Origin of the sequence: Streptomyces sp. NPDC049915, assembly GCF_040656475.1 — a bacterium.
GTDB lineage: Bacteria > Actinomycetota > Actinomycetes > Streptomycetales > Streptomycetaceae > Streptomyces.
In genome coordinates this window covers 55014-169052 of record NZ_JBFAMH010000011.1, presented here as the reverse complement: position 1 = coordinate 169052, position 114039 = coordinate 55014, and the positions used below count along the sequence as shown (strand labels likewise).

95 protein-coding genes and 3 pseudogenes (1 of these 98 cut by a window edge) are annotated in these 114039 nt (G+C 72.9%); 33 read left to right on the top strand and 65 right to left on the bottom strand.

The window, feature by feature from the left end; genetic code table 11:
- From AB0J12_RS21085 to AB0J12_RS21070, 4 genes are all read right to left on the bottom strand, one after another.
- On the bottom strand, positions 1-1071 hold the 5' portion of the coding sequence (locus tag AB0J12_RS21085) for a betaine/proline/choline family ABC transporter ATP-binding protein (RefSeq protein WP_363265844.1). 72 nt of this gene lie to the left of the window's left edge; the window shows 1071 of its 1143 coding nt (coding positions 1-1071); its start codon is at positions 1069-1071; its stop codon lies beyond the left edge, outside the window.
- Entirely contained in the window at positions 1068-2618 is a 1551-nt protein-coding gene (locus AB0J12_RS21080) for a GMC oxidoreductase (RefSeq protein ID WP_363265843.1), read from the bottom strand. Before AB0J12_RS21080 ends, AB0J12_RS21085 begins: the two co-directional genes overlap by 4 nt.
- Positions 2619-2659: 41 nt before the next feature.
- A complete protein-coding gene (locus AB0J12_RS21075) occupies positions 2660-4186 on the bottom strand; it encodes an aldehyde dehydrogenase family protein (RefSeq protein WP_363265842.1) in 1527 nt (508 codons plus the stop codon).
- A gap of 199 nt (positions 4187-4385) precedes the next feature.
- Positions 4386-4820 carry a LysR substrate-binding domain-containing protein gene (locus AB0J12_RS21070; protein WP_363265841.1) on the bottom strand — a complete coding sequence of 145 codons (435 nt, stop codon included), beginning with the start codon at positions 4818-4820 and terminating at the stop codon, positions 4386-4388.
- Between AB0J12_RS21070 and AB0J12_RS21065 the strand changes: the two are divergent.
- Positions 4794-5003 (top strand): annotated as a pseudogene (locus tag AB0J12_RS21065) (MFS transporter); the annotation flags it as partial. The gene AB0J12_RS21070 and the pseudogene AB0J12_RS21065 sit on opposite strands and share 27 nt — an antisense overlap.
- Before the next feature lie 381 nt (positions 5004-5384).
- Here AB0J12_RS21065 and AB0J12_RS21060 read toward each other — a convergent pair.
- The 5 genes from AB0J12_RS21060 to AB0J12_RS21040 form a co-directional block, all read right to left on the bottom strand.
- A complete protein-coding gene (locus tag AB0J12_RS21060) occupies positions 5385-6374 on the bottom strand; it encodes a malate dehydrogenase (protein WP_363265840.1) in 990 nt (329 codons plus the stop codon).
- Between the two features lie 354 nt (positions 6375-6728).
- Positions 6729-7040: a DUF2690 domain-containing protein gene (locus tag AB0J12_RS21055; protein WP_363265839.1), complete on the bottom strand. Its 312-nt coding sequence runs from the start codon at positions 7038-7040 to the stop codon at positions 6729-6731.
- A gap of 611 nt (positions 7041-7651) precedes the next feature.
- Positions 7652-8107, bottom strand: coding sequence for a helix-turn-helix transcriptional regulator (locus AB0J12_RS21050; protein ID WP_363265838.1), 456 nt, complete (start codon positions 8105-8107; stop codon positions 7652-7654).
- 424 nt (positions 8108-8531) lie between these two features.
- Positions 8532-8999 carry a DUF3017 domain-containing protein gene (locus AB0J12_RS21045; RefSeq protein WP_363265837.1) on the bottom strand — a complete coding sequence of 156 codons (468 nt, stop codon included), beginning with the start codon at positions 8997-8999 and terminating at the stop codon, positions 8532-8534.
- Positions 8989-9843 (bottom strand): bifunctional methylenetetrahydrofolate dehydrogenase/methenyltetrahydrofolate cyclohydrolase, encoded by an 855-nt coding sequence (locus AB0J12_RS21040; RefSeq protein WP_363265836.1) that lies wholly within the window; start codon positions 9841-9843, stop codon positions 8989-8991. The genes AB0J12_RS21045 and AB0J12_RS21040 overlap by 11 nt, the downstream gene beginning before the upstream one ends.
- Positions 9844-10104: 261 nt before the next feature.
- On the opposite strand from AB0J12_RS21040, the gene AB0J12_RS21035 reads away from it, so the two are divergent.
- The 4 genes from AB0J12_RS21035 (at position 10105) to AB0J12_RS21020 (ending at position 13773) form a co-directional block, all read left to right on the top strand.
- The gene (locus tag AB0J12_RS21035) at positions 10105-10758 is read left to right on the top strand and encodes a hypothetical protein (RefSeq protein ID WP_363265835.1); all 654 of its coding nucleotides are present in this window, start codon (positions 10105-10107) and stop codon (positions 10756-10758) included.
- A 130-nt stretch (positions 10759-10888) separates the two neighbouring features.
- Positions 10889-11641, top strand: a complete 753-nt coding sequence (locus AB0J12_RS21030; RefSeq protein ID WP_363265834.1) for an FHA domain-containing protein — start codon at positions 10889-10891, stop codon at positions 11639-11641.
- Entirely contained in the window at positions 11638-13197 is a 1560-nt protein-coding gene (locus tag AB0J12_RS21025) for a protein kinase (RefSeq protein WP_363265833.1), read from the top strand. The genes AB0J12_RS21030 and AB0J12_RS21025 overlap by 4 nt, the downstream gene beginning before the upstream one ends.
- A gap of 105 nt (positions 13198-13302) precedes the next feature.
- A complete protein-coding gene (locus AB0J12_RS21020; protein WP_363265831.1) occupies positions 13303-13773 on the top strand; it encodes a hypothetical protein in 471 nt (156 codons plus the stop codon).
- On the opposite strand, the gene AB0J12_RS21015 is transcribed toward AB0J12_RS21020, so the two are convergent.
- From AB0J12_RS21015 to purN, 3 genes are all read right to left on the bottom strand, one after another.
- A complete protein-coding gene (locus AB0J12_RS21015) occupies positions 13682-14257 on the bottom strand; it encodes a DUF6215 domain-containing protein (protein WP_363265830.1) in 576 nt (191 codons plus the stop codon). The two genes, AB0J12_RS21020 and AB0J12_RS21015, sit on opposite strands and share 92 nt — an antisense overlap.
- A 64-nt stretch (positions 14258-14321) precedes the next feature.
- Complete coding sequence (gene purH, locus AB0J12_RS21010) at positions 14322-15884, bottom strand: bifunctional phosphoribosylaminoimidazolecarboxamide formyltransferase/IMP cyclohydrolase (RefSeq protein ID WP_363265829.1); 1563 nt, start codon at positions 15882-15884, stop codon at positions 14322-14324.
- Positions 15881-16510: a phosphoribosylglycinamide formyltransferase gene (gene purN / locus AB0J12_RS21005; RefSeq protein WP_363265828.1), complete on the bottom strand. Its 630-nt coding sequence runs from the start codon at positions 16508-16510 to the stop codon at positions 15881-15883. The genes purH and purN overlap by 4 nt, the downstream gene beginning before the upstream one ends.
- A 271-nt stretch (positions 16511-16781) precedes the next feature.
- Here purN and AB0J12_RS21000 point away from each other — a divergent pair, with 271 nt between their 5' ends.
- Positions 16782-17603 carry a hypothetical protein gene (locus tag AB0J12_RS21000; RefSeq protein WP_363265827.1) on the top strand — a complete coding sequence of 274 codons (822 nt, stop codon included), beginning with the start codon at positions 16782-16784 and terminating at the stop codon, positions 17601-17603.
- Between the two features lie 9 nt (positions 17604-17612).
- Here the strand turns inward: AB0J12_RS21000 and AB0J12_RS20995 are convergent, their stop codons facing one another.
- Positions 17613-19553: a DUF6350 family protein gene (locus AB0J12_RS20995; RefSeq protein WP_363265826.1), complete on the bottom strand. Its 1941-nt coding sequence runs from the start codon at positions 19551-19553 to the stop codon at positions 17613-17615.
- 96 nt (positions 19554-19649) lie between these two features.
- Between AB0J12_RS20995 and AB0J12_RS20990 the strand changes: the two genes are divergently transcribed.
- Positions 19650-20792 carry a helix-turn-helix domain-containing protein gene (locus tag AB0J12_RS20990; protein WP_363265825.1) on the top strand — a complete coding sequence of 381 codons (1143 nt, stop codon included), beginning with the start codon at positions 19650-19652 and terminating at the stop codon, positions 20790-20792.
- A gap of 187 nt (positions 20793-20979) precedes the next feature.
- Here the strand turns inward: AB0J12_RS20990 and sucD are convergent, their stop codons facing one another.
- From sucD to AB0J12_RS20955, 7 genes are all read right to left on the bottom strand, one after another.
- Positions 20980-21864, bottom strand: coding sequence for a succinate--CoA ligase subunit alpha (gene sucD, locus AB0J12_RS20985; RefSeq protein WP_363265824.1), 885 nt, complete (start codon positions 21862-21864; stop codon positions 20980-20982).
- A 21-nt stretch (positions 21865-21885) separates the two neighbouring features.
- Positions 21886-23067 carry an ADP-forming succinate--CoA ligase subunit beta gene (sucC, locus tag AB0J12_RS20980; RefSeq protein ID WP_363265823.1) on the bottom strand — a complete coding sequence of 394 codons (1182 nt, stop codon included), beginning with the start codon at positions 23065-23067 and terminating at the stop codon, positions 21886-21888.
- 583 nt (positions 23068-23650) lie between these two features.
- Positions 23651-25378, bottom strand: a complete 1728-nt coding sequence (locus tag AB0J12_RS20975; protein WP_363265822.1) for a hypothetical protein — start codon at positions 25376-25378, stop codon at positions 23651-23653.
- Between the two features lie 202 nt (positions 25379-25580).
- A complete protein-coding gene (locus AB0J12_RS20970; RefSeq protein WP_363265821.1) occupies positions 25581-26495 on the bottom strand; it encodes a hypothetical protein in 915 nt (304 codons plus the stop codon).
- Positions 26496-26613: 118 nt separating this feature from the next.
- Entirely contained in the window at positions 26614-27867 is a 1254-nt protein-coding gene (locus AB0J12_RS20965; RefSeq protein WP_363265820.1) for a VWA domain-containing protein, read from the bottom strand.
- The gene (locus AB0J12_RS20960; RefSeq protein ID WP_363265819.1) at positions 27864-30368 is read right to left on the bottom strand and encodes a DUF5682 family protein; all 2505 of its coding nucleotides are present in this window, start codon (positions 30366-30368) and stop codon (positions 27864-27866) included. The genes AB0J12_RS20965 and AB0J12_RS20960 overlap by 4 nt, the downstream gene beginning before the upstream one ends.
- 216 nt (positions 30369-30584) lie before the next feature.
- On the bottom strand, positions 30585-31757 hold the full coding sequence (locus tag AB0J12_RS20955) for an AAA family ATPase (RefSeq protein WP_363265818.1): 1173 nt from the start codon (positions 31755-31757) through the stop codon (positions 30585-30587).
- 134 nt (positions 31758-31891) lie between these two features.
- Between AB0J12_RS20955 and AB0J12_RS20950 the strand changes: the two genes are divergently transcribed.
- Together AB0J12_RS20950 and AB0J12_RS20945 are read left to right on the top strand one after the other, a co-directional pair.
- Positions 31892-33244 carry an SWIM zinc finger family protein gene (locus AB0J12_RS20950; protein WP_363265817.1) on the top strand — a complete coding sequence of 451 codons (1353 nt, stop codon included), beginning with the start codon at positions 31892-31894 and terminating at the stop codon, positions 33242-33244.
- Between the two features lie 137 nt (positions 33245-33381).
- A complete protein-coding gene (locus tag AB0J12_RS20945; RefSeq protein WP_363265816.1) occupies positions 33382-35013 on the top strand; it encodes a DUF5691 domain-containing protein in 1632 nt (543 codons plus the stop codon).
- A 329-nt stretch (positions 35014-35342) separates the two neighbouring features.
- Here AB0J12_RS20945 and AB0J12_RS20940 read toward each other — a convergent pair whose 3' ends face one another.
- Entirely contained in the window at positions 35343-35759 is a 417-nt protein-coding gene (locus AB0J12_RS20940) for a cobalamin B12-binding domain-containing protein (protein WP_363265923.1), read from the bottom strand.
- Between the two features lie 428 nt (positions 35760-36187).
- Here AB0J12_RS20940 and AB0J12_RS20935 point away from each other — a divergent pair, with 428 nt between their 5' ends.
- Positions 36188-37120: an alpha/beta fold hydrolase gene (locus AB0J12_RS20935; RefSeq protein ID WP_363265815.1), complete on the top strand. Its 933-nt coding sequence runs from the start codon at positions 36188-36190 to the stop codon at positions 37118-37120.
- 285 nt (positions 37121-37405) lie between these two features.
- Complete coding sequence (locus AB0J12_RS20930; protein ID WP_363265814.1) at positions 37406-38920, top strand: M23 family metallopeptidase; 1515 nt, start codon at positions 37406-37408, stop codon at positions 38918-38920.
- A gap of 63 nt (positions 38921-38983) precedes the next feature.
- On the opposite strand, the gene pcrA is transcribed toward AB0J12_RS20930, so the two are convergent.
- Positions 38984-41497: a DNA helicase PcrA gene (pcrA, locus tag AB0J12_RS20925; protein WP_363265813.1), complete on the bottom strand. Its 2514-nt coding sequence runs from the start codon at positions 41495-41497 to the stop codon at positions 38984-38986.
- 410 nt (positions 41498-41907) lie between these two features.
- On the opposite strand from pcrA, the gene AB0J12_RS20920 reads away from it, so the two are divergent.
- Together AB0J12_RS20920 and AB0J12_RS20915 are read left to right on the top strand one after the other, a co-directional pair.
- Complete coding sequence (locus AB0J12_RS20920) at positions 41908-43095, top strand: NlpC/P60 family protein (protein ID WP_363265812.1); 1188 nt, start codon at positions 41908-41910, stop codon at positions 43093-43095.
- A gap of 67 nt (positions 43096-43162) precedes the next feature.
- The gene (locus AB0J12_RS20915) at positions 43163-44167 is read left to right on the top strand and encodes a tellurite resistance/C4-dicarboxylate transporter family protein (RefSeq protein ID WP_363265810.1); all 1005 of its coding nucleotides are present in this window, start codon (positions 43163-43165) and stop codon (positions 44165-44167) included.
- Here AB0J12_RS20915 and AB0J12_RS20910 read toward each other — a convergent pair.
- Complete coding sequence (locus AB0J12_RS20910; protein WP_363265809.1) at positions 44145-44498, bottom strand: hypothetical protein; 354 nt, start codon at positions 44496-44498, stop codon at positions 44145-44147. The two genes, AB0J12_RS20915 and AB0J12_RS20910, sit on opposite strands and share 23 nt — an antisense overlap.
- 334 nt (positions 44499-44832) lie before the next feature.
- Here AB0J12_RS20910 and AB0J12_RS20905 point away from each other — a divergent pair, with 334 nt between their 5' ends.
- Positions 44833-45921, top strand: coding sequence for an NlpC/P60 family protein (locus AB0J12_RS20905; protein WP_363265808.1), 1089 nt, complete (start codon positions 44833-44835; stop codon positions 45919-45921).
- A 45-nt stretch (positions 45922-45966) separates the two neighbouring features.
- Here AB0J12_RS20905 and AB0J12_RS20900 read toward each other — a convergent pair whose 3' ends face one another.
- Together AB0J12_RS20900 and AB0J12_RS20895 are read right to left on the bottom strand one after the other, a co-directional pair.
- The gene (locus AB0J12_RS20900) at positions 45967-46680 is read right to left on the bottom strand and encodes a response regulator transcription factor (protein WP_363265807.1); all 714 of its coding nucleotides are present in this window, start codon (positions 46678-46680) and stop codon (positions 45967-45969) included.
- Positions 46677-47963 carry a PspC domain-containing protein gene (locus AB0J12_RS20895; protein WP_363265806.1) on the bottom strand — a complete coding sequence of 429 codons (1287 nt, stop codon included), beginning with the start codon at positions 47961-47963 and terminating at the stop codon, positions 46677-46679. Before AB0J12_RS20895 ends, AB0J12_RS20900 begins: the two co-directional genes overlap by 4 nt.
- Positions 47964-48140: 177 nt before the next feature.
- On the opposite strand from AB0J12_RS20895, the gene AB0J12_RS20890 reads away from it, so the two are divergent.
- Positions 48141-49511 (top strand): PspC domain-containing protein, encoded by a 1371-nt coding sequence (locus AB0J12_RS20890; protein ID WP_363265805.1) that lies wholly within the window; start codon positions 48141-48143, stop codon positions 49509-49511.
- Positions 49498-49698 carry a hypothetical protein gene (locus tag AB0J12_RS20885; RefSeq protein WP_363265804.1) on the top strand — a complete coding sequence of 67 codons (201 nt, stop codon included), beginning with the start codon at positions 49498-49500 and terminating at the stop codon, positions 49696-49698. Before AB0J12_RS20890 ends, AB0J12_RS20885 begins: the two co-directional genes overlap by 14 nt.
- 67 nt (positions 49699-49765) lie before the next feature.
- Here the strand turns inward: AB0J12_RS20885 and AB0J12_RS20880 are convergent, their stop codons facing one another.
- Positions 49766-50290, bottom strand: coding sequence for a DoxX family protein (locus AB0J12_RS20880; protein ID WP_363265803.1), 525 nt, complete (start codon positions 50288-50290; stop codon positions 49766-49768).
- A gap of 132 nt (positions 50291-50422) precedes the next feature.
- Positions 50423-51700, bottom strand: a complete 1278-nt coding sequence (locus tag AB0J12_RS20875) for a hypothetical protein (protein WP_363265801.1) — start codon at positions 51698-51700, stop codon at positions 50423-50425.
- 185 nt (positions 51701-51885) lie between these two features.
- Here AB0J12_RS20875 and AB0J12_RS20870 point away from each other — a divergent pair, with 185 nt between their 5' ends.
- A complete protein-coding gene (locus AB0J12_RS20870) occupies positions 51886-52785 on the top strand; it encodes a DUF4429 domain-containing protein (RefSeq protein WP_363265800.1) in 900 nt (299 codons plus the stop codon).
- A 17-nt stretch (positions 52786-52802) separates the two neighbouring features.
- On the opposite strand, the gene AB0J12_RS20865 is transcribed toward AB0J12_RS20870, so the two are convergent.
- Positions 52803-53603 carry a class II aldolase/adducin family protein gene (locus AB0J12_RS20865; RefSeq protein WP_363265799.1) on the bottom strand — a complete coding sequence of 267 codons (801 nt, stop codon included), beginning with the start codon at positions 53601-53603 and terminating at the stop codon, positions 52803-52805.
- A 115-nt stretch (positions 53604-53718) separates the two neighbouring features.
- Here AB0J12_RS20865 and AB0J12_RS20860 point away from each other — a divergent pair, with 115 nt between their 5' ends.
- Positions 53719-54192: a pyridoxamine 5'-phosphate oxidase family protein gene (locus AB0J12_RS20860; protein WP_363265798.1), complete on the top strand. Its 474-nt coding sequence runs from the start codon at positions 53719-53721 to the stop codon at positions 54190-54192.
- A gap of 17 nt (positions 54193-54209) precedes the next feature.
- Here AB0J12_RS20860 and guaA read toward each other — a convergent pair whose 3' ends face one another.
- Entirely contained in the window at positions 54210-55790 is a 1581-nt protein-coding gene (gene guaA / locus AB0J12_RS20855) for a glutamine-hydrolyzing GMP synthase (RefSeq protein WP_363265797.1), read from the bottom strand.
- 339 nt (positions 55791-56129) lie between these two features.
- Here guaA and AB0J12_RS20850 point away from each other — a divergent pair, with 339 nt between their 5' ends.
- Entirely contained in the window at positions 56130-56420 is a 291-nt protein-coding gene (locus tag AB0J12_RS20850; protein ID WP_363265796.1) for a chorismate mutase, read from the top strand.
- Positions 56421-56939: 519 nt separating this feature from the next.
- Here AB0J12_RS20850 and AB0J12_RS20845 read toward each other — a convergent pair.
- Positions 56940-58043 (bottom strand): hypothetical protein, encoded by a 1104-nt coding sequence (locus tag AB0J12_RS20845; RefSeq protein WP_363265795.1) that lies wholly within the window; start codon positions 58041-58043, stop codon positions 56940-56942.
- A 185-nt stretch (positions 58044-58228) separates the two neighbouring features.
- Here AB0J12_RS20845 and AB0J12_RS20840 point away from each other — a divergent pair, with 185 nt between their 5' ends.
- Positions 58229-59212, top strand: a complete 984-nt coding sequence (locus AB0J12_RS20840) for an LAETG motif-containing sortase-dependent surface protein (protein ID WP_363265794.1) — start codon at positions 58229-58231, stop codon at positions 59210-59212.
- A 68-nt stretch (positions 59213-59280) separates the two neighbouring features.
- Here the strand turns inward: AB0J12_RS20840 and AB0J12_RS20835 are convergent, their stop codons facing one another.
- The 8 genes from AB0J12_RS20835 to AB0J12_RS20800 form a co-directional block, all read right to left on the bottom strand.
- Positions 59281-61086, bottom strand: a complete 1806-nt coding sequence (locus AB0J12_RS20835) for a GMC family oxidoreductase (RefSeq protein ID WP_363265793.1) — start codon at positions 61084-61086, stop codon at positions 59281-59283.
- A 42-nt stretch (positions 61087-61128) separates the two neighbouring features.
- Entirely contained in the window at positions 61129-62742 is a 1614-nt protein-coding gene (locus AB0J12_RS20830) for a succinic semialdehyde dehydrogenase (RefSeq protein WP_363265792.1), read from the bottom strand.
- Positions 62743-62845: 103 nt separating this feature from the next.
- On the bottom strand, positions 62846-64459 hold the full coding sequence (locus AB0J12_RS20825; protein WP_363265791.1) for a serine/threonine-protein kinase: 1614 nt from the start codon (positions 64457-64459) through the stop codon (positions 62846-62848).
- 56 nt (positions 64460-64515) lie between these two features.
- Positions 64516-66168: a serine/threonine-protein kinase gene (locus tag AB0J12_RS20820; protein ID WP_363265790.1), complete on the bottom strand. Its 1653-nt coding sequence runs from the start codon at positions 66166-66168 to the stop codon at positions 64516-64518.
- 88 nt (positions 66169-66256) lie between these two features.
- Complete coding sequence (locus AB0J12_RS20815; RefSeq protein WP_363265789.1) at positions 66257-68125, bottom strand: serine/threonine-protein kinase; 1869 nt, start codon at positions 68123-68125, stop codon at positions 66257-66259.
- A 58-nt stretch (positions 68126-68183) separates the two neighbouring features.
- Positions 68184-69854: a serine/threonine-protein kinase gene (locus AB0J12_RS20810; RefSeq protein ID WP_363265788.1), complete on the bottom strand. Its 1671-nt coding sequence runs from the start codon at positions 69852-69854 to the stop codon at positions 68184-68186.
- A gap of 183 nt (positions 69855-70037) precedes the next feature.
- The gene (locus AB0J12_RS20805; RefSeq protein WP_363265787.1) at positions 70038-72476 is read right to left on the bottom strand and encodes a protein kinase; all 2439 of its coding nucleotides are present in this window, start codon (positions 72474-72476) and stop codon (positions 70038-70040) included.
- Positions 72477-72641: 165 nt separating this feature from the next.
- On the bottom strand, positions 72642-74612 hold the full coding sequence (locus AB0J12_RS20800) for a protein kinase (protein ID WP_363265786.1): 1971 nt from the start codon (positions 74610-74612) through the stop codon (positions 72642-72644).
- A gap of 764 nt (positions 74613-75376) precedes the next feature.
- Here AB0J12_RS20800 and AB0J12_RS20795 point away from each other — a divergent pair.
- A complete protein-coding gene (locus tag AB0J12_RS20795) occupies positions 75377-76552 on the top strand; it encodes a serine hydrolase domain-containing protein (RefSeq protein ID WP_363265785.1) in 1176 nt (391 codons plus the stop codon).
- A gap of 84 nt (positions 76553-76636) precedes the next feature.
- On the opposite strand, the gene AB0J12_RS20790 is transcribed toward AB0J12_RS20795, so the two are convergent.
- Positions 76637-78343 (bottom strand): glycerol-3-phosphate dehydrogenase/oxidase, encoded by a 1707-nt coding sequence (locus tag AB0J12_RS20790; RefSeq protein ID WP_363265784.1) that lies wholly within the window; start codon positions 78341-78343, stop codon positions 76637-76639.
- A gap of 271 nt (positions 78344-78614) precedes the next feature.
- Here AB0J12_RS20790 and AB0J12_RS20785 point away from each other — a divergent pair, with 271 nt between their 5' ends.
- Complete coding sequence (locus tag AB0J12_RS20785; protein ID WP_363265783.1) at positions 78615-79823, top strand: nucleotide sugar dehydrogenase; 1209 nt, start codon at positions 78615-78617, stop codon at positions 79821-79823.
- A 551-nt stretch (positions 79824-80374) separates the two neighbouring features.
- On the opposite strand, the gene AB0J12_RS20780 is transcribed toward AB0J12_RS20785, so the two are convergent.
- The 4 genes from AB0J12_RS20780 to AB0J12_RS20765 all read right to left on the bottom strand — a co-directional run bounded on the left by AB0J12_RS20780 (position 80375) and on the right by AB0J12_RS20765 (position 85191).
- The gene (locus tag AB0J12_RS20780; RefSeq protein ID WP_363265782.1) at positions 80375-81499 is read right to left on the bottom strand and encodes a GuaB3 family IMP dehydrogenase-related protein; all 1125 of its coding nucleotides are present in this window, start codon (positions 81497-81499) and stop codon (positions 80375-80377) included.
- Positions 81500-81616: 117 nt separating this feature from the next.
- Positions 81617-83119: an IMP dehydrogenase gene (guaB, locus tag AB0J12_RS20775; protein ID WP_363265781.1), complete on the bottom strand. Its 1503-nt coding sequence runs from the start codon at positions 83117-83119 to the stop codon at positions 81617-81619.
- A gap of 164 nt (positions 83120-83283) precedes the next feature.
- Complete coding sequence (locus AB0J12_RS20770) at positions 83284-83874, bottom strand: sigma-70 family RNA polymerase sigma factor (RefSeq protein WP_103781490.1); 591 nt, start codon at positions 83872-83874, stop codon at positions 83284-83286.
- Between the two features lie 705 nt (positions 83875-84579).
- A complete protein-coding gene (locus tag AB0J12_RS20765; protein WP_003948568.1) occupies positions 84580-85191 on the bottom strand; it encodes a response regulator transcription factor in 612 nt (203 codons plus the stop codon).
- Between the two features lie 380 nt (positions 85192-85571).
- Between AB0J12_RS20765 and AB0J12_RS20760 the strand changes: the two genes are divergently transcribed.
- Complete coding sequence (locus tag AB0J12_RS20760) at positions 85572-85898, top strand: WhiB family transcriptional regulator (RefSeq protein ID WP_363265780.1); 327 nt, start codon at positions 85572-85574, stop codon at positions 85896-85898.
- Positions 85899-85997: 99 nt separating this feature from the next.
- Here the strand turns inward: AB0J12_RS20760 and AB0J12_RS20755 are convergent, their stop codons facing one another.
- Positions 85998-86897 carry a LysR family transcriptional regulator gene (locus tag AB0J12_RS20755; RefSeq protein ID WP_363265779.1) on the bottom strand — a complete coding sequence of 300 codons (900 nt, stop codon included), beginning with the start codon at positions 86895-86897 and terminating at the stop codon, positions 85998-86000.
- A 79-nt stretch (positions 86898-86976) separates the two neighbouring features.
- On the opposite strand from AB0J12_RS20755, the gene AB0J12_RS20750 reads away from it, so the two are divergent.
- The 3 genes from AB0J12_RS20750 (at position 86977) to AB0J12_RS20740 (ending at position 89273) form a co-directional block, all read left to right on the top strand.
- Positions 86977-87645, top strand: coding sequence for an MOSC domain-containing protein (locus tag AB0J12_RS20750; RefSeq protein WP_363265778.1), 669 nt, complete (start codon positions 86977-86979; stop codon positions 87643-87645).
- A 63-nt stretch (positions 87646-87708) separates the two neighbouring features.
- Positions 87709-88482 carry an SDR family oxidoreductase gene (locus AB0J12_RS20745; protein WP_363265777.1) on the top strand — a complete coding sequence of 258 codons (774 nt, stop codon included), beginning with the start codon at positions 87709-87711 and terminating at the stop codon, positions 88480-88482.
- 83 nt (positions 88483-88565) lie between these two features.
- A complete protein-coding gene (locus tag AB0J12_RS20740; protein ID WP_363265776.1) occupies positions 88566-89273 on the top strand; it encodes an ester cyclase in 708 nt (235 codons plus the stop codon).
- Between the two features lie 57 nt (positions 89274-89330).
- Here the strand turns inward: AB0J12_RS20740 and groL are convergent, their stop codons facing one another.
- From groL to AB0J12_RS20720, 4 genes are all read right to left on the bottom strand, one after another.
- Entirely contained in the window at positions 89331-90953 is a 1623-nt protein-coding gene (gene groL, locus AB0J12_RS20735; RefSeq protein ID WP_363265775.1) for a chaperonin GroEL, read from the bottom strand.
- A gap of 119 nt (positions 90954-91072) precedes the next feature.
- Positions 91073-91381 carry a co-chaperone GroES gene (gene groES / locus AB0J12_RS20730; protein WP_009190181.1) on the bottom strand — a complete coding sequence of 103 codons (309 nt, stop codon included), beginning with the start codon at positions 91379-91381 and terminating at the stop codon, positions 91073-91075.
- A gap of 606 nt (positions 91382-91987) precedes the next feature.
- On the bottom strand, positions 91988-92743 hold the full coding sequence (locus AB0J12_RS20725) for a polysaccharide deacetylase family protein (protein ID WP_363265922.1): 756 nt from the start codon (positions 92741-92743) through the stop codon (positions 91988-91990).
- A gap of 98 nt (positions 92744-92841) precedes the next feature.
- Positions 92842-93837: a polysaccharide deacetylase family protein gene (locus tag AB0J12_RS20720; RefSeq protein ID WP_363265774.1), complete on the bottom strand. Its 996-nt coding sequence runs from the start codon at positions 93835-93837 to the stop codon at positions 92842-92844.
- A 110-nt stretch (positions 93838-93947) separates the two neighbouring features.
- On the opposite strand from AB0J12_RS20720, the gene AB0J12_RS20715 reads away from it, so the two are divergent.
- Positions 93948-95117 carry an SAM-dependent methyltransferase gene (locus tag AB0J12_RS20715; RefSeq protein ID WP_363265773.1) on the top strand — a complete coding sequence of 390 codons (1170 nt, stop codon included), beginning with the start codon at positions 93948-93950 and terminating at the stop codon, positions 95115-95117.
- Here AB0J12_RS20715 and AB0J12_RS20710 read toward each other — a convergent pair.
- The 8 genes and pseudogenes from AB0J12_RS20710 to tsaB all read right to left on the bottom strand — a co-directional run bounded on the left by AB0J12_RS20710 (position 95114) and on the right by tsaB (position 101576).
- Positions 95114-96367: a sigma-70 family RNA polymerase sigma factor gene (locus AB0J12_RS20710; RefSeq protein WP_363265772.1), complete on the bottom strand. Its 1254-nt coding sequence runs from the start codon at positions 96365-96367 to the stop codon at positions 95114-95116. The genes AB0J12_RS20715 and AB0J12_RS20710 overlap by 4 nt on opposite strands.
- Before the next feature lie 44 nt (positions 96368-96411).
- The gene (locus tag AB0J12_RS20705) at positions 96412-96768 is read right to left on the bottom strand and encodes a YciI family protein (RefSeq protein ID WP_363265771.1); all 357 of its coding nucleotides are present in this window, start codon (positions 96766-96768) and stop codon (positions 96412-96414) included.
- A 215-nt stretch (positions 96769-96983) separates the two neighbouring features.
- A pseudogene (locus AB0J12_RS20700) lies at positions 96984-97343 on the bottom strand (endo-1,4-beta-xylanase); the annotation flags it as partial.
- 82 nt (positions 97344-97425) lie between these two features.
- Entirely contained in the window at positions 97426-98481 is a 1056-nt protein-coding gene (locus tag AB0J12_RS20695; protein ID WP_363265770.1) for a LacI family DNA-binding transcriptional regulator, read from the bottom strand.
- Positions 98482-99070: 589 nt separating this feature from the next.
- Positions 99071-99328 (bottom strand): hypothetical protein, encoded by a 258-nt coding sequence (locus AB0J12_RS20690; protein ID WP_363265769.1) that lies wholly within the window; start codon positions 99326-99328, stop codon positions 99071-99073.
- A gap of 10 nt (positions 99329-99338) precedes the next feature.
- A complete protein-coding gene (gene tsaD / locus AB0J12_RS20685; protein ID WP_363265768.1) occupies positions 99339-100424 on the bottom strand; it encodes a tRNA (adenosine(37)-N6)-threonylcarbamoyltransferase complex transferase subunit TsaD in 1086 nt (361 codons plus the stop codon).
- Positions 100417-100890 (bottom strand): ribosomal protein S18-alanine N-acetyltransferase, encoded by a 474-nt coding sequence (rimI, locus tag AB0J12_RS20680; RefSeq protein ID WP_363265921.1) that lies wholly within the window; start codon positions 100888-100890, stop codon positions 100417-100419. Before rimI ends, tsaD begins: the two co-directional genes overlap by 8 nt.
- 29 nt (positions 100891-100919) lie before the next feature.
- On the bottom strand, positions 100920-101576 hold the full coding sequence (gene tsaB, locus AB0J12_RS20675) for a tRNA (adenosine(37)-N6)-threonylcarbamoyltransferase complex dimerization subunit type 1 TsaB (RefSeq protein WP_363265767.1): 657 nt from the start codon (positions 101574-101576) through the stop codon (positions 100920-100922).
- A gap of 115 nt (positions 101577-101691) precedes the next feature.
- Between tsaB and AB0J12_RS20670 the strand changes: the two genes are divergently transcribed.
- A complete protein-coding gene (locus AB0J12_RS20670; RefSeq protein WP_363265766.1) occupies positions 101692-102249 on the top strand; it encodes a hypothetical protein in 558 nt (185 codons plus the stop codon).
- Between the two features lie 44 nt (positions 102250-102293).
- Here AB0J12_RS20670 and AB0J12_RS20665 read toward each other — a convergent pair whose 3' ends face one another.
- The 5 genes from AB0J12_RS20665 to AB0J12_RS20645 form a co-directional block, all read right to left on the bottom strand.
- A complete protein-coding gene (locus AB0J12_RS20665) occupies positions 102294-102488 on the bottom strand; it encodes a hypothetical protein (protein WP_363265765.1) in 195 nt (64 codons plus the stop codon).
- 165 nt (positions 102489-102653) lie between these two features.
- Positions 102654-103166, bottom strand: coding sequence for a tRNA (adenosine(37)-N6)-threonylcarbamoyltransferase complex ATPase subunit type 1 TsaE (gene tsaE / locus AB0J12_RS20660; RefSeq protein WP_363265764.1), 513 nt, complete (start codon positions 103164-103166; stop codon positions 102654-102656).
- Positions 103132-104367: an alpha/beta hydrolase gene (locus AB0J12_RS20655; protein ID WP_363265763.1), complete on the bottom strand. Its 1236-nt coding sequence runs from the start codon at positions 104365-104367 to the stop codon at positions 103132-103134. The genes tsaE and AB0J12_RS20655 overlap by 35 nt, the downstream gene beginning before the upstream one ends.
- A 31-nt stretch (positions 104368-104398) precedes the next feature.
- The gene (alr, locus tag AB0J12_RS20650; protein WP_363265762.1) at positions 104399-105592 is read right to left on the bottom strand and encodes an alanine racemase; all 1194 of its coding nucleotides are present in this window, start codon (positions 105590-105592) and stop codon (positions 104399-104401) included.
- Positions 105593-105694: 102 nt separating this feature from the next.
- Complete coding sequence (locus AB0J12_RS20645; RefSeq protein ID WP_363265761.1) at positions 105695-107134, bottom strand: NAD(P)H-hydrate dehydratase; 1440 nt, start codon at positions 107132-107134, stop codon at positions 105695-105697.
- Positions 107135-107270: 136 nt separating this feature from the next.
- On the opposite strand from AB0J12_RS20645, the gene AB0J12_RS20640 reads away from it, so the two are divergent.
- Positions 107271-107723 (top strand): hypothetical protein, encoded by a 453-nt coding sequence (locus tag AB0J12_RS20640; RefSeq protein ID WP_363265760.1) that lies wholly within the window; start codon positions 107271-107273, stop codon positions 107721-107723.
- Positions 107724-107768: 45 nt separating this feature from the next.
- On the opposite strand, the gene AB0J12_RS20635 is transcribed toward AB0J12_RS20640, so the two are convergent.
- Positions 107769-108140, bottom strand: coding sequence for a holo-ACP synthase (locus tag AB0J12_RS20635; RefSeq protein WP_363265759.1), 372 nt, complete (start codon positions 108138-108140; stop codon positions 107769-107771).
- A 102-nt stretch (positions 108141-108242) separates the two neighbouring features.
- On the opposite strand from AB0J12_RS20635, the gene AB0J12_RS20630 reads away from it, so the two are divergent.
- Positions 108243-108476 carry a hypothetical protein gene (locus AB0J12_RS20630; protein WP_363265758.1) on the top strand — a complete coding sequence of 78 codons (234 nt, stop codon included), beginning with the start codon at positions 108243-108245 and terminating at the stop codon, positions 108474-108476.
- Between the two features lie 49 nt (positions 108477-108525).
- Positions 108526-108692: pseudogene (locus tag AB0J12_RS20625) on the top strand (DUF397 domain-containing protein); the annotation flags it as partial.
- Here AB0J12_RS20625 and glmS read toward each other — a convergent pair.
- The 3 genes from glmS to AB0J12_RS20610 all read right to left on the bottom strand — a co-directional run bounded on the left by glmS (position 108692) and on the right by AB0J12_RS20610 (position 112811).
- Complete coding sequence (glmS, locus tag AB0J12_RS20620) at positions 108692-110539, bottom strand: glutamine--fructose-6-phosphate transaminase (isomerizing) (RefSeq protein ID WP_363265757.1); 1848 nt, start codon at positions 110537-110539, stop codon at positions 108692-108694. The pseudogene AB0J12_RS20625 and the gene glmS overlap by 1 nt on opposite strands.
- A 95-nt stretch (positions 110540-110634) precedes the next feature.
- Positions 110635-111831 (bottom strand): acyltransferase, encoded by a 1197-nt coding sequence (locus AB0J12_RS20615; protein WP_363265756.1) that lies wholly within the window; start codon positions 111829-111831, stop codon positions 110635-110637.
- Between the two features lie 191 nt (positions 111832-112022).
- Complete coding sequence (locus AB0J12_RS20610; RefSeq protein ID WP_363265755.1) at positions 112023-112811, bottom strand: hypothetical protein; 789 nt, start codon at positions 112809-112811, stop codon at positions 112023-112025.
- Positions 112812-113075: 264 nt separating this feature from the next.
- Between AB0J12_RS20610 and AB0J12_RS20605 the strand changes: the two genes are divergently transcribed.
- The gene (locus AB0J12_RS20605; protein ID WP_363265754.1) at positions 113076-113333 is read left to right on the top strand and encodes an RNase A-like domain-containing protein; all 258 of its coding nucleotides are present in this window, start codon (positions 113076-113078) and stop codon (positions 113331-113333) included.
- 232 nt (positions 113334-113565) lie between these two features.
- Positions 113566-113946, top strand: a complete 381-nt coding sequence (locus AB0J12_RS20600) for a hypothetical protein (RefSeq protein WP_363265753.1) — start codon at positions 113566-113568, stop codon at positions 113944-113946.
- Positions 113947-114039: the final 93 nt, after the last annotated feature.

The following is a 114039-nucleotide window of genomic DNA, read 5'->3' as shown; positions in this document are numbered from 1 at the left end:
GTCGGCGGCGCCGGCGACCACGCCGAGCAGGGCGTCGGCGTCCACGACGCCCAGGCAGCGTCCGTGGTCCATGACCCGGGCGGGCTCGCCCGCACGGGCCACCGCCTCGATCGCCTCCGAGACCGTGGCGTCCGGGCGGACCGCCGGGCCGCTGCCGGCCTCGTCGGCCGTCGCCGGCCGCATGGCCTTGCGGACCGTGACGACCTGTTCGCGCGGCACGTCGCGGACGAACTCGCGGACGTAGTCGTCGGCCGGGGTGGCGACGATCTCCTCGGGCGTGCCGAGCTGGACGACGCGGCCGTCGCGCATCAGGGCGATGCGGTCGCCGAGCTTGAGGGCCTCGCTGAGGTCGTGCGTGATGAAGACCATCGTGCGGCCCTCCTCGCGGTGCAGCCGGACGACCTCTTCCTGCATGTCCCGCCGGATCAGCGGGTCGAGCGCGCTGAACGGCTCGTCGAACAGCAGGACCTCGGGGTCGACCGCGAGGGCCCGGGCGAGACCGACGCGCTGGCGCTGGCCGCCGGACAGCTGGCCGGGGCGGCGCTGCTCCATGCCCTCGAGGCCGACCTTCGCGACGATCTCGGCGGCCTTCTCGCGGCGCTCGGACCGGCCGAGGCCCTGGATCTCCAGGCCGTACGCCACGTTGTCGAGGACCGTGCGGTGCGGGAGCAGGCCGAAGTGCTGGAAGACCATCGCGGCACGGTGCCGGCGCAGTGCGCGCAGCCGGGAGCGGTCCATGGCGCGCACGTCCTCGCCGTCGATGGCGATGGTCCCTGCGGTGGGCTCGATGAGCCGGGTCAGACAGCGCACCAGCGTGGACTTTCCGGAGCCGGACAGGCCCATGACGACGAAGACCTCGCCCTTGCGCACGTCGAAGGAGACGTCCCGGACGGCGGCGGTGCAGCCGGTGCGCTCGCGCAGCTCGGCGGCGTCCAGCGCGGCCAGTTCCGGGTCGCCCGGGATGCGGTCGGCCTTGGGGCCGAACACCTTCCACAGGCCGTCGACACTGAAGACGGGGGCTGCGGGGTCGGTGGTGGTGGGGGGCTTGCGAGTGGGCACGGTCATGGTCATCGCACCTCACCTCCGATCAGGTCGGCGGCCTTCTCCCCGACCATGAGCACTCCGATCATCGGGTTGACGGCCGTCATGGTCGGGAACACGGACGCGTCGGCGATCCGGATGCCGTCCAGGCCGCGGATCCTCAGCTCCGGGTCGACGACGGCGAGTTCGTCGTCGGCGGCGCCCATCTTGCAGGTGCCGGCCGGGTGGTAGACGGTGTGCGCGACCTTGCGGGCGTACTCGCTCAGCTCCTCGTCGGAGGTGATCTCCGGGCCGGGGCACACCTCGCGCTTGAGCCAGCCGGCCAGCGGCTCGGTCCGGGCGATCTCGCGGGCGATGCGGATGCCGTCGACGAGGGCGCGGGCGTCGTAGTCGTCCTCGTCGGTGAAGTAGCGGAAGTCCAGGGCGGGCTTGACGGCCGGGTCGGGGCTGGTCAGGTACAGCCGGCCGCGCGACTTCGGCTTGGGGATGTTCGGCGTCATCGACACTCCGAACTCCGGCCGCCGGTAGCCCAGTCGCTCCGGGTTGTCGGTGAACGGGATCTGGTAGAAGTGGAACATCAGGTCGGGGCCCGCGTGCTCGGGGTCGCGGCGCACGAACAGACCGGCGTCGGAGTCCATCGCCGAGTTCTCCGGGATGGGTCCGTGGGTCTCCCAGACGATGACCGACTCGGGGTGGTCGAGCAGGTTCTCGCCGACACCCGGCAGGTCCTGCACCACCGGGATGCCGAGCGCCTCGAGGTCGCCCCGGGGGCCGATGCCGGAGTGCAGCAGCAGGCGCGGCGAGTCGACGGCGCCCGCACACAGCACGACCTCGGTGCGGGCCCTGATCAGCAGCTCCTCGCCGTCCTTGGTGCGCACACGGACGCCCTCGGCGCGGCCGTCGGTGATCTCCAGCTTGGTGGCCCACGTCTCCAGCAGGATCGTCAGGTTGGGCCGGGAGTCCATCACCGGGTGCAGATACGCCACCGACGCCGAGGAACGCTTGTTGTTCTCCGGGTGGTAGGCGAGGTCGAAGAAGCCGACGCCCTCGGTGAACGGCTTGCGGTTGAAGCCCTCGACGCGGGGTACCCCGAGCGCGGAGCGGGCCGCGTCGACGAAGTCGCGGGCGATGGCGTTGCGGTCCTTCTCGTCGACGGAGACGATGTTGTTCAGCAGCCGGGCGTAGTACGCCTCCATCGGCACCGCGCCCCAGCCCTTGGCGCCGGCCGCCTCCCACTCGTCCCAGTCGGAGGGCAGCGGCTTGAAGGAGATGAGGGTGTTGTGCGAGGAGCAGCCGCCGAGCACGCGGGCGCGGCTGTGCCGGATGTGGGAGTTGCCGCGGGGCTGCTCCACCGTCGGGTAGTCGTAGTCGAGTTCGCCGCCGAGCAGGCCCATCCAGCGGCGCAGGGTGAGGACGTCGTCGCGGCCGACGTCGCTGGGGCCGCCCTCGATGACGGCGACGGTGGTGTCGGGGTTCTCGGTCAGCCGGGAGGCGATGACGGAGCCGGCGGTGCCGCCGCCGATGACGACGTAGTCGTAGACGTGTTCGTGGGGAGTGTTCTCGGGCGTGGGGGGCATGAGGGTGCTACTCCTGGAAGCTGTCGGGGAAAAAGCGGGGCTCAGCCGGCGAACCAGCGGACGGGCTTCGGCGCGAGGTTCTGGTAGACGTGCTTGGTCTCGCGGTACTCGGCGAGTCCGGCCGGGCCGAGTTCGCGGCCCACGCCGCTCTTGCCGAAGCCGCCCCACTCCGCCTGCGGCAGGTAGGGGTGGAAGTCGTTGATCCAGACGGTGCCGTGGCGCAGCAGGCCGGCGACCCGGCGGGCGCGTCCGGCGTCGGTGGTCCACACGGCGCCGGCGAGGCCGTACTCGGTGTCGTTGGCCAGCGCGACGGCCTCGTCCTCGGTGCGGAAGGTCTCGACGGTGAGGACCGGGCCGAAGACCTCCTCCCGCACGACGCGCATCTCGCGGTGGCAGTGGTCGAGGACGGTCGGCTCGTAGAAGTAACCGGACTCGGGCCGTACGTCGCCGGGTTCGGGCCGCTTGCCGCCGCAGCGCAGCACGGCGCCCTCCTGAAGCGCGGAGGCGACGTACGCCTCGACCTTGGCGCGGTGCTGTCCGGAGACGAGGGGGCCGCACTCGACGCCGTCGGCGGTGCCGCGCCCGAGGCGGATCGATTCCGCACGCCGGACGAGTTCGGTGACGAAGCGGTCCCGGACGGACTCCTCGACGATCAGCCGGGCGCCGGCCGAGCAGACCTGGCCACTGTGGATGAACGCGGCGTTCAGGGCCTGGTCGACGGCCGTGTCGAAGCCCTCGTCGGTGGCGCAGGCGTCGGCGAAGACGACGTTGGGGTTCTTGCCGCCGAGTTCGAGGGCGACCTTCTTCACGCTCGGCGCGGCGGCCTGGGCGACCTTGGTGCCGCTGGCCAGGCCGCCGGTGAAGGAGACCAGGTCGACGTCGGGGTGCTCGGCGAGGCGGGCGCCCACCGTGTGGCCGGGGCCGGTGACGAGATTGGCGACACCGGCGGGCACTCCGGCCTCCGCCAGCAGGTCCATGAGCGCGATCGTGGTGAGCGGGGTGATCTCGCTGGGCTTGATCACAAAGGTGTTGCCGGCCGCGAGGGCGGGCGCGATCTTCCAACTGGCCTGGAGCAGGGGGTAGTTCCAGGGGGTGATCAGCGCGCACACGCCGACCGGCTCGTGCACGACGACGCTGTGGACGTCGGGCGTGCCGGCGTCGACGACCCGGCCGGGCGCCTCGCCGGCGACCAGATCGGCGAAGTAGCGGAAGGCGTCGGCGACGCAGTCGACGTCGACGCGGCCCTCCTCGACGGTCTTGCCCGCGTCCCGGCTCTCCAGCAGTCCGAGTTCGTCCCGGTCGCGCACGAGCAGGTCGGCGACGCGGCGCAGCACGGCGGCGCGTTCGGCGACGGGGGTGCGCGGCCAGGCGCCCTGTCCGCCGGCGAAGGCGTCGCGGGCGGCGGCGACGGCCGACTCGGCGTCCTTCTCGTCACCCTCGGCGACCACGGCGAACGGCCGGCCGTCCGCGGGGTCGAGGATCTCGCGCGTGGCTCCGGAGACCGAACCCCGCCATTCCCCTCCCACGTGATGGGTCCGCCCCGCGTTCTGCTGTATGTGGTCCGCCATGATCGGTACTTGCCTTCCGTTCCTGTTCGGTGCCCGTGTGTCACATCCGTGTCACCCACGGGGACCGTGAGCGCATGCCCGTACCCCTCAAGGCCATGCGAAATCCATCGCCGAAAGTGCGCTGCCTCACGGAAATCAGGAACATAAACGGACAAAAGGGGGTCGTCGCGTTCAAGCTCCGCGGGCGCGCCACCCGTGATCAGCTGAACAGCAGCTCGCGTACGGTCGCGCGGAGCCAGGCGTGCGCCGGGTCCGCGTCGTGGCGGGGATGCCAGGCCAGGCCGAGCCGCAGCGGTGGCAGGGACAGCGGGATCTCGAAGGGCACCAGCCCCAGCGTGTCGGCCAGCGGCATGCCCCAGGAGCCGATCAGCCCCACCAGGTCCGTCTCGCGGAGCACGAACAGCGAGGACGGGAAGGTGCCGACGGTGCCCGTCACCCGGCGTCGCAGTCCCAGTTCGGCGAGGGCGGTGTCGACGGGACCGTGCAGCTTTCCGCGCCGGGAGACGATGAGGTGATCGGCCGCCGCGAGCCGCTCGGCCGTCACCTCCCCCGTCAGCAGCGGATGCCCGGCACGTACGACACCCATCATCCGGTCCTCGCGCACGATCTCCACGTGCCGTCCCTGCCGCCGCACCGCGCGGGGCTGGGCTCGGGACTCGGCACCGCGGCCCGCGAGGTCGGCGTGGCCCTCGGCGTCGCCGTGGCCGGCACGACGCTGGCGGGCCATTCCGGATTCCCGGCCGGCATGGGCCCGGCCCTGCGCACGGTCGGTCTGACGGTGCTGCTCGCGACAGCGGTCGTGGTGGTGGGCCTGCGCGGCTCCGGCCGCGCCGCCCGGTCGGGTCCGGGCGCCCCCGCCCGGCCGGCTTCCGCCCCGACACCGACGCCCCACGAAGGAGCCGACGGCCTGAACCCGCCGCGGTTCCGGCCCGGGGCATCGGGCCGCCGGCCCGGGCGGCCCGACCCCGCCGGGACGGCCGCACGCCCGGGAAAAGCAACGAGGCCCGCCCCGCATCACGCGGGACGGGCCTCGTACTTCGGAGCGCCGGGCAGGCCTTGCACCTGCATCTCCCCGCAGGAAGCGGGGCGTCTTTCCTTGGACCACCAACGCACAGCCTGGCGCCGGATTTCCCGGCGGCCGGTGTGTGATCAACTGTAGCGCACCGACCGCCGAAGATCTACTCGGGCCGAGCGGGGCTCAGAGCAGGCCGAGGCCGCGGACCGCCTCGCGCTCCTCCTCGAGTTCCTGGACGGAGGCGTCGATACGGGCGCGGGAGAACTCGTTGATGTCCAGACCCTGCACGATCTCGTACTTGCCGTCCTTGCAGGTGACCGGGAAGGAGGAGATGAGGCCCTCCGGGACGCCGTAGGAGCCGTCCGACGGGATGCCCATGGAGGTCCAGTCGCCCTCGGCGGTGCCGTTGACCCAGGTGTACACGTGGTCGATGGCGGCGTTGGCGGCGGAGGCCGCGGAGGAGGCGCCGCGGGCCTCGATGATGGCGGCGCCGCGCTTGGCGACGGTCGGGATGAAGTCCTCGGCCAGCCACTTCTCGTCGTTCACGACCTCGGCGGCGTTCTTGCCGGCGACCGTGGCGTGGAAGATGTCCGGGTACTGGGTGGCGGAGTGGTTGCCCCAGATGGTCAGGCGCTTGATGTCGGCGACCGTGGTGCCGGTCTTCTTCGCGAGCTGGGTCAGCGCGCGGTTGTGGTCCAGACGGGTCATCGCGGTGAAGCGCTCGGCCGGTACGTCCGGGGCGGCGGCCTGCGCGATGAGCGCGTTGGTGTTCGCCGGGTTGCCGACGACCAGGACCTTGATGTCGTCCGCGGCGTGGGCGTTGATGGCCTGGCCCTGCGGCTTGAAGATGCCGCCGTTGGCCTCCAGCAGGTCGCCGCGCTCCATGCCCTTGGTGCGGGGGCGGGCGCCGACGAGGAGGGCGACGTTGGTGCCGTCGAAGGCGACGTTCGGGTCGTCGGTGATGTCGATGCCCTGCAGCAGCGGGAACGCGCAGTCGTCCAGCTCCATGGCCGTGCCCTCGGCGGCCTTGAGGGCCGGGGTGATCTCCAGCAGGCGCAGCTTGACCGGCACGTCCGCGCCGAGCAGCTGGCCGGAGGCGATGCGGAAGAGCAGGGCGTAACCGATCTGGCCGGCCGCGCCGGTGACGGTGACGTTCACGGGAGTGCGGGTCATGGCGTTCTCCGTATGACAGCTGGCGGTGGGGCGTCACTGCCCCGGGCGGATGATCGATCTCTTGGTATCAAGAGAGATCCAGCGGTCAGGCTATCGCGCATCCGGCATCCCGGACGGCCGGGGCTGTGTGGCCCACCCCACAGACTGGCACATCGGGGGCGAAAGCGGTGGGAAAAAGGGGCGGCGGCCGCCGGTCGGGGAGAGGAGGACCTGGCGGCCGCCGGTGGGGGTACCGTTGCCGGACTCCCGTGGGGGGATACCGTGCCCCTGCCCGCAGCGGCCCAAGCCATGCGCCTCCGGGCCGATCTCCCTTCTTTCTTCACTTCGCGCACCCCTTCTGCCCGGACGCCGGCGTCACGCGGCGGTGGCCTCCCGCGCGTCCCTGACGGCCACCATCGGGATGTACGCGAGGGTGTCGCCGGTGGCCGTGACGGCCCCGTCCCGGGTAGTCCCGCCGGCGCTGACCCGGACGGTGTCGCCCGGTACGGCCGCGGTGATGCGGCCCCCGGCCGCGCCGCACGTCTTGCTGTAGCGGACCTCGACGACGGTGGCGCCGACGGTTGCGGTAGCGGCGGTGGTCGCCGGGTTCCCGCTGCATCCCATCGCCTCGGCGCCCTTGCCGGTGCAGCCGGCGCCGCTGCACCTGACGCCGGGCGGCAGGTTCACGGGCGCACCGGCGGTCGGCGACGAGGGGGCGTCCCGGGCCCGCGTCCTCGGTGGCGCCGCCGCGTTCGGTGAAGAAGAACACCGCGGCGATGACGACGAGTACGCCGACGAGCCCGGAGAGGAACATCGTCAGCCGCTGCTTGCCGGCGCCGTTCGCGGGCCGGTGCGGCCCCGTGGGCGCCGCCGGTCGGGCGACCGGCGCCCCGGGCGGCGGTGGGCTCCCCCGCGCCGGGGCGGCCCCAGACGGGGGACGGACCTCGGTAGCCGGCCATCCGCCACGAGTTCTGCCGCGCGCTGTCGCGGGCGTCGGCGTCGGGGGCCGCCGGCTGCGGCGGCACCGCCGGGGACACGCCCGTGGGACCGGCGACCGGGGTGGCCGTGGCGCTGGTGCCCTTACGGGCCGCCCGCCCGCCGCGCTCGCCCGTCTCGGGGGCCGCGAGTCACCGAGGGCGGCGCGCGCCTGCGAGATCCGGATGGCCTCCATGGTCACGTCGTGGCGCATCTCCGAACGGCTCCAGGCCCGTTCGGCCGGCTCCCACAGCGTGGTCAGGTGGTACGCAGGCCGCGCGCGGTCCGGTGAGACGTTCCGGGACGTCGCTGATCCTTTGCGCTCACGCGGCGAGGGCGACTCCGACGGCGCCGAGCACCAGCAGGGCGCACAGCAGCAGGACGGCGACGAGCAGCAGTCGTCCGGTGGGGCCCGGCGGGGGCGGCTCCTCCAGCCGCTCCCACCAGGGGACGGTCGGGTCGTCGTGGTACGGCTCGCCGTCCGCGGTGGCGGCGGGCTCGGGGCGCGGCCAAGCTTCAACGGCCACCTCCCGGCGTACCGCGACCCGTTCGGCGTCCTGGTCGGAGAGCCCGGCGACCCGGCACAGCGCGGTGACGGCCTGCCGGGGAGGCGGCTGTACGGCGTTGAGGTAACGCTGCCAGGAGGACTTGCTGTAGGCGGTGCGGGCGCCCAGGGCGGCCAGGCTGAGCCCGGTCGCGTCCTTCAGGTCCCTGAGCTGCGCCACGAAGTGCCGTACCTCAGGCGGCAGCCCGTCCGGCAGCGGCCGCCAGCCGCTCATCGCCACCTCCGCGCGCAAGCCCTCGTCCCTACCCGGTCGGATCGGGTGACGACAGCTGATGCGGATCGGTTCCGCACGTGTGGCAGGTTCAGGACACGGTAGCGGAATGGTCACTTCCGTGGCACAGCGCGCTGACAGCCGTTGAACAGCCCGCGCACGGTGCGAAAACGTTGTTCCCGGCGGCGGCCCGTCCCCGCTCGGGGGAGAGGACGGTCCGCCGCCGTTTCGTACGGCGGCGTCAGCAGGCGGAGACGACGAGCCCCGTCTCGTACGCCACGACCACCGCCCGGGCGCGGCTCTCCAGACCGGGCATGCTCAGGCGCATCGCCGCCGCCCCGGCGGGGAGTCAAACGCCCGGCCTGCCGCCGCGGTTGCAGCCGCGGCGGTGCGGACGGCCGCCTCGGCCGGTCACCGTGGCGTCGGCTCAGCTGCTGCTCACCGTGAAGTGCAGGGTGTCCTTCAGGAACGGGATCTGCAGCCACGGCTTGGGCTGGGCCATCAGCGCCAGCAGCACGATGGCCGCGCCGAGCACGCCGTAGGTGACGATGTCCGTGAAGCGGGAGCGGACGGCGAGCATGCCCACGCCCGGCAGGAGCCAGCGCAGCACGGCCCCACCGAGCAGTGCGGCACCGATCAGCAGCGTGCCGATCCGGAACGCGCCCAGGGCCGTCACCAGCAGGCCCACCGCGACCAGGCCGAGCACCGCCAGCATCGGCCACTGCCGGGCCGGCGCCGGGGCGTCACCGCCCGCGGCCCGGCCGCCGCCCTCCGGACGCGCGGTGTCCCGCGTGAACAGCGGGAAGCGCCGGGTGGTGCGCCGCGGCAGCCCGTCGGCGTCGGGCGCGCTGACCGCGTCCCGTACCTGAAGGTCGTCCGAGTCCTCAGCCGGCACTGCGCTCCGCCGCCTCGACCACGTTGACGAGCAGCTGGGCGCGGGTCATGGGGCCGACCCCGCCCGGGTTCGGGGAGATGAAACCGGCCACCTCGGCGACGCCGGGGTGGACGTCGCCGACGATCCTGCCCTCGGCGTTGCGCGAGACGCCGACGTCGAGGACGGCCGCGCCCGGCTTGATGTCCTCGGGCCGGATCAGATGAGCGGATCCGGCGGCGGCGATGACGATGTCGGCCCGCTTGAGGTGGGCGGACAGGTCCCGGGTGCCGGTGTGGCACTGGGTCACCGTGGCGTTCTCGCTGCGCCGGGTCAGCAGCAGCGGCATCGGGCGGCCGATGGTCACACCGCGGCCGACGACCACGACCTCGGCGCCCTTCAGCTCGACGCCGTAGCGGCGCAGCAGGGTGAGGATGCCGTTGGGCGTGCAGGGCAGCGGGGCCGGCTCGTTCAGGACGAGGCGGCCGAGGTTCATCGGGTGCAGGCCGTCGGCGTCCTTGGCCGGGTCCATCAGCTCCAGGATGCGGTTCTCGTCGATGCCCTTGGGCAGCGGGAGCTGCACGATGTAACCGGTGCAGGTGGGGTCGTCGTTCAGCTCGCGCACGACCGCCTCGATCTCCTCCTGCGAGGCGGTGGCGGGCAGTTCGCGCTGGATGGAGGCGATGCCGACCTCCGCGCAGTCGCGGTGCTTGCCCGCGACGTACTTGCGGCTGCCGGGGTCTTCCCCGACAAGGACGGTGCCGAGACCGGGCGAGACGCCCTTCTCCTTCAGCGCCGCCACGCGGGCGGTCAGATCGGACTTGATCGCGGCTGCGGTGGCCTTGCCATCGAGAATCTGGGCGGTCATGACCCCATCCTCCCGGATGACCGCCCCCCGGTTCCAATCCGGGGCCGAGCGTCACCCCTTCCGCCGGTCCGCGCCTTGATCGACGATGTTGCACTTGCACAACACCTGTGCAATCCGGCTGGACAAGTAACGCGGATCTAAAGAACGATGAGGGGCACAGTGCCGCGGGCAGTACCGGGGGGACGAACCGCATCTGTAGAAACTTCCTCCTAGCGTTGCCGCGCGTCCCCGCACTCGGCATAACGGAGGAAGGACCGCGCCATGAGTTTCGGCGACCCCAACAACCCCTACGGGCCACCGCCCCAGCAGCCGCCCGCCACAGGCCCCGGCTACGGCTACCCCCAGCAGGCCCCGCCGCAGCCCGGCGTCCCGCCGCAGGGCTACGGCTACCCGCAGCAGCCGGCGTACCCCGGCTACCCCGGCGGCAACGCGATGGTCCCCCAGTCGATGCCCGGCCTGCTGGTGACGGCCCGCGTCTTCCTGTACATCATCTCCGCGGTGCAGATCCTCGCCGGCCTGGCGTGGCTCTACGTCGCGGCGTTCGTCAACGACGTGTCCGACGCGGCCAGCGACCTCGACTCCTCCTCCGACGACCCGTTCAGCTCCCTCGGTGACGCCGGCAACATGGCGGCCGGTGTGATCGTGGTGCTGGCGCTGATCGCCCTCGGCCTGGCCACGCTGTCGATCGTCCTCGGCGTGAAGTTCGGCAAGGGCGGCCAGGGCGTGCGGATCACCACCGTGATCTACGGCGCGCTGGGCACCATCGTCGGACTGCTCATGCTGTTCGTCGGCCTCGACACCGGCATGGCGTCCGCGGTGATCTTCCCGCTGCTGTGGGTGGTCTTCGGCGGCATCATCACCGCCGCGCCGGTCGTGCCCAGCGGCACCGCCTGGTTCAACCGCCCGCGGTACTGACGCGAAGCGGACCATACGGTTCGCGCCAATCACATCCGAGGGCCGTGTCTCACCCGTACGAGGGGGACACGGCCCTGGTGCATTCGCCCTACTCTGGCACCGCGAGCTGTCAGGCACGGGGAGACGCACCTTGTACAGCATCATCGTGGTACCTCCGCCGACCACGGAGGACGAGCGATCCACCACCGAGCAGATCCGTCTCGCCCCCGGCGAGCGGCTCACGTTCGGCAGGTCCGCGCACGCCAACCGCCTGCACATCCCCCACGAGGGGGTCTCCCGCAGGGCCGGGGAGATCGCCGCGCAGGGCGCCTTCTGGATACTGAGCAACCTCAGCCGGGACCAGACCTACGTCGTCGAGAACCCGGAGGGCGCCGGCGAGCACGTGAAGGTCGGGCCGGGCCGGCTCGACGCGCCGATCCCCTTCGAGTTCGCGCGGATCGTGCTGCCCGCGGCCGGCGACCTGCTGCCCGTCGAGGTGTGGGCGCCCCGCCACGACTACATGCACCCCGACAGCGACGGCGACGGCGACACCACCGCGCCCGCCTTCTCCCTGGACCGCACCAAGCGCTACTTCGCGGTCCTGGCCGCCCTGTGCGAGCCGCGGCTGCGCGGCACACCGCACGCCCCGCTGCCCACCGTCGACCAGGTCGTGGAGCGGCTGCGGCCGTCCTGGCCGGCCGTCTCCCGCACCACCGTGCAGTGGAACATCGACTACCTCTCCGTGAAGCTGCGCCTCAAGCCGGGCCCGGACACCGCCGACAGCGGGCCCCGGCTGAACGGCAAGAAGGAGTCGCTGGTCTCCCTGGCGCTCCGTTTCGACCTGGTCCGCGAGGACGACCTGGTGATCCTGCGTGCGAACGCGCCCTCCGGATCCCCACAGTGAACGGCCGCGGCGAGCCGTTCGCCGTACCGGTGCCCCAGGGCTACCGGGTCGGGCCGTGGGAGGTCCGGGCGCCGCTCGCCACGGGCGCCTTCGGCAGCGTCTACGAGGCCCGGCGCACCGGCGAGGCGAGCGACCCCGGCCTGCCGCGTACGGCGGCGCTGAAGTTCCTGGCGACCGGCACGAACACCCCGCGCCACCTGACGCACCTGCGCGACCTCGTGGAGCGGGAGATCGCCCTGCACCGCAGGCTGCGCCACCCGCGGCTGATCCGGCTGTACGAGACGCTCACCGTCGACGACCCCGGCCGGCCGGAGCTGGACGGCGCGACCGTGCTCGTGCTGGAGAAGGCGGAGGGCTCCCTGTCCGCGCTGCTCACCGCCTCCCCGCGCCCCGCCGCCGGTCCCGCGCTGCTCGCCCAGATCTGCGAGGGGCTGCACCAACTGCACACCGCGGGCTGGGTGCACGGCGACCTGAAACCGGCCAACGTGCTGCTGATGAAGGACGGCACGATCCGCCTCGCCGATTTCAACATGGCGGCCGAACTGGAGGGCACCCACGCCTACACCCCGGCGTTCTCCACGCCCGACTACACCCCACCCGAGCTGCTGTGGACGGAGATCGGTGAACGCGGGCGCCGTATCCGCCCGTCCGCCGACATCTGGGCCTTCGGCGTCCTCGCCCACCTCGTCCTCACCGGCTCCTTCCCGCTGTCCGGCGGCACCCCGACCGCCCGCCGCGACGCCGCCGTCGCCTACGCCCGCGGCACCGACGCGTTACGTCTGGCCCCCGAACTGCCCGGCATATGGCGGGACATCGTGCGCGACTGCCTGGCCCGCACCCATGCCGAGCGCGTCGGCGGCGAGGAACTGCTGCGCCGGGTGAGCGCGGCGGCCGGCACCGAACGCCCCCGGCGGCTCCCCCGGTTGCGCCGCCGCTCCCGGCGTACGACGGTCACCGCGGCCGTCGTCGCCACGCTGGCCGCCGCGGCGCTGGGGTACGGCGTCAGCGACTGGGCGGCCCGCTCCGGCGACGGCAAGAGCCCGGCCACGCCCGCCGTGTACGGCGCCGCCGAACTGCGCACCGACCGGGGCGTACCCGTCGGCTACCGGCGGCTGATCGTCGACTCGGCGCACGACTGCGTCCAGCCGGAGGTCACCCCGGCGCTGATCGCCGCGATGCTGAAGGCGGAGAGCGACTTCGACCCGGACCTCTCCGACCCGCACGCCGGCCGCGAGGGCGAGTACGGCATCGCCCGCTGGACGCCGAGCCTGCTGCGCTGGTGGATCCGCGCCGACGGCGTGCCCGCCACGGCGACCCCCAGGCCGCCCTTCTCCCCCGCCGAGTCGATCCCCGCCATGGCCCGCTACCTCTGCTACATGGAACCGCTGCTGCGCCCCGCCGGCCTGCACGGCGACCGGCGCGTCCTGCTGGCCGCCGCGTACCGGACGTCGTACAAGAAGGTGAACGCGGCGGGCGGGGTTCCCCCGGCGATCCGCCCGTACGCCGACCGCGTCACGCGCTACCTCAAGGAGTACACCCCGCCCGGGAAGCCGTGACCCTGAGAGGTGTGAGGTACCGGCGGGCGACGGCCGCTGCGACGGTGGGACCACTCCACCACGGGTGGAGCGACCAAGACCGTCCGTTTCTCAGGGGGAACGCACGTGAACATCGTCAAGCCCGCCGCGCTGCTGATCGCGGCCACCGCCCTCGTCGCCGGCTCCACGGCCGCGGCCACCGCCGCCGACCCCGCCGGTACCCGGGTGACCTCGCTCCAGCAGACGGCCGACCAGGTGCTCGCCGGGCACCCCAAGCCGCTGAAGGTCACCGCCGACCAGGTCCGCTACGACGGCCTGACCGTCACCGCCGCGCCGAAGGGCAGGGCCGCGGTGAAGGACCTGGCCTGCGGCTACGGCCACCTGTGCATGGTGGTCAGGGGCACCAAGTTCGACTTCTACAAGTGCCAGACCTGGAACGTCACCAACTGGACCGGCGACGGCCCGTTCACCAACAACCAGACCCCGGGCACGGTCGCCAAGTTCTTCAACCAGGACGGCAGCGTCCGCTGGACCTCGACGGCCTACCAGGCGGGCACCGCCACCTGGGACCCGATCTGGTCGCTGCGCCCCTGCTGATCCACCGCAGCGGACGGCCTCCGGTCCCCTCGGGGGAGGGCCGGAGGCCGTCCGGCGTCGCGTCAGCTCCCGTCCCAGCCGGGGACGGCGGGCAGGACCTTCTGCGGGCGATGCCTCCGGGGGCGGTGGTGGCGTTGCCGCCACCCAGGTCGAAGCCGATCCTGATGGTCTGGTCGGAGTACAGCACGGCCTGCCGCCCGAGGATCGTCTTCCGCTCGGCCCTCTGCCCCTCCAGCCGGGCGAACTGATCGACCGTCATGCGGTCGTAGGAGGCGGAGAGTCTCACGGAGTACGTCGTCAGGTCGACGGTGGCCTCCGGGGTGTCGGTCTCGGTGCCACCCGCCGGCTTCACCGAGCTGTCGCTGCCCGAGGCGGTCTGCGCGTGCTCGGCCGGCGTGCCGAGCAACGCGGACAGGTCCGCGCGGTTGAGGGCCTCGCACAGCTGGTCGCCGGTGACACGGCCCGCTCGGGCGGGCTTGCGCACGGCCCCGGCGATGACGCCGGGGCCGACTGAGCGGGGTCAGTGCATCGGGGTCAGTGCACCGGACTCAGTGGAAGAAGTGGCGGGTGCCCGTGAAGTACATGGTCACGCCGGCCTTCTTCGCCGCCTCCACGACCTGCTCGTCGCGGATGGACCCGCCGGGCTGGACGATGGCCCGCACCCCGGCGTCGATCAGGATCTGCGGTCCGTCCGGGAACGGGAAGAACGCGTCCGAGGCCGCGAAGGAGCCCCGGGCCCGCTCCTCGCCGGCCCGCTCGACGGCGAGCTTGCAGGAGTCGACGCGGTTGACCTGGCCCATGCCGACGCCGACGGAGGCACCGTCCTTGGCGAGCAGGATGGCGTTGGACTTCACCGCACGGCACGCCTTCCAGGCGAAGGCGAGCTGCTGGAGCTCGTCCTCGCTCAGCGCCTCACCGGAGGCCAGCGTCCAGGCGGCCGGGTCGTCGCCCTCGGCCTGGAGCCGGTCGGCGACCTGGAGCAGCGCGCCGCCGTCGATCGGCTTGACCTCGACCGGGTGGGCCGGGCCGTCGGGGCAGCGCAGCACGCGGATGTTCTTCTTCTTGGTGAGGGCCTCCAGCGCGCCGTCCTCGTAGTCCGGGGCCACGATGACCTCGGTGAAGATCTCGGCGACCTGCTCGGCCATCTCCTTGCTGACCGGCCGGTTCACGGCGATCACACCGCCGTACGCGGAGACCGGGTCACAGGCGTGCGCCTTGCGGTGCGCCTCGGCGACGTCCGCGCCGACCGCGATGCCGCACGGATTGGCGTGCTTGATGATCGCGACGCACGGCTCGGCGTGGTCGTACGCGGCACGGCGGGCGGCGTCCGTGTCCGTGTAGTTGTTGTACGACATCTCCTTGCCGTGCAGCTGCTCGGCTGCCGCGAGCCCCCCTTCACCGGCGGTGTACAGGGCGGCCGGCTGGTGCGGGTTCTCGCCGTAGCGCAGGGTGTGCGCGCGCTGCAGCGACGAGGCGATGAAGTCGGGGAACTGCGACTCGTCCGCGGGGGCGTAGGCGGAGGCGAACCAGGAGGAGACGGCGATGTCGTACTCCGCCGTGTGCCGGAAGGCCTCCGCGGCCAGGCGCTTGCGGGCGGCGAGGTCGAAGCCGCCGTCCTTGACCGCGGCGAGGACGTCGCCGTAGCGGGCCGGGCTGGTGACGACCGCGACCGAGGGGTGGTTCTTGGCGGCGGCGCGGACCATGGAGGGACCGCCGATGTCGATCTGCTCCACGCACTCGTCGGGCGAGGCGCCCGAGGCGACGGTCTCGCGGAACGGGTAGAGGTTGACGACGACGAGGTCGAACGGCTCCACGCCCAGCTCGGCGAGCTGCTCGCGGTGGCTGTCCAGGCGCAGGTCGGCGAGGATGCCGGCGTGCACCCGCGGGTGCAGCGTCTTGACCCGGCCGTCCAGGCACTCGGGGAAGCCGGTCAGCTCCTCCACCTTGGTGACGGGGACGCCGGCGGCGGCGATCCGGCCGGCCGTGGAGCCGGTGGAGACCAGCTCGACGCCTGCCTCGTGCAGCCCGCGGGCCAGCTCCTCCAGGCCGGTCTTGTCGTAGACGCTGACGAGCGCCCGGCGAAGGGGCCGCTTGTTGCTCTCGGCGGTCACTGGATAACTACCTTTCGTCCCTCGATGCGATAGCCGTTGCGGGCGAGGCGCCCCACGACCTCGACGAGCAGCCTTCGCTCGACTTCCTTGATGCGCTCGTGCAGCGCGCTCTCGTCGTCCTCGTCCCGGATCTCCACCACGCCCTGCGCGATGATCGGCCCGGTGTCGACGCCGTCGTCGACGAAGTGGACGGTGCAGCCGGTGACCCTGGCCCCGTACGCGAGCGCGTCGCGCACGCCGTGGGCGCCGGGAAAACTGGGGAGAAGCGCGGGGTGGGTGTTGACGAACCGCCCGCCGAACCGGGCGAGGAACTCCTTGCCCACGATCTTCATGAACCCGGCGGAGACGACGAGGTCGGGCCGGTGCGCTGCGACGGCCTCGGCGAGCGCGGCGTCCCACTCCTCGCGGGTGGCGTGGTCCTTGACCTTGACGACGAAGGTCGGCAGTCCGGCCCTCTCGGCCCGGGCGAGCCCCTCGATACCGTCGCGGTCGGCGCCGACGGCCACGATCTCGGCTCCGTACGCCTCGGGCCCGACGGCGGCGATCTCGTCCAGCAGCGCCTGCAGATTGGTGCCGGAGCCGGAGACCAGCACGACGAGGCGCTTGGCCACGGAGTTGGCGGCCACGGTGGGGCCCTTTCTCGGGGGGAGCGACGGTGCGCGGCCGGCCCGTCCATCCGCACTTGTGTGTTCGTACGAATGCTTCGCGCCCCGGGATACGGGGAAGTCTACGAAGCGGCCGACCGCCAGCAACGATACCGGCACACGGGAAGGCCCCCACGGGACGGGGGCGCGGCCTGCGGGTAGCGTCTGGGAGGAAACTACTCGGGAACGCGGTGGACGCGCGGTGCGTTTCCGGGGTGGAAGCCCATGTCACCTAGGGGAAGACGCTCTCTTGATGCCGGACCGCAGCCTGCGACTCCTCACGTTCCCACCGCACCCGGCCCGCACGGGCCAGACAGGGGAGCGTGGCACCGTGCTGCTGCGGGAGCGGCCGACTTCCCCGCCCGAGGCGCCCGACGGTCCCGGGCAGGGGCGCGGCGGACAGGACCGCGAGGACGACAACCCCTTCGCGCCGCCGCCGGAGGGCACCCCGGACCGCCCGTGGCAGCCGCGCCACCCGGCGGGCGGACACGGCGGCGACGGCCGGGACGGCAACGGCCGGGGCGGCGACGGCAGGGGCGGCAACGGGCAGGGCGATGACGGGCAGGGCGGCGGCTCGCCCTGGGGCCGGTGGAGCGACCGGCAGCCCGACCGCTCCGCCGGTGGCTTCGGCGAGCGGCCCGGCAGCGGCCCCGAGAAGCCGGCCGGCGGCGACGGAAGCGGTCCCGCCATGCGCTGGGACCCCACCGACCCGGTGCAGCGGCGCGCCCGGTACGCGCTGCTGTCCGGCATGTGGGCCTTCTTCTTCGCCCTCTTCGGCTGGCCCTACGTGGCCCTGCTGCTCGGCGCGCTCGCCGTGTACTGGGGCATCAGCGGACTGCGCGGCAGAACCCGGTCCGGCGCCTCCGACGGCGGCGGCCGCCCGCAGACCACGGCCGCGGTCAGCGGCCTCGTCACGGGGTCCCTCGCCCTGGCCCTGGTCGCCGCGGCCTTCGCCTCCCAGCTCGTCTACCGCGACTACTACACCTGCACCGGTGACGCCCTGACCAACGAGGCGAAGCAGTCCTGCAAGCAGCTGCTGCCGTCGGAACTGCGCGGGTTCCTGGGCGAGGGCTGACGAGCGGGTCTACGGCGCGGGGGGTGCCGGCGGGGCCGGTGGTGCCGGCGGGGCGTCCGGGGCCGGGGGCGGCTCTGCCGGCGGTTCTGCGTCGGGTGCGGTCGGTGGTGCCGCCGGTGATTCGGTAAGGGGGCCGGCCGGCTCGGGCTGGTCCCGCTCGTCGGGCGCCGTGAAGGTCAGCTTGTCCGGGGCGGGCGCGGTGCCGGTCGTGCCGGTCGTCCTGCCTGCGGCGGGGGCAATGCCGGGTGCCTTGTCCGCGGCGGGCGCGGTGGTGCCGTACGCCGGGCCGGGGAGGGTGGTCGCGCTGTCCACGCCGTAGGCCGTGTAGGGATCGTCCGCGGGGTCCTCGCGGTCGTACCGGGCGAAGGGGTCCTTCGGCGTCTCGATGTCGTAGATCTCCGGCTCCGCGTTCGGCGTGCGGCCCGTGGTGGGCTGCTGCCGGGCCGGTCGCCGCCGCCACGGCAGCCATCTGCCGGAGCGCCGGGTCCCGGGCGGGCCGGCCGGTGCCGGCACCGGCCGGCCCGAGCGCGGGACGCCGATCCTGGGCCGTACGGCCGCCGCGGCGGAGGTCTCCTTGCCGCCCGACCCGGTGCGTTCGGCCGCCGCGGCAGCGGTCTGCGCGCCCCCGGCGCCCGTCCTGCGCGACCGGGCGCGCAAGACGCGCCGGGCCAGGGCCACCGGGATCGCCGCCACGGCGATCCACAGAACGGTCGCCCCGCCCACCTGCCAGCCCATCGGACCGAAGCGGGAGAGCGCCGCCACCCCGAGCGGGCCGCCCGCCAGCGCCGCGAGGCCTGCCAGCAAGGCCCCGCACAGGACGGAGGCGAGGACGGCGGCCCCGGCCGTCCGGCCCGGCGACCACGCGCCGCCCGGCAGCGCGACCCGGTCGGTGCCGGTCGCCGCCACCGCCAGGAACCAGCCCACCGTCACCCCGGCCGCCAGCGGCACCGCCGCCGTGGTCCAGTGCAGCGGGGTTCCGGGTCCGCCCGCAGGGACCGCGGCCAGCAGCGGGAACGGCGGCAGCAGCGGGGCCGGGTCCGAGCCGAGCGGGCTGGTGAGGTGACCGACGGACAGGGCGAAACCGGGGCCGAGTGCGTAGGCGGCGGCCCACACGGCCGCGTTCGGCACCAGCACCAGGCACAGCAGCAGCACCGCGAACCGGCCCGACCAGCCCTCCGTCAGCTGCAGGAACGATCCGCGGGCCGCCCCGTTGTGCCACACCAGCGACACGGCCACCAGCAGCGCCCCGCCCCCGGACAGCACCGCCGCACCGGCGCACGCGGCGCGCGCGGCCGCGCCCAGCCGGGCCCGTCCGTCCGTGCCGGGCAGCAGCCGCCGCACCGGGTCCGGAAGCAGCACGAGCACGCTCTCCACGGGCTCGCGGGGATGGCCGTGCGCCGTCCACACCCCCGTGCCGGCCGCCATGACGACGAGGAGCGGCAGCATGGCGGGGCCCGGCCAGGTCCAGGACGGCCGCAGCTCCCCGCGCGAGGACACGTACAGCAGGGCCGCCGCGGCGACGCCGAGGTAGCCGAGGACGACGCCGGTGAAGGCCGTGCGGCCGGCGACGGGCTCCACGCCGTCATGGCCGTAGACGGCGTCGCGGGCCGCCCGGTGCAGCAGCCAGACGGGCACGGCCATGAGCAGCAACGGCGTCACCCCCACGGGGGCGGGAACGCCGGTGAGGGTGTCGGTGCGGACGAGTTCGGCGCCGTGCCCGAGGACCCAGAGGGCGGCCGCGATGTGCAGGGCACCGCCGGGTCCGCTGTCCGGGTAGGGGGAGCTGATCCACAGCGCCAGCACGAGCACGGCGAGCGAGCCGAGGCCCAGGCCGGCGGCGACCGCGCCGCCCAGCAGGCTCGCGGCCAGCCCGGACGAGCGGCCGCGCCTCCGGCGGAGCAGGCGGGGCAACGACGTTCGGCGGTCGGTCATCTGGATCACGACCGCCATGCTCCCAACGACACGCGCTTTCCCGGCGTAACAGGCGAAGCTCCGTTGTGTCGCCCAATATACGTTTATGTTCTTTTTCGTACGAAGGGGTGTCCGGTGAAGCAGAGCCCTGCCAACCCGCTCCCTCCGCCCAAGGAACGCCGGCGCCTGCGCGAGGCGGCCTCGCTGACGCAGGCTCAGTTCGCGGCACGGCTGGGCGTGTCCAAGGGTGCGGTGCGTGCGTGGGAGTCCGGCCGTACGACTCCCCGGGGCCCGCAGCGGGAGGCGTACGTGACACTGCTGGAGTCGCTGGCGGGGAGCGGCGGCCCGGTGACGGGGACTCAGGAGACGGGTGCGATCGCGAAGGCGACGGTGGCCTCCGTGGGGCGTACGTCGTCGGGGGCGTCCACCGTGGTGGTCGCCGCGGAGGCGGGGCCGGGTCCGGCGGCCGTTACCGCGGGCCCCCTGACGCCCGCTCAGGCCTTCGACGCGCTGTACGCCTTCTGCGCCCCGGCGCTGGTCCGGCAGGCGTATCTGCTCACCGGGCGGCGGGAACTGGCCCGGGAGTCCGTGGAGCGGGCCTTCCAGCGGGCCTGGGAGCGCTGGCCCGAGGTGGCCCGGGACCGGGACCCGGCGGGCTGGGTGCGGATGGCGGTGTACGAGTACGCGCTCTCCCCGTGGCACCGGTTCCGCCCCCGCTACCGCCACCCCGAGCCGCCGCCCGCCGCCCCGGCCGACCGCGCGCTGATGGACGTACTCCTGAAGCTCCCGCCGTCGTACCGGCGCACCCTGCTGCTCCACGACGGGGTCGGCCTCGGTCTGCCCGAGACCGCGGCGGAGACGGAGGCGAGCACGCCGGCGACCGCGCACCGTCTGATCCACGCGCGTGAGGCGCTCGCCGCGACCCTGCCGGAGCTGGGTGATCCGGACATGCTGCACCGGCGGCTGGCGGAGGTGGCCGCGACGGAGCGGCTGCGCGCTCCGCGGCCGACACGGGTGCGGTGCGGGGGTGAACGCCGGGCCCGGTTCTGGACACGGGCGGCGATCGCGTTCACGGTCGCGATCATCGGGGCGACGGCGCTCACGCTCCGCTCGGCTCCCACGCAGTACGAGCCTCCTGTCGCCCCTGGTCAGGCGGTACGGGGGGTGCCTCCGAAGGCGGCGCCGGGTCCGTTGTCGGAGGCGGAGGTGGAGCTGCGGGCGAAGCTGCGGGGCTCTGCCGGGAGCGGGCCGGAGCGGTTGACGCCGTCGGCTTGGTGAGTGGCTGTCCGTGCCGGCCCAGGGGCGCGGGGAACTGCGCGAGCAACCCGCCAACCATCCGCACCCGGCAGGCAACGCCCATCCGCACGGCGGGACGGGCGCAGCACCCCGCCGGCGCCGGTGAGCTTAAACGCCGGTAGGCCCGCCCCCAGCCGACGGGACGGGCCTACCTACCGTGAGCGGGAACTCAGCCGGCCAGGATCTCGCGGGCGAGCTTGGCCGTCTCGGTCGGCGTCTTGCCGACCTTGACGCCGGCGGCCTCGAGGGCCTCCTTCTTGGCCTGTGCGGTGCCAGAAGAGCCGGAGACGATCGCACCGGCGTGACCCATGGTCTTGCCCTCCGGCGCGGTGAAGCCCGCGACGTAGCCGACGACCGGCTTGGTCACGTTCTCCTTGATGAAGGCCGCGGCCCGCTCCTCGGCGTCGCCGCCGATCTCGCCGATCATGACGATCAGGTCGGTGTCGGGGTCGTCCTGGAACGCCTTCAGGGCGTCGATGTGGGTGGTGCCGATGATCGGGTCACCGCCGATGCCGACGCAGGTCGAGAAGCCGATGTCACGCAGCTCGTACATCATCTGGTACGTCAGCGTGCCGGACTTCGAGACCAGGCCGATGCGGCCCGGCTTGGTGATGTCGGCCGGGATGATGCCGGCGTTCGACTGACCGGGGGTGATCAGGCCGGGGCAGTTCGGGCCGATGATCCGGGTCTTGTTGCCCTTCTTGCCGGCGTACGCCCAGAAGGACGCCGTGTCGTGCACGGCGACGCCCTCGGTGATGACGACGGCCAGCGGGATCTCGGCGTCGATGGCCTCGACGACCGCGTCCTTGGTGAACTTCTCCGGGACGAAGATGACCGTGACGTCGGCGCCGGTCTTGTCGATGGCCTCCTTGACGGAGCCGAAGACCGGGACCTCGGTGCCGTCGAAGTCGACGGTGGTGCCGGCCTTGCGCGGGTTCACACCGCCGACGATGTTGGTGCCCGACGCCAGCATGCGCTTGGTGTGCTTCTGACCCTCGGAGCCGGTCATGCCCTGGACGATGACCTTGGATTCCTGGGTGAGGAAGATAGCCATGGTGTTGTGTGACCTCGTCCCTTACTTCGCGGCAGCAGCCAGCTCGGCGGCCTTGTCGGCCGCGCCGTCCATGGTGTCCACGCGCTGCACGAGCGGGTGGTTGCGGTCGTCCAGGATCTGACGGCCGAGCTCGGCGTTGTTGCCGTCGAGACGGACGACCAGCGGCTTGGTGACCTCTTCGCCCTTGCTCTCGAGGAGCTCCAGGGCCTGCACGATGCCGTTGGCGACGGCGTCGCAGGCGGTGATGCCGCCGAAGACGTTGACGAACACGGACTTGACGTCCGGGTCGCCCAGGATGATCTCCAGGCCGTTCGCCATGACCTCGGCGGAGGCGCCGCCACCGATGTCGAGGAAGTTGGCGGGCTTGACACCCTTGTGGTTCTCACCGGCGTACGCGACCACGTCGAGGGTGCTCATCACGAGACCCGCGCCGTTGCCGATGATGCCGACCTCGCCGTCGAGCTTGACGTAGTTGAGGTTCTTCTCCTTGGCCGCGGCCTCGAGCGGGTTGGCCGCCGCCTTGTCGTGGAGCGCCTCGTACTCGGGGTGACGGAACTCGGCGTTCTCGTCCAGCGACACCTTGCCGTCCAGGGCGATGACCTCGCCGGAGGCGACCTTCGCGAGCGGGTTGACCTCGACGAGGAGGGCGTCCGACTTGATGAAGGTGTCCCACAGCTTGATGAGGACGTTCGCGACCTTGTCGGCGACATCGGCCGGGAACTTGGCGGCCTCGACGATCTCGCGGGCCTTGGCCTCGTCCACACCGTCGATGGCGTCGATCGCGATCTTCGCCACGGCCTCGGGGCGGCTGGCCGCCACCTCCTCGATCTCCATGCCGCCCTCGACGGACGCGATGGAGAGGAAGGTGCGGTTGGCACGGTCGAGGAGGAAGGAGACGTAGTACTCCTCCAGGATCTCCGGAGCCGTCTCGGCGATCATCACCTTGTGGACCGTGTGGCCCTTGATGTCCATGCCGAGGATGTTGGTCGCGTGCTCGACCGCCTCGTCGGTGGTGGCGGCGAGCTTCACGCCACCGGCCTTGCCACGGCCGCCGACCTTCACCTGGGCCTTGACGACGGACTTGCCACCGAGGCGCTCAGTGGCTGCGCGGGCCGCCTCAGGCGTGTCGATGACTTCACCGGCCAGCACCGGTACATCGTGCTTGGCGAAGAGGTCCCTCGCCTGGTACTCGAACAGGTCCACGCGCTTCCGTCCCTATCAGTGATCTCGCGGTTCGTTGGATGCGTGGGCGTGCCGCGAAGGGCAACGTGACGTCCGCTTGTCACAAGGGAGGCGCACACGGTGTCCGAGCGCGCGGCATGTCCGTCTCGCAGGTTATCCCCGCTGGCGTTTCGGCTCTAAATCGGAGGTCACACCTCAGCGGTGATACCCGTCACATGATGCCGCGATGCACGGCACCGCGTGCCATGCGGTGCGGGACCTCACCGGGCTGGGGTTGACCCGGTGAGGCCCCTGAGCAGCCCCGGCGCCGGCCCTGTGGTCCGGTGCGGGACATGAGGCGGACGATCCCCACCCCAATGGGGACCGTCCGGCCCCCTTACCGCGGGGGTGCCACCGGATGGGCCGACGGTTTTCGGCCATCCGGGTCCGTCGCCCCCGCGGAGTCGGTGACGCGCCGGCCGGCTACCGCGCGGTGTGCCGGTTGCCGTACGGCGCCGGTCGCCTCGCGGTGTGCCGGTTGCCCGACGCCGGTCGCCTCGCGGCGCGGTGGACCGGGCGCGTGCGGCGGGCGCCTGCCGCTGTGGTGCGGTGGGCGCCTGCCGCTTTACTGCGGCGCGGTGCCCGCTTCTCGGATGCGGTGCGATGCCTGCTGCCCGGATACCCCGTGAATGTCATGCACATACCCGGGGGTGACGGACTGCGCCACTCCCCCGGCTCCGTGCGCCGCGTGCCCGGCCAGCGGGACGCCGGTGGCCTGCACGGTCCCGGACAGATCCTGCGCGAAGGGGGAGACGTCACCCGTCACCCCGTACGCGAAGGCGCCCGCCTGCCCGGCGACACCGCCCGCGAACGGCACGGCCTCACCCGCGACGCCGTACGCCGACCCGGTGACGCTGTCCGCCACCCCGTGCACGACCGGCCGGACGACGTCCACGACCGGCTGCGCCGCGCCCGTGACCCCGGCGGCCAGGGGCTGCACCTGGCCGGTCACGCCCTGGGCGAAGTCACCCGCCTGCCCGCTCACGCCGTACGCCAGCGGCGGCACCTGCCCGGAGACCCGGCCGGCGAACGGCGTCAGGTCGCCCTCGGCCCCGTACCCCAGCGCACCCGCGTCCGCGACGGCCTGCCCGGCGACCGGCAGCACACCGTTCACGGCGGTGTGGGCCACCGGCGGCAGCACGGCGTCAGCGGCGCCCTGGCCCACCTGCCCGACGAGCCCGGTGGCGTACGACGGCACACCGCCGACGACCGGGTACGCGTCCGCGACGGCGTCCCCGGCGGTTCCGGTGACCCCCTGCGCCGCGTGGCGGGCGACCGGCGTCACGCCGTACACCGCGTCGGTCGCGACGCGGGCGGTTCCGTGGACGGCGCCTCCGGCGAGCGGCGTCACGCCCGCCACCGCCCCGCCCGCGAGCGGGACGGCACCGTCGACGGCCGCGCCCGCAACCGGCGGCACCGCCGCGGACGCCGTCTCCCGCACCACCGGCGTCACCGTGCCGGGAACCTCGGCGACCGTGCCGACCACCCGCTGCTCCACCCCGTCGACCGCACCGGTGACATGCCCGGGGACGGCGGAGACGGAGGCCAGGGCGGCGGTCCGGACGTCATCGGCCTCACGCTGCGCGGCAGCCGAGCCGCGGCCCGCGCCCGCCACGGCCGGCCGCGCCGTCGTCCGTACGGCGCCGTCGACGTCCTGCGTCCGGCTGTGCGCCGTCGCCTGCACGCCCTGGAGCCTGGTCTGCGCGGCGGCCAGCGCGTGCTCCAGCTCGGGGGCGAAGGCGGCGAGCGGACCGAAGAGGTAGTCGATGCCGTCCTGCGGGGTGTGCGGCAGCTGCTCGGCGGTGTGCGCGGCCGTGTGCGCTGCCGTGCTGTGCGCCGCGTGCGCGGCGTGGGCGGCTTCGGCGCCGGTGATGGCCTGCGCGTCGCGCAGCCGGGGGGTGTGCGCGGTGGCGACTTCGGCGTCGACGTAGTGGCGGGCCCGGTCGGCCGTGGACGCGGGCGTGTGCACGGCGGCACCGCCGAGGAGGCCGGTCGCCGTGGACGTCGCCCGGGTGGTGGCCGGGGCGGTGGTGCCGGTGACCGTGGCGGTGGCGTCCTGGGCCGTGCCGGTCAGCGCGGAGACGGTGTCGTGCGAGGTGGCCAGGACGGTGTCGACGGTGTCCGTGACCGCGCCGAGCGTGTCACCGGCGTCGGCGGTGACGTCGGCCGTGGCGTCCGGGGCGGACACCGACGGGGCGGGCAGTTCGTCGGCGCTGGCCACGGCCGAGCCGAGCGCCCACGCGCCGGTGACACCGGCGGCTATCACGATGGAGCGGCGGATGTTCTTGTTCATGCGTGCTTCGGATCCTTCGGGTTCGGGAGCGGCGCGGCCGCGCACCTCCGGGTCGGTGACCTCGGGGGTGGGCTGCGCCGTGGAGTGGGGCTTGGGGTTCGGGATCATCCGTCCGGCAGCGCCGCGCTGGGCGAGGCGTCCGGAGGAGCGGGCAGACCTGTGCCGCCCCCGCGCGGCAGGTCCACGGCGGGGGGAGGTCTGCCTAGGCGGGGAAGACGGGGATGTCCCGGTACCTGTCCTGGATCCGAGGTGCGGCGCCCGGGGCCGCGGTTCCGGCCCGCACCGGCAACGGCAGCCGGTGGCGCGGCGTGACCGCGTACGCGTCCCCGTGGCCGGGCGTGCCGTCACCGGCGGCCGACCCGCCCACCACGGCACCACTCGGGCCGTCGGCAGGCCCCTGCGGCACGGTGTCCCGGCCGGGGTGAGCGGAGAGGGGGCGAGTGGAGAGGGGGTGCGCTGTGTGACGGGGCTGGGGCTGTGCCGACGCGGCCACCGGGCCGGACCGGTGGGCGCGGAACGCCGAAGCGTCGGCGGCCCGCACGGGTCCGGCCGGCGCGGGTGCTGCACTGTGGCCGGCAGGAACACCGCCGCCGTCGACACCGGGTGCGGAGGGCACGGGCAGGTGCGGGGCCCCGTGAAGAGCAGGCAGCGACGGCGCCTGCGGCAACGCGGGCGGCGCGGGCCGCGCCGGAAGCGCGGGGAGCGGCTGGGGCGCCGACGGGACAGGCAGCGTCTTCACGGGCGCCGTCTCGTCGAAACCGGCCGTGTCGTCGATGCCCACCGTGTCGTCGATGCCCGCCGCGTCGTGCACGGCCGCCGTCGTGGCGTCCCGTACCTCACCGATGGGCCGCACCACGCGCGCGTCCACGGCCCTCGACGCAGGACGCGTCGCCGAGGGCGCAAGCGACGGCGTCTCCGGCGAGGCGCTCGCCACCGTGGCCGTGGCCTTCGTCAGGGGTGCCGCCGGCGCCTGCTCCGCCGCCTGCGCGCGCTGCCCGCAGAGCAGTCCGAGCACGAGCAACCCGCCCAGCAGCAACGCCGCCTGGAGCACACGCCTCCCGGCCACCGCGCGCACGACGCGCACAGCGGCACCGGAGAGAGCGGGCTGCCAGGTCAACAGGGCGGGATCCTCCCGTGCGAGGTAGGGCGAACGAGCCGGGTTTGCAGGGCGCACGCCTCGGGCATACGCGGCATCGATCCTTGCATGCGACGCCCGAGGTTGCGCAAGCCCCCTGTTACCGATGGGTAGTCATGTCCGGTATGGGCAGCGGCTGCTTCTCGATCGCCGCCGCCATCACCTCAGGGAACAGGTCGGGCGTGCAGGCGAACGCCGGTGCCCCCAGCGCGGCGAGCGCGGCCGCATGCTCCCGGTCGTAGGCGGGCGCCCCCTCGTCCGACAGCGCGAGCAGCGCCACGAACTGCACCCCGGACGCCTTCATCGCCGCGACCCGCTTCAGCATCTCGTCGCGTATGCCGCCCTCGTAGAGGTCACTGATCAGCACGACCACCGTCTCCGCCGGCCGGGTGATCCGCGACTGGCAGTAGGCCAGCGCCCGGTTGATGTCCGTGCCGCCGCCCAACTGCGTCCCGAACAGCACTTCCACCGGGTCGTCCAGCTGGTCGGTGAGGTCGACGACGGCCGTGTCGAACACGACGAGCCGTGTGCTGATCGACCGCATCGAGGCCAGCACCGCGCCGAAGACTGAGGCGTGAACGACGGACGCCGCCATCGAACCGGACTGGTCGACGCACAGCACGACGTCCTTCTTCACCGACTGCGAGGCGCGCCCGTATCCGATGAGCCGCTCCGGCACGATCGTCCGCTGCTCCGGCAGGTAGTGCTTGAGGTTGGCCGCGATCGTCCGGTTCCAGTCGATGTCGTGGTGGCGCGGGCGCCGGACGCGGGCACTGCGGTCCAGGGCGCCGGTGAGGGCGGCCCGGGTGCGGGTGGCGAGCCGCTTCTCCAGGTCGTCCACGACCTTGCGCACCACCGCCCGCGCGGTCTCCTTCGTGGTCTCCGGCATCGCCTTGTTCAGCGACAGCAGCGTGCCGACGAGGTGCACGTCGGCCTCCACCGCCTCGAGCATCTCCGGCTCCAGCAGCAGCGTGGACAGACCGAGCCGGTCGATGGCGTCACGCTGCATGACCTGGACGACGGAGGAGGGGAAGTAGGTGCGGATGTCCCCGAGCCAGCGCGCGACGGACGGCGCCGACGCACCCAGGCCCGCCGAACGGTCCCGCCCCTTCCGCGCCTTGTCCTCCTTGCCGTACAGGGCGGTGAGCGCTCCGTCCATCGCCGCGTCCCGGCCGGACAGCGCGCATCCGGTACCGTCCGCGGCGTCCCCGCCGAGCACCAGCCGCCAGCGGCGCAGCCGTTCCTGCCCACCCGCCGCTTCCGCGGCGCCCGCTTCCGTCGCTTCCGTGATCGTGCCTTCCCTGGTCCTGCGTTCCGTGGACCTGGCTTCCGTGATCCTGCGTTCCGTGGTCATGCGCGCGCCCCCGCGAGGTCGTTGACGTCGGTCGTCTCCCGGTCGCCGTCCAGGCCCAGCAGCAGCCGCACCACGGGCAGCACCGCGTCCGCCCGCTCGGCGTCCAGACCGGGCCCGAAGCCGGGGACACCCTCGGCACCGGCGGCGGCGCCCCTCCCCCGGTCCTGCGGCCCGCGCCGGACCAGCTCGCCGAGCGTTCGTCGCACCCCCGGCTCGTACGCCGAGAACGTCCGCCGCAGCAGGGGCAGCACGTCCGTGAAGGCCTCCGCCGGCACCCCGGTCAGCCAGCCGTCCACCAGAGCGAGCAGCCGCTCGTCGTGCACGAGCAGCATCCCGCCGCCCCCACCGCCCACGAAGCCCTCGATCCACGCCGCCGCGTCGGCCGGCGGCGCACCCGGTGACAGGGCGAGCCCCATCAGCCGGGCCGCCTCGTCCTGGTCCAGCGCGCCGTCGTCCAGCAGCAGCCGCACCGCCCGCCCACGGATCACACCGGGCACCGTGTCGCGCCCCGACAGCACCCGCAGCACGCCCTGCCAGCGGACGCGCAGCGTGCTCGGGGCCGCCGAAGCCCCCGGCACCTCCCGGGTGTCGCCCAGCAGGCCCACTGCCCCGTGGACAGCGTCCATATGGCGTCGCATCTCAGCCGCGGCGTCCGCGTCGAGCGCGGCGCACGCCGGGGGCAGCCCCACGAAGATCCGCTCGGCGAGCCCGGCGGCGACCTCCGCGAGCGCGGCGGTGTCCGTGCCGCGCACGTCGCCGTAGCGCAGGGAACGGACCAAGGCGGGCAAGGCCTGCGCCAGATGCCCGACGTCCGTGTCGAGCGCCGCCCGGTCGGCGAGGACCCGCATCACGGCGGGCAGCGCGTCACCGAGCCCCGCGAGCAGGCACTGCTCGGCCAGCGCGGTGACCTCCGCCAGGGCCTGCGCGGCGAGCGCGTCCGCCTCGGCCTTGCCGGTGGCCGCGGCGAGCACGGTCGTGCCCCACACCCCGGCCTCGGCGACCCGCACCGACAGCTCCGGCTCCCAGCGCAGCCGCCACGTCTCCCGGAAGGTGCCCGTACTGCCCCGCGAGGCGACCGGCTCGCCCCACGTGATCCGCAGCAGCCGCAGCCGGTGGAGCAGCCGGCTGCGCTCGGCGTCGGTTTCCTTGCGCAGGTCGAGTTCGAGCTCCCGCTCCGCCGCCTCCGGTTTGAGCCGCAGCCGGCGCTGCAGCCGCCCCAGATCGCGTTGCAACGGCACCGCCGGCGCCGTCTGCGGCACCTCGCCCAGCACGTCTCCCACCACGAGCCGGTCGTGCACCAGCGCCAGCGGCACGTCCGAGCCGTCGCACATCACGGCCCGCACCGCGTCGGTCGTCTCGCTGAGCCCGGGCAGCGGACGTCCGCGCACCGCCGCGAGCGTCTCGGCGAGCCGTACCGCCTCGATGACGTGCGCGGACGAGACGAGGCGGTCCTCTGCCCGCAGCAGCCCGGCCACCTTGGTCATCCACCGCTCGACGGGCCGGTCCGGCGCGTCGAACAGATGGCCGTACCACCCCGGCGAGGCGATCCCTGCGCCGTATCCGCCGGCCCGCGCGAGCCTGCGATACGTCCACGGCACCCACGTCAGGTCGGCCTTGACCTTCGGCAGCCCCTTGAGCAGCGCCTTGTCGGCCGTGACCGTCGTGCGCCGCCGCAGCGCCGGAACGTGCCAGGCACCGCACACCACGGCCACGTCGTCGCCGAACTCCTTGTGCGCCGAGCGCAGTTGGAGCCGCATATGGGCCTCTCGCACCAGGTCCCGGTCGTGTCCCCCGCTGCCGTAGGTCTCCCGCAGTGCCGTCATCGCCTCCTCCAGCACGGTGAACGGCGCGAACGGGTCCCGCCGCTCCGGCCCGCGGTGCTCGACGACGTCCTCCCACCAGCGCTCCGGATCGTCGTACCCGGCGGCGTCGGCGAGAACGGCGAGCGGATCGAGCCGCACTCCGGCCGCGAGCCCACCGGGCCCTGGGCTGCCCGGCTCGGCCCCCTCCGGCTCGGCCCCCTCCGGCACGGATCCATCCGGCATGGATCCGTCCGGCATGGATCCGTCCGTGCCCTCATCCCCCTCGGGCCGGTCGGACAGGTGGGGCCGGTCGGGCAGCTCCCCCTTCCCCTCATCCCTCTCCCACGCCAGCGAGTGGGTGGCCGGCAGGTCGATGAAGCGGGCCGGGACGTCATGGGCCAGGGCCCAGCGGATCGCGACCCACTCCGGGGAGAACTCGGCGAGCGGCCAGAACGAGGAGCGGCCGGGCTCATCCACCGCGTGGGCCAGCAGCGCCACGGGCGGGCGCATGTCCGGCTCGGCGGCCAGCGGCAGGAGGGCGTCGGCCTCGGGCGGCCCCTCGATCAGCACCGCCCGCGGCCGCGCCGCGTCGAGCGCCGCCCGCACCGCCCGGGCCGAGCCGGGCCCGTGGTGCCGCACCCCGAGCAGCAGCGGCCCCGGGCCCGGCCACCCGCGCCGGATCGCCTCACCGTCCGTCATCGCATCCCCCTCATCCGCACGGCCCATGTCCTCACCTGCGCGACCACCACGGGCGTGGTCTTCGCGCGCCCTTACAGCCCCGTCACGGCCCCGTCTCCGGCGCGCACACCCTGCCCTGCGAGCCTCCGTTGCCCGCGGACCCACCGCTCCCGGAGGAGCCTCCGCCGCCCTCACGTCCCGCGGAGCGGCCCCAGCCCAGGTCGTCGTCCCCGCGCGTCATGCGCTCACCTCCCGGCAGGCGCGGTAGAAGTCGCTCCAGCCGTCGCGCTCGCGGACCACCGCCTCCAGGTACTCCTGCCACACGACTCGGTCGGCGGCCGGGTCACGGACCACGGCGCCGAGGATGCCGGCGGCCACGTCACCGGCCCGCAGCACACCGTCGCCGAAGTGGGCGGCCAGCGCGAGGCCGCCTGTGACGACGGAGATCGCCTCGGCCGTCGACAGCGTGCCGCTGGGCGACTTGACCTTGGTGCGCCCGTCGGCGGTGACGCCGTCGCGCAGTTCACGGAAGACCGTGACGACGCGGCGGATCTCGTCGATGCCGTCGGGCGCGGCCGGCAGGTCGAGCGAGCGGCCGATCTGGTCGACGCGCCGGGAGACGATGTCCACCTCGGCCTCGACGCTCTCCGGCAGCGGCAGCACGACCGTGTTGAAACGGCGGCGCAGCGCGCTGGAGAGGTCGTTGACCCCGCGGTCGCGGTCGTTGGCGGTGGCGATCAGGTTGAAGCCGCGGACCGCCTGCACCTCCTGGCCCAGCTCCGGTACCGGCAGGGTCTTCTCCGACAGGATGGTGATCAGCGTGTCCTGCACATCGGCCGGGATGCGGGTGAGCTCCTCGATGCGGGCGGTCATGCCCTCGGCCATGGCGCGCATGACCGGGCTGGGCACGAGGGCGTCCCGGCTGGGGCCGTGGGCCAGCAGCTGCGCGTAGTTCCAGCCGTAGCGGATGGCCTCCTCCGGGGTGCCGGCGGTGCCCTGCACCAGCAGGGTGGAGTCGCCGCTGACGGCGGCCGCGAGGTGTTCGGACACCCAGGTCTTGGCCGTGCCGGGCACGCCGAGCAGGAGCAGGGCGCGATCGGTGGCGAGCGTGGTGACGGCGACCTCGACGATGCGGCGCGGCCCCACGTACTTGGGCGTGATCACCGTGCCGTCGGGCAGGGTGCCGCCGAGCAGGTAGGTCGCCACCGCCCACGGTGACAATTTCCAGCGCTGCGGGCGCGGGCGGTCGTCCTGCGCGGTGAGCGCGGCGAGTTCGTGTGCGAAGGCGTCCTCGGCGTGCGGTCGCAGGACGTCGGCCGGTCGCGCCTCCGTCGTGTGCGCCTCGGTCGGTCCCGTCTCCTTGTCCTCTTTCGCTTCGTCGGAAGCCGGTTGATCCACGGTCACAGACATGGCGAAGTCCCCCTCCAGCCGGGCCGGTCGGTGATCTGGCATCCACCGTGCACCACGCCACTGACAACGCGTTCCGACCTGCGCAAACGTGCTCGCCGGGCCGATTGTCAGTGGGGGGGCCTACCGTCGACGACATGACTGAGCAGGGGGTGCGCCGGAGTGCGGACCAGGTGCTGGCACTGGCACCTGACGCCGCGTCGCGCAAAGCGGGAAGCAAGCTCGGCGTGGCCGGCCCGTGGTCCGAGGCGGGCCGTTCCGGCGAGGGGATCGTGTGGGGGCTGTGCAGGGGCAGCGGCGGCTCGGCGTACCGGACGGTGGCAGACGTCGCCGATGTCTCCGGGCCCGCGTATTCCTGCAGTTGCCCGAGCCGGAAGTTCCCGTGCAAGCACGCGCTGGGGCTGTTGCTGCTGTGGTCGGGCGACGAGGACGCGGTGCCTCGGGGGGAGCCGCCGGCGTGGGCGGCGCAGTGGAGAGAGGGGAGAAGGAAGCGGGCCGCGGAGAAGGGGCCGGTGGGAGGTTCCGCCGTCTCCTCCGCCGATCCGGAGGCGGCCCGGCGGCGGGCCGAGCGCCGGGCCGAGAGGATCACCGCCGGCGCCACGGAGCTGGAGCAGCGCCTGGCCGATCTGCTGCGCTCGGGCCTGGCGACGGCCGAGCGGGCGGGGTACGGGATGTGGGAGGAGACAGCGGCCCGCATGGTCGACGCGCAGGCGCCCGGGCTGGCCGCGCGGATACGGGAGTTGGGTGCGATACCGGGCTCCGGCCCGGGCTGGCCGGTGCGGCTGCTGGAGGAGTGCGCCCTGGTGCACCTCCTGGACCAGGGCTGGCTGCACCGCGAGCGGCTGCCGGAGGGCCTGGCGGCGACGGTGCGCTCCCGCGTCGGCCTGCCCGTGACGCCGGACGGTCCTGCGGTGCGCGACCAGTGGCTGGTCCTCGCGCAGTACGACACAACGGGGGACGCGAAGCTGACGACCCGCCGGATATGGCTGCACGGCGTCGCCACCGACCGTACGGCACTGCTGTTGTCGTACGGCGCCGCCGGGCGCGCCCCGGAGCTGGCCCTGCCGGTCGGCCTGGCGCTGGACGCGGAGGTGTCCGCGTATCCGGGAGACGGCCGGCAGCGGGTGGCACTGGGCGAGCGGTTCGCCCCGCCCGCGCCGACGGCCGTACGGCCCAAGGGGGTGACGACCGCGCAGGCGACCGCCCGTTACGGCGAGGCCCTGCGGGACGATCCGTGGCTGGAGTCCGTCCCGGTGACGCTGGAGTCGGTGATACCGACGCCCGGTGGGAACTCGTGGCAGCTCGCGGACGCCGACGGTGACAGCGCGCTGCCGCTCACCCCGGCCGCTGCGGCCCGCCCCGGCCTGTGGCGGCTGGTGGCCCTCTCCGGCGGCGCCCCCGTGACCGTCTTCGGTGAGTGCGGCCACCGCGGCTTCACCCCGCTCACCGCCTGGCCCCAGGGCCCCGGCGACGCCGTGTCCCTGTACTGAGCACGGCACAGTGGCGCGCCCGGGGGGGGCACGAGGGGCACACCCGTCCCCTTCCTCGGCCCCCATCCGTCCGGCATCCCGGGACACCCCAGGGTGAGCCTTCGACCGTTCCCGGTCTTCCCACCGAAAGGAAGCGCATGAACTCGACCCCGGCTCCCGTGGCCCGGCCGGCTCGCCCCGCGTCCGGCGCCTGGGAGGACCTGGTCACCGCGGCGCTGCTCGGTACGGACCGGCGCACGCCGCCCGTGCCGGTCGGCGGCGGCCGCGAGGCCCCCGTGGCGCTGCTGGACGCGGCGGCCGGGGCGACCGTGCGCCGCCGTGCCGGGCTGCGGCCCGCCGCGGCCGCGCCCCGGCCCGCGCCCGCCCCGGCCGACCCGCGCCCCCCGCTGCCCGCGGCGGCGGCCCGCAGACTCGGCTCGCTGCTGGCCGACCGCCCCGGCACGGCCACCGGCCGCAGGGGCACGACACCGGATCTGATGGAGCTGCTGCCGCAGTGGCTCGCCGCGGCGAACGCGCGGGGCTGGGCGCCGCCGCCCCAGGCGCTGCCCGCACTGCTCGACGCGGCGCGCGGCCGGACGGATCTGCGGCCGGCGGTACTGGAGTTCGCCGGGCCGCGCGCGCTGTGGCTGGCCCGGCTCAACCCGGACTGGCGGTTCGCCCTGCGGGCCGCGCCCGGCGGCGGCACGGCACTGCCGCAGCCCGGTCAGCGGGCGGAGACCGAGCGGCTGTGGCAGGAGGGGCTGTTCGCCGAACGGGTCGCCCTCCTCTCGGCGTTGCGCGCCCGCGATCCCGAGGCGGGGCGCGCGCTGCTGGCGGCGACCTGGGCCACCGAGCGTGCCGAGGACCGGCTGATGTTCCTCGACTCGCTGCGCACGGGTCTCGGCCCGGACGACGAGCCGTTCCTGGAGCAGGCCCTCGCCGACCGCAGCCGCAACGTGCGTGCCACGGCGGCGGAGCTGCTGTCGGCGTTGCCGAGGTCGGCGCTCGCCGCCCGGATGGCGGTGCGCGCCGGCGTGTGCGTGGCCCTGGACCGCACGCGCGAGACACCCACCATCGTCGTGGAGGCGCCCCACGAGTGCGATCCGGGCATGGAGCGCGACGGTGTCCAGGCCACGGCGCCGACCGGGCGGGGTGAACGGTCGTGGTGGTTGGGTCAGTTGGTGGAGGCCGCGCCCTTGGGCACCTGGTCCGGGCGGCTGGGCGGGCGGACGCCGAGGGAGATCGTGGCGCTGCCGGTCGCCGACGACTGGCAGGGCGAACTGCACGCGGCCTGGTGCCGGGCGGCGGTCCGGCAGCGGGACGGCGGCTGGGCGCGGGCGCTGCTCGGCGAGCCGTCGGCTCCCGAGGCGGGCGGTCCGGGCGCGGTCTCCCTGGCCGAGCGGGCCAAGCTGCTCGGCACGCTCCGGCCCGCCGAACGGGCCGAGTGGGTCGCCGGGTTCATCGCGGCCCACGGTCTGTCAGAGGCGTTCCAGCTGCTCGGTGTGTGTGCGGTGCCGTGGGCGGCGCCGCTCGGGCGTGCGGTGGTCGACGCGCTGAACATCGCACGGGACGCCGGGAGTTACCCATGGAGTTTCAGCGGCGTGATGGGGCTGGCGGAGCGCTGCCTGGATCCCGCGGAGGCCGGGCGGCTCGACGGGCTGCTCGCGGTACCGGACGAACCGGAGGACGCGTCGCCGGGGGCCGGGGGCTACTGGGCGGAAGCCTTCCAGCGGCTGATGACGACGCTGCGGCTCCGCGCGGCGATGATGCGGGAGCTGGAAGCACCGTGACCGCGACGGTGCGCGACCGCCGAAGCCGGCCACCGGGGCACGCCCCTGGGCCCTTCCGCGCGGGGCCGCCCCAGGACCCAGCCACCCGTGGCCCGCTCCGACTCCGGACACCCGCGACCCGCCCCGGCCCCAGCCGCCACAGCACCCCCGGGCACCGGCCGACCGACCGACAAACCCCTCGGACTCCGGCCGACCGCGACACCCTCCAGCACCGTGACCTCGCAGGCACCCCGCAGGCACCGCTCAGGTACTCCGCAAACGCCCCCGGACGCCACCACTGACCCACCGGCGGCGCAGCCCCCGGCTCCTCCCGCCGGCCGTGCCGGGTGTCAGGCCTCGGCAGGCTGCCGTACGTTCGCGCGTACCCAGTCCACGATGGACTGGGTCGTCGCACCCGGGGTGAAGATCTCCGCGACGCCCTTGTCCTTCAGCGGCGGGATGTCGGCCTCCGGGATGATCCCGCCGCCGAAGACCAGGATGTCCTCGGCGTCCCGCTGCTTGAGCAGGTCGATCACGGCCGCGAAGAGCGTGTTGTGCGCCCCGGAGAGGATGGACAGCCCGATCGCGTCGGCGTCCTCCTGGATCGCGGTGTCGACGATCTGCTCGGGGGTCTGGTGAAGCCCGGTGTAGATCACCTCCATGCCCGCGTCGCGCAGCGCACGCGCGATGACCTTGGCCCCGCGATCGTGGCCGTCGAGCCCCGGCTTCGCCACCACGACGCGGATCGGACCGGCTGCCACACCCATCACTGCCTCCATGAAGCGACTGCATCCATCCCCACCGACGCCCACCGACAAGGACTGCGGTACCCACACCGGCCGGGGGAGTGAACGAACGTTATCGCCCAGCATCCCGCAACCGGCCGTTTCGCGGTGCACAGCGAGGGGGAAATCACACAGTGGGACATGTTCATCGCGCACGGTTCGCTGATTCCGGGAGCCATGCGCCCCACACTTCCGGGGCACTCGTACCCCAGAAGGAACAAGCGCCACGGGAGCCGCTACGAGGTCGCCGTGTCACCGCGCCGCAGGCCACGCGGCGTGAAGGCACGGCGTATCGACACAGGAGCACATCGCAGACGCCGTAGGACACGCCGTCGACGGCCTCACCCCGGCTTCCACGAGGGCACAGGGAAGACAGAGAAGTCCTCCCAGGTGCCGACAGGAGGTCGGCCATGACGGTCACCAGGGTCCTCTATCCCTTTCTCCCCCTCTGTCAGCGCCTCCTGCCGAGCAGGCTGGCCGGACTCTCGGCGGCCCTGCTGAAGGCGACCGCCCTGGAACTCGCGATCCTCACCGGTCACCTCCTGCTGTATCCCTCCGGCATCGTGCAGGAGCGCCGCAGCCGCCCCCTGCCCGCGCCGGCCGGCCCCGGACGCGGTGTCTCTCCCGACGCCACCCCAGGGCTCACCAGCGACGACACGGCCTGCGACGTCCCGGATCCGGCCCGGCTGCCGGTGCCGGCCCAGCCGCCCGTGGTGCTGCTGCACGGCTTCATCGACAACCGGTCCGTGTTCGTGCTGCTGCGCCGCAATCTCGCCCAGCACGGCAGGCAGCGCGTCGAGTCACTGAACTACTCGCCGCTGACCTGCGACATCCGCATCGCGGCCGAACTGCTCGGGCGGCACATCGAGGAGATATGCGAGCGCACGGGCAGTGAGCGCGTGGATGTCGTCGGGCACAGCCTCGGCGGCCTGATCGCCCGCTACTACGTGCAGCGGCTCGGCGGCGATCACCGGGTGCGCACGCTGGTCACGCTGGGTACACCGCACTCCGGCACCCGGGTGGCGCCGCTGGCCAACGCCCATCCGATCGTGCGCCAGATGCGGCCCGGCTCGCCCCTGCTCGAGGAGCTGGCCCAGCCGGCGCCCGGCTGCCGCACGCGTTTCGTGAGCTTCTGGAGCGATCTGGACCATCTGATGGACCCGCTGGAGAGCGCCTGCATCGACCACCCCGACCTGCTGGCGCACAACGTCCGGGTGAGCGGGATCGGCCATCTGGCCCTGCCGGTTCACCCGGCCGTGGCGGCCGGCATACGGCAGGCCCTCGACGCGGAGCTGCCGGGAGCCGACGCCGGCACGCGTGCGGGCGGCCTGACCGTGGCCTGACGTCGTAGGACGGCCGACCGCACCCGGCCTTCCGGTCACCTCGTGTGACCGGAAGGCTGCACTCCGGAACGGTCCGGGAATCGTCGGCAAACGCCTCGACGGCGACAGGCAGTCGAACAATCATCGAACGCCAGGCCAAGTACGCGTCTGGGACGGCCAAAAGACGGCCGAATGCCCGTTTCCTGCGCGCACGAAACCTGACGAAGATTGTCGTGCCCGCGTACCGCCGGGTACAGTCGCCGCACTGCTCTGGCAGCCCCTGTTGTCGAGGCGAAAGAGAAGTTGGTGAACGACCGTCACCCGTCGGGGACCATGACCACCCCGGCTCCGGCTTCCGACGCCTCCTCGGCGCAGTACGCGTCGTACGGCGCGCAGGACGCCCCGTACGGCAACTTCACCACCCACAACGCGTATGACGCGAGCGGTTTTTCCGGCAGTGAGCACAGCACCGGGACGTTCGCGACCGACCCGCTCTTCGGCAGCCTCCCGGACGACGGCGGCTATGACACCGGTCAGTGGGCCACGGGTGGCCACCAGGCGGTGCACCAGGACCCGTACGCGGCCCAGCACCACGCCGCCTACGACACCGGCGCCTACGACACGACCGCCTGGACGGCCGACTACCAGCATCTGTCGGCCATCCCGCCGCAGGCCAATTCGGCCGATGCCTCCGGCCAGTGGGACGCGTCCGCCTGGCTCCAGCCCGACCAGGCCACCGCCGACGCCACCCAGCAATGGGACTGGGGCACGCAGACGTTCGACACCGGCGTGTACGACGCCACGCAGTGGAACAACGGCGGCACCGCCGACGCGAGCGGCGGCTACGGGCACCAGCCGGAACCTTTCGACCAGCAGGCCACCGCGGCCTTCGACCCGCAGGCCACCGCCGACGCCACCGCCGCCTTCGACCAGGTCTCCTACGAGGAACGCGGGCACGAGGACGGCGAGTCGACCGCCACCGGTGAGCTGCCCGCCGTCGACCTGGCCTCCGCTCCGCTGCTGGAGGAGCAGCAGGAGGAGACCGGGCCCCGCCCGTCCCGCGCGGCGGCCCGGAACTCGGGACGCTCCCGCCGCCGTACGCCCGCCAAGCGGTCGGCGCTGCTGACCATCGCCGTACCGTCGGCCTGTGTGATGGGCGTCGCCGGGATCGCCACCGCCTCCGTCAACGCGTTCAGCGGCGACGACACCACGGACACCACCGCCTCCGCCGCGGACGGGCACGCCGTGAAACCGTCCGCCGCCAACAACAAGCTGGACACCCAGCTCGCGAGCCTTTCCGCCGGCGCCGACGACTTCGCCGACCGGGCCAGCCGCACCCAGGAGCGCATCGACCTCAAAGCGCAGCAGGAACTGGAGCGCAAGAAGGCGGCGGAGGAGGCGGAGCGCAAGGAGCGCATGCGCCCCAAGTTCGCGCTGCCGGTCCTCCAGCACGGGCTGAGCGCCTACTTCGGCCAGGCCGGCATCAACTGGATGTCGGTGCACACCGGCATCGACTTCCCCGTCTCGTACGGCACCACGGTGATGGCCGCGACCGACGGCGTCGTGCGCACCCAGTGGAACAGCGCCTACGGCAACATGCTGATCCTGACCGCGAAGGACGGCACGGAGACGTGGTACTGCCACCTCTCCAGCTACCGCGTCTCCTCCGGTACCAGCGTCAAGGCCGGGCAGCCGATCGCGTACTCCGGCAACTCGGGCAACTCCACCGGACCGCACCTGCACTTCGAGGTGCGGCCGGGCGGCGGCGCGGCGATCAACCCGCTGCCGTGGCTGCGCAGCCACGGCCTCGACCCCAACTGAGCCCCGCACCGGACCTGAGCCGGCCGGCGCCCGGGGGCCGAAGCCCCCGGTGCGTTCCCGCTGTCAGAGCTTCTCCACCGGCGCGTACCGCAGCAGCAGCCGCTTCGGCTTGCCGTCGCCGAAGTCGATCGTCGCCTCGGCCTTGTCGCCGGTGCCCCTGACCTCGACCACGCTGCCCAGCCCGAACTGGTCGTGGGTGACCCGGTCCCCCACCGCCAGTGAGACCACCGGCTTGTCCCCGGCGCGCCGCGTGGCGAACCCGGACGCACCGGCGGCCGACGAGCGCGAGCGGGACGAGGACAGCGAGGCGGCGATCGCCGAGGCCGGCCCGGAGGAGACGGGCGCGGACCCGCCCGTGCGCTTCCACTCGACGTGCTGCGGCGGAATCTCCTCCAGGAACCGGGACGGCGGGTTGTACGACGGCTGTCCCCAGGCGCTGCGCAGTGTCGACCGCGTGAGATACAGCCGCTCGCGGGCGCGGGTGATGCCGACGTAGGCCAGGCGGCGCTCCTCCTCCAGCTCCTTGGTCTGGCCGAGGGCCCGCATGTGCGGGAAAACGCCGTCCTCCATGCCGGTGAGGAACACGACCGGGAACTCCAGGCCCTTGGCGGTGTGCAGGGTCATCAGGGTGATGACGCCGGAGCCGTCCTCGTCCTCGTCCGGGATCTGGTCGGAGTCGGCGACCAGGGCGACCTGCTCCAGGAAGTCGGAGAGTCCCACCGGCTCGCCCTCCCCGCGCTCCTGCTCGAACTCCAGGGCCACGGCGGCGAGTTCCTGGAGGTTCTCGATGCGGGTCTCGTCCTGCGGGTCGGTGGACGCCTGCAACTCGGCCAGGTAGCCGGTGCGTTCCAGGACGGCCTCGAGGACGGTGGCCGGTCCGGCGCCGGACTCCACGATCGTGCGCAGGTCCTCCATCAGCGTGTTGAACCGCTTGACGGCGTTCGTGGAGCGCGCGGCCATGCCGTACGCCTCGTCGACCCGCTTCAGCGCCTGCGGGAAGCTGATCTTCTCGCGCTGGGAGAGGGCGTCGATCATCGCCTCCGCGCGCTCGCCGATGCCGCGCTTGGGCACGTTGAGGATGCGCCGCAGCGGCACGGAGTCCTCAGGGTTGGCGAGGACACGCAGGTAGGCCAGGACGTCCCGGACCTCCTTGCGCTCGTAGAAGCGGACGCCGCCGACGACCTTGTAGGGCAGGCCGACGCGGATGAAGACCTCTTCGAAGACACGGGACTGCGCGTTGGTGCGGTAGAAGACGGCGACGTCGCCTGCCTTGGCGTCACCCGCGTCGACCAGGCGGTCTATCTCGTCGGCGACGAACTGGGCCTCGTCGTGCTCGGTGTCGGCGACGTAGCCCGCGATGCGGGCACCCTGGCCGGCGTTGGTCCACAGGTTCTTCGGGCGGCGGGACTCGTTGCGCTCGATGACCGCGTTGGCGGCGGACAGGATGGTCTGCGTGGAGCGGTAGTTCTGCTCCAGCAGGATCGTCGTCGCGTCCGGGTAGTCCTCCTCGAACTGGAGGATGTTGCGGATCGTCGCACCGCGGAAGGCGTAGATCGACTGGTCGGCGTCACCCACCACGCACAGCTCGGCGGGCGGCAGGTCGTACTCGCTGGGCGGGGTGTCCTCGTCGTGCTCACCGGTGCCGACCAGCTCACGGACCAGCGCGTACTGGGCGTGGTTGGTGTCCTGGTACTCGTCGACCAGGACGTGCCGAAAGCGGCGGCGGTAGTGCTCGGCGACGTCCGGGAAGGCGCGCAGCAGGTTGACCGTCGTCATGATCAGGTCGTCGAAGTCGAGGGCGTTGGCCTCACGCAGCCGCGACTGGTACAGGGCGTAGGCCTGGGCGAGGGTCTTCTCGAAACCTCCCCCGGACTCCGTCTGGGAGGTGCCCCCAGTTGCCTGGGCGGCGAAGTCCTCCTCGTCGATCAGCTCGTTCTTCAGGTTGCTGATCTTGGCGCTGAAGGACTTCGGCGGGAAGCGCTTGGGGTCGAGGTCCAGGTCGCGGCAGACCAGGGCCATCAGCCGCTTGGAGTCGGCGGCGTCGTAGATCGAGAAGGACGAGGTGAAGCCGAGCTTCTTCGACTCGCGGCGCAGGATGCGCACGCACGCGCTGTGGAAGGTCATCACCCACATCGCGTTCGCACGCGGGCCGACGAGCTGCTCCACGCGCTCCTTCATCTCACCCGCGGCCTTGTTGGTGAAGGTGATCGCGAGGATCTGCCCCGGGTGGACGTTCCGCTCGGCGAGCAGGTAGGCGATGCGGTGGGTGAGCACCCGCGTCTTGCCGGAGCCGGCTCCGGCCACGATGAGCAGCGGGGAGCCGGAGTGCTCGACGGCGGCGCGCTGGTTGTCGTTCAGCCCCTCCAGCAGTGCGGCGGAGTCGAGCACGGGGCGCGGCGCGCCGTCGCGGTAGTACGTGTCCCGGTCCGGCGGGGGTACGTCGAACTTCCCGCCGAACAGATCGTCCGGAATCGCTTCCGGAGCGTGATCGTCCTCGGGCGGCGGCGGGGGTTCCTCCGCGTGGGCCCGAGGGGCCTGGAGGTCCGCCAGGAAGCTGTCGTCAAAGAGGCTGCTCATCGCTCTCCGAGTCTAGGGCGCCCCACTGACAACCCGGGCGCGTCCGGGAAACATCACACGTCACCGTCCATCACCATCCGTCGACACAACGCGATGGTCACGGAAATGTATCGGGCATATCACGCACCAACCTTCACAACAGGCACACGAGTTGGCTACCGTGCCGCCCAGGCCGCACGACCTCCACCGGCGAACGTCGCCGGGCCGCGCGGCCTCCGCCGAGTCCGGTACGCCCGCACAGCGACCGGAGCCGGGGACCCACCCGAGACCTGGGGTGAATCGGCCCTCTCGCACGAGACGGCCGTAGGGCACACCTTCCGTGGCCCGAACCCTCCCCCAGAGCCTTAAGGGCCTGGGAGGTGCCCCCATCGCTGACCCGGTAGGCGGCGCGTTGGAAGGAGTCGCTTCCCTTGGCGTCGCACCGCAAGTCGCGTCCCGCGGGGACCCTCGCCGGCATACGGACCCCCGCCCTGGCCACGGCCGCCCTCACGTCCGTGGCCTTCCTGTCCCAGACGGCCGACGCCGTCCCCGCCGACCAGAAGCCGAGCCTCGAGGAAGTCGAGAAGAAGGTCGACGACCTCTACCGGCAGGCCGAGTCCGCGACCGACAAGTACAACGCGGCCAAGGAGCGCACCACGAAGCAGCGCACCCGCGTCGACTCCCTGATGGACGACGTCGCCCGGCGCACCGAGAAGCTGAACGAGGCGCGCGAACAGCTGGGCTCCTACGCCGCCGCCCAATACCGCACCGGCGGCGCCGCCCTGCCCAGCACGGCCACCTTCCTGCTCGCCGACTCCCCGCAGCAGTACTTCGACCAGAACCATCTGATGGACCGGCTGACCAGCCACCAGAAGGAGGCGGTCGACGACTACGTCACACAGCAGTCGGAGACGATGAGGCAGCGCCGCGAGGCCACCGACAGCCTGCGCACGCTCACCGACTCGCAGAACGATCTGCGCACCGCCAAGGCCACCGTCCAGCAGAAGCTCGCCGACGCGCGTGAACTGCTGGCGCAGCTGACGGCGGAGGAGAAGGGGCGGCTCGCCGCGATCGAGCGGCACCAGCAGGAGGAGGCCGCGCGCAAGGCGGCGGAACTGGCCCGTCAGCAGGCGGCCCAGCAGCAACAGCAGACCCAGCAGCAGGACGGCGGCGGCTCCGCGGCCGGCGGCACCGGGAGCGGGACCGGCGGCACGAGCACCGGCACCGGCACCTCCACCGGCACGGGGAGCACGAGCACCAGCTCCCAGGCCGACAAGGCGCTCGCCTTCGCCCGCGCGCAGATCGGCAAGCCGTACGTCTGGGGCGCGACCGGCCCCGACTCCTACGACTGCTCCGGCCTCACCCAGGCCGCCTGGAGAGCGGCCGGCGTCGACCTGCCGCGCACCACCTACGACCAGGTGAACGCCGGCACGACCGTCCCGCTGTCCCAGGCCCGGCCGGGCGACCTGGTCTTCTTCTACGACAACATCGGCCACGTCGGCGTCTACATCGGCGGCGGCATGATGATCCACGCCCCGAAGCCCGGCGCCTATGTGCGCGAGGAGTCCATCTACTACGACGGAGAGTCGGCCATCCACAGCGTCGTACGCCCGGCCTGACGGTTTGCGCCGGCCGGTGCGCGTGCCCCGTGCCCGGTGCGCGGCGGGGGTTCATAGCATCGACGGCATGTCCGTTTCCTCGCGCCGGCACGCCGCGTCCGGTTTCCCGCCCCCGCTGCGCGCGTGGTGGGCGCAGCGCACCCCGGCGGCCGGGGCCGCCGTGATGGCGACCGGCATCGTGTCGGTCGGGCTGCGGCTGACCGGGTACGAGCTGCTCTCCCGGATCTGGCTGGCCGCGGCCTGCGTGTTCTGGCTGGCGCTGGCCGCGGAGTTCGCCGTACGGCTGCTGACGGACCGGCCCCGGTGGGCGACCGAGGCGCAGACTCCCGGGGCGCTGACGTCGGTGGCCGCCACGACGGTGCTGGGCGCGCGGTTCGTGCTGCTGGGCTGGACCACGCTCGCCGAGGCGCTGCTGGCGCTGGCGGCGGTGCTGTGGCCGGTGCTGATCGTCACGGTCGTACGCAACTGGCAGCCGCGGATGCCGGGAGCGGTGTTCCTCGCCTGCGTGGCCACGCAGGGGCTCGCCGTGCTCGCCGCCGTCCTCGCGGGCGCCCTGACGACGGCGTGGCTCGCGCACGCCGCGCTGGTGCTGTTCGGGCTCGGCCTGGTGCTCTACGGCATCGCCCTGACGCGCTTCGATCCGCGGCAGGTGCTGGAGGGGCCCGGCGACCACTGGATCGCGGGCGGTGCGCTGGCGATCTCCGCGCTGGCCGGGGCGAAGCTGCTGGCCGCCGACAGCGCGCGGCTGTACCTGTGGAACGACGACGACCGCGGTGTCCTGCGCTTCGCGACGGTCGCCCTGCTGGTCCTGGATCTGGCCTGGTACGTCGTGCTGGTGGTCGCCGAGGTGGTCCGGCCCCGGCTTGCCTATGACACGCGCCGCTGGGCCACGGTCTTCCCGCTCGGCATGACGGCGGCGGCGACGCTGTCGGTCGCCGCCGCCGTCGACGTGCCGTGGCTGACGGACCCCGGTCAGGCCCTGCTGTGGCTGGCGGTGGGCGCGTGGCTGGCCGTGGCCGCCGGGGCCGTCCTCTCGGCCCGGGACGCGCTCAGGTCCACAGCACCGCGATGAAGATGTTCGCCACGGTCAGCAGGCCGACCAGGCCGAACAGGGGCTTGTCCACCGTCTCGTCGTCGCGCTTGACGTAGACCAGGCCGAGGATCACGATCAGCAGCGCCAGCTTCACACCGATCTTGACGGTGTTGACGGTGTGGTCGTCGGCCTGGTTGAGGCCGACCAGGATCACACCGGTGACCAGCATCGTCAGCGCGCCGTGCAGCATCGCCGGGACGAAGCGGGCGGTGCCCCGGCCCATCGCCTTCATCTGGGTGAGGAAGCCGCCCAGGAGCGAGGCGATGCCGATGATGTGCAGGCCGACGAAGAGATGGATGAGTACGTCCATGGGGCCGGAGCCTAGCCAGGGGCGTTCCGTAGCAGTTCGCCGCCCCTCCCGTGCGCGGAATCGGCGCTTCGGTCGGCGCGCTGCGTGAAGTCGACGTCACAGCAACGGGAAGGCGGTCACATACGGTCACCAGATGGTCCGCTCGCGTCACTTCCGTACAGACCGCCACCTTCCCGTCACTTCCGGGTTTAGCGTCCTCCCCCAGGTGACCGACTCCCCACCGCCGTCCGGGCCAGGGGCGGCCGTCGGTCATCCCGCCGAAGAGTCCGGTGGCGCCCCGTTCCCCTGTCGGGACGCCGCCGGGCCCGCACGTAGGAAAGGACGTGCAGTCCCCGTGGCAGCACACCGCAAGCATCGGCAGCGCTCGCTCGGCGACCGGACGGCCCGTACGGCGTTCACGATCGCCCTCGCGGGCGCGGCGACGGCCACGGCGTTCGACGGCACCGGCCATGCCGCGCCGGATCCGACTCCGGCCCAGGTCAAGGCGCAGGTCGACAAGCTGTACCAGGAGGCCGAGGCGGCGACCGAGAAGTACAACGGCGCGAAGGAGCAGGCAGGGGCGGCCGGGCGCCGGCTGAAGGACCTGCAGGACGAGACGGCCCGCAAGCAGCAGCGGCTGAACGAGGCCCGGGACGCTCTCGGGGCCGTCGCCAGCGCCCAGTACCGCAGCGGCGGTCTGGACCCGGCGGTGCAGCTCGCCCTGTCCGACAACCCCGAGCAGTACCTCGAGGGCGCCGCCCTCGCCGAGCGCGCGGGTGACCGGCAGGCGCAGGCCATCTCCCGGGTCCGCGGCCAGTTGGGCGAGATCGAGCGGTTGCGGGGCGCCGCGCGCGTGGAGCTGGCCGCGCTGCACTCACGCCAGGCCGAGCTGCAGCGGCAGAAGGAGATCGTCACCGGCAAGCTGGACCAGGCCCGCCGGCTGCTGTCCCGGCTGACCGCCGAGGAGCGGCGGCGGATCGCCGCCGACGGCCCCGCCGCGGACGCCTCCGGCACGAACCGCGCCACACGGGCCGCGAGCGACGGGGCCCGCGACCGGCTGACCGCGCCCGGGTCCGCGGCCGCGCAGGCGCCCGACGCGCGTGCGGCGGCCGCCCTCGCCTACGCCTACAACAAGCTCGGCAGCCCGTATGTGTGGGGCGCGACCGGGCCGAACGCCTTCGACTGCTCGGGCCTGGTGCAGGCCGCCTACCGCTCGGCCGGGGTCTCCCTGCCCCGCACGACGTACGCGCAGATCGGCGCCGGCCGCCGCGTCTCCCGTTCCGAACTGCTCCCGGGCGACCTGGTGTTCTTCTACTCCGGCGTCAGCCACGTCGGCATGTACGTGGGCAACGGGCAGATGATCCACGCCCCCAACCCGTCGGCCCCGGTCCGCCTCGCCCCGATCGACCAGATGCCGTTCGCCGGGGCGACGCGGGTGGTGTGAACCCGGCCGGCGCCCGTCGTCCCGAGCCCGGCAGCAGCTGCCGCCTCAGACCAGCCGGCGGGCCGTCGCCCAGCGGGTCAGCTCGTGGCGGTTGGACAGCTGGAGCTTGCGCAGCACCGCCGAGACGTGCGACTCGACCGTCTTCACCGAGATGAACAGCTGCTTGGCGATCTCCTTGTAGGCATAGCCGCGGGCGATCAGCCGCAGCACCTCGCGCTCGCGCTGGGTGAGACGGTCCAGGTCCTCGTCGACCGGCGGGGCGTCGGTGGAGGCGAAGGCGTCCAGCACGAACCCGGCCAGGCGCGGGGAGAACACCGCGTCGCCGTCCTGCACCCGGAAGATCGAGTCGACCAGGTCGCTCCCGGTGATCGTCTTCGTCACGTAGCCGCGGGCACCGCCGCGGATGACACCGATCACGTCCTCCGCCGCGTCCGACACGGACAGCGCCAGGAAGCGGACGGGCCGCTCGGTGTCGGCCATCAACGGGGCGCAGCGGCGCAGCACTTCGACGCCGCCGCCGCCCGGCAGATGCACATCGAGCAGGACCACCTCGGGCCGGGTCGCGGTGATGACCGTGACCGCCTGGTCGACGTCCGCGGCCTCGCCGACGACCTCGACGCCCGTCTCCTCGGTCCGGCCGATCTCGGCCTGCACGCCGGTGCGGAACATGCGGTGGTCGTCGACGAGGACCACCCGCACCCGGCGCTCGCCCGTGCCGCCGGCCTCCGCCGTACCGTTCGCCTCGGTCGGGTCGCTCATGACGTCTTCTCCGCCCTCTCCATCTGAAGCTCGACCTCCGTGCCGCCGTCCGGCACCGCGCGCAGCCGCGCCGTGCCGCCGTTGCGCTCCATCCGGCCGATGATCGACTCTCTCACGCCCATACGGTCGGCGGGTATCGCGTCGAGGTCGAAGCCGGGGCCCCGGTCCCGCACGGACACGAACACCGTCCTGCCCTCGACTTCGGCGTAGACCTGAACCGGGCCGCCCTCGCCACCGTACTTGGCGGCGTTCACCATCGCTTCCCTCGCGGCCTGCATCTGTGCGGCGATCCCCTCGTCGAGCGGGCAGTCGCCGACGACGACCACCTCGATGGCCACGCCGTGCTTGTCCTCGACCTCGGCGGCGTTGCGCTTGACCGCCTCGGCGAGGGTGGCCGGCTCGTCGGCCTCGTCCTTGCCGGTGCCCTCCGGCTTGTACAGCCAGGTGCGCAGGTCGCGTTCCTGGGCGCGGGCCAGACGGCGCACCTCGCCCGCGTTGTCGGCGTTGCGCTGGATCAGGGTCAGGGTGTGCAGCACCGAGTCGTGGACGTGGGCGGCGACCTCCGCGCGCTCCTGGGCGCGGATGCGCATCAGACGCTCCTCGGACAGGTCCTGCGTCATGCGCACCAGATACGGGCCCGCCAGCAGCGTTGTCCCGACCAGGACCGCCAGCGCTGCCTGCAGCACCGAGCCGAGGTGGGCGGCGGAGCCCTGCAGGACGAAGATGCCGGACACGCCGGCCGTCACCAGCAGCACACCGGCCACGGCCCGCAGCAGCGTCAGGGTGCGCTTGCGGCGGCCCACCTCGACCCAGCGGGCCCGGCGGGCGTTGTCGGCCTGCCGCCACACCAGGGCGACACCGGCGGCGACGAGCACCGCAGGGAGCAGATAGGCCTTGGCGCCGTTGCCGATGTTGACGCTGCTGACGAAGATCAGCGCGACGACGACCATGAGGAGCAGGGCGACGATCTGGCCCCGGTCCGGTCTGCGGGTGACGAGTCTGCGCCGGCCGTCGGGCGAGATCTCGGTGCTCACCAGGGACGGCGGCTTCTGCTGGTCGACGCCGCCGACGCCGAGCGGCACGAAGAACCAGAACGCCGCGTACAGCAGGGCGCCGAGGCCGTCGGCCATGAACAGGCCCGCGAAGACCAGGCGGACCCAGATCACGGGCAGCCCGAGATGCCCGGCGAGCCCCCGCGCCACGCCACCCAGCCAGCGTCCGTCGCTGCTGCGGTAGAGCTTGCGCGGCGGCCGCGGTTCGACGAGGGGTGCGGCTTCCGGCATGCCATCGATGGTCACATGGCGGGCGGGCCGGAGCATCAGGGTCGGCCCCCGAGACACCCCTGATCTCCGCCCCGGTCCCGTGAGCCCGGTGAGGACGGCGGACTCAGGGGCGATATCAGGGTCCGGCCAGGGTCGTCCCGACTGCCACCGGGCCGACTCGCCCGTCACCATGGACCCATGACCGATCACCAGCACGCAGCGGACGGGGGGCCCGGGGAGGGTGCCGCGTCCGCCCGGGGCGTGGCGGCCGGGTCCGGGCGGCCGGGCACCGGCACGGCCGACGCCCCGCACCTCTTCCGCCGCGACCGCCGGCACCGGACGATCGCCGGGGTGTGCGCCGGGCTGGGGCGGCGGTGCGACATGGACCCGGTCATCTTCCGGATCACGCTCGCGGTGCTGGCCGCGGCGGGCGGCGTCGGTCTGATCTTCTACGGCTTCGTCTGGCTGTTCGTTCCCTACGACGACGAGGACGAGAACGAGGTGCGCAAGCTCCTGACCGGGCGGGTGGACGGGCAGGCGCTCGCGGGGGTGCTGTTCGCGCTGGTCGGCTGCGGGGTGTTCCTGTCGATGCTGCGCAACGGCGGGGTGCTGACCTTCGCCGTCGTCCTCTCCCTGCTGCTGGCCGGCGCCGGGTACTGGCAGCAGCGACGCGACGCGCCGGGCCCGGACCCCCTGGCCGCGCAGGCCGTGGCGGACGCCCCGCCGGAGGCCCAGGCGCCGCCCGCCGCGGCGGGCTACCCGTCCTGGTGGCGCGACCCGATCGTCAAGGACGGCACCCATGTCGGGGGCACGGGATACCTGTGGGGACCGGGCGACCCCCGTGACCGGGACCTCGCGGCGGCCGTCGACATAAGCCCGGGCGTGACGGCTGCGCGCACGGCACCGCCGGCCGGCGCGGACCGCCCGGCGCCGCGCGGTCCGCGCTGGATCGGCGGCTGGGTCTTCCTGCTGGCCCTGCTCGCGGGCGGCCTCGGCACGGGACTGACCTGGCAGGACCACCCGCTCGGCACCAGCCTGCAGGTGGGACTGGCCGGCGCGCTGACGGTGTTCGGTCTCGGCATCGCCGTCAGCGCGTTCCTCGGGCGTACGGGGGCAGGGTCGGTCTTCTGGTCGATCGTCACGGCCGCGCTGCTCACGGCGTCGGCGGCGCTGCCGCACGACATCGGCACGCAGTGGATCCATACGGCGTGGCGGCCGGCCGCGGTGACCGACGTCCGGCCGAAGTACCACGTCGGCACGGGCGTGGGCACCCTCGACCTGTCCCGGATCGACGTGCCTCCGGGCCGGACGGTGACCACGCTGGCCGATGTTGGCGTGGGCCGGGTGCGGGTGATCGTGCCGCCGGGCGTGACGGTGAAGGCGGACATCGAAGTGGGCGTGGGTGACATCCGGTTGCCGGGTGAGGATGCGAAGGACGTGGACGTGCAGCCGGACAGACACAAGCAGGTGACCCTGAGGCCGGCCGGCGGCGGCAGGAACGCCGGCACGCTGGACCTGGACCTCCAGGTCGGCGTGGGCCAGGTGGAGGTGACCCGTGCTGCGTCATGAGTTCCAGCCCGGCCGTCTGGTCGCCGGTCTCGCCCTCACCGTCGCCGGAATCCTGTACGCGGGTGACGCGGCCGGTCTGTGGCGGACCCCGTGGTTCACCGCGATCCCGCTGGTCGTCGGCGGCCTGTGCCTGGCGGGAGCGGTCGGCGTGGTCACCCACGCGATACGCCGCCGCGGCGGGGGCTGACGCCGGGGCCGGGCCGACGGCTGGGGCTGTCCTACCGGTATCCGCCGTCCCGACGGCCCGGGCTGCCCTACCGGTATCCGCCGTCCCGGCGGCGGCGTCGCAGTATCGCGTCGATCGAGAACAGGGGGGTGCCGGCCAGCACGAGCGGCAGCCAGGCCATCAGATAGATCAGGTCGTTGCCGTAGTAGTAGGGGCTGGTCGACCAGGACACCGTGAGCCACAGGCTCAGGGAGATCAGGGCGCCGCCGAGGGCGGCGAGGCGGCCCAGGAAGCCGAGCAGGACGCCGATGCCGACGGCGAGTTCGCCGAGCGCGATGGCGTAGCCGAAGCCGACGGGGCTCTTCAGAGCCAGGTCGACCAGCGCCGGGATGGCCGCCGAGTCGCGCACGGAGCGCATCGTGTCGCCGAGGGAGCCCGCGCCGGAGGCCTGCATGAAGGCGCTGTCCGTCAGTTTGTCGAGGCCCGCGTAGATGAAGGTGATGCCGAGGAAGAGGCGGAGCGGGAGCAGGGCGTAGCGGGCGGCGGCCTCCCGCCGGCCGGCGCCACGGCCGAGGTGGGGGGTGGGTGTCTCCGTGCGCATGCTGTGGGTCATCGCTGCCAGCCGCCTCTCGCCCGCCGGTGCCGTCACCCGACGATACGTACGGAAGCGGCGATCGGCTCAATTCTGGCGCACAAAGGCGGCGACGGACTCAACCCCGGGGAAGGACCGTCGGACGCGGGCGCGTCACTCGGTCACGTCGATCGTGTAGCGGTTGGTCTCCACACCCGCCGCCGTGACCACCTGCACCTCCACCCGGCCGGGCTCGACGTCCGCCGGGACCGGAACGGTCAGGGCGTTGTCGGTGGGGTTGCTGAAGCCGCCGGTGACCGGGATCAGCGGCACATGCACATGGACGGCTCCGATGCGGACCGTCATCCGCGCCAGCCGGTCGGCGCCCTGCGCGCCGGGCGGAACGAACCCGGCGCCGCGGATCTCGATGTCGTCGCCCTGCCGGATCGGCCCGTCCAGGTCGCCGGCCTCCCGCGCCCGCACCACGGAGAGGATCACGGGCCGGCCGCCCTCGGCGTACTTGCCGGCGACGTAGGTCGCGGCCGAGATCAGCACCACCACCGCCAGTCCCCAGGGCAGGTCGGGCAGCTGGTCGGGACGCCGGGCCAGCCGTACCGCCGCGAACACCAGGGCGACCGCGCTGATCACGACGTACTGGAGGTCGGCGAAGGCGCCCCGGCCGGAGTCGTCGGTGAGCAGGTCGGCCGCGCGCGGGCGGTCCGCGCGGACCTTCTGCAGCCGCTGCCCGAGCACCCGCAGCCCCACCACGCGCCGCACCAGCACGGCGATGGCGCACACCACGGCGAGCACGGTCACCAGGCCCGCGCCCCGGGCGAGTCCGAGGCCGGCGATCAGGGCGTCCCGCTCCCGGTGCCCGGAGGCCGCGGCCAGCCGCGCGGCCGGCACGAGGACGGCGTAGGCCACGAAGAGCACCCAGCAGGCGGCCACCGCACGCGAGGTGGACAGCCGGTTGTCCTCGCCGATCACCGGGGCGAGCACACCGCCGCGCGCCCGGTGGAACCAGGACGCCGCCGTCAGGACGACGGCGACGGCCAGCGCGGCCAGCAGCCCCGCCGTGCGGGCGCCGCTCCAGCCCGCGCCGATCGCGGTCAGGGCCTGCACCAGCAGCAGGGCGACGACCGCCGCCCACACCGTGCACGCACTGCGGCGCCACAGCCCGGTCAGCCAGGCCTCGCCCTCGGCTCGGCCGCGCTCGGCGACGAGCGCGGCGGACTGGGTGAGTTCCTCGGAGACCCACTGCCGGGAGGCCGACGCGGAGTGCGCCACGGCCGCCGGCAGCCCCTGCCCGGCGGCGTACTCGTCCCGTCTGCTCAGGAACGCGGCGACCGCGCGCCGATGCCCCTCCCGGGCCCCGTGCGGGCAGTCCCCGCAGATGCAGCCGCCCTCGTGCGCGCCCGCCGGCGCGCCGCCTCTCGCCTCCTGCACCGCCACGTCGAGCCTGCCTTCCCCACGACCCTGTTGGCCGGCGGCCTGTGTTGGGCCTTCCGGCCGCCGACGGACAACTCGCCTGCGACGACAGCGCATTGTGCCCTACGCGACACGGTCCGCGGCACCAGGTCTGGTCAGCACGGGTGAAGACCGCCTCACCGTGTTGACCGGGCTGCGAGAATTCCCTTATGGCCGAGATCATCCAGCGCGACGGGACCTGGGCCTTCGACGGCACCACGGTCCGGATCACGCCGGGCCTCCACCGCTCGGTGCCGCTGTTCCGGCAGACGTACGGGGAGATCGCCGTGCCGCTGGAGGCCGTCGCCGGGATCGTCCACGAGCCGGAGCGCAAGCGCGGCCGGCTGCGCCTGACCCTGCGCGAGGGCGCCGACCCCTTGTTGCAGGCGACGGGCGGCCGGCTGCCGGAGCCCGCCGATCCGTACCGGCTCACGGTGGACCCGGACCGTAGCGGGGTGGCGGAGTACGTCGCCGAGGAGATCCGTCACGCGCTGCTGCTGGATCAGATCCCGAAGGAGCCGGCGAAGAGCTATCTGCTGTCGGGTCCGCCGGTGCCGGTGTCGGTGCGGGCCTCCGACGGCACGGTCTCCTTCGACGGGGCGCAGGTGCGCATCGACTGGGCCGACACCTCCGACCGGGTCAAACGCGCCACGGGCCCGCGCATCATCGACGTGGGCGACCTGGTGCAGGTGGAGTGGCTGCCGAATTCGGGCTACGAGGACGGCTTCCTGAGGTTCGTCACCAGGGAGACGGCGTTCTCCAAGCTGCCGCCGGAGAAGGATCCCTACGCCCTGGACCTGTGGGGCAGCTCCCGCCGTGATCTGCTCACGGCGCTGGTGGCCGCCGCGGTCACCGCGCGGCTGCCGCACCCCTCGACCCGCACGGCCCACCCCCTGGCGGAGGGCGAGCGGCCGGGCGGCGCGCCGGCGGTGGCGGCCGTTCCCGCGCCCGCCGACCGTCACGACGTGCTGCTGCGCAGGCTGCGTGAGCTGGGCGCGCTGCACCGGGACGGTGTGCTCACGGACGAGGAGTTCGCGGTGACGAAGGCGGCGGTGCTGAAGGATTTCTGAGCAGCAGCGGAGAGACGTCAGTCCAGCAGGTCCGGCTCCCTGCGGCTGATGTCCTGCCACATCGGCTGGTAGTTGATCCAGGCGACGAGGTCGCCGCCGAGCTGTTCGCGGGTCGCGGTCGCCCGTTTGTGGTCGATGAGGACGGGCCGTCCGGCGGCCTTGGCGGCCAGCTGCACCTGGCAGGACCGTTCCATCGTCACGAACCACCAGGCGGCGGCGTCCACCGAGTCCCCCACGGTCAGCAGCCCGTGGTTGCGCAGCACGAGCGCCTTGTGGGTGGAGAGCGCGGCGGCGATACGGCGGCCCTCGTCGGCGTCAACGGCGACGCCGGTGTAGGCGTCGTAGAGGGCGTGGTCCTCGTAGAAGGCGCAGCTCTCCTGGGTGAGGGGGTCGATCAGCTCGCCCAGGGCCGCGAGCGCGCGCCCGTGCACGGAGTGGCAGTGGGCGACGGCGACGACGTCGGGGCGGGCCGCGTGCACCTGGGCGTGGACGGCGAAGGCGGCCTGGTTGACGTGGTAGCGGCCCTCGATCACCTGGCCGTCGGAGTTGGCGAGCACCAGGTCGCCGACGGTGACCTGGCGGAAGGACAGTCCGAAGGGGTTGACCCAGAAGCAGTCGGTGAACTCGGGGTCGCGTGCGGTGATGTGTCCCGAGACGCCGTCCTCGTAGCCGAGCCGGCCGAAGATCCGCAGCGCTCCCGCCAGCCGCTCCTTGCGGTACCGGCGCTCGTCCTCGGCGGACTCGTGCTTGGGCGGCATTGCGAACCGCAGCCGGTCGGTGGGCAGGGGCGGGGGTGGGGGCGGAGTGGGCCCGGGCATTGGTCCTCCGGCACTCGGTTGCTGTACGGCGGGAAGTTACCGCCGGTCAGCCAAGGAGAACAGACCTTGCCGAAAGACGACAGGAGATGTCGTCTTTCGGCGTCACACTCGGCGTATGGCAGCTGACTGGGATTTCTTCACCGCCGCCGAGCCGGACTTCGCCCGGACCGTCGAGGAACGCTTCCGCGCCTTCACCCACCATGTGCTCGTCACCCTGCGCAGGGACGGTTCGCCGCGCACCTCGGGGCTGGAGGTCGACTTCCGTGGCGGTGCGCTGTGGCTGGGCATGATGCACGGCTCTCTCAAGGCGCGTGACCTGCACCGCGACCCCCGTTTCGCGCTCCAGGCGAACCCCGGGGAGGGCACGGGGATGGCCGGCGGGGACGTGCGGATCAGCGGCCGGGCGTACGAGGTGCCGGACGGTCCGGAGAAGTCCGGATACGTGAAAGAGGCGGAACCGCCGCAGCCGTTCCACCTCTTCCGCACCGAGCTGACCGAGGTCGTGCGGACCTACGTGGAGGACGAGAAGTATCTCGTCGTGCAGGTCTTCAAGCCCGGTGAGCCCCTGCGCACGCTCAGGCGCACGTAAGCCTTGTCAGGCGGGGCCTACTCCCACTCGATGGTCCCCGGCGGCTTGGAGGTCACGTCGAGGACGACGCGGTTGACGTCCCGCACCTCGTTGGTGATCCGCGTGGAGATCTTGGCGAGGACGTCGTACGGCAGCCGGGACCAGTCGGCGGTCATGGCGTCCTCGGAGGACACCGGGCGCAGCACGATCGGGTGGCCGTAGGTGCGGCCGTCGCCCTGGACGCCGACCGAGCGGACGTCCGCGAGCAGCACGACCGGGCACTGCCAGATGTCGCGGTCGAGGCCGGCCGCGGTCAGCTCCTCGCGGGCGATGGCGTCGGCGTCGCGCAGCAGGTCGAGGCGCTCCTTGGTGACCTCGCCGACGATGCGGATGCCGAGGCCGGGGCCGGGGAACGGCTGGCGCTGGACGATCTCCTCCGGCAGGCCCAGCTCCTGGCCGACCATGCGGACCTCGTCCTTGAACAGCTTGCGCAGCGGCTCGATCAGCTTGAACTCGAGGTCCTCGGGCAGGCCGCCGACGTTGTGGTGCGACTTGATGTTGGCGGTGCCGGTGCCGCCGCCGGACTCGACCACGTCCGGGTACAGGGTGCCCTGGACCAGGAACTCCACGGCCGGGCCCTCGTCGGCGACGATCTCGGCCTGGGCCTGCTCGAAGACGCGGATGAACTCGCGGCCGATGATCTTCCGCTTCTCCTCGGGGTCGGAGACCCCCTTGAGCGCGGTGAGGAAGCGCTCCTCGGCGTCGACGACCTTCAGCTTGACGCCGGTCGCGGCGACGAAGTCCTTCTCGACCTGCTCGGTCTCGCCCTTGCGCATCAGGCCGTGGTCGACGTAGACGCAGGTCAGCTGCTCACCGATGGCCTTCTGCACCAGGGCGGCGGCCACCGCGGAGTCCACGCCGCCGGACAGGCCGCAGATCGCGCGCTTGTCGCCGACCAGCTCGCGGATCGCCTCGACCTGCTCGTCGATGACGTTGCCGGTGGTCCAGTTCGGCTCGAGACCCGCACCGCGGTACAGGAAGTGCTCCAGCACCTGCTGGCCGTGCGTGGAGTGCATGACCTCGGGGTGGTACTGGACGCCGTAGAGCTTCTTGTCGTCGTTCTCGAAGGCGGCGACCGGGACGACGTCCGTGGAGGCCGTCACCGTGAAGCCCTCGGGGGCGGCGGAGCAGGCGTCGCCGTGCGACATCCACACCGACTGCTCCGCGGGGGTGCCCTCGAAGAGCGTGGAGGAGGCGCGCGAGACGTGCAGCGGGGTGCGGCCGTACTCGCGGGCGCCGCTGTTGTCGACAGTGCCGCCGAGGACCTGCGCCATCAGCTGGAAGCCGTAGCACATGCCGAAGACGGGGACGCCGGACTCGAAGAGCTCGCGGTCCAGGCGGGGGGCGCCCTCCTCGTACACGGACGAGGGGCCGCCGGAAAGGATGATCGCCGCCGGGTTCTTGGCGAGCATCTCGGCCACCGGCATGGTGCCGGGGACGATCTCGCTGTAGACCCGGGCCTCGCGGACGCGACGGGCGATGAGCTGGGCGTACTGCGCGCCGAAGTCGACGACCAGAACGGTGTCGGGGGCGGCGGCAGCGGGGGGCGCTGATGACACGGGAGCCTTCCGGCGGATCGGGCGGGGTCTCTGTGCTGGCCAATTCTACCGAGGTGGGCGCGGGGAGCGGTCCCCGCTGCCGGGGGCGGGCCCGACAGTCGCGCATCTCACCATCCGGGCGATGTTGGACACCCCAGGCGGGCACGGCATACTGGCGGCATGCTCCAGCACCAGACCTTCGTCTTTACCTATGGCAACCGGCCCGCCGGCTGCCATGGTCGTGCTGCTTGAGCAACTGACAAGCGACTTCCCAGGCGCCCCGGGCCGACAAGGTCCGGGGCGCCTGGTGCTTTCCGGATCTTGTCGCCCCGGGGCACCCCGTCCGACGAGGAGCCCCCTATGACCGCCACCGCCACCACCGACGTCACCGGCGCGCGCACCCCCGAGGCCACCGACGTGATCACCGGTGCCCGGGAGCGCATCGACGCGCTCGACGACCGGATCATCGGTCTGATCCAGGAACGCATGGCCGTCTCGGCCGTGATCCAGGAGGCCCGGATCGCCTCCGGCGGCCGCCGCGTGAACCTCTCGCGCGAGATGGAGATCCTCGGCCACTACCGGGACGCGCTCGGCAAGCCGGGCACCGCGCTGGCGATGACGATGCTCGAACTGTGCCGGGGTCGCATCTGAGTTCGCATCCGCTCTCACCCGTACGGCGCGTGACCGGGCCCGGGCCGCTTCGTTGGTACCGGTGTCCGTGCCAGCCAGGGGCGGGCCCGAAAGAACCACGCGTGGCTCGCTGGAGCGTGAGACGTACGGATCGTGCCGTGCGTCGTGGGACCTCGCTCCAGGGAAGTGACCGGACGGCAGGGGACAGCAGCCGGTCACCCAAGAGAACGGCCGGCCCCGGGGACGCCCGGGGCCGGCCGCCGGAACCTGGATATATGCAAAATTTCATGAGGGCCGGGTCCAACGGTTGCGGGCGCCCCGTTTCATCCAGCACGATGCCGGACAAGCCCAAGTCCCCCCGTACACACCCGTATTGCCGTGCACCCACGCGGTGCCGACCGGCACATGCCACACCTCGAGACCAGCGGCGCAACCCCCCGGCGCCGCTTCCCCGAGGCGCCGACGCTGCCCTGACGTCGGTGCTGACGAAGAAGGGCCCCGCGGTGAGCTCCCGCGGGGCCCTTCCGTCGTGCGCGCCCCTCAGATCCGGGAGACCGTCCCGCAGTCCCTCGCCCGGTTCAGGTCCAGGTCCTTGCTGCGGTCGTAGGGGTCCGTCGCCGGTCCGCTCGGCCGGGCGCCCGCCGGTGCGGCCGACTCGAACTGCGGGTGCAGAAAGCCGTCGTGGATCTCGCAGGCCGAGTTGCCGACCTCCTGGTCGTAGCGGGTCACGGCGATCCTGCCGCGCGTGACCCGGTACCGGTCCGGGTCGTGCAGGTCGATGTCGAGCACCCGGCGGACGACGGTGCGGGTCACCTCGGTCGAGCCGTCCGTGCGCACCACCGGGTAGACGAAGGTGTAGTCGGCATGGATGCGGGCGGAGCCGTGCTCGCCGGGCCCGACGGTCATCCTGCCCCGGGTCTTGACCACCGTCCCGACGAGCCGTACGTCACCGGGCTGGAAGCGGGTGAACATCAGCAGCGGATCGTGGTCCTTGTCCGGTCGGCGCAGCGACGTGTCCAGCAGCGTGTGCAGCTCCGTCTCGTGGGGCTCGATGACGGACAGCGCCTGCGCGGGCCGCTCGCCGCGCAGGGTGGCCGGGGCGAGGTTGCCGTCGACGAGCAGGGTTCTGGTCTGCTCCAGCGCCTTGGCCACCTGCGCCTTGGAGTGCACGCCGATGGCCCGGGCCGCGGGCAGCACGATGCCGGCCTCACCGTCGGCCCACCGCTCGGCCGGGGACCCGGCGAACGGGCGGTCGAGGGTGGGGTGGGCGGGGGCGGCGGACTCCGGCGCGGTCGGGCGCGCGGTCTCCGGCGGCAGCGGGGGCGCGGTGGCGGCCTGCGCGGGGCCGGTGTGGAACGGGTCGCCGGGCAGCAGCGACGGCTTCATCGCGACGACGGCCACGGCGGCCGCGACGGGTACGCCGAGCAACGCCCACAGGCGCCGGCGCCGGGCGGCCCGGCGGTCCGGTTCCCGCCACGCGGGGCCGGTGCGCCAGCCCTCGGGCACGCCGGTCGCGCCGCGGGCGGCCGCGGACGCCTCCTTGGGCGCGGTGGCGCGGATGTCGAGTTCGCTGTCGCGGACGAACTTCTCCCATACGTCGTCGGGGGCGCGGGAGGTCTCGTCGTCTGAGGGCTTTTCAGGCACGGGGGACAGTTCTACGGCGCACGGCGACTCGGTCACAAGTCGCTCCGTCTTGTGACGCAGCCCACATAAAAACGCCGTGAAGACGGCACAACCATTCACAGGCTTCACTGATCCAACCTCCCGAAACCAGGGCCACATCCGCGCCGCCACGCGGAGCCCTCCCAGACGGACTCATTGAGGTCTTCATGAAGCTTCGCCGTGCCATGGCCACCGCGGCCGCTACGGCAGTGATAGCCCCGCTGGCGCTGCTCTCGGCGCCGGCGGCTTTCGCGGACGACGGCACCACGGCGTCCGCCAGCCCGACCGACTCTGTCTCGCAGAGCGCGTCCGCGTCCGCGTCGGAGTCGGCGTCCTCGAGCGCGAGCGCCTCGACGTCCGCGTCGGCCTCCGCTTCGCAGAGCCAGAGCGCCACGCCCTCGGCCTCCGCCTCGACGTCCGCCCCCACCTCCTCGAAGCCGTCGCCGACCACCACCGAGAGCACCGACCCCGGTGACGGTGACGAGCCCGCCGACTGCAAGGACTCCAAGGTCGACGTCGCCATCAGCGGCCTGCCCGGCAAGATCGCCGCGGGCAGCGGCTGGCACAAGTTCTCCCTGGACGTGACCAACAACTCCAAGTCCACGCTGCAGGACCTGGCGTACTTCGCCGGCGCGTCCTCCGACAAGGCGGGCGACAACCTGTTCAAGTCGGGCCAGGTGCAGCTGCAGGCCTGGGACCCGGACTCCAAGTCCTGGGGCGACCTGAACGAGGACGGCTACGCGGTGGGCTTCGTCGGCTACACCGACGAGCTGAAGCCCGGCTACGAGGTCGACATCCCGATGCGCCTCAACGTGAAGGCGGCCGCTCCGGTGGGCTCCGGCTTCACGCTCGGCGCGACGATCTACGGCGACGCCGACGCGCAGTGCACCGGCTTCGGTGACGTGGCGTACAAGTTCCAGATCGTCTCGGCCGGCACCGACACCGACGGCACCAAGCCGCAGGAAGGCGGCGAGGCCCCGGTCACGGACAAGAAGCCGGCCGGCGACACGCCGAAGGTCGACGGCAGCCTCGCCGAGACCGGCTCCAGCTCCGCCCTGCCGATGATCGGCCTGGTCGGCGGTGCCGCTGTCGTCGCCGGCGCCGGCGCGATCGTCGTCGTGCGCCGCCGCAAGGGCGCCGCGACCGCGTAACACCACCGCACACGACGTGAGGGACCTGCGCTCGGAGGGGGGCGCAGGTCCCTTCGTCGTACGACGGGTCATTTCTTGGGCGGCACCGCCGGGATGCCCAGGAACGGCAGGCGCAGCGCGCCGAACGCGTCGGCCGGGACCGCCGGGGACTTGGGCTCGACCGGCTTGAGGCGCTCGTAGCCCGCTCCCTGCGCCGGACGCGGGTCGGCCTCGCCCTTGTTCGGCCAGTACGACATCGCCCGCTCGGCCTGTGCGGTGATGGTCAGCGACGGGTTGACGCCCAGGTTGGCGGAGACCGCGGCGCCGTCCACCACCGAGATGCCGGGGTGGCCGTACAGCCGGTGGTAGGGGTCGATCACGCCGGTCTCGGGCGAGTCGCCGATCGGGCAGCCGCCGAGGAAGTGCGCGGTGAGCGGGGTGCCCATCAGCTCGCCGACGTTGGAGCCGGCGAAGCCGTTGATCTCGGCGGCGAGCGCGCTGGCGCCCTCGGTGGCGGCCTTGATCTGCTTGGGGTTGGGCGAGCCGTGGCCCTGGCGCGCGGTCAGCAGGCCCTTGCCGACGCCGTCCGGCTTCAGATAGGTCGTCAGGGAGTTGTCCAGCGACTGCATCACCAGGCCGATGATGGTCCGCTCCGACCACTTGCGGTTGGACAGGGAGCGCAGCACCAGCATCGGGTGCCGGGCGGCGTTGGCGAGCCAGGCCGCGACCCGGGAGCGGCCCTCGGCGAAGGGGACCTGGAGGATGGACAGGCTGCCCATCGAGTTGGAGCCCTTTCCGTAGCGGACGGGCTCGATGTGGGTGTTCTCGTCGGGGTGGATGGACGAGGTGATGGCGACGCCGCGCGTGAAGTCGGCCCGTGCCTCGCCCGTGGCCTTGCGGTAGCGCCGGTCGTCGGTCTGCGCGCCCACCAGCGCCTCGGAGTTGGTGCGGGTCAGCTCGCCCAGCCGCGGCGAGAGGTAGGGCAGATTGCCGCTCGCCTTCATCCGGTGCAGCAGGGTCTGGGTGCCGTAAGTGCCGGCGGCGAGGACCACCCGGCGCGCGGTGAAGGTACGGCCCCGGCCCTTCTTCTTGTCGTCGGTCGGCAACGTGGCGACCGCGTATCCGCCGCGGGAGTCGTCCGTGACGGAGACGACCGTGGTCATGGGGTGGACGACCGCGCCCGCCTTCTCGGCGAGGTAGAGGTAGTTCTCGTTGAGGGTGTTCTTCGCGCCGTGCCGGCAGCCGGTCATGCACTCGCCGCACTCGATGCAGGACCGCCGGGACGGACCGACGCCGCCGAAGTACGGGTCGGCGACCTGCCGGCCGGGTTCCGCCTTCGCGGTGCCGTCGGCGTCCTGGCCGTCGCCGAAGAACACGCCGACCGGCGCCATGTGGAAGGTGTCGCCGCAGCCCATCCGCTCCGCCGCCGCCTTCAGATGCACGTCGGAGGGGGTCATGGTCGGGTTGAGGCGCACCCCGAGCATGCGCTTGGCCTGGTCGTAGTACGGCGCCAGCTCCTCCTGCCAGTCGGTGATGTGCCGCCACTGCGGGTCGTCGAAGAAGGGCTTCGGCGGGACGTAGAGGGTGTTGGCGTAGTTGAGGGAACCGCCGCCGACGCCCGCGCCCGCCAGCACCATGACGTTGCCGAGCAGGTGGATGCGCTGGATGCCGTACAGGCCGAGCCCCGGCGCCCACAGGTAGTTCTTCAGGTCCCAGCTGTTCTTCGGCAGGCTCTCCCGGGTGAAGCGGCGGCCGGCTTCCAGGACGCCGACGCGGTAGCCCTTCTCGCTGAGCCGGAGGGCGGTGACGGAACCGCCGAAGCCGGAGCCGACCACGAGGACGTCGTAGTCGTACCCGTCCTCGTCCCGGGCCTGGACAGACTTCTCCTGCGACACGTGCTCTCCTCGTCGAGAACGGGTGGGTTGAGAAGGGGCGCTCTAACGGAGACGGAACGCCTTCATCAGCTTCAGGCTGCGGCTCATGAACGCCGCGTACTGCTCGTCGGTCATGCCGAGCGACGGGGCCATCGGCAGCAGGCGCTGGTGGGCGACCGTCTGGGCCTCGGTGTATTTGAGGATGCCCTCGGACCCGTGCCGGCGGCCGAGACCGGAGTCCTTCATGCCGCCCATCGGGGACTGGACGCTGCCGTAGGCGGGCGCGTAGCCCTCGTTGATGTTGACGGTGCCGGTGCGCAGCCGGGCGGCGACGGCGCGGCCGCGCCGGGCGTCCTTGGTCCACACCGAGGAGTTCAGGCCGTACGGCGTGGCGTTGGCCTGCTCGATCGCCTCGTCCTCGGTGGCGAAGCGGTAGATCGACACGACCGGGCCGAAGGTCTCCTCGGTGCACACGGACATCGGCTCGGTGACGCCGTCGAGGATGGTCGGCTCGTAGAAGTACGGGCCGATGTCCGGGCGGGCCGTCCCGCCGGCGACGACCTTCGCGCCCTTGGCGACGGCCTCCTCCACGTGCCGCTCGACGGTCTTCAGCTGGCGCTCCCCGACCAGCGAGCCCATGTCGGCGCCGTAGGCGAGGGACGTGCCGAGGCGCATGGCCTTGGTGCGGGCGGCGAAGCGCTCCAGGAAGGCGTCCGCGACCGACTCGTGGACGTAGAGCCGCTCGATGGAGATGCACAGCTGCCCGGCGGAGGAGAAGCAGCCGCGCACCGCGCCCGCGGCGGCCTTGTCGAGGTCGGCGTCCTCCAGGACGAGCATGGCGTTCTTGCCGCCGAGTTCGAGGGAGACGCCGACCAGGCGGGCGGCGGCGCGCTCGGCGACCTCGCGGCCGGTGCGGGTGGAGCCGGTGAAGGAGACGTAGTCGGCGTGCCGGACGACCTCGGGCCCGACGACCGGCCCGTCGCCGATGACGACCTGGAACACCTCGGCCGGCAGGCCCGCCTCGATGAGCAGGTCACGGGCCCACAGAGCGGTCAGGCACGTCTCGGTGTCCGGCTTCATGACGACGGCGTTGCCCGCGACGAACGCCGGGAGCGCGTCACCGACGGACAGCTCCAGCGGGTAGTTCCACGGGGCGATCTGGCCGACGACCCCGCGCGGGTGGCGCAGCTCGGTGACCTTGGTCAGGGTCGGCACCGCGCCGGCGTGCCGCTTCGGCCGGAGGTAGGCGGGGGCCTTGCGGCCGTAGTGACGGGCGGCGACGGCGACGGCCTGCACCTCCTCATGGGCGTGCAGCCGCGCCTTGCCGGTCTCCAGCTGGATCAGGTCCAGCACCTCGGCCTGCCGCGCGAGGACGAGGTCGTGGAAGCGCAGCAGAACGGCGGCCCGCTGCCGCACCGGGACCTGCGCCCACACGGCCTGGGCCGCGCGGGCCGCCTCGAAGGCCTTCTCCACGTCCTCGGGGGTGGACTCGGGCAGGTCGGCGAGCTTGTGACCGGTGAACGGCGTGTGGTTGGCGGTCCGGCCGGAGCCGGCCACACCCTTGGTGAGCTGGGCGACCAGCTCGGGGGTGACCACGTCGGCGGCGGTGCGGGCGCCCTGAGGTGCGGGGGCGAGGGGGTTGGTGCCGGTCTTGGCCGGTGCCTGCGCGTCCGTCATGGGCGCAGGGTATGCCGCAGCGGAGCCTTTGTGTACCCGTCGGTAACGGTGATTCACCGACTGCTCACACCTCGCCAGCGATCGCTGGCAACAAATGCGCTGATCAGGGCGTTGGGGCGGCGCTCCGGGATTCCTGCGGAGCGGCCCCGAGCTTCAGGCGATCCCGTGCGCCCTTGAACAGCGCCGTGCCCTCGTGCTCCTGCGCCGTGCCCTTGGGCATGTCGACCCGCAGCTCGTACAGCCGCCCGTCGCCGGTGCGCACGAAGAGCTGCAGAACCCGCGCCCGCTGACCGTCCGAGCCGTAGGCGGTGTCGGCGCAGACGGCGTCGTTCCCGTCGAGGCCGGTCCGGGTGAGCTGGGTACGGGCGTCGCGGTGCTGCTTCCGCCAGGTGCGCTCCGTCGCCCGCGCCCGCTCCATCGGAGACCCGGCAGCCTTGTCCCACTCCGCCAGCCGGACCTGTACGGCCCCGTCTGCGCCGTACACCACCTGGCGCGGCCGGCCTGCGCCGCCGCTCTGGCGGGCCGTGGGGCGGTAGCCGTCGGGCAGCACGAGTACGGCGTCCAGCTCCGGCTCCTCGTGCGCGACCCAGGTGTCCCCGGCGGAGGCGGCGGGCATCGGGCGGTAGGTGCCGTGCAGCTCGGTGGCTCCCGCGCCGGAGCCGCGGTCGAGGGAGGCGGACACACCGAACCAGACGCCGCCGGCGGCGAGGACGGCGAGCGCGGCGAGGACGACCCGGCCGCGCAGGACGGGACGGCGGGGGGCGGGGGGTTCGGCGGGGGACGCTGCCGGGGTGCGCTCCTCGGGCCCGGGATCGCCGGCCGGCTCCTCTCTTCGCTCGGCCTCCTGAGCGGGCGTCGGCTCGGGCTCTCGCTCCGGAACCTCACCGCCCCCGGCCGCCGCCAGCGCCCGCGCCGTCTCCTCGGGCCCCGGGCGCCGCTCGGGGTCGCGCTCCAGCAGGCGGGCGACGAGCGGGGCGAGCGGGCCCGCCTGCTTCGGCTCGGGCACGTCCGCGGTGAGGATCGCGGCGAGCGTGGACTCCACCGTCGTACGGCGGAAGGGCGAGGAGCCCTCCACGGCCGCGAACAGCAGCACGCCCAGCGACCACAGGTCGGAGGCGGGACCGGCGCCGCGCCCGGACATCCGCTCCGGGGCGACGAACTCCAGCGAGCCGACGAACTCGCCGGTCCTGGTGAGGGATTCCTCGCCCTGGACGTGCGCGATGCCGAAGTCGGTGAGGACGACCCGGTCATGGGTGCCGAGCAGCACGTTGGCCGGTTTCACGTCACGGTGCACGATGCCGACGGCGTGCGCGGCGCGCAGCGCGCCGAGGACGGCGCCACCGATCCGCGCGGCCTCGGCCGGCGCCATGCGGCCGCGCCGCAGCACCTCCTGCAGCGACTCGCCGCGCACCAACTCCATGACGATCCACGGCAGTCCGTCCTCGACGACCACGTCATGGATGGCGACCGCGCAAGGGTGGTCGACGCGGGCCGCGGCCCGCGCCTCGCGGTAGAGGCGGTGCGCGGCGCGCCGGTGGCTCTCGTCCTGCGGATCACCGGGCAGCCGGGGCTGCTTCACGGCGACGTCGCGGTCCACCTTCTGGTCGTGCGCCCGCCACACGGTGCCCATGCCGCCGGAGCCGATGGGCTCGACGAGCCGGTAGCGTCCGCCGACGAGCCGGTCCCGCCCGTCGGCCGCGGCCCCCTCGTTGCTCATCCCCCATGCCTATCGCGCCCCATGCCGCCTTGTCGATGTGGGCCCGTGCCCCGAACTCACAGCTTGTCGACGTCGAAGTTGGCGATCGCCTCCCGCGCCACTTCCCGGCCCCGCTCGTCGAAGTCGCCCTTGCCGGGATAGCTCACGGTCAGCTCGTACATGTCGCCGGCCTTGGTCCGGTAGTAGAGGATCCGCAGCTCGCGGGGGCGGGGGTGGTCGGTGTCGGTGGTGGTGTAGGTGATGGTGTTCTCGGCCGCCGTGCCACCGTGGAAGCCGACGTCGGGGCGGGTGTCCGTCTTCGGGTTCTTGGGCATCGAGAGGTCGTAGTCGCCGTTCTCCTTGTAGCCGGCGTCGTCGGAGTACATCTCGGCGTTCGCGGAGTCGGCGATGTTCCCGTTGGAGTCCTCCGCCTTCCTGTCCAGCTTCAGCTCGACCCAGATGCTGCCGCTGGGGTCGGTGTACATCACCCAGTGGTCCTCGCCCTTCGGGTCGGCCCCGCTGCGTTCGTAGTCCTCGGGGAAGGCGACCGTCGCCCGCAGCGCGCTCTCGTGCCGCGTCTTCCACCCGTCGGGCAGCGGCCCGGCGAACGGCTCTGCGATCAGGTACGCGGCGACGGCGACGGCGACCACGGCCGCGCCGATGCCCGACCAGGCCTTGCGGCCGAGCCGGAGCCCGCGGCCCCCGCGGTCGACGTACCGCACCGCCTGCGTCGGCTGCGGCGCGGGCGGCTCGGCGGCCGCCTTGAGCAGGGCGCGGACCTGGGCGGCGGACAGGCGGTGCGCCGGGTCCTTGCGGAGCAGTCCGTTGATGGCCTCGGCGAGCGGGCCCGACGCCGAGGCGGGCGGGGCCGGCGTGCCGTTGAGGACGGACTGCAGGGTGGCGGGCGTGTTGCTGCGGCGGAACGGCGAGACGCCCTCCGTGGCCGCGTACAGCACCACACCGAGCGACCACAGGTCGGAGGCCGGGCCGGGGCGCCGGCCGAGCACCCGCTCCGGCGCGATGTACTCGGGCGAGCCGACGAAACCGCCGGTGTCGGTCAGCTGGGTCTCGCCCTCGATCTGGGCGATGCCGAAGTCGGTGAGCACGATCCGGTCGTACCGGCCGAGCAGGATGTTGTCCGGCTTGACGTCCCGGTGCAGGATGCCCGCCGCGTGCGCGGCCTCCAGCGCGCCGAGCACCTCCAGGCCGATCCGCGCGGCCTCGCGCGCGTCGAGCGTGCCCTCCTGCAGGGCGGCGCCGAGCGAGCGGCCCTGCACCAGCTCCATCACGATCCACGGCCGGCCGTCGACCACGGCCACGTCGTGCACATTGACGACCGACGGATGGTCCAGCCTGGCCGCCGCGCGCGCCTCGCGGCGCATCCGCTCGAAGGCGTTGGCCCGTTCCCGGTCGGGCAGGTGGTCGGGGACGCGGGGCTCCTTGACGGCGACCTCCCGGTCCACCGTCTCGTCCTTGGCCCGCCACACGGTGCCCATGCCGCCGTGGCCCAGCTTGGCGAGCAGCCGGTAACGGCCGGCGATGACCCGCCCGGCGCCCGGTTCGACCTGGGCGGTGGACGGCTGGGCCGCCTCCCCCTCGGCCGCCTCCGCCTGGGCGGCCTCCCTCCGGGCGGGCGGCGCCTGGACCGGGACCGCTGCCGGGTTCGGCGGCTGCAGGACAAAGCTGGTCGTCTCGTCGGCCTCGTGGCCGACGCCCCCGTTGTTGCTCATGGAACCATCCATACCGTGTGCGGCACCTCGCCCTCCACAGGGAAACGCAAGTGGTCACACACCCGTGACCGTTCTGGACCGGGCGCCCTCAGGAACGCGTGAACGTGTCCACGGCCACGTCGAAGTACTCCCGCGCCTCGCGGACCTTCCCGACCGGCGCCGACACCCACACGTCGTACATCCGGCCGCCCTCCTCCCAGCACAGGTCGTAGGTGTGCCGGGCGCCCTCCGCAGCGGTGAAGCCGTTCCAGGTGAACTCCCACAGCGCGGCGGGCCGTCCGTCGTGCGTGGTCTCGGTGACGGTGCCGGCGTGGTAACCGGGGTTGGTGTCTTCGCCCTTGGCGTCCGCGCGGCGCATCACGGCGAGGGGGCCGCCCGGTTCGGGATCGGAGACCTTGACGCCGAGGCGGAAGGAGTCGTCCGGCGAGAGGTAGAACACCCGCTCGCCCTGCGGCCTGCGGACGAACCCGTCGGGCACGGCGAGCCGGAAACCGGCGGGGTCGTCGGCGATCCGGTACCCGGACGGCGCGGCGGGACGGACCCCGTCGCCGGTGGCCTGGGACCCGGTGGCCGCGGGGCCGGTGCCGCCGGCCGCGGATCCGGAGCCCGTCGGAGCCGGCGCCGGGGAGCGGGTGACCGTGACCGTGGCGGCGGGCGCCGTCGCCGGGGAACTCGCCCGGCCCGGAACCGCCGGTGGTCCGCCCTCGTCGCCGCTCTGCATCAGCAGCGCCGCCGCCGACACGCCTGCACCGGCCATCGCCGCGACGAGGAAGGCGGCCACCAGCACGCCGCGCGGGGAGCGTTCGGCCGGCCGCCCCTGATCGGCGGCGGTGCCGGAACGCGGCAGGTCGGCGTGCGTGGACGTGTAGCCGGCCCCGGCCGGCGCGGTGGCGTCCCGGGCCGGGTCGGGCGTACGGCCGGACACGGCGCCCGGGTCCGGACCCCAGCCGGGTGGCGGGGGCGTCCCGGGCCCCACGCCCGCGCCGTGCGGGAACCCGGCCCCGAAGCCCGCGTCCGAGCCCCGGAGGGAGCCGGGACCAGCGCCCGGAACGCCCCCCGTTCCGAAGCGCGTGCCCGTGGCCGTGCCGGCGTCCGGGCCCGCGCCCGCCCCCGTGTCCGGCAGGACTCCGGTGTCCCGGAAGGCGCGCAGCAGCCGCTCGGCCTGGGTCGCGTCCAGCCGCCGCTCCGGGTCGCGCTCCAGCAGCCCGCGTACGACGGGCAGCAGCGGCTCGGCCTGCTCCGGCGTACGGATGTCGTCGACCACGACGGCGTGCAGGATGCCGCCCAGCGAGTCGCGCCGGAACGGCGATTCGCCGCTGAGGATCGTGCACAGCAGGGCGCCGAGCGACCACAGGTCGGAGGCGGGTCCGGTGGCGGCGTTGGACATCCGCTCGGGCGCGGTGTACTCGGGCGACCCGACGAAGGATCCGGTCTCCGTCAGCGTGGTGGCGCCCGCGACCTGCGCGATCCCGAAGTCGGTGAGCACGACGCGGTCGGTGCCGGACTCGATCAGGACGTTCGCCGGCTTCAGGTCCCGGTGCAGCACCCCGGCGGCGTGCGCCGCGCTCAGCGCGCCGAGCAGGGCCACGCCGATCCGCGCGGCCTCGGCGGCGTCGACGGGCCCGCTGCGGGCGATCCGGTCGGCGAGCGTTCCGCCGTCGACCAACTCCATGACGAGATACGGCCGCCGGCCGTCGTCGACCACGTCGTGGACGACGACGATGTTCGGGTGCCGCAGTTGCGCGACCGCGCGGGCCTCGCGCAGCGTCCGGTCCCGCTGGGCCCGCGCCTGCTCGGCCGAGAGGGTCTCGTCGAGCGCGATCTCCTTCACCGCCACCCGCCGGCCCAGCAGTTGGTCGGTGGCCTGCCACACGATGCCCATGCCGCCCCGGCCCAGCCGTGCGTCGAGCCGGTAACGGCCCGCGATCACACGGGCATCCTCCCCCTCGGTCCCCATGCGCCCCATCATGCCCCACCGGACGTCCCCGCTCCGGGGCGCCGATCGGCCAAGAGGGCTACGCGGAGACCTTCTCCTGCCAACTGCGCAGGATCGCCTTGAACTGCTGCTGCGTGGTGGCCCAGTCTTCCGTCGGTCCCGACAGGAGCAGCGCGTACTCCGTGCCGTCGTCACCGATGTAGACCTCGTCGACGGCTCTGCGCGGGCCGGGGAACTCCGTGTCCTTGGCGAGCGCGGTGAAGGTGTACTCCCACAGCGAGGCCCGGTGGTCCCGGTAGGTGACGACCTCCAGCTTGCGCCGCCGGTAGTCGACGAGCCGGTGCAACTGCTTGTCCAGGGACAACTGGTGCTGGTACGGGTCGTTGAAGTCCGGGTCGGTGTCGATGGCGACGCGCAGGAAGTGGTTGCCGTCGTCGGGTGTGTAGTCGATCTGGGTCAGGCCGTCCTTGTCGCTGAACAGCTGCCGCTTCCAGCCCTTTGGCAGGGCGAGGCCGAAGCCCCTGGGGTCGGTGATCTGCTGCCAGTCGTCGGGGACCGAGCCCTGGTCGCCGCCGGTGTCCTTGGTTTTCGGCGGCGGCGAGGTGATGGCCGGGCCGGCGTTGCCGCCGTGTCCGTGGCCGTGGCCCCACTGCTGGAGCACCACCGCGGTACCGGCGCCGACGATCGCGGCGAGGGCGACGACCAGCGCGACGGCCCGCCCGCGGCGGCGCCGGGGTGCGGCGGGCGGCACCTGGGTGGGTCCCACGGCCGTCGGACCGGTCACCGGAGCCTGCGGTGTCACCGGGGTGTGGTAGCCGGACCCCGTGGGGTGGCCGGAACCCTGGCCGGAACCCGTGTGGTAGCCGGAACCCGTGTCGTACGGAGTCCGCCGGCCGCCGGGCTGGGTCGGCACATACATCTGCGCCGTGCGGGGCCGGCGGCCCTCCGCCGCCTCCGCGAGCATCTGCTCGGCCTCGGCGATGCCCGGCCGGGTGGCCGGATCCTTGCGCAGCAGCGCGGAGATGACGGGCGCGAGGGGACCGGCGTACCCGGGCTCCTCGGCCTCCTCCTCGACGACGGCCTGCATGGTGGACAGCGGCGAGGTGCGCCGGAACGGCGAGCGGCCCTCCACCGCCGTGTACAGCGTCGCGCCCAGCGCCCACAGGTCGGAGGCCGGGCCCGGGTCGTGGCCGCGGACCCGCTCGGGGGCGAGGTAGTCGACCGATCCGACGACCTCGCCGGTGCGCGTGATGGTCGTGTCGCCCTCGATCTGGGCGATACCGAAGTCGGTGAGCAGGACACGGCCGTCGTGGGAGAGCAGCACGTTGCCGGGCTTGACGTCACGGTGCAGGACGCCCGCGGTGTGCGCGGCGCGCAGGGCCCGCAGCACCCACATGCCGATCCGGGCGGCCTCGGCGGGCTCGAGGCGGCCCTGCTCCTTGACGGCGTCGGCGAGCGAGTGTCCCTCGACGAGCTCCATCACGATCCACGGGCGGCCGTCGTGTTCCAGCACATCGTGCACGGTGACGACGGCCGAGTGGTTGATGCGCGCGGCCGCGCGCGCCTCGGCGCGGGTGCGCGCGAGCAGGACCTGCTGGTCACTGTCGGAGACGTAGAGCGCCGCGGTCAGCTCCTTGATCGCGACGGCGCGGTGCAGCAGCTCGTCGTGCGCGCGCCACACACGGCCCATACCGCCGCTGCCGATGGAATCGGCGAGCCGGTAGCGGCCCGCGAGGAGCAGGCCCTGCATCTGATTCACGTTGCCCCGCAATGCTCTTGACAGGGTCAGGGTAAAGACCGGTCGGCGTCCGGGGAACCAGCGGGGTGCCACGGTGACCGCACTGTGACGGTTGTCGCTTTGTGTAACCGCGGGCAACCCGGTGGACCCCTGATGCGTACGCCCCCTTTTGTACGGCCCGTCTGTGCGGGTTGGTCAGCCCGTGTACTGGTAACTGCCTGACGCCTGCTCGTACAACCGCGTCACCTCGTCCCGTTCGGCTTCCGGGCCGCGCACCTGCACCACGTGGTAGCGCCCGTCGACGAGCAGTGCCAGGTTGCGCACGTACAGTTCCCGGCCGTCGGCGCCGGTCCAGGTGAACTGGCCCTCCGCCATGGTGCGTCCGCCGACCTGGATCGTCTTCAGCCCGGTGGCGGTCGCCCACGAGGAGTCCCGGTAGGGCTGCAGCTCGGGCTCCTTTTCCCGCTGATACGCCATCGGGTCGCGGCCGTTGCCGGCGGCACTGTCCCGGCCGGGGACGACGATCAGCGCGAAGTCACCGTGTGTGTACGTCACCTGGCCGCGGCCGTTGCCCGGGGTGCGCTGCCAGCCGTCGGCGACGGCGATACGGAATCCCGCCGGATCCTTACGCAGCGTGAACCCGTCGGGGATGTCGGGGCCGGTGGTCTGCGCGTGCGTGGAACCGGCCGATGCCGCCGGGCTGTTGCCGTCCTGTGTGCCGGGTGAGGTCTGCTCGGGGCGCGGCGCGCTGCTCGCGTCCGGCTCCCGGGAGGCGGACCCGGCCGTGCCGGTCCGGTCGGCACCCTTGTCCTCGGCGCCGGTGGACTTCGGCAGGAAGAACATGGCGTACGCGATCGCCGCCGCCAGCAGAAGCAGGATCAGCAGGAGCAGGGCCCGGCCGAGGCTGCGCGGCGAACTCTCCTTCGGCGCGGCCCGCTTGTGCCGGCCGTGCGGGGCGGGCAGCCCGCCGCGCCGCCGCCGCACCAGCTCGCCCCGGCGCCGTACGACGGGCAGCTTGCCGGGGTCCACGGGCGGCGCGGCCACGACATGCACTCCGGCCTCCGGCTCGGGCGCGGACCGCACCAGGGAGCGCAGCCAGCCGCCCAGTTCCTCGAAGTCGATGCGCTCGGTCGGGTCCTGACGCAGCAGCGACTCCACGACCGGCCGCAGCGGACCGCACTCCTCGGCGAAGGCGGGCGGCTCGGCGCAGACCATCTGCACCAGCTCGGACGTCGACTCCTCCGGATACGGCGCGTGGCCCTGCACGGCCCGGAAGAGCAGCGCGCCGAGCGCCCACAGGTCGGTCGCGGGACCGATCGGCGCGGCCAGCTGCCAGTTCTCGTGCACCGGCCCGGCCTGCTCCGGCGCCCACCGCTCGGTCACGGCGCCCACCACCGTCATCCGTGCCTGCCGCGCCCGCTCGGCGGCGAGCGCGGTGCGCGGGCCGCGGGGGCCCGGGGCGGCGAGGGAGGGGACACCCCAGGGCGCGGGCCCGGGACCGGCGGGGTCGCCGCCGGGGGTGTGCGGTGCGGTGGCGCCCCCGGCGTAGGGGTCGGCGATCCGGTCCGGCGCCGCCGGATCGGGCCGCTCCTGCCCTTGGCGGCCGTGGGCGTACGGCGACTGCGGGCCGCCGGGGGCGGGGAGGTCCGCCTCGGCCGGTGGCCGGGCGCCGGGCAGGGCGAGGCGGCCGGTGTGCGGGCTGTGCTGCGCCTCCTGGACTCGGGCCGCCGACCGCGCGCCCGCCCGGTACGCGGCGATCGCGCCGGCCCGCGCGGCGCGCACGTCCTCGGCACCGCCGGTGTCCGCCGGGCGGGCAAGCGCGGCCGCTCCGGCACCCGTCGGCCGGCTCCCGGGGCCCGGCAGTCCGCCGGCGGCGCGGGCCTGTATGGCGGCCCGCCGCGCGCCCTCGGCGTCCAGCACGGCACCGGTGCCTTCGGTCGGTCCCGGCGGGGGGACACGGCCCGCACCGGCACCGGCGTCCTCACCGTCCTGCCCGGGACCGGTCTCCTCCCCCGGCTCGGGCGGCACGGGGTCGTACCCGCACAGCGCCTCCTCGGCCGCGCCGACCGCGAGGCCGGTGAGCATGACCCGGCCGTCGTCGCAGACCAGGACGGTGCGGGCGGTGATGTTGCGGTGCACCCAGCCGTGCGCGTGCAGCACCCTGAGCGCCATCAGCACGTCGGAGGCGACCTCGGCCGCCCGGTACGGCGTCAGCGGCTGCTGGGCCAGCAGCGCCGCCAGCGGCCGCGCGGCCACCAGCTCACTGACGATCCACAGCGAACCGCCCTCCGCGAACACGTCGAAGACCTGGTCCAGCCGTGGATGGTCGGGTATCCGCGCCGCGGCCTGTACGGCCTCCACCGCCCGCCGCACCACGGGGTCGGCGGGACGCCGCACGTCCGCGCCCGCGCCCCGCCCGGCGCCCCGGCGCGCACGCGGGGTGAACCCGGCGGGCAACCCCTCGGCGTCCAGTACTTCCGCCTCGACGACCTCCGGCAACGGCACCTGCCGGATGAGGACTTCCTGCCCGCTGTAGGTGTCGAACGCCCGCGTCTCGGTGAGTTCGTACGCGTCGGACGGCGGCAGCGGCAGGCGGTAGCGGTCGGCGAGGACCCGTCCCGCGTAGTCGTCCACGTTGCCTCCCCCGGCCGCCCGGTTGGTCAGATCCGTTCGCCACGCGTCCCGTTGCGGGCATTCCCTCCGATGCGTACGGTCCGCGAACACTCACGATACGTGCCGGAGGCAACCCGCAAAGAGGGGTTGCCCGATCTGAATCGACGAACGCCCGGACTCCGGGCGTCACTTCTTCGGCTGGAACGTCTCCGTCAGCGTCTGCCAGGTCTGCCGGCGCAGGTCCCCGTCCCAGCCGACGGCCTTCGCCGTGTACATCAGCGCGTACCCCGCATGGTCGTTGACCACGAAACCCCGGTCGATCGTCCGGTACGGGGTGCCGCCCTCCGCGTAGGTGAACTCCCAGTCGGCCGCGTTCCAGTCCCGGAAGTCCACCTTCTCGATGCGGATCTTCTTGTACTGGGAACGCACCATGTAGCGCTCCTGGTTCCGCCAGTCCGCGACCGGGTCGTCCTTCGGCGTGGACGTCCAGGCCACCAGCAGCCTCTGCCCGCCCGGGCCGGTGAAGCGGTCCCCCGCCGAGCCCGTGGACTGGAACGCCCACCCGGCGGGCAGTCCGATGGTGTAGCCCTGGCCGCCCTGGTGCGTACCCGTCACCGGCGCACCGCCGGGAACGGCGGAGCCTGCCGTGCCACCGCTCGGGCTCGGGCCCCCGCCGGGCGTGCTCCCGCCACCCGCGGCCGACGTCGCCGAGGACGCCCGGGGCGAGGCGGAACCGTCCGCTCCGGTCGCGCCCCCCTTGTCCTCCTTGGTGTCCGCGGTGTCCGCGCCACCGCTCGCCACGGCCCCGGACGGCCGCGCCCCCTGCGCGCCCTTGTCGTCGCCGTCGTCCCCGGCCAGCGCGAAGGCCAGCACCGTGCCGAGCAGGGCGAGCACCGCGACCACCGCGATGATCACCAGCGTGCGCTTGGGCACCACATCGGTGAGCGGCGCCCGGGGCACCGGCCGCGGCGACAGGTCGAGGTCCGGTGGCGGCACCACGTTCCATCCGCCGCTGGTGCGGCTCTTGCCGGCGCCGGCCGCTCCCGCGCCGGCCGCCGTGGACGCGGACGACGTCGTCCTGGTGCTGTCCGCCGGCGCCCCGGACACGCCACGGTCACCGGAGGCGGCACGGGCCGCCGCACCGGAGGGGCCCGCGACGGCGGCCTTGCGCACGGAACGCAGCGCCCCGCGCAGCCGCTCCGCCGCCTCCTCGCCCCGCTTGCTCCCGGGTCCGGCCGGCTGCGGCGGCAACGGCACGACCTTCGTCGCGTCCGCCGCCGGCTCCGGCCCGGCCTCCGTGACGTCCGGAGCGTTGATCACGGCCTTGAGCATCACACGGGCGCCCGCGTCGTCCAGCCGCTGCGCCGGGTCCTTGTTGAGCAGCCCGTAGATGACGTCCTTGAGCGGCCCGGCGTTCTTCGGCTCCTCCAGCGGCTCGGTCATCACCGCGGTGAGGGTGGCGATCGCCGACCCCTTGTCGTAGGGCGGGGAGCCCTCCACCGCCGCGTAGAGCAGACCGCCCAGCGACCAGAGGTCGGCCGCCGGCCCCGGCTTGTGCCCGCGGGCCCGCTCCGGGGAGATGTAGGAGGGCGCACCGACGAGCATGCCGGTGGAGGTGATGGACGGGTCACCCTCCACCTGGGCGATACCGAAGTCGGTGAGCACGACCCGGCCGTCCTCGGCGATCAGCACGTTGGACGGCTTCACGTCACGGTGCAGGATGCCCTCGCGGTGGGCCGAGCGCAGCACGTCGAGGACGGCGAGGCCGACCTCCGCCGCGCGCCGGGGCTCCAGCAGGCCGTCCTCGCGGATGACCTCGGCGAGGGACTTGCCCTCGACCAGCTCCATCACGATCCAGGGCCGGTCGTCCTCCTGGACCACGTCGAAGACGGTCACCGCGCTGGTGTTGCGGATCCGCGCGATCGCCTTGGCCTCGCGCAGCGTCCGCGTGATGAGCCGGCGCTTCTCCTCCTCGTCGATGTTCGACGGGAAGCGCAGCTCCTTGACCGCGACCGTCCGCCCGAGGGTCTCGTCCGTGGCCCGCCACACGGTGCCCATGCCACCGCGGCCGAGCACGCCTTCCAGCCGGTACCGCCCGGCGAGGAGACGCTCGCTCGTGTCCTGACGAGATGTCCCCGCCCGCTCCGCCTCCGACATGCGTCCCCTCAAACCAACCCGCCCTGACAGAGCCTCCATTGTCCCTCACCCGACAAGTGCCCGGCGCACCCAGGGTGCCCCACGCACGCGGACCGCCCGCCGGCCCCGCCACCAGGCGGCCGAGCCGCCGTCACCCGGCCGAATCCCCCACACCGCCGCCCTGCATGATGGTCGCCGACACGGGCGGCCGAAGGGAGACGGCAATGGCTCCACGTCATACCCTGCCGACCCCTTCGGCGCCTGTGCGCCAACGGATCGTGGCAGCCGTTCGGCAGGCCCTCGGCCGCCGAAACCTGCCGAGCGCCGCGCCGCCGGTTGCTCCGCACCGAAGACTGCCGAGCGCTTCGGCGGTTGCTCCCGGTCCGAGCCTGCCGGACGCTTCGGCGGTTGCTCCCCGCCGGACCCCGCCGAGCGCTTCGGCGGTTGCTCCCCGCCCGAGCCAGCCGGGCACTTCGCCGGTTGCTCCCCGCCAGACCCCGCCGAGCGCTTCGGCGGTTGCTCCCCGCCCGAGCCGGCCGGGCACTTCGCCCGTTGCTCCCCGCCCGAGCCTGCCGGGCACTTCGCCGGTTGCTCCCCGCCAGACCCCGCCGAGCGTTTCGGCGCTTGCTCCGCGCCCGAGCCTGCCGGGCACTTCGCCCGTTGCTCCCCGTCCGAGCCTGCCGACTGCTTCCGCAGTGGCCCGGCACCGGACCCTGCCGGCCGCTCCCCCGGTTGGCCCGCACCGGACCCCGCCCGCCGCTCCCCCGGGTGCCCCGCACCGGACCTTGCCAGTCGCTCCCGCCGTTGCCCCGCGCCGTCCCCTGTCCGTCACCTCCTCCGTCGTCCCGCTTCGGAACCTCCTCACCGTTGCCCTGGCAGTCGTCGTCCTCCTGGGTCTGACCCCGGCGGACGACGGGACCTCCGCGACGCCACGAGGGGCGAGCGTCCCCACGGAGACCACGGCCCCCACGGCCACCGCCCCGGTCACCGGGACGCGGACCACGCCGGCCACCGACGCTCTTCTCCCCCTTCTGCTCACCCGCGGTCACGTCCCCGCCGCCGCTCTGCTGGCCGGTGGGTCGGCCGGCAGCCGTTACGCCCAGGCCGGGACCGGCATCTCCCGCGCCGACCACTTCCGGGCCGGCAGTCTCACGAAGACCTTCGTTGCCACCGTCGTCCTGCAACTGGCCGCCGAGCACCGGCTGTCCCTGTCGGACACCGTGGAGCAGCACCTGCCCGGGCTGGTGCGCCGAGCGGGCAACGACGGGCGCGCGCTGACCCTGCGTTCCCTGCTCACCCACACCAGCGGGCTGTACGACTTCACCCGGCTCACCGGGGGCACCGTCCCCGTCACTCCGCTGCAGGCCGTGCGCCTGGCGCTCACCCACCCTCCGGCCGACCGAGGCCGCTTCTCCTACTCCAACACCAACTACGTCCTGCTCGGCATGGTGATCCAGCAGGTCACCGGCCACCCCTACGCCACCGAGGCCGAGCGGCGCGTCTTCGCTCCGCTGGGTCTGTCCGGCACCTCCTTCCCTGGCTCCCGCACCACGCTGCCCTCTCCGCACGGCCGCGCGTACGCCGCCGACGGCTCCGACGTCACCGCGCTCGACCCGCGGGTGGCCGGGGCCGCGGGTGAGCTGGTGACCACGCTCGCCGATCTGAACCGCTTCTACGCGGCCCTGCTCGACGGTGAACTGCTGCCCCCGCGCCGGCTGCGCGAGATGCTCGACACCCGGGCCGCACATGGGGTGTACGGCATGGGCCTGTATCCGGTGAAGCTGCCGTGCGGCACCACGGTGTGGGGGCACAACGGGCGGATATCCGGCAGCTACGTGCGCACCGCCGCCACCGTCGACGGCCGTCGCGTCCTCACCTTCCGGGTGAACACGACCGCGATCGCAGATCCCGGCCTCGAACCGGCCCTGCTCGCCGCCGAGTTCTGCCCTCGCACCCGGTAGAACGGACGGGCGCCGAACGGAGATCCCGCCCGGCGCCACACTTTCGGGTGAACCCCGCACCTCCGGCAGGCTGCGGGGCGGCGCCTACAACGGCACGATGTCCGGCGCTCCCAGCCGTGCCGCGTCCGCCGTCTGGTCGTCCGGCTGGAGCTGCGACTCGCGTTCGGCCTCCACCCGCTTCTCGTAGTGCTCGACCTCGCGCTCGATCTGGCCCTCGTCCCACCCGAGCACCGGCGCCATCAGCTCGGCGGCCTCGCGGGCGCTGCGGGCGCCGCGGTCGAAGGTCTCGATGGAGATGCGGGTGCGCCGGGTGAGCACGTCGTCCAGGTGGCGCGCCCCCTCGTGGGAGGCGGCGTAGACGATCTCCGCGCGCAGGTAGTCGTCGGCGAACTGCAGCGGTGCGCCGAGTCCGGGATCCTTGACGATGAGGTCGAGGAGTTCCTCTGCCATCGAGCCGTAACGGTTCAGCAGGTGCTCGACCCGGACGACGTGCACCCCGGTCTGGGCCGCGATGCGCGCCCGCGCGTTCCACAGTGCGCGGTAGCCCTCCGCGCCCAGCAGCGGGATCTCCTCGGTGACACAGTCGGCGACGCGCATGTCGAGCCCGTGCACCGCCTCGTCGACGGCGTCCTTGGCCATCACCCGGTACGTCGTGTACTTGCCGCCCGCGACGACGACCAGCCCCGGCGCGGGGTGCGCCACGGTGTGCTCGCGCGACAGCTTGCTGGTGGCCTCGGACTCCCCGGCCAGCAGCGGCCGCAGCCCCGCGTAGACGCCCTCGACGTCGTCCCGGGTGAGCGGCACGGCGAGCACGGAGTTGACGTGTTCCAGCAGGTAGTCGATGTCGGCGCTGGACGCGGCCGGGTGGGCCTTGTCCAGGTTCCACTCGGTGTCGGTGGTGCCGACGATCCAGTGCCGGCCCCAGGGGATGACGAACAGCACGGACTTCTCGGTGCGCAGGATCAACCCCGTGGAGGAACTGATGCGGTCGCGCGGCACGACCAGGTGGATGCCCTTGGAGGCGCGGACGTGGAACTGGCCGCGCTCCCCCACCATGGCCTGCGTGTCGTCGGTCCACACACCGGTGGCGTTGACGATCTGCTTGGCGCGGACCTCGTACTCGCCGCCGCCCTCGACGTCCCTGACCCGGGCCCCGACGACCCGCTCGCCCTCGCGCAGGAATCCGGTCACGCGCGCCCGGTTGGCCACCTTCGCGCCGTAGGACGCCGCGGTGCGCACGAGGGTGGCGACGAACCGGGCGTCGTCCATCTGCGCGTCGTAGTACTGCAACGCGCCGACCAGCGCGTCCTTCTTCATGCAGGGCGCCACTCGCAGGGCGTGACGGCGGGTCAGGTGCCGGTGCAGGGGCAGGCCCCTGCCGTGCCCGCGGGCCATGGACATCCCGTCGTAGAGCGCGACGCCCGAACCGGCGTACCACCGCTCCCAGCCCTTGTGCTGGAGCGGGTAGAGGAACGGCACCGGCTTCACCAGGTGCGGGGCGAGCCGCTCCAGCAGCAGGCCGCGCTCCTTCAGTGCCTCCCGTACGAGTGCGAAGTCGAGCATCTCCAGATAGCGCAGCCCGCCGTGGATCAGTTTGCTGGACCTGCTGGACGTGCCCGAAGCCCAGTCGCGCGCCTCGACGAGACCCGTGGACAGTCCGCGGGTCACGGCATCGAGGGCGGTGCCCGCGCCGACGACTCCGGCGCCGATCACCAGCACGTCCAGTTCTCGCTCGGCCATCGCCGCGAGGGACTCGGCACGCTGCGCCGGCCCCAGTGTCGCTGTCCTCACCGCTGCCTCCCGCATCTCATCCGCGTCGGCCGCACCCGTCGGGCGTAGCCCGGTCCCACTCCCTTGCCCAGATTCTGACGGTCTTGCCCGGGTTCAGCCACCACGGGCCGCACAGCCTGTGGACAACGCCCGGCCACGCCCACGGAAACGCACACGAACAATCCCTCATATCGGTCATATTTACCCGTAGTCTGACATTGCGCTCGCTCATTCTGTCCACCGGGCTTGCGCACCTGTCCCGCTTCGGTTATTGGGAAGGACGGCCCACGCCATGCCCGCAGATCTCGCCGTCATCGGACTCGGCCCGCTCGGCCTGCCCCTGGCGCAGGCCGCCGTCGCCGCCGGTATCTCCACCGTCGGCTACCGCACCGGCCCGGAAGCCTCCTCCCTGACCCCTGCCGAACTGCGCCGGATGCTCTCGGGGGGCTTCCGGCAGCCCACCGGCCCCGCCGAACTCGGCCGCGTGCGCACCGCCGTCATCTGCGCCCCCGCCCCGCGCGGTGCCGACGGCGAGCTCGACCTCGGGCAGGTCGAAGCGGCCGCGCGTACCCTGGCCGAGCGGCTGCGCCCGCACACCACCGTGATCCTCGAGTCCCCCGTCGCGCCCGGCACAACCGAGAACTTCCTGCGCCCGTTGCTGGAACGGGGCTCGGGCCTGCGCGCGGGCCGCGACTTCCACCTCGCCTATTCACCCAGTCGGGTGGATCCCGGCAGCCGCGACCACACGTCGGCCATCACGCCGAAGGTCATCGGCGGCCTCACCCCCGCCTGTACCGAGTCGGCCGCGGCCTTCTACAGCCGTCTCACCGACAAGGTGGTACGCGCGCGTGGCCTGCGGGAGGCCGAGACCGTGCAGGTCCTGGAGACCAACTACCGGCACGTCAACATGGCCCTCGTCAACGAGATGGCCGTCCTGTGCCACGAGTTGGGCGTCGACCTGTGGGACGTCATCCGCTGCGCGGAGACCAAGCCGTTCGGCTTCCAGGCCTTCCGCCCCGGCCCCGGCGTCGGCGGCCACTCCGTCCCGCAGGACCTGGGCGGGAAGGCCGGCCGCGGCCTGCGCATGGTGGAGCTGGCCCAGCAGGTCAACAGCCGTATGCCCCGGTACGTGGTCAAGCGGGCCGCGGCCCTGCTCAACGAGCACGGCAAGTCCGCACGCGGCGCCCGCGTCCTGCTCCTCGGCGTCACCTACAAGGCCGACCTCGCCGACCAGCAGGGCACGCCCGCGGAGGAGATCGCGACGGCGCTGATGAAGCTGGGCGCGGCCGTCAGCTACCACGACCCGCTGGTCCCGTCCTGGAGCGTCCTGGACCGCCCGGTCCCCCGCGCGGACTCCCTGTACGAGGCGGCGGCCGACGCCGACCTGACGATCCTGCTCCAGCAGCACCGCACGTACGACCTCCAGGGCCTTTCGGTGAAGGCCCAGCTCCTGCTGGACACGCGGGGAGCCACGCCTACGGGGGCGGCGCATCGGTTGTAAGGGGGGCGCGTGGGGGTGCGAGGCGGCCGGGCTGGTGGCGTGGGGGAACGTACGCCGCTAATTTGGAAGCGGGTGGAGCCCACCGCAGGGGCTACTGCGGCAGGCTCCTGATGGTTCACGGGTGTCCGTCCCTAGCTCTTATAGGGACGGCCGCTCACCATCCGAAAAGTCGCAAGATCCACCTCCTCCGGAACTTCACCAGCCGAAGCCGGATCCCATCCCAGCGAGTGGGCTTGCGATGGCGTCCCATGGGCGCCCCCTTCCACGACACCGCCCAGTCGCCCGGTGGACGGTCCGTTTCGGAGCGCGGGCCGGGCCCCGCGGGCGCGGGTCCGGAACCATGTCCTTGGAAGGGGGCGGCCCAGAGAGCTCGGGCCGCCGATCACGGACATTACCGCCCTCTTACGCCCGTTCGGCCCGCATTCGCCCCGAACGCAACCACGCGCCCCCTCCCGCACCATGCGCCCCTGACCAGGCAGAACACAGCACGCAAAAGGGCCGGTCACCCCGAATGGGGTGACCGGCCCTTCTCAGCCGTCCGCTTGCGGCGACTACCGCCGGTGCTGCGAGTCCGCCACCGTCACCTCGACGCGCTGGAACTCCTTCAGCTCGCTGTAGCCGGTGGTCGCCATCGCGCGGCGCAGGGCGCCGAAGAAGTTCATCGAGCCGTCCGGCGTGTGCGAGGGACCCGTGAGGATCTCCTCGATCGTGCCGACCGTGCCCAGGTCGACCTTCTGGCCGCGCGGCAGCTCCTCGTTGACGGCCTCCATGCCCCAGTGGTGACCCTTGCCCGGCGCGTCCGTCGCGCGGGCCAGCGGGGAGCCCATCATCACCGCGTCGGCACCGCAGGCGACGGCCTTCGCCAGGTCGCCGGACCAGCCGACGCCGCCGTCCGCGATCACGTGCACATACCGGCCGCCGGACTCGTCCATGTAGTCGCGGCGGGCGGCGGCCACGTCGGCGACCGCGGTGGCCATCGGGACCTGGATGCCCAGCACGTTGCGCGTGGTGTGCGCCGCGCCGCCGCCGAAGCCGACCAGGACGCCCGCCGCGCCGGTGCGCATCAGGTGCAGCGCGGCGGTGTAGGTGGCGCAGCCGCCGACGATCACCGGGACGTCCAGCTCGTAGATGAACTGCTTGAGGTTCAGCGGCTCGTGCGCGGACGACACGTGCTCCGCCGAGACCGTCGTGCCGCGGATGACGAAGATGTCCACGCCCGCGTCGACGACGGCCTTGGAGAACTGGGCGGTGCGCTGCGGCGAGAGGGCCGCCGCGGTGACCACGCCCGAGTCGCGCACTTCCTTGATGCGCTGCCCGATCAGCTCCTCCTTGATCGGCGCGGCGTAGACCTCCTGCAGACGGCGGGTCGCGGCCTCGGCCGGCAGCTCGGCGATCTCGTCGAGGAGCGGCTGCGGGTCCTCGTACCGCGTCCACAGGCCCTCGAGGTTGAGCACGCCGAGGCCGCCCAGCTCGCCGATGCGGATCGCGGTCGCCGGGGAGACGACGGAGTCCATGGGGGCGGCCAGGAAGGGCAGCTCGAAGCGGTAGGCGTCGATCTGCCAGGCGATCGAGACCTCCTTCGGGTCCCGCGTACGGCGGCTGGGGACGACGGCGATGTCGTCGAAGGCGTACGCCCGGCGGCCGCGCTTGCCGCGCCCGATCTCGATCTCAGTCACGTTGGTGGCCTTTCCCTGATGCGTTGCAGCGCCTTCCAGTATCCCCGACGGGTACGACAACGGCGGCCCCGGATGTCCCGGGACCGCCGTCGCATGACCTTCACGCGCGCGTGGGCGTCACTTGCTGCTGTAGTTCGGCGCCTCGACCGTCATCTGGATGTCGTGCGGGTGGCTCTCCTTCAGACCCGCGGACGTGATCCGGACGAAGCGGCCCTTGGACTCCATCTCCTCGATGGTGGCCGCGCCCACGTAGCCCATGGTCTGGCGCAGACCGCCGACGAGCTGGTGCAGCACGTTGGCCAGCGGGCCGCGGTAGGGCACCTGGCCCTCGACGCCCTCGGGCACGAGCTTGTCGTCGGAGGAGACCTCGGCCTGGAAGTAGCGGTCCTTGGAGTACGACCTCGCCTGGCCGCGGGACTGCATGGCACCGAGCGAGCCCATGCCGCGGTACGACTTGAACTGCTTGCCGTTGATGAAGAGCAGCTCGCCGGGCGACTCCTCACAGCCGGCGAGGAGGCTGCCGAGCATGACGGTGTCGGCGCCGGCGGCGAGCGCCTTGCCGATGTCACCGGAGTACTGCAGGCCGCCGTCGCCGATCAGCGGGACGCCGGCGGGGCGAGCCGCGAGGGAGGCCTCGTAGATGGCGGTGACCTGGGGGACGCCGATGCCGGCGACCACGCGCGTGGTGCAGATGGAACCCGGGCCCACGCCGACCTTGATGCCGTCGACACCGGCGTCGATCAGCGCCTGCGCGCCGTCGCGGGTGGCGACGTTGCCGCCGATCACATCGACGTTCACGCTGGACTTGATCTTCGCCATCCAGCTCAGCGCGTTGCTGTTGTGGCCGTGGGAGGTGTCGACGACCAGGAAGTCCACACCGGCCGCGGCGAGCGCCTGGGCGCGCTCGAGGGCCTCGGGGCTGGCGCCCACGGCGGCACCGACGAGCAGGCGGCCCTCGGCGTCCTTGGCGGCGTTCGGGTACTTCTCGGCCTTGACGAAGTCCTTGACGGTGATCAGGCCCTTGAGGACGCCCTCGTCGTCGACCAGCGGCAGCTTCTCGATCTTGTGCTTGCGCAGCAGCTCCATGGCCTCGACGCCGGAGATGCCCACCTTGCCGGTGACCAGCGGCATCGGGGTCATGACCTCGCGGACCTGACGGCTGCGGTCGCTCTCGAAGGCCATGTCGCGGTTGGTGACGATGCCGAGCAGCTTGCGGTTGCCGTCCGTGACGGGGACACCGCTGATGCGGAACTTGGCGCACAGCGCGTCGGCCTCGGCGAGCGTGGCGTCCGGGTGGATGGTGATGGGGTTGGCCACCATGCCGGACTCGGAGCGCTTCACCAGGTCGACCTGGTTGACCTGGTCCTCGATGGAGAGGTTGCGGTGCAGGACGCCGACACCGCCGAGGCGCGCCATCGCGATCGCCATGCGGGACTCGGTCACCTTGTCCATCGCCGCCGAGAGCAGCGGGATGTTGACCCGGACGTTGCGGGAGATGCGGGACGAGGTGTCGACCGCGTTGGGGAGCACCTCGGATGCACCCGGCAGCAGCAGCACGTCGTCGTAGGTCAGCCCGAGTGTCGCGAATTTACCGGGCACTCCGTCGACGTTTGCAGTCATGACACCTTCCCCAAATGGCCTTGATCGGTGCGGATGTCCATGCTAACGGGAGATGGACCCGTCTCATTCCACGGTTGTGGACGGCTTCCGTCTTCGTATGTTCGTACGGAACCGGGTGTTCGCCTGTTCACATGAGGCGCCGATCCGACCCGGGCCGGGCCCAGTTACTGCTCGGCGAGCGCCCGCAGCCGGCTCAGCGCACGGTGCTGCGCCACCCGGACCGCTCCGGGTGACATTCCCAACATCTGGCCGGTCTCCTCGGCGGTGAGGCCCACCGCGATACGCAGCAGCAGCAGCTCGCGCTGGTTCTCCGGGAGGTTGGCCAGCAGTTTCTTCGCCCACTCGGCGTCGCTGCTGAGCAGGGCGCGCTCCTCGGGGCCCAGGGAGTCGTCGGGCCGCTCGGGCATCTCGTCGGACGGCACGGCCGTCGAGCCGGGGTGGCGCATCGCCGCCCGCTGGAGGTCGGCGACCTTGTGGGCGGCGATCGCGAAGACGAACGCCTCGAAGGGCCGGCCGGTGTCCTTGTAGCGCGGCAGCGCGAGCAGCACGGCGACGCAGACCTCCTGGGCGAGGTCCTCGACGAAGTGCCGGGCGTCGCCGGGCAGGCGTGACAGCCGCGTACGGCAGTAGCGCAGCGCCAAGGGGTGCACGTGGGCGAGCAGATCGTGCGTGGCCTGTTCGTCGCCGTCCACTGCGCGGTGCACGAGTGGGCCGATCGCCCCCTGGGCAGGAGTGGCCGCCTCGTCGTCACGCATCGGTCCATGGTGCCCTGCGGCTCTGACGTCCGTGGCACCGCGCTCGGCGTTGTGCACCGAAGCGTTATGAGCAGGTGCGCCGGAACTCATCCCCTGCGCCCTCCCCTTCCGCTCGACCGACTCGTCCCCGAGGAACTCCACACCTCAAGGATGCGGCATCGGCGCCGAAACGAGCAGCGGGCGTCCGCGAGGACTCGCCCGGACGGCGGCGATCCCTGGTACGCGCGCGTGCCCCCGCGTCCGCGCACACCGGCCACACGCTGGGCCGACGGCCCGCCGACGGGGTGCGGAAACAGACGTGCCCCCCTGTGTCTGGGGGTTTCATGGAACAGGGGCGCACCGCGCGGGTGGGCGTTCGGGGTACGACAGTCAAGGGGCCGGCGAGGGCTCGGGACCGCCGGCTCGGGCGGGAGGGAGGCGCCGTTGCGCTGCAGCCGGCGACAGCAGTCGCCGTACACGGAGCGTGACCGGCGTGCACTGCCGCGCCCTCGCGTCCGGGGCCGCGCACCGAGAGTGACGCGGTCGCGGGAGCCATGACACGCGCCGGCGCATTCCCCCGGCAAAGGCGTGCCCCCGTGCTTGGGGATCACCCGGCGGACGTCACCCCGTCGGGCCCCCGGCCCGCCTCGCCGGAGGCGCCGCGCCCCGCTCGCGCACGTTGACACGGCGCGTCACCTTTTGCCGCTCCGGTCCGCCGGGCAGGCCCTAGCGGACCAGGCCCCAGCGGAAGCCGAGCGCCACCGCGTGGGCGCGGTCGGAGGCGCCGAGCTTCTTGAACAGGCGCCGCGCGTGGGTCTTGACGGTGTCCTCGGAGAGGAACAGCTCGCGGCCGATCTCGGCGTTGGAGCGGCCGTGGCTCATGCCCTCCAGCACCTGGATCTCGCGTGCGGTGAGGGTGGGCGCGGCGCCCATCTCCGCCGAGCGCAGGCGGCGCGGGGCCAGGCGCCAGGTCGGGTCGGCCAGCGCCTGCGTCACCGTGGCGCGCAGCTCGGCGCGCGAGGCGTCCTTGTGCAGATAGCCGCGGGCGCCGGCGGCGACCGCGAGGGCCACACCGTCGAGGTCCTCGGCGACGGTCAGCATGATGATGCGGGCACCGGGGTCGGCGGACAGCAGCCGGCGGACGGTCTCGACGCCGCCCAGGCCGGGCATGCGGACGTCCATCAGAATGAGGTCCGAGCGGTCGGCGCCCCAGCGGCGGAGGACTTCCTCGCCGTTGGCCGCCGTCGTCACACGCTCGACGCCGGGCACGGTCGCGACCGCGCGGCGGAGCGCCTCTCGGGCAAGCGGGGAGTCGTCGCAGACGAGGACGGAAGTCATGGCCGCCCTCCGCAGCTGATGCGCGTCACCTTGTGCCTCCAGGCTGGTACGAAATCGTCACCTGTGCGGTCGACCGTCTCGGACGCCTGCCCGAGCCCTTGTGTTTTCAACCGCCTCCGCACTCTCAACGACGGTCACTCGAAAGAGTTACGGGGCCATCTGCCATCTTCGGCACTCTACGTGAGGGGGCGAACACAGTGGAGACACACAGGGCCAACCCTCAAGCTTTCATCACAACCATGCCCCATTTGGCCCCATTTCTTCCCATGCGCTGGTGTCTGAGGCTAGATTCGCAATGAGTCATATTTTCATCTCCTTAGATCGTAGTTGTACGGTCGTGGGCACCGTATCCACTCAGAACGGCTGCAAGGGGTCACGTAATGGCAGATTTCTCCCGCCTTCCCGGACCGAACGCGGACCTGTGGGACTGGCAGCTGCTCGCTGCCTGCCGCGGTGTGGACAGCTCGCTCTTCTTTCACCCGGAGGGTGAGCGCGGTGCGGCGCGGAGTGCTCGCGAGAACTCGGCCAAAGAGGTCTGCATGAGGTGCCCGGTCCGCGCCCAGTGCGCGGCACACGCTCTGGCGGTGCGCGAACCGTACGGCGTGTGGGGCGGGTTGACCGAGGACGAGCGCGAAGAACTCATGGGGCGGGCGCGTAACCGCCTGGTGACGGCTTCGACCGGCGGGCATGCCGGTTCGAACACTTGAAGGAACGTTTCTTCATCACCCTCAGGGCACGCACACACGCGCGTGCCCTTTTTTCGGCGCCTGCCGGGCCCCCCGGCGGCTGCCGGCCCTCCTTGGCCGCTACCGCCGCGCCGTACGCGCCAGCTGCTCCAGCGTCGCCGCGACCGCCGGCACCTGGGCCAGGTCCGGCAAGGTGAGGGCGACGATCTCCCGCCGCACCGACGGTTCAAGCGTCAGCATGCGTACGCCCCGGGGACGCACGGACTCCACGGCGAGCTGGGGCAGCACGGCGACGCCGAGACCGGCGCCGACCAGACCGACCACCGCGGGGTAGTCGTCGGTGGCGAAGTCGATGCGGGGCGTGAAGCCGGCGCCCTCGCAGACCTCGACCAGCTGGCCCCGGCAGCGCGGACAGCCCGCGATCCACGGCTCACCGGCCAGCGCGCCGATGGCCAGCGGCTCCGCGCGCGCCGCGAGCGGGTGCCGTTCGGGCAGCAACGCTACGAGACGGTCCCTCAGCAGCGGCCGTACGACGAGGTCGTCCCACTCCTCGGCGCCCGCCGCGCCCTCGTAGCGGAAGGCGAGCGCGATGTCGCAGTCGCCCTCGCGCAGCAGTTCCACGGACCGCGGCGGTTCGGCCTCCTCCAGGGAGACCCGGGTGCCGGGGTGGGCGGCGCGCAGAGCGGCCAGGGCGGTGGGGACGAGGGTGGAGCTGCCGCTGGGGAAGGAGACGAGACGGACCCGGCCGGCGCGCAGCCCGGCGATGGCGGCGACCTCCTCCTCGGCGGCGGTCAGCCCGGCGAGGATGCCGGTGGCGTGCCGCACCAGGGCCTCACCGGCCTGGGTCAGCCGCATCTCGCGCCCCGTGCGTACCAGCAGCGGGGTGCCGACGGAGCCCTCCAGGGCCTTCATCTGCTGGCTGACGGCGGGCTGGGTGCAGCCCAGCTCGCGCGCCGCGGCGGAGAAGGAGCCGGTGGTGGCCACGGCGCGCAGGACGCGGAGATGACGAGCCTCGATCACTCTGCAAGCATAAGCGAGGCTTGGGTGCCGCGCAGAATATTGCGTCGACACTTTGAGGTCTGCTCGTTACCGTGCCCTCATGAAGCTTCTGTCTCTCAACGTGGGCCAGGCCCGGCCCGTCCCCTACACCGACCAGCCGGAGGGGCTGACCGGCATCGACAAGCGCCCGGTGGACGGGCCGGTCAAGGTGACGGCGCCGGGGCCGAAGGGGGTCGGCGCGAGCGGGCTCGCCGGGGACGCGGTGTGCGACACCCGCCACCACGGCGGCGACGACCAGGCGGTGTACGCCTTCGCCCGCGAGGACCTGGACGACTGGGAGCGCGAGCTGGGGCGGGAGCTGGCGAACGGCACGTTCGGCGAGAACCTCACCACGCGGGGCGTGGACGTCTGCGGCGCACTGATCGGCGAGCGCTGGCGGATCGGCCCCGATGTGGTGCTGGAGGTGACCAGCGGGCGCATTCCCTGCCGCACCTTCCAGGAGCACCTGGGTGAGAAGGGCTGGGTGCGCCGGTTCACGCACCGGGGCGCACCAGGGGCGTATCTGCGGGTGATCGAGCCCGGGGAGATCCGCGCGGGCGATGCGATCGAGGTGGTGCACCGGCCGCAGCACGACGTGACCGTGGCGATGCAGTTCCGGGCGCTCACCACCGAGCGCGAGCTGCTGCCGCGGCTGATCGCGGCCGGCGCGGCACTGCACCCGGAGGCGCTGGCGGCGGCGCGCAAGTACGTCGGTGGGCAGAGGCGCTGACCTCGTGTCAGACGGGGGGTGCTGAGCACGGAGTCTGTCAGTCCGGGTAACTAGTCTTGGCGCATGACAACGGCTCTGATTACGGGATCGACCGCGGGGATCGGTGCCGCGTTCGCGCGGCGCCTGGCGGCTGACGGGCACAACCTCGTGCTGGTGGCCCGGGACACCAAGCGGCTGCGCGAGCAGGCGACCGAGCTGCACGACCGGCACGGCATCGAGGCGGAGGTGCTGACCGCCGACCTGGCCGAGGACGACGGCATCGAGGCGGTCGCCGCCCGCCTCGGTGACCGGCGCAACGCCGTCGACCTGCTGATCAACAACGCCGGCTTCGGCAACAAGGGCCGCTTTCTCGAGGTCCCGATGGCCGACGAGCTGAGGATGCTGAAGGTGCACTGCGAGGCGGTGCTGCGGCTGACCTCGGCGGCGACGGAGGCGATGCGCGAGCGCGGCCGGGGCGGGGTCGTGAACGTGGCGTCGGTCGCCGCCTTCGTGCCGCGCGGCACGTACGGGGCGTCCAAGGCGTGGGTCGTGCAGTTCTCCCAGGGCGCGGCGCGCGACCTGGCGGGCAGCGGCGTACGGCTGATGGCGCTCTGCCCGGGCTTCGTCCGCACGGAATTCCACCAGCGGGCCGGGATGGGCACGGACAACATCCCGAACTGGATGTGGCTGGACGCCGACAAGGTGGTCGCCGCGGCCCTGACGGACCTGGCGCGCGGCCGGACCCTGTCCATCCCCGACCCCCGCTACAAGGCCCTGATGGGTGCGGCGAAACTCGTCCCGAGGGGACTGCTGGGCGGGCTCACCTCGCGGACGGGGCGGAAGTACGGGCCGCAGTAGCGCCGTCGCGGCATGCCGCCGTGATGCCCAAGGAGGACAATGGTGGTGATCGACCCGGACCCACGGCGGACCGAGGTGACGCCATGACCTTCGTACAGCTCATCGACTGCAGGACCAGCCGGTTCGACGAGATGGACCGGCTGATGGACACGTGGGTCGAGAAGACCAAGGGGAAGCGGACGGCGACGCACAGTGTGATCGGGAAGGACCGGTCGGACGCGTCGCACTTCATCGAGATCGTGGAGTTCCCGTCGTACGAGGACGCGATGCGGAACTCCAACCTGCCGGAAACCGACAAGATCTTCCAGGAGATGGTGGCTCTCTGTGACGAGATGCCGTCGTTCACCGATCTGGAAGTGGTGCGCGACGACCAGCTGAACGCGGCGACCGTGCGGCGGTTCTTCGAGATGCTCGCCGTCGAGGGCGATCTGCCTCCAGTGGACGACCTGATCGCCGAGGACTACCACGACCACGATCCCGCCAATGAGCAGGACACCATGGGCCGGGACGCGATGCGGCGCGAGATGGAGATGTGGCGCGGTGGTTTCCGCCTCGCCTTCCGCATCGAGGACCAGATCGCGCAGGGCGACCGGGTGTGCACCCGGTGGACCTGCGACGCGACCCACACCGGTGAGTTCATGGGTCTCGCGCCCACCGGCCGGCAGGCGACCATGACCGGTACGACCGTCTTCCGGTGCGGCGAGGACGGCACGATCGTCGAGGGGTGGTGGCAGTACGACCGGCTCGGCCTGATGACGCAGCTGGGTGCGCTCGACGCGCTGGAGCAGTAGCCGGCAACGCGAAGGCCCGGCACCCCGAGGGGTGCCGGGCCTCAGTGCTGACGTGCGTCAGTGGGAGTGACCGTGGCCGTGGCCCGCGGCGGCCTCTTCCTCTTCCTTCTTCTCGACGACCAGGGTCTCGGTCGTGAGCAGCAGGGAGGCGATGGAGGCGGCGTTCTCCAGGGCGGAGCGGGTGACCTTGACCGGGTCGATGACGCCGGCCTTGACCAGGTCGCCGTACTCGCCGGTGGCGGCGTTGAAGCCCTGGCCCTTGTCGAGCTCGGCGACCTTGGAGGTGATGACGTAGCCCTCGAGGCCGGCGTTCTCGGCGATCCAGCGCAGCGGCTCGACGGCGGCCTTGCGGACCACGGCGACACCGGTGGCCTCGTCGCCGGTCTTGCCGAGGTTGCCCTCGAGGACCTTGACGGCGTGGACCAGCGCGGAGCCACCACCGGAGACGATGCCCTCCTCGACCGCGGCGCGGGTCGCGGAGATGGCGTCCTCCAGACGGTGCTTCTTCTCCTTCAGCTCCACCTCGGTGGCGGCGCCGACCTTGATCACGCACACGCCGCCGGCCAGCTTCGCGAGGCGCTCCTGGAGCTTCTCGCGGTCCCAGTCGGAGTCCGTGTTCTCGATCTCGGCCTTGATCTGCGCGACGCGGCCCGCCAGCTCCTCGGCCTTGCCGGCACCCTCGACGATCGTGGTGTCGTCCTTGGTGACGGTGACGCGGCGGGCGGTGCCGAGCACCTCGAGACCGACCTGGTCGAGCTTGAGGCCGACCTCCTCGGAGATGACGGTGGCGCCGGTGAGGACGGCCATGTCCTGCAGCATCGCCTTGCGGCGGTCGCCGAAGCCGGGGGCCTTCACCGCGACGGCGTTGAACGTGCCGCGGATCTTGTTGACGACCAGGGTCGACAGGGCCTCGCCCTCGACGTCCTCGGCGATGATCAGCAGCGGCTTGGAGGAGCCGGCCTGGATGACCTTCTCCAGCAGCGGCAGCAGGTCCGCGATGGCGCCGATCTTGCCCTGCGTGATCAGGATGTACGGGTCGTCGAGGACGGCCTCCATACGCTCCTGGTCCGTCACGAAGTACGGGGACAGGTAGCCCTTGTCGAAGGCCATGCCCTCGGTGAAGTCGAGCTCCAGACCGAAGGTGTTGGACTCCTCGACGGTGATGACACCGTCCTTGCCGACCTTGTCCATCGCCTCGGCGATGAGCTCGCCGACCTGGCTGTCCTGGGCGGACAGACCGGCGACGGCGGCGATGTCGGACTTCTCGTCGATCGGGCGGGCGGTCGCGAGGAGCTCCTCGGACACGGCCTTGACCGCGGCGTCGATGCCCTTCTTCAGGGCGGCCGGGGAGGCACCCGCGGCGACGTTCTTCAGACCCTCGCGCACGAGCGCCTGGGCCAGCACGGTCGCGGTGGTCGTACCGTCACCCGCGATGTCGTTGGTCTTGGTCGCCACCTCCTTGACCAGCTGGGCGCCGAGGTTCTCGTACGGGTCCTCGATCTCCACCTCGCGGGCGATGGTCACGCCGTCGTTGGTGATGGTCGGGGCGCCGAACTTCTTGTCGATGACGACGTTGCGGCCCTTGGGGCCGATCGTCACCTTGACGGTGTCGGCAAGCTTGTTGACGCCGCGCTCGAGGGCGCGACGGGCGTCCTCGTCGAACTTCAGGATCTTCGCCATGGCAGCGGGAGCCCTCTCGGAAATCTCGTGGGTAAAACGACTGCGCCCCGGCGCCCGGCTTCGTTATCGGTCGCAGGGGCCAGGGCGCAGCTGAAAGCAGAACTTCGGGTGAAGTGTGCTTACTTCTCGATGATCGCGAGCACGTCGCGGGCCGAGAGAACGAGGTACTCCTCGTTGTTGTACTTCACCTCGGTGCCGCCGTACTTGCTGTAGAGCACCACGTCGCCGACCTTCACGTCGAGCGGCAGACGGTTGCCGTCCTCGAAGCGACCCGGGCCCACGGCCAGGACGACGCCCTCCTGGGGCTTCTCCTTGGCGGTGTCCGGAATGACCAGGCCGGAGGCCGTGGTCTGCTCGGCGTCGAGCGGCTGGACCACGATGCGGTCCTCGAGCGGCTTGATGGCAACCTTGGAGCTGGCGGTCGTCACGATCCGACCTCCCCCTTCGGAGATCTCACGGGGTTAACTGTCTGAGGTGGCGACCAGGTCGATCCGTCGTCGCGGGTGCCGGACCTGCCCGTCGCTGTGTTGGCACTCTCATCTGCCGAGTGCCAGAGCCGAGACTATGACCGGGATTAGCACTCGGTCAAGCGGAGTGCCAATTGCGGTGCGGCGCGTCTGGGAAACGGGGGGTGTGGACCGGCGTTTCCTGGAGCCCAGTGCGGTGGCCGACCGGGGGTGGCTGGCGCTCACGGCGCTGGCCGTGCCGCCCCAGCGGCACGACTGCCCGCAGCTACGCACGACGGCGGCCCGCAGCCGCGCGCGCCACCGCGTCGGTGCACCCGCGTTCGGCGGGAAGGGGACGGGGTGGGGGGTGTCCGCCCGCAGCGGCCGGCACCGGGCAAGGGCACCGTCGTCGGGAACGGGCGGCCGGACCGAGGACGGACACCCCCCAGCCCGGCCCCGACCCACCCACCGGCCGTAGGCGCTACGCACGCCACGACGCGACCGCAACGGGCCGCCGCAGGCCTATAAGGGGCGCGGGGAACGGCGCGACCAGCCACACACAACCCGCAGACGAAGAACGGCCCCGCCCTACAGGTAGTCCTCCAACCGCCCCACCGTGAGCCCCCCACCCTGAATCTCCCGCAACAACCGCACCGTCCGCTCCCGCAGCACCGGCCCCGTCGTCTCGTCCGGGTCCACCGCGATGATGTCGCCCGGCCCCAGCCGGTGCTCCCCCGCGACGTACGACAATCCCCCGTCACCCCCCACCGACACCCGCCACAACACCACCGCCGAGATCCCGCAGTCCCCCGCCGCCCGCAACGTCGTCGCGTCGTACCTGCCGTACGGCGGCCTGAAGAGCCGCGGCCACACCCCGAACCGCGCGTGCAGTTTGCGCTGCTGCCCGCAGATCTCCGCCCGCTGCCCGGCGTACGGCAGGCCCCGCATCGCGGGGTGGTCGAGCGTGTGGTTCTCCAGCGACGCCCCCACCGCCCGCAGCCGCGCGAAGTGCGCGTACCCCGGCCCGACCACGCTGTCCGTGAGGAACATCCCCACCGGCAGCCGCAGTTCCCGCACCAGGTCGACGAACCGAGGGTCCCGCTCGGCCCCGTCGTCGTACGTCAGGAAGACGACCTTGTCCCGCGTGGGCACACGGTCGACGACCAACGGCAGACCCGCACCCCCACCGGCACCCGCCTTGCCAAGAACACGGCCAACCCGCCCCCGCGCAGCGGAAGGCGCGGGGGCCAGCGGCCGGTCCAGACCCCAGCGGCGGTACGCCGGCTCGGCGGCGGGACGGTGCGTACCCACCCGTTCCGCCGTCTTCTTGCCGAGCCGTTCGATCGGGTCCACCGACTGCGCGCACCCCGTCAGACAGACCGCCACCGAACAGACCGCCGCCAGAATCCCGGCCACCGGCCCCCGTCGCCGCCCCCGCGTCCTCACAGGTAGTCCTCCAGGCGTGCCACCGCGTACCCCTTGTCCGTCACCTTCTTCAGGAACCGGCGCACCATGTCGGGCATCGTGCCCTTCCAGTCGTCCCGGCCGCGGAAGTGCGTCAGGACGATGTCGCCGGGGTGGAGGTCCTGGTCGTCCTCGCGGTACTCCCAGTGGTCGACGAAGACCTCCTCGTCCCACAGTGGGGCGTACTTGATCCCGCAGGACCGAGCGGCACGCAGCGTGTCCTGGTTGTAGTTGCCGAACGGCGGCCGGAAGACCGTCGGCCGCTTGCCGTACTGCTTCTCGATGATGTCCTGCATGTCGCAGATCTCGTGCTTCTGCCGGGCGTAGGACAGCCCCGGCAGGTACGGGTGGTGCAGGGTGTGGTTGTTCAGCGTCACCCCCCGCGCCTGCATCTTCTTGAAGTACCCGTAGTCGTTCTTGATCAGGTAGTTGCTGAGGAAGGCCGTGTACGGGATGCGCAGGTCGCTCATCATGCGCAGGAACGCCGGGTCCTTCTCGGCGCCGTCGTCGATGGTGAGGAAGACGATCTTCTGGTCGGTCGGGATCCGGGTGAAGACCGGCGGCAGGCCCAGCTCCTCGTGGTCGTCGACCTCGAAGCCCTGGCGGGTGTGGATCCGGGGCTTCACCCGGGGCGGCGGCGGGGCGGCCAGCGGCACCTTGGACAGCCCCCAGCGCTTGGCGGCGGCCACCCGCGCGGCGTACTCGGCGCGCAGCTTGGTGGCGTAGGAGTCGAGGGCGCGCGCCGGGGGTGCGTGCAGGGCCTGCTGCTGACCGGCGGCGGGGTCGACGTCGGACCCGGCGGATCCCGTGCCCGGGGCGCAGCCGGAGGCGAGAGCGGCGGCCGCGAGGGCGGCGAGAGAACCCCGCAGCAGACCACCCGGACGCACGACACCACCCAGACGCACGACTCCACCCCGGCACACAACACCGCGCCGCCACACCCGAGGTTTGTCATTTTGTACGACTACTCCCATGGAGCCGGATCCTCGCAGTCCGCCTCCCCGCAGCCGCCCCGACACCACCACCGCCCGCCCACCATCCACCGACTGGCCCACACCCCGCCCCCCTGCCCGACAATGACCCGGTGAACGACCTCGCCCCCCTCCTCACCCCCGAAGGCCGCGCCCTGCTCGACCAGGTGCGTGACACCGACCCCGCCGACGAGCTCGGCGTCGCTACCCGGCTGCGCCGGGAGCACCCGGCGGAGCTGGTGTCGGCCGCCCTCGGCCAGGCCCGGCTGCGGCAGCGGGCGGTGGCGAAGTTCGGGGCCGAGGACGCCGCGCGGATGTTCTTCACGCCCAACGGCGTCGAGCAGTCCACACGGGCGAGCGTCGCGGCATACCGGGCAGCCCGTATGAAAGACCTGGGCATCGGCTCCGTCGCCGATCTGTGCTCCGGCATCGGGGGCGACGCGCTCGCGCTCGCCCGCGCCGGCATCCGCGTCCTCGCCGTGGACCGTGACCCGCTGACCGCGGCGGCGGCCCGCGCCAACGCCGAGGCGCTCGGGCTCACGGACCTGATCGAGGTGCGGGAGGCGGACGTCACCGAGATCGACACCACCGGATACGACGCGGTGTTCGTCGACCCCGCCCGGCGCGGCGGGCGCGGCCGCGTCTTCGACCCCGAGGCGTACTCACCGCCCCTGTCCTGGGCCGTGCAGGCGGCGCTCACGGCCCCGCACGCCGCGCTGAAGATCGCCCCCGGCGTGCCGCACGAGGCGATCCCCGCCGAGGCCGAGGCGGAGTGGGTCTCCGACGGCGGCGACGTGAAGGAGGCGGTGCTGTGGTTCGGCACCGGCGCACCGGGCACGGTCCGGGCGACGCTGCTGCCGGGGCCGTATACGCTGCCCGGCCGCGGACTGCCCGACCCGGCCGTCCGTGCCGTCGGGCGGTATCTCTACGAGCCCGACGGCGCCGTCATCCGCGCGCATCTGGTCGCCGAGGTGGCGGAACAGGTCGGCGGCGGCCTGCTGGACGCGACGATCGCCTACGTCACCTCCGACGAACTGCACCCGACGCCGTACGCCTCCGCCTACGAGATCACCGACCGACTCCCCTTCAACGTCAAGAAGTTGAAGGCGTTGCTGCGCGAGCGCGAGGTGGGCGTGCTGACGGTGAAGAAGCGCGGCTCGGCGGTCGAGCCGGAGGAGCTGCGCCGCAAGGTGCTGCCGAAGCCGCACGGCACCCTGGCCGTCACCGTCTTCCTCACCCGCGTCGCGGGCGCCCCGACCATGCTGCTCGGCCGTCCGGCCTAACCGCACTCCGCCGCGCGTCGCTGAAGCAGCTCCCGCTCGCGCTCGTTGGCGGTCAGGGTCGCGGCCCGGGCGAACTCCGCGCGCGCCTCCGCCGTACGGCCGAGGCGTTGCAGGAGGTCGCCGCGGACGCTGGGCAGGAGGTGGTAGTCGCGCAGCCGGTCGGCGAGGGCGTCGACGATCTCCAGGGCGGGGCCGGGACCGTCGGCCATGGACACGGCCACCGCCCGGTTCAGCTCCACGACCGGCGACGGGGCGCGGGCGGCGAGCAGGCCGTACAGGGTCGCGATGGCCGCCCAGTCGGTGTCCTCGTAGGTGTGGGCGCGGGCGTGGCAGGCCGCGATGGCCGCCTGGAGGGCGTACGGCCCGGGAGGGCCGGCGGCCGTGGCCTCGGCTCGTTCCAGCGCGGCGACACCACGGGCGATGAGCAGGCGGTTCCAGCGGCTGCGGTTCTGGTCCGCGAGCAGGACCGGTTCGCCGTTCGGGCCGGTGCGGGCGGCGGCGCGCGCGGCCTGGAACTCCAGCAGCGCGGCGAGCCCGTGCACCTCGGGTTCCTTGGGCATCAGCTGGGCGAGCTGCCGGGCGAGCCGCAGCGCGTCCTCGCACAGCGACGGGCGCAGCCAGTCGTCGCCCGCGGTGGCCGCGTATCCCTCGTTGAAGATCAGGTAGATGACGTCGAGGACCGAGCCGAGGCGGGCGGCGCGATCGGGGCCGGAGGGGACCTCGAAGGCGACGTTCTTCGTGGCGAGGGTGCGTTTGGCGCGCACGATCCGCTGGGCGACGGTGGGCTCCGGGACCAGGAACGCGCGGGCGATCTCGGCGGTGGTCAGACCACCGAGCAGGCGCAGGGTGAGGGCGATGCGAGCCTCGGCGGACAGCACCGGATGGCAGGTGGTGAAGACGAGCCGGAGCAGGTCGTCGTCGATGTCGTCGGGGTCGGCGGGTTCCTCCGGCGGGACCGTCGTGTCGAGGCCGCGGCCGATCTCCTGGAGCTTGCGGGTGTGGTTCTCCCGGCGCCGGATCAGGTCGACGGCACGCCGGCGGGCGGTGGTGGTCAGCCAGGCGCCCGGGTTGTCGGGCACCCCGTCGCGCGGCCACCGCTCCAGGGCGGCGACGAGGGCGTCCTGGGCGAGTTCCTCGGCGACGCCGACGTCCCGCACGATCCGGGCGACGGCGGCGATGACGCGCGGGGACTCGAGCCGGAAGACCGTCTCGATGGCGCTGCGCGGGTCGGCGGTGGGCTGTGCGGTCACAACCCACCATCGAACACCCGGCAGGGCCGCCAACCAAGCGGGACTCAGCCCTCCGCGATCTCCCGCAGCTCGCAGGTGACCGTCCACTCCGCCTCGTGGACCTTCAGGAACCGCTTGGTCCACTCGACGGCCTCGGCCTGGTCCTTGCACTGCATCAGCGCGTATCCGCCGATGACCTCCTTGGTCTCGGTGAACGGCCCGTCGGTGAGGGAGAGCTGCCCGCCCTCGTAGTGCACCCGGGTGCCCTGAGAGGTCGGGGTCAGCCCGGCGGTGTCCAGCAGCACGCCGGCCTTGGTCATCTCCTCGATCAGCTCCCCCATGCGCTGCATCAGCTCATCGCTGGGGCCTCCGGCGGGCGCGTTGTTCTCGTCGATCCGCACGAGCGACAGGTAGCGGGGCATGACGCCTCCTCGGTGTCCGTTCGGCCGGGTCCTTCCCGGCCTCTCACCCCTGCGTCGATCGGCGGACGACGGGATCGACACACCCGCCGGATTTTTCTCGAAGAAATTTCCGCGCCCCCTCCCCGGCCCCGCCCTCAGCCCACCGCCACCGCCGGTACGGGGTTGCTCCCGCTCCAGTTCGCGTGGAACCCGAACGTCACCGAACCGCCGTTGCTCAACTGGGCCGGGGTCCAACTGCCGCCCGTCAGCCAGCTCGGGTTCTGGCTGTGCCAGACCAGGGTGTGGCCGCGCACCTGCTGGTGGTGGGCCTGGGCGAAGGCGACGATCTGGTCGGCCTCGGCCCAGTCGAAGCTGCCCCGGGTGGGTTCGACGGAGCCCCACTTCATGGCGTTGCCGGGCTCGGAGCCGGTCACCGCCGTGCCGATGACCTTGCCCTGGGCGGCGGCGAGGTCGCGCAGCGGCGGGTCGGCCGCGTGCGCCGAGGGGGCGGCGCCGACCGCGAGCAGCGCGGTGGCCGCGGCGGTGGCGAGTACCGCCCACGACCTGCGGGCGCTGAGGAGGTGCGACGTTCTCATGACGAAGTCCTTCGAAAGTTTCGGTTGCATAACCGATTGACTTCGGAGGAGCGTGGGTGCATCCGCCCCACCAGTCAATACGTCACCTTTCGGCCACCGACGCCCCGGTGCTCGCCCGCACCACCAGGCTGGTCGCCAGTTCCACGCGGGTGGCCACCGGTGGCCCGTCGCCGCGCCCCAGCTCCAGCACCAGCCGGGCCGCCGCCTCGGCCATCTCGGTCAGCGGCTGCCGCACGGTCGTCAGCGGCGGCCCGACCCAGCGGGCCACCGGCAGGTCGTCGAAGCCGACGACGCTGAGGTCCTCGGGGATGCGCAGGCCCAGTTCGCGCGCGGCCTCGTACAGCCCGAGCGCCTGCAGGTCGTTGCCGGCGAAGACGGCCGTGGGCCGCTCCGGCAGCCGCAGCAGCTCGCGGCCGAGCCGGTAGCCGGTCTCGTGGTGGAAGTCGCCGGTCCTGATCAGCGCCGGGTCGACGGGTACTCCCGCGGTCTCCAGGGCGGCCCGGTAGCCGTCGACGCGGGCGCGGCTGCACATCATCCGCTTCGGCCCGCTGATCGCACCGATCCGGGTGTGGCCGAGATCGATCAGGTGGCGGGTGGCGGCGAGGCCGCCCTGCCAGTTGGTGGCGCCGATGGAGGGCACGTCGGCGCCGGGGTCGCCGGCCGGGTCCATCACCACGAACGGGACGGAACGGCTGGTCAGCAGCGCCCGCTGGGACTCGTCGAGGTCGGACAGCACGAGGATCACGCCGTGCGGGCGGCGCGCGGCGACCTGGTCGGCCCAGGTCCGCCCGGGGGTGAGCCGCCCGGCGCTCTCGCTGAGCACGACGCTCAGCCCGGCGTCCCGGGCGACGTTCTCCACACCCCGGATGACCTCCATCGCCCAGGCGCTCTCCAGCTCGTGGAAGACCAGGTCGATCAGCGGGGAGCGGCTGGCCTCGGCCCGCCGGCGCCGGTAGCCGTGGGCCCGCAGCAGGTCCTCGACCCGGGTCCGGGTGGCCGGGGCGACGTCGGCACGGCCGTTGAGGACCTTCGAAACGGTCGGGGCCGACACGCCGGCCTCCCGGGCGATCTCGGCGAGCGTCGCGGTGCGGCCGGACCGGCCTGTGGTCTGCGGGTCGGCGGATTCCGAGGCTGTCATGGCGGCGATCGTATCCCTGCCCGACCGAAACATTCGACTGCCGTCGGCTCGAAGGGGCCGGAACGGCACGCATGACACCGGCGCCGGCCGGCTTTCACCTGGCACCGGCCAGGCATACACCTGAACCGGGCCGGCACGCACCGCCACTGGACCGGAATGCAGCGTCACCGGCTCGGCATGCACCGGCCTCGGTCCGGAAGCAATCCCCGGAACCTTCGGCCCCGCCGTCCCCGCAGGACCTCACGTCCTGCACCCTCGGCGGCCGACGCGGCAGCGCGGCGCAGGCGGAGTGGCGCGGAGCGGGCGGAGCGGGCGGAACAGCACGGGCGGAGCAGCGCCGGCGGAACGGCAAAGGCGGCGGACCGGCACGCGCGGCACAGCCCGAGCGGAGCGCACGGCGTGGCGCGGCCCCGGCGGCCCAGCCCTCCCCGACCCCCGCCGCGGCGGCACCCGGAGCCACGGCCCGCTCGTGTGCCGTCATCGTGGGTGCGCCGGCCGCGTCCGCCCTCAGCGCGGTGCGTCCCGCGGCCCCTCGTCGGCGGGCGCCCGGACCGAAGATCCCGTCAGTTGTCGCCCACCGAAGCCCCCGTCAGTCGTCGCCCACCGACTCGAACCGCCACCGGTGCACCGGACGTGTCACCAAGGCGGCGTCCGGTTCGGGCAGTTCGGGCAGGTCGGCGTCGTACGGGGCGTCCCACCAGGTGATGACCAGGACGCGGTCCTGCGGGGCGCGGAAGGCCTCGCGGCGCAGCGGGGTGCCGTCCACGCTCTGGGCGCGGGCCCAGGCCAGCAGCTCCTCGCCCCGGCCCGCGGCCGCCCGCGCCTCCCACATCAGCGCGACGGTCATGAGTAGACGGTCATGAGTACAGGTTGTCCTTGCTGACCTCGTGCACATGGTCGTGCCCGGGCACGTGCGGGTCCGTGACCGGCAGGGACGAGTCGGCGGACAGGTCCCAGCTGGAGGCGACCCGGTTGCGGGCGACCATCTCGGCGCCGAGCGCGGCGACCATCGCGCCGTTGTCCGTGCACAGCTTGGGCCGCGGCACGCGCAGCCGGATCCCGGCCTTCTCGCAGCGCTCCTGGGCCAGCGCGCGCAGCCGGGAGTTGGCGGCCACGCCGCCGCCGATCATCAGGTGGTCGACGCCCTCGTCCTTGCAGGCGCGCACCGCCTTGCGGGTGAGCACGTCCACCACGGCCTCCTGGAAGGACGCGGCGACATCGCGCACCGGCACCTCCTCGCCCGCGGCCCGCCGGGCCTCGATCCAGCGGGCGACGGCCGTCTTCAGACCCGAGAAGGAGAAGTCGTACGCCGGGTCGCGCGGCCCGGTCAGACCGCGCGGGAACGCGATCGCCTGCGGGTCGCCCTCGCGTGCGTACCGGTCGATGACCGGGCCGCCGGGGAAGCCCAGGTTCAGCACGCGGGCGATCTTGTCGAAGGCCTCGCCCGCCGCGTCGTCGATGGTCGCGCCCATCGGGCGGACGTCGGAGGTGATGTCGGAGGACAGCAGCAGCGAGGAGTGCCCGCCGGAGACCAGCAGCGCCATCGTCGGCTCCGGCAGCGGGCCGTGCTCCAGCTGGTCGACGCAGATGTGGGAGGCGAGGTGGTTGACGCCGTAGAGCGGCTTGCCGAGGGCGTAGGCGTACGCCTTCGCCGCCGACACACCGACCAGCAGCGCACCGGCGAGGCCGGGACCGGCGGTGACGGCGATGCCGTCGAGGTCCTTCGCGCTGACACCCGCCTCCTTCAGCGCGCGTTCGATGGTCGGGACCATCGCCTCGAGGTGGGCGCGGGAGGCGACCTCGGGGACGACGCCGCCGAAGCGGGCGTGCTCGTCGACGCTGGAGGCGATGGCGTCGGCCAGCAGGGTGGTGCCGCGCACGATGCCGACGCCGGTCTCGTCACAGGAGGTCTCGATCCCCAGGACCAGGGGTTCGTCAGCCATTGATCTCGGTTCCTTGTACGGAGGAAGAAGGGTCGGTCAGGCGCATCACCAGGGCGTCCACGTTCCCGGGCTGGTAGTAGCCGCGCCGGAAACCGATGGGCTCGAAGCCGAAGCGCTCGTAGAGCTTCTGCGCGCGGGTGTTGTCCACCCGGCACTCCAGCATCACCTCGGCGCACTCGAAGGCGGTCGCGGCCCGCAGCAGCTCGGTCAGCAGCCGGCTGCCGAGCCCGGTGCCCTGCTGGTCGCGGGCGACGGCGAGGGTCTGCACGTCGGCCTGCTCCCCGGAGGAGGCGAGCCCGGCGTAGCCGACGATGCGCTCGCCCGTCTGGGCGACGACGTACCGTCTGGTCGCGTCGGCGCCCCGGGAGTGCGCCAGCTCGGACCAGAACATCCCCCGCGACCAGGCGTCCTCCGGGAACAGGTCGCGTTCCAGTTGCAGCACGGGATCGATGTCCCACCAGCGCATCTCGCGCAGGACGACGGTGTCGGCTCCGGTCACTTGGGGGTGACCACCTTGTAGTTCTTGGGGACCTGGGCGTCCGGCCGGCGCAGATACAGCGGGCGCGGCGGGTCGAGTTCCTCGCCGGCGGCCAGTTTCCCGGCGGCGAGCCGGGCGAGGGCGGCGGCGGAGACGTGCTCGGGTTCGTGGGCCTGCGGGAAGGTCTCCGGGTACAGCAGCGCGCCCGCGCCGACGGCCGGGAGCCCGGCGACCGCGTCGGCGATGTCGGCGGGCCGGTCGACGGCCGGGTCGGTCAGCCGGGTGCGGGAGTCGGCGTACTTGGCCCAGTAGACCTCCTTGCGCCGGGCGTCGGTCGCCACGACGAAGGGGCCGGAGTCCAGGTCGGCGGCGTACGCCAGGCCGTCCAGGGTGCATACGCCGTGCACGGGCACGCCGAGCGCGAGGCCGAGCGTCTCGGCGGTCATCAGGCCCACGCGCAGCCCGGTGTACGGGCCCGGGCCGGTGCCGACGACGATGCCGGTGACGGCGTCCAGCTTCAGTCCGGCCTCGGCGAGCACACGGTCCACGGCCGGCAGCAGCAGCTCGCCGTGCCGGCGCGCGTCCACCTGGCTCGTAGAGGCGATGACGTCCGTACCGTCGTGCAGCGCGACGGTCACGGCGGGTGTGGCGGTATCCAGAGCGAGCAAGAGCACGCAAACAGCCTACGGCGCCGCGGGCCCCGTGTCGGACGCGCCGGTGGGGCGGGACGTGGCTGCTACCGTCACCGGAAAGTCCGTTTCCTTCGCATTTGCGGTGAGGTGTACGACGGTGGCAAGCAGCAGCGCGGGGATGGTGGCCGGGCTCACCGCGGCGGCCCTCGCCACGGTCGGGTTCCTCGGCTGGCAGGCGGCCGCGACCGTCCCGGCCGAGCTGGGCGGCGCGAGGAAGCCGACCGTGCCGCCCGCGGTGAGCGCCACCGAGGCGCCCCGGGACAAGAAGAACCCGGCGAAACTGCCCGCCGGCACCGGCCGCGGGCCGCGGGTCGTGTACGGCCTGGACGACAACCGGGTGTGGCTGGTCGACCGGGGTGACAAGGTGCGGCGCACATTTCGCGTCGACCCCGGCAACGTGGACCCGGCGCCAGGGGTCTACATGGTCACCTCGCGCTCGGGCTCGGTCACCGGCACGGACGGCGTCCCCGTCGAGCATGTCGTCCGCTTCACCGCCGTGAACGGCGTCTCGATCGGCTTCAGCGCGGAGGCCGGGCCGGCGACCCAGCCCCCGGACGACGGCGTGCTGACGGGCGGCATCCGCGAGTCGCGTCCGGACGGCGCGGCGATGTGGGACTTCGCGACGATCGGCCGCCGGGTGGTGGTGATCCACTAGCCCCGCTTGTGCCGCCTCCGCCGCTGCTGTCGCTTCCGCCGCCCCTACGCGGCCGTGCGGCGCGTCTCGGCGGAACCGTCACCCACCGGTTCCGGCTCCCGCGGGGGCCGGGAGACCGCGTCGGCCGCCGCGCAGGAGGCCAGCAGGTCGCGCATGGACAGTCCGGGGCGCACGGCGGGGCGGGGCTGCGGCTGCGGCTGCGGCTGCGGCTGCGGCTGCGGGGAGTCGGCAGCGGGCATGGGACGCCTCCTGAGGGTCGGGGGCGAGCACAGTTAGGTAGACCTAACTACGATCCGGATACCATGTGACCATGCCCCCGACCTCGGGCGCAACATCTTCCCGACACCGCGTCGGAACGTACGGGCCGGAGTGGCCCGCAGGCCCCTCCGGCCCAGCCGGCCGCCTCAGGCCGCCAGCGCGCTCAGGTCGGCGCCCGTCCAGCGCTCCCCCAGACCGGTGAGCGTCACATGGCGGACCTCGTCCGTCGTGTCGCCGACGGCCCGGTGGATGACGACCTGGAGCCGGTCCTCGGTCAGCTCCTCGACCTTTCCCTCGCCCCATTCCACGACGATCACCGAGTCGGGCAGCGAGACGTCCAGGTCGAGGTCCTCCATCTCGTCCAGGCCGCCGGACAGCCGGTAGGCGTCGACGTGGACCAGGGGCGGGCCGTCCCCCAGGGACGGGTGCACGCGGGCGATCACGAACGTCGGCGAGGTGACCGCGCCCCGGACGCCGAGCCCCTCGCCGAGGCCGCGCGTCAGAGTGGTCTTGCCCGCGCCCAGCTCCCCGGAGAGCATCACCAGGTCACCGGCGCGCAGCAGCTTGGCGAGCCGGCGGCCCAGCTCGCGCATCTGCTCGGGGGACGTGATGGTCAGCTCGGTCTCATCCGGGTTGTGCGGTGCTGCTGGTGCTTCCATAGCCCTTCACGGTAGCTCCTGCCGGCACGGCACCCGCACGGGTGAGGAGGTCGGCGAGGCGGTCGGTGACCACTTCGGGGTGTTCCAGCATCACCAGATGCCCGGCGTCCGGCACCAGCACCAGTTCGGCGTCCGGCAGCAGGTCGGCGATCGCCTCGCTGTGCTCGCTGGGGGTGACCAGGTCGTCCACTCCGGCCAGCACCAGCACCGGCATGTCCCGGAAGCAGGCCAGCGCCTCCGTCTTGTCGTGGTCGGTGAACGCCGGGTAGAACTCGGCGACCACGTCGATCGGCGTGCCCTCGATCATCCGCTCGGCGAACCGGGCGATGGCCGGGTCGACGTCCCGGGAGGCGAACGAGTACCGCTTGATGATCCCGGCGAACAGGTCGGCGGTCGCCCGCCGCCCCTTCTCCACCAGCTCGGCCCGCTGCCCCAGCGCCTTCAGCACGCCGGGCAGCACCCGCCGCACCGCGTTGACGCCGGCCACCGGAAGCCCGAAGTTGACCTCGCCGAGCCGCCCGGAGGAGGTCCCGACGAAGGCGGTGGCGACGACGCGGTCGCGGATCAGCTCCGGGTACTGGGCGGCCAGCGCCATCACGGTCATGCCGCCCATGGAGTGCCCGACGAGCACGATCGGCCCCTCGGGCACGGCCGCGTCCAGGACGGCCTTCAGATCCTGCCCGAGCTGGTCGATCGTGAGCGGCGTGTCCTCCTGGGTCTGCGCCAATCCACGCCCGGACCGGCCGTGGCTGCGCTGGTCCCAGTGCACGGTCCGTATGACACCGCGCAGCGCGGCCCGCTGGAAGTGCCAGGAGTCCTGGTTCAGGCAGTAACCGTGGCTGAAGACGACGGTGACGGGCGCCGGCGCCTTGCGGCCGAACAGGCGCCTGCGCCGGGGCGCGGAGCCTCCCTCCGGTTCGACGTCGTCGACCTCGTAGTACAGCTCGGTGCCGTCGTCGGCGTATGCCTTGCCGGGGGTGCCGCGCAGCGCGCCGTAGGGGCCGGCGGAGTCGAGGGCGAGCCGGGCCTTCGCGCGCATGCCGCGGCCGACGGTCATCCGCTCTATGGCGACGCCGGCGGCCGCGCCCGCGGCGAGCACGCCTATCGCGGCGCCCGCGATGCCGGTGGCCCGGCGCCAGCCGGCCGAGTCCGCCGCGGCCGCGGCGGCCGACACGGCGGACTCCACAGGGCTCTCGCTCACGTACCGCTCCTCTTCACCGGACTGCTGCTGGTCACTCGTCGCCGGGTTGCCCGGCCGGTTCCTCGTTCACATAGACGCGGGGAACGCGCGATGAGATGCGGGTGACGATCTCGTATGCGATGGTGCCGGCGGCCTGGGCCCAGTCCTCGGCGGTCGGCTCGCCGCGGTCGCCGGGTCCGAACAGGACCGCCTCGGTGCCCGGCTCGGGCGTGTCGCCGCCGAGGTCGACGACGAACTGGTCCATCGCGATCCGCCCGGCGGCGGTACGCCACTTGCCGTCCACCAGCACCGGTCCGGTGCCGGAGGCGTGCCGCGGGATGCCGTCGCCGTAACCGAGCGGGACGAGGCCGAGGGTGGTCTCGCCGGGGGTGACGTAGTGGTGCCCGTAGCTGACGCCGTGCCCGCCCGGCACCTGCTTCACCAGGGCCAGCGACGCGGTCACGGTCATCACCGGGCGCAGTCCGAAGTCGGCGGAGGTGCCGAGTTCGGGGCTGGGCGAGACGCCGTACATGGCGATACCGGGGCGGACCAGGTCGAAGTGGGTCTCGGGGAGGGTGAGCACGGCCGGGGAGTTGGCGATGTGCCGCACCTCGGGGCGTACGCCCCGCTCTTCGGCGTATGCCGTCATCTCCCGGAAGCGGGTGAGCTGGGCGGCGATGGAGGGGTGCCCGGGCTCGTCGGCGCACGCGAAGTGCGACCACAGTCCCGTGACGCGCAGGATGCCCTCACGCTCGGCGGCCAGTGCGGCGCCGACCAGTTCGGGCCAGTCGGCGGGCTGGCAGCCGTTGCGGCCGAGGCCGGTGTCGGCCTTGAGCTGCACGCGCGCGGGGCGGGTGGCGGTGCGGGCCGCGTCGGTGAGCTCGCGCAGGGCCCACACGCCGCTGACCGAGATGTCGATACCCGCCTCGATCGCCTCGCGCCAGGGCCCGCCGGGCGTCCACAGCCAGCACATCACGCGGACGTCCGCCGGAATACCGGACTCCGCATCGCGTACGGCCAGAGCCTCCTCGGGTGTGGCGGTACCGATCCAGGTGGCGCCCGCTTCGACGGCCGCGCGGGCGCACGGGATCGCGCCGTGGCCGTATCCGTCGGCCTTGACCACGGCCATGAAGGCGGCGCCCGGGGCCTTCTCGCGCAGAGTGCGCACGTTGGCCCGCAGGGCGGCCAGATCGATCTCGGCGCGGGCCCGCAGGGGCGCGGTCCGCGAGGTCGCTGTCTCAGTCATCGCGCCCCCAGTGTCTCAGAGGGCTACGACAGCGCTGCCGCGGCCGCACCGCCTCCCGGCCGGCCGCGGCCCCCGGGCCCGCCACGGCACCGCTCGGACTGCTCAACCGTCGGCCAGGACATCCCGCCAGGCCGACGGGATCGCCGACGCCACGTCATGCGCCCCCACCGGCACGCCCCGCGCGGCGAAGCGGCCCGCGAGCCCGTGCAGATACGCCCCCACGCTCCCCGCGTCCCGCGCCGAGAGCCCCGCCGCCAGCAGCGACCCGGTCAGCCCGGACAGCACATCGCCGCTGCCCGCGGTCGCCAGCCACGGCGTCCCCGTCGCGTTCACCCGCACCGCCGCCTCGCGCCCCGGGTCGGCGACCAGCGTCGTCGACCCCTTGAGCAGCACCGTCGCCCGGTACCGCTCCGCCAGCTCCCGCACCGCGACGAGCCGCGCCCCCTCGACCTCCTCACGCGCGACGCCGAGCAGCGCGGCGGCCTCCCCGGCGTGCGGCGTCATCAGCGTCGGCGCCGTACGCGCGCGTACCGTCTCCCGGTCGGCGAGCCGCAGCCCGTCCGCGTCGATCAGCACGGGTACGTCACTCTCCACCACCTCGGCCACGGTCTCCGCGTCGTCCCCGGCCCCCGGCCCGACCACCCACGCCTGCACGCGCCCCGCCTTCCGGGGCCCCTGGTCGGACACGAGCGTCTCGGGGAAGCGGGCGACGACCGTGCCGCCCGCGGGCCCCACGTACCGCACGGCACCCGCGCCGCCGCGCAGCGCCCCCGACACGGCGAGCACCGCGGCGCCGGGGTAGCGCGCCGACCCGGCGGCGACGCCGACGACACCGCGCCGGTACTTGTCGCTCTCGGCGCCCGGCACCGGCAGCAGCCGGGCCACGTCCGTGTGCTGCAACGCCTCCAGTTCGGCCGGCTCGGGCAGCGTCAGCCCGATGTCCACGAGCCGCACGCTGCCCGCGTACTCCCGCGCCGGGTCGATGAGCAGCCCCGGCTTGTGGGTGCCGAAGGTGACGGTCAGATCCGCCCGCACAGCGGCCCCCCGCACCTCCCCGGTGTCCGCGTCGACCCCGCTCGGCAGGTCGACGGCGACGACGGCGGCCCGCGACCGCGCCGCCGCCTCGGCCAAGGGCGCCGCGCCGGGCCTCAGTCCGCCCTTCCCGCCGATCCCGACGATGCCGTCCATGACGAGGTCGGCCCGCTCGATCAGCTCGTCGGCGCCGCCGGTGCCGGTGACGCGCCCGCCGGCCCGGCGCAGCGCCGCGAGCCCACCGGCGTGCGCCCGCTCGGGACTGAGCAGCACGGCGGTGACTCCGGCGCCCCGCCGGGCGAGCCGCGCCCCGGCGTACAGGGCGTCACCTCCGTTGTCGCCGCTGCCGACGAGCAGCACGACCCGGCTGCCGTACACCCGCCCGAGCGCTTCGGCGCAGGCGGCGGCGAGGCCGGCGGCGGCCCGCTGCATGAGGGCGCCCTCCGGCAGCCGCGCCATGAGCTCCCGCTCGGCTGCCCTGACCGTCTCAACGCTGTACGCGGTACGCATAAGCCCGAGTCTGCCCCGAGAACGGCGCGACGTGCGCGGCCAACGCGCGCCGCCGGCGCGGCACTTATCCGCGTGACCCGCCCCGCCCCGGCTCATAGAGTGATCACTTCATCCGACGAACGATCCGAGAGGGCTCATGCCTCACACCAGCGCATCCCCCACCGTCACCGAGCGTTCCCCCCGCGGTCGCCGCCTCGCCGCCGCCCTGGCCGGGGCCGCCGCCCTGGCCGCGCTGACCACGATCACCGCGCCGTCCGCGTCCGCCGCCGTCGCGCCGCCCAGCGGCTCGTCGTGGGACCACGTGTGGTCCGGCACCGGCGTCAAGGTGTACGTCAAGGAGCACGGCGACATCGTCTCCGTCTGCGACACGTCCGCGAACGGCCACTCGGCCTGGGTGACGGTCGACGACATCACCGCCAACAGGTCGGGCTACAAGCTCACGGCGAGCGGCGGCAAGGGCTCGTGCGCCTCGCACTCGGCCGCCGAGAGCACCCGGTACGACATGGACGAGTACGACCGCTTCGGCCTCAACTTCGAGGGTGCCGGCGGGCGTGGCTCCTACTACGTGAGCTTCGTCAACGACCACTGACGGCCACGACGGCCCGTGCGGCACGCGCACGGGCCGCCTGCCCCCTCATCCCTCCGCGATCACGACCGCCGACGCGATGCCGGCGTCGTGGCTGAGCGACACGTGCCAGGACCGCACGCCCAGCTCGGCCGCCCGGGCCGCCACCGTCCCCTTCACCCGCAGCCGGGGCTGGCCGCTGTCCTCGACGCACACCTCCGCGTCGGTCCAGTGCAGTCCGGGCGGCGCCCCGAGGGCCTTGGCCAGCGCCTCCTTAGCGGCGAAGCGAGCGGCGAGCGAGGCGACGCCGCGCCGCTCCCCGCTCGGCAGCAGCAACTCGCCCTCCACGAACAGCCGCTGGGCCAGCCCGGGCGTGCGCTCCAGCGACGCCGCGAACCGCTCGATCTCGGCCACGTCGATACCGACCCCGATGATGCTCATGCGCTGCAGCCTATGACTGCGGGGGATTTCGCCGGGCCGAGCGTCACAGACGGCTGTCAATCTGCGTCGCCTTGGCACGTACGCCACAAGCAGGAGCGACCCGTGGGACTCACGAAGACGGCGAACCGGGTCATCTGGGGCTGGACCGCCGTGGTGGCCCTGCTGGTGGTCGTGGAGGTGGCCTGGCCGTTCGCCTGCGTCTACGCGATCGTCTTCCGGGTCAAGCAGCACCGGATACCCCCGATCCGGGGCCTGTTCGGCGGTGGCTTCCTGGAGATCTGGCTGTTCCACTGGACCCGGACCGCCCTGCGCCGTCGCAGACAGGCCTGCGGCTAGCGCCGGCTGCCGGCGCCGGCGAAGGAACTGCGAGGTACTCACGGCCCACTTGGACCACTGGCGGAAGTGGTCCTACTCCGGCGGCGGCAACGCCTGCGTGGAGATCGCCCCCGCCGCACACGCGTAGCGATCCGCGGCTCGAAAACCCCGGCCGGAGCCATTCTCACCGTCCCGGCCGGGGCCTTCTCCGCCTTCGTCGACGCGCTGAAGGAACCTCACTCCACCGTCACGGATTTCGCCAGGTTGCGCGGCTGGTCCACCTCGTTGCCCCGCGCGGTCGCCAGCTCACAGGCGAAGACCTGCAACGGGACCGTCGCGACCAGGGGCTGGAGCAGCGTCGGGGTGGCCGGGATGCGGATCAGGTGGTCGGCGTAAGGGACGACCGCCTCGTCGCCCTCCTCCGCGATCACGATCGTGCGGGCACCGCGCGCCCGGATCTCCTGGATGTTGGAGACGATCTTGTCGTGCAACACCGAGCGGCCACGCGGTGACGGGACCACGACCACCACCGGCAGATCCTCCTCGATCAGCGCGATCGGCCCGTGCTTCAGCTCGCCCGCCGCGAAGCCCTCGGCGTGCATGTACGCCAGTTCCTTCAGCTTCAGCGCGCCTTCGAGCGCGACCGGGTACCCCACGTGCCGGCCCAGGAAGAGCACCGTGTTCTTGGACGCCAGCGAGCGCGCCAGCTCGCGTACCGGCTCCATCGTCTCCAGGACCCGCTCGACCTCGCCGGAGATCTGCGCGAGGTCGCGGATGACCGCGCGGATCTCGTCGCCCCACTTGGTGCCGCGGACCTGGCCCAGATAGAGGGCGACCAGGTAGCACGCGACGAGCTGCGTCAGGAACGCCTTGGTCGAGGCGACGGCGACCTCGGGCCCCGCGTGCGTGTACAGCACCGCGTCCGATTCGCGCGGAATCGTGGAGCCGTTGGTGTTGCAGATGGCGAGCACCTTGGACCCCTGCTCGCGGGCGTGCCGCAGCGCCATCAGCGTGTCCATGGTTTCGCCGGACTGGGAGATGGCGATCACCAGCGTCTGGGCGTCCAGGATCGGATCCCGGTAACGGAACTCGCTCGCCAGCTCCACCTCGCACGGGATCCGCGTCCAGTGCTCGATGGCGTACTTGGCGATCAGGCCGGAGTGGAAGGCCGTACCGCAGGCGATGATGACGACCTTGTCGACCTCGCGCAGTTCGGACGGCGTGATGCGGACCTCGTCGAGGGTCAGCGAACCGGAGCCGTCGATACGGCCCAGCAGCGTGTCGGCGACCGCCTTCGGCTGCTCGGCGATCTCCTTGAGCATGAAGTAGTCGTAGCCGCCCTTCTCCGCGGCGGAGGCGTCCCAGTCGACGTGGTACGAGCGGACCTCGGCGGGGCTGCCGTCGAAGCCGGTGACGCTCACGCCGTCCCGGCGCAGCTCGACGACCTGGTCCTGGCCGAGTTCGATCGCGGAGCGGGTGTGCGCGATGAACGCGGCGACGTCGGAGGCGAGGAACGCCTCGCCCTCGCCGACGCCGACCACCAGCGGGGAGTTGCGCCGCGCGCCGACCACCACGTCCGGCTCGTCCGCGTGCACGGCGACCAGCGTGAACGCGCCCTCCAGCCGCCGGCACACCAGCCGCATGGCCTCCGCGAGGTCGGTGCAGGAGGAGAACTCCTCGGCCAGCAGGTGCGCGACGACCTCGGTGTCGGTCTCCGAGGCCAGGTCGTGCCCGCGTTCGGCCAGCTCGGCCCGCAGGACCGCGAAGTTCTCGATGATGCCGTTGTGGACGACGGCGACCCGGCCGGCGTTGTCCAGGTGCGGGTGGGCGTTGGCGTCGGTCGGGCCGCCGTGGGTGGCCCAGCGGGTGTGTCCGATGCCCGTGGTCCCGGCCGGGAGCGGGCGGTCGAGCAGCTCCTTCTCGAGGTTGACGAGCTTGCCGGCCTTCTTGGCCGCGGCCAGCCCGCCGTCCGCGAGCACGGCGACGCCCGCCGAGTCGTAGCCGCGGTACTCCAGCCGCTTGAGCCCGGCCATGACCACATCGAGCGCCGACTGCGCCCCCACGTATCCCACGATTCCGCACATGGCACCGCAGCCTACGATCCGAAGCGGGCGCGAACCCCCCGCTGTGTGCCCGAATTCGGAAATTCCCACGGGGATACGAACGCCCCGCCGGCGACTCAGCGGCGTGGAGCCGGTGCCTGAAGGCCGAAGCTCGCCGACTTCAGCCAGCGCCGCATGCGCGTGGCGAGGGGCCGTTCGACGAAGCGGTGGGCCAGGTAGGACAGCAGCACCAGGGCGCTGACCGTGCCCGCGACCAGCGTCCAGGGCGCGACCCGGCCGCCGAAGTGGTGGACGACGGTCATGCCGATGACGTCGTGCAGCAGGTACAGCGGGAAGGTCATCGTCCCGGCGACGGTCAGCCAGCGCCAGCGGATCCGGCTGGTCCAGCCGAGCGCGATCGCGGCGATCAGCGCGAAGAACACCGTGATCGTCAGGATCAGCGAGCCGCGCCACGGCGACCAGACGTCCCAGTTGTTGCGCCCGCCGTCCGGGGCCAGCAGGAAGTGCAGGGCGAGCAGCCAGGACATCACGACGATGCCCCACAGCAGCGGCGTCGACCGGAACCGGTGCATGAGGTAGAACGCCATGCCCGCGATGAAGTACGGCGCGGACGGCGGGTTGACCAGCAGCGTGAGCAGCGGGATGTCGGCGGAGGGCGCCAGCACCGCGCCGACGGTCCACAGCCCGCAGAAGACGACCACCCGCTGGTAGGTCAGGCCCTTCCACACCACGACCGCGAAGGTGAGGTAGAAGCACAGCTCGGGCCAGAGCGTCCAGTAGACCGAGTCGAGGTCCTTCACGCCGAGCGGCTGCTGGAGCATCGTGAGGTTGGCGAAGACGACCCGTGGGTTGGGGTGCCCGAACGGCGTGTCGAAGAGGAAGATGACGGACGCGGCCACGACGACCGAGATCCAGTACATCGGGTACAGCCGGGTCACGCGGGAGATGAAGAAGTCGCGCGGGCTGCGGCCCCAGGCGCTCATGCAGATGACGAAGCCGCTGATCAGGAAGAACAGGTCGACGCCGAGCCGGCCGTAGGCGAAGTAGGCGTGCGCCTCGGGGAAGAGGTCCTGGTAGGGGCGGCCCCAGATGTGCTTCACCGTCGACGGCTTCTGGCCGACGAAGTGGAACAGCACCACCGCCAGGGCCGCGACGAAACGCAGTCCGTCGAGCGCGGCCAGCCGCTGCCCGCGCGGACGCGTCTCCGCCGCGGGTGCCCCTGGGGGCGAGGGTACGGCGGGTGCGGTCGGCGCGTTCTCTCCTCTGGGGCCCGTGGGCGCGTCGAGGAGTCGCGTGCTGTCCGCCTGGCTCATCCGTTCACCGTTTCGTTCGTCGCTGTCGAAGTGCTGTGCCTCCCCCTGGCAGCGTTCCACCCCGCACAGTACGGATGGCTGCCGGGCCCCCGGCGTCCGGGGACCCCACACAGCACCGGCACGCGACACTCACGCGCCGGTCACGGGATTCCCACCGGGCGACGAGGCCCGGTGGGAACGGCAGCCGCGGCTCAGCCGAGCTTGGCGAGCTGCGCCTGGACGAGCTCGGCCGGGAAGTCCCAGTCCCCGCCCGTGGCGGCGGAGGCCATGTTGTACCCCGAGAAGTAGGCGAGGGTGGCGCCCTTGCGCACGAGAACGGCCTTCGCCGGGGCCTTGACGCCCTCGTCCGCGTCCACCAGCAGGGTCAGGGCGAGGGCCTCGTCGGCACCCTCGGGCGCGGCGGTCGGGGTGACCTTGCCGACCTTGGTGGTGTCGCTGCCGACGGTCCAGGAGTAGCCGCCCGCGCACGCCGTTGCGGCGGTCTTCAGCCCGGCGAACGTCTTCTCCGCGCCGCCGTCGGCGTACGTGGCCAGCGTCACGATGACCTTGTCCCGGTCGATACTGGCGATCATGGCCTTCTCGAGGCCGGCCTTCGGGTCGGGCTTCTTCTGGTCGGCGAGCCAGCTGCGCTTGGCCGTGGCGGCGGGCTGACCGTCGTAGGTCCCGGCCTGGAGGCGGCCCAGCGGGGCGCACTCCGGCTTGTCGGTCTTCACCTTGGCCTGCGCGATGTCGTCCTGGACCGGCACCTTGGCGAAGAGCTTGCCGCTCTTGACGTCCGCCTGGGTCAGCGCGGCCTTGTCCAGCTCGGCGGCGGTCAGCGGCTCGGCGGAAGCCGGCGCGGCGGAGGCCGTCTTGTCGGCCTGCGCGGTCTTGCCGTCGTCGGCCTTGTCCCCGCTGTCCGAACCACAGGCGGACACGAGGAGCGCGAGCGCGGCGGCCGAGGCGGCGAGACCGGCCCGGCGAACGGTGGTGAGACTCACGAAAACTGCTCTCTCTTCTGCACAGCACAGCGTTTTACGTGGACATTACACACAGCAGACCCACAGATGATCTACCGAACATCCATTTGCGATCCGACCGTGACGCCCGCGTGATCACCCTCCGCACAGCCCCGCGTGAAAGCCATGGACAGTTCCGGCCATTTCTGAGCCGTCATTCCACATCGCCGGATCCCCATCGCGCACACTTCTCACACAACACAGCCACACAAACTCCCTGCACCCTCCGCGACTTGGGCGCTCGTTTTGTTCGTCGACGAGCAGACAGCCCAGCAGGTCGTGGACTACGCGCTGGCCAACAACGCGAACAGGATCCGCAACTGGCTCCGGGGATCCGACCCGGATCTGGCGTTCAGAGGTACGTTCGGGGCGAAGAACTCCCTCGGCAAGGCCTACTTCCCGGACGGCACGTGGAAGGAGACGGGCAACGCGTTCCGCATCAAACTGGTCCGGGCCAAAGGGCACAAGTCTGGTTACTACGTGCAGACGTGTTTTCCGGAGTAAGGGAGGGAGGCGCAGTGCCACGTTTCACGGAGTTCGACTTCGGCGTGTCGTGGGTGATGGGCTTTTTCGACCAGGACGGGACCCACTACGGGGACACCGCTGCCGAAATCGTCGCGAACCACCTCGCAGGGTCGAGTGACACGGCAGCCCTGGCGGTACGCCGTGACGCTCAGATTCTCGGCAACCCCCCTCCGAGACGTTGGAGGTGTTGTGGGAGGCGGGTGCGGACTACATGCCGGGCTGGGACCGGATCGGCGGTGGAGCGCAGTGGACCCGGACGGTCTTCGACCTGTGTGACGCCCGACTGGCGGGCACAGCCGGCCTGCAGCCGCTCACCGGCGCGGACACCGAGGACGGCGCGGCCTGCCTCGACGCCGTCGTGGCCGAGATCGAAGCAGCACAGGCGCTGCCTGCCGAGGTACGGGCGGCGCTGGTCGACTGCGCGCGCCTGTGCACGCCGGACGTGGCTTTCCGGATCCTGCTGAGCGCCATGTCCAGCGTCAGGCAGGCACTCTCCCCGGACCAGTACACCCGGCTGGATGCCATCGGCTCCGCCCTGCACTACGGGGAGTTCGTGGTGGACAACGTCGGGTACCTCGTCGAAGAGGAATAGCCGGCAGGTGCGTCACGCCGGCACCCGCACGGACGCCGACGGGCACCTGGTCGTCGTCCCGTCCTACTCGCCCGAGAACCGGCCCGCCAACGC

Excerpts from the sequence above, each read along its gene's own strand:
- glmS (WP_363265757.1), bottom strand. The coding sequence starts at position 110,539 with ATGTGCGGAATCGTGGGATACGTGGGGGCGCAGTCGGCGCTCGATGTG.
- AB0J12_RS20690 (WP_363265769.1), bottom strand. The coding sequence starts at position 99,328 with ATGACCGTCGCGCTGATGTGGGAGGCGCGGGCGGCCGCGGGCCGGGGC.
- AB0J12_RS20745 (WP_363265777.1), top strand. The coding sequence starts at position 87,709 with ATGACAACGGCTCTGATTACGGGATCGACCGCGGGGATCGGTGCCGCG.
- pcrA (WP_363265813.1), bottom strand. The coding sequence starts at position 41,497 with ATGAGCAGCCTCTTTGACGACAGCTTCCTGGCGGACCTCCAGGCCCCT.
- AB0J12_RS20760 (WP_363265780.1), top strand. The coding sequence starts at position 85,572 with ATGGCAGATTTCTCCCGCCTTCCCGGACCGAACGCGGACCTGTGGGAC.
- AB0J12_RS21075 (WP_363265842.1), bottom strand. The coding sequence starts at position 4,186 with ATGGCGGACCACATACAGCAGAACGCGGGGCGGACCCATCACGTGGGA.
- AB0J12_RS20840 (WP_363265794.1), top strand. The coding sequence starts at position 58,229 with ATGAAGCTTCGCCGTGCCATGGCCACCGCGGCCGCTACGGCAGTGATA.
- AB0J12_RS20910 (WP_363265809.1), bottom strand. The coding sequence starts at position 44,498 with ATGGACGTACTCATCCATCTCTTCGTCGGCCTGCACATCATCGGCATC.
- AB0J12_RS20825 (WP_363265791.1), bottom strand. The coding sequence starts at position 64,459 with ATGAGCAACGAGGGGGCCGCGGCCGACGGGCGGGACCGGCTCGTCGGC.
- AB0J12_RS20815 (WP_363265789.1), bottom strand. The coding sequence starts at position 68,125 with ATGGGGACCGAGGGGGAGGATGCCCGTGTGATCGCGGGCCGTTACCGG.
- AB0J12_RS20995 (WP_363265826.1), bottom strand. The coding sequence starts at position 19,553 with ATGGCGGTCGTGATCCAGATGACCGACCGCCGAACGTCGTTGCCCCGC.
- AB0J12_RS20785 (WP_363265783.1), top strand. The coding sequence starts at position 78,615 with ATGCCCGCAGATCTCGCCGTCATCGGACTCGGCCCGCTCGGCCTGCCC.
- AB0J12_RS20965 (WP_363265820.1), bottom strand. The coding sequence starts at position 27,867 with ATGACCACGGAACGCAGGATCACGGAAGCCAGGTCCACGGAACGCAGG.
- AB0J12_RS21050 (WP_363265838.1), bottom strand. The coding sequence starts at position 8,107 with ATGAGCGGCTGGCGGCCGCTGCCGGACGGGCTGCCGCCTGAGGTACGG.
- AB0J12_RS20975 (WP_363265822.1), bottom strand. The coding sequence starts at position 25,378 with ATGAACAAGAACATCCGCCGCTCCATCGTGATAGCCGCCGGTGTCACC.
- AB0J12_RS20935 (WP_363265815.1), top strand. The coding sequence starts at position 36,188 with ATGACGGTCACCAGGGTCCTCTATCCCTTTCTCCCCCTCTGTCAGCGC.
- sucD (WP_363265824.1), bottom strand. The coding sequence starts at position 21,864 with ATGGCTATCTTCCTCACCCAGGAATCCAAGGTCATCGTCCAGGGCATG.
- AB0J12_RS20665 (WP_363265765.1), bottom strand. The coding sequence starts at position 102,488 with ATGCCCGCTGCCGACTCCCCGCAGCCGCAGCCGCAGCCGCAGCCGCAG.
- AB0J12_RS20645 (WP_363265761.1), bottom strand. The coding sequence starts at position 107,134 with ATGCGTACCGCGTACAGCGTTGAGACGGTCAGGGCAGCCGAGCGGGAG.
- alr (WP_363265762.1), bottom strand. The coding sequence starts at position 105,592 with ATGACTGAGACAGCGACCTCGCGGACCGCGCCCCTGCGGGCCCGCGCC.
- AB0J12_RS20890 (WP_363265805.1), top strand. The coding sequence starts at position 48,141 with ATGACCGATCACCAGCACGCAGCGGACGGGGGGCCCGGGGAGGGTGCC.
- guaB (WP_363265781.1), bottom strand. The coding sequence starts at position 83,119 with ATGACTGCAAACGTCGACGGAGTGCCCGGTAAATTCGCGACACTCGGG.
- AB0J12_RS20880 (WP_363265803.1), bottom strand. The coding sequence starts at position 50,290 with ATGACCCACAGCATGCGCACGGAGACACCCACCCCCCACCTCGGCCGT.
- AB0J12_RS20830 (WP_363265792.1), bottom strand. The coding sequence starts at position 62,742 with ATGACGGACGCGCAGGCACCGGCCAAGACCGGCACCAACCCCCTCGCC.
- AB0J12_RS20600 (WP_363265753.1), top strand. The coding sequence starts at position 113,566 with ATGCCGGGCTGGGACCGGATCGGCGGTGGAGCGCAGTGGACCCGGACG.
- AB0J12_RS21060 (WP_363265840.1), bottom strand. The coding sequence starts at position 6,374 with ATGACCCGCACTCCCGTGAACGTCACCGTCACCGGCGCGGCCGGCCAG.
- AB0J12_RS20640 (WP_363265760.1), top strand. The coding sequence starts at position 107,271 with ATGCCTCACACCAGCGCATCCCCCACCGTCACCGAGCGTTCCCCCCGC.
- AB0J12_RS21035 (WP_363265835.1), top strand. The coding sequence starts at position 10,105 with ATGAGTTTCGGCGACCCCAACAACCCCTACGGGCCACCGCCCCAGCAG.
- AB0J12_RS20820 (WP_363265790.1), bottom strand. The coding sequence starts at position 66,168 with ATGAGCAACAACGGGGGCGTCGGCCACGAGGCCGACGAGACGACCAGC.
- AB0J12_RS20900 (WP_363265807.1), bottom strand. The coding sequence starts at position 46,680 with ATGAGCGACCCGACCGAGGCGAACGGTACGGCGGAGGCCGGCGGCACG.
- AB0J12_RS20765 (WP_003948568.1), bottom strand. The coding sequence starts at position 85,191 with ATGACTTCCGTCCTCGTCTGCGACGACTCCCCGCTTGCCCGAGAGGCG.
- AB0J12_RS20940 (WP_363265923.1), bottom strand. The coding sequence starts at position 35,759 with ATGGGTGTGGCAGCCGGTCCGATCCGCGTCGTGGTGGCGAAGCCGGGG.
- AB0J12_RS20740 (WP_363265776.1), top strand. The coding sequence starts at position 88,566 with ATGACCTTCGTACAGCTCATCGACTGCAGGACCAGCCGGTTCGACGAG.
- AB0J12_RS20635 (WP_363265759.1), bottom strand. The coding sequence starts at position 108,140 with ATGAGCATCATCGGGGTCGGTATCGACGTGGCCGAGATCGAGCGGTTC.
- AB0J12_RS20705 (WP_363265771.1), bottom strand. The coding sequence starts at position 96,768 with ATGCCCCGCTACCTGTCGCTCGTGCGGATCGACGAGAACAACGCGCCC.
- AB0J12_RS20950 (WP_363265817.1), top strand. The coding sequence starts at position 31,892 with ATGACTGAGCAGGGGGTGCGCCGGAGTGCGGACCAGGTGCTGGCACTG.
- AB0J12_RS20895 (WP_363265806.1), bottom strand. The coding sequence starts at position 47,963 with ATGCCGGAAGCCGCACCCCTCGTCGAACCGCGGCCGCCGCGCAAGCTC.
- groL (WP_363265775.1), bottom strand. The coding sequence starts at position 90,953 with ATGGCGAAGATCCTGAAGTTCGACGAGGACGCCCGTCGCGCCCTCGAG.
- AB0J12_RS20810 (WP_363265788.1), bottom strand. The coding sequence starts at position 69,854 with ATGCAGGGCCTGCTCCTCGCGGGCCGCTACCGGCTCGCCGATTCCATC.
- AB0J12_RS21040 (WP_363265836.1), bottom strand. The coding sequence starts at position 9,843 with ATGACCGCCCAGATTCTCGATGGCAAGGCCACCGCAGCCGCGATCAAG.
- AB0J12_RS20865 (WP_363265799.1), bottom strand. The coding sequence starts at position 53,603 with ATGCCCGGGCCCACTCCGCCCCCACCCCCGCCCCTGCCCACCGACCGG.
- AB0J12_RS20915 (WP_363265810.1), top strand. The coding sequence starts at position 43,163 with ATGTCCGTTTCCTCGCGCCGGCACGCCGCGTCCGGTTTCCCGCCCCCG.
- AB0J12_RS20960 (WP_363265819.1), bottom strand. The coding sequence starts at position 30,368 with ATGACGGACGGTGAGGCGATCCGGCGCGGGTGGCCGGGCCCGGGGCCG.
- AB0J12_RS21000 (WP_363265827.1), top strand. The coding sequence starts at position 16,782 with ATGCCGGACCGCAGCCTGCGACTCCTCACGTTCCCACCGCACCCGGCC.
- AB0J12_RS20770 (WP_103781490.1), bottom strand. The coding sequence starts at position 83,874 with ATGCGTGACGACGAGGCGGCCACTCCTGCCCAGGGGGCGATCGGCCCA.
- tsaD (WP_363265768.1), bottom strand. The coding sequence starts at position 100,424 with ATGGCTGACGAACCCCTGGTCCTGGGGATCGAGACCTCCTGTGACGAG.
- AB0J12_RS20615 (WP_363265756.1), bottom strand. The coding sequence starts at position 111,831 with ATGAGCCAGGCGGACAGCACGCGACTCCTCGACGCGCCCACGGGCCCC.
- AB0J12_RS20720 (WP_363265774.1), bottom strand. The coding sequence starts at position 93,837 with ATGGGAGTAGTCGTACAAAATGACAAACCTCGGGTGTGGCGGCGCGGT.
- AB0J12_RS20695 (WP_363265770.1), bottom strand. The coding sequence starts at position 98,481 with ATGACAGCCTCGGAATCCGCCGACCCGCAGACCACAGGCCGGTCCGGC.
- AB0J12_RS20750 (WP_363265778.1), top strand. The coding sequence starts at position 86,977 with ATGAAGCTTCTGTCTCTCAACGTGGGCCAGGCCCGGCCCGTCCCCTAC.
- AB0J12_RS20955 (WP_363265818.1), bottom strand. The coding sequence starts at position 31,757 with ATGTCTGTGACCGTGGATCAACCGGCTTCCGACGAAGCGAAAGAGGAC.
- AB0J12_RS20870 (WP_363265800.1), top strand. The coding sequence starts at position 51,886 with ATGGCCGAGATCATCCAGCGCGACGGGACCTGGGCCTTCGACGGCACC.
- AB0J12_RS20850 (WP_363265796.1), top strand. The coding sequence starts at position 56,130 with ATGACCGCCACCGCCACCACCGACGTCACCGGCGCGCGCACCCCCGAG.
- AB0J12_RS21080 (WP_363265843.1), bottom strand. The coding sequence starts at position 2,618 with ATGCCCCCCACGCCCGAGAACACTCCCCACGAACACGTCTACGACTAC.
- tsaE (WP_363265764.1), bottom strand. The coding sequence starts at position 103,166 with ATGGAAGCACCAGCAGCACCGCACAACCCGGATGAGACCGAGCTGACC.
- AB0J12_RS20945 (WP_363265816.1), top strand. The coding sequence starts at position 33,382 with ATGAACTCGACCCCGGCTCCCGTGGCCCGGCCGGCTCGCCCCGCGTCC.
- rimI (WP_363265921.1), bottom strand. The coding sequence starts at position 100,890 with ATGCGCTGGTGGGACATCGATCCCGTGCTGCAACTGGAACGCGACCTG.
- AB0J12_RS20860 (WP_363265798.1), top strand. The coding sequence starts at position 53,719 with ATGGCAGCTGACTGGGATTTCTTCACCGCCGCCGAGCCGGACTTCGCC.
- AB0J12_RS20800 (WP_363265786.1), bottom strand. The coding sequence starts at position 74,612 with ATGTCGGAGGCGGAGCGGGCGGGGACATCTCGTCAGGACACGAGCGAG.